Source organism: Lentilactobacillus diolivorans DSM 14421, assembly GCF_001434255.1.
Lineage (GTDB): Bacteria > Bacillota > Bacilli > Lactobacillales > Lactobacillaceae > Lentilactobacillus > Lentilactobacillus diolivorans.
On the sequence record NZ_AZEY01000108.1, the window covers coordinates 59,859 to 146,866 of the forward strand.

An 87,008-nucleotide genomic window follows, 5' to 3' on the forward strand; every position below is an offset into this window, starting at 1 on the left:
AATAAACAGCAGCCCGGTTCTGAATATTAGGTCTAGGGGCCTTACATGGCCGGAATCTGCTTCTTTGAACACGTTTCGGAACGAAAAAAAGGCAATAAACAGCAGCCCGGTTCTGAATATTAGGTCTAGGGGCCTTACATGGTCGGGATCTGCTTCTTTGAACACGTTTCGGAACGAAAAAAAGGCAATAAACAGCAGCCCGGTTCTGAATATTAGGTCTAGGGGCCTTACATGGTCGGGATCTGCTTCTTTGAACACGTTTCGGAACGAAAAAAAGGCCGCGGAAAAGCATCCGTTTTAAATATTAGGTTTAGCGGCCTTACATGGCCTTCTTTGAACACGTTTCGGAAGGAAGCATCATTTGCTTTTCGCACAAAAATACAAGTATAGGAAAGAAGAAGTGATATGGGACAAGCGATGATCTTGTTTGCACAGTTCTTTACCAGAATTTCAATTCCAGTTGAAATTCCTGACGTTACAAATAAATTTAAGGGTAATATTCAGTATTTTACATTATTTGGTTTTCTAATTGGTGCCTTGGAGGCAGGCTTTTTTTGGTTGATGAGTCTCGTCTTTCCAGTTTGGTTTGCCTGGGTGGCATTCTGGATTTTTGATGGCATTTTAACTGGTGGCTTCCATTTAGATGCATTAGCGGATACGGCTGATGGCCTTTTTTCATCCCGGAAACCAGAGCGAATGCATGAAATTATGAAAGACAGCCGACTGGGGACCATGGGCAGTTTGGCATTACTTTATTTCTATATGATCGTAATTGGCGTGGGATTAGTGGTTGCCAATCGACTGTCGTTATGGCAGATGGCCGGATTGGTTGCTGTTTCGACAATGATGGCTAAAGCCGGTATTGCACTATTATTTTATAAGATGCTTTATGCCGGCACTGGGTTGGCAAGCATCTGGACTGGGGTTTCAACTTGGCGAATCATTGTTGCTCAACTCTTCTCAATCATTGTGATTGGTGGTTTGTTACGGATTCCGGGCTTAATTAGTTATGTTATGGTGTTAATTTTCGTTTATTTTTATCGACGACATATTATTCATATTCTGGGTGGCCTGAGCGGTGATCCAATTGGTGCTTGTGGCGTTTTATCACAGGCGGTCTTTTTATTGGTTTACGCGGGTTTAACTAAGGTGATCTTATGAAATTGTTAGTGATGCGACATGGTGAAACAACTTTTAATCATCAAAGGAAGTTTTATGGTAAAACCGACGTCTCACTAGATGAAACGGGTGTGAAACAAGCTGAAATTGTTTCAAAAAAGTTGAAAAATGAGTCATTGGACGCAATTATTCGCAGTAATATGCGTCGAACAGCCGAAACATCCAAGCCAATTATCGCTGATCATCCAAATGCTGATTTATACGTTGATTCGGGTTTTGATGAGATGTCGTTTGGTGATTGGGAAGGGATGGACGCAAATCAAATTGAGGCGGCTGATCCCCAAAATTGGCAGCGGTGGCTTGATCAACCGTTTAAAGTAGCTCCGGGAAATGGTGAGTCCTATGAAACTTTCAAAGTTCGGGTGACGCAGGCAATGACAAAATATTACCAGAAATTATCACCTGCCAGCACAACGCTATTGATTGCCCATTTGGGAACATTAAGGACGTTGTATCATTCATGGTTTCCGAGTGAAGATTATTGGCAAACAAAATTTGAAGCCGGTTGTTATTCGGTCTTTGATTTGTCGGCAGACGGTATTGAACTGTTGGCGTTAAATGTTTAACTGGGGGGATTTGGAAATGGCTTTCTTAATTACGTATCCTGAGCAAAAAGTAAATTCAAAATTGCAGGATCGTCTGCAATCAGTCGGAGCGACAATATACTGTCCGATGAGGCTGCTTAGACCCGTTTCGGTATCCAATGCCGATAAAAAGTTGATTGCTGATAGTGAGTATTTGGTGATTACAAGTCCATTTTCATTAAGCGTTTATTTGACCAAATTTAGTCAAATTAGTCCATCTGCAACTGTTATTGCGCTGAGCCAAAAGATGAAATCACGACTTAATGAGGCCGGTATCTCTAAGGTTCGTTTGCCTGAACAGGAGAATCAACGCAGCCTTGTTAAGCTGTTAAGAGACTTATCAGATAAAAAAGTCATTTGGCTGAATGGCAATTTAATGCTAGCCCACTCATTGATACCTGATTCAGTGAAAACAGTTCAAATCTATGAAAATACTTGGAACAAACATTTAGAACAAGTCGCAATTACCAAGATAAGGTCGCACCAAATCAACCGGATTTTGGTGACGAGTCCTTCAAGTTATCAACGGATTAAGGTCATTCAGCAACAAATCCCCCAATGTTTTTCAGATGTCAGCTACTATGTTTTAGGACCAAGTACTGGTGAAACAATTCAGCGGGATGGTCAACGAGTTGTCGCACCAATAAATGCCATTGATGTTTTAAATCAAATGTTGAATCGAATGGTTACCGATGAGCTAAGTGCTCGGGTTAACTAATTAAATAAAGCGTCCGTGCTGATTGACATTATTTAATCACAGAATTTCTTTAAAGATAAAATAAGACTATTTTGTTTTTGCTTGGGGGTGGGTGCCATATTTAATTGGCGAATGGCTGTTGAATCGATATGTTCAGCCGAGAAGTCATTTGGTGTTGCACCAAAACAGGCAGCTCTTGACCATATAAAGTAAATTAGCCCAACTTCCAAATCGGGTTGAATTTACTACCGCGTCTAAACGTGCTAAAGAGATAGCTCCCGGCCATATGAAGCAAATCATTGTAACCTTCCAAATCGGGTTGGCCTTGTTACCGAGTCTAAACGTGCTAAAAAAGACAGCTCCCGGCCATATAAGCAAATAATTGTAGCTTTCCAAATCGGGTTGGCCTTGTTACCGAGTCTAAACGTGCTAAAAGAGACAGCTCCTGGCCATATAAACAAAACAACCGTAACTTCCTAAACCCTGGAAGTTACGGTTGTTTTGTTTATATTCTGGGAGCTAAGCGTCTTTTTTAGCACTCTCTACAAATTATCATACGAAGTAAACACCCACTGCACTACCGACAAACCGTTGGTACTGATTGAACTTGCCGGAGCTGTTGGTTGCTTGCAATCCACCGTGTAGATCCAGCCACGATTCCCGGCTGAATCAGCCAAACCACCGATATTATTGATATAAGGATAACCGTTGACTGGTTGAGAGAAATAGTTAATATGATTCTTCTTGAAGTACCGGGTCGAAACATCAAAGATTGTATCGTTCTCATGCCATGAAAGATCTCGCCGAATGGTATAAACTTTTTGAATATCAGAATTGTGGTGTCGATATTCAGATGGGGTTAAACCCGTTCGATGTTTAAAAATTTTAGTGAAGTAGCTGGTCTGTGAAAACCCGATTTGATTGGAAACATGACAAATTGGTAACTGGGTTAACGCCAGCTTTTCACACGCAATAGCAATTTTTTGATTATTAATATAGTCGATGAAGTTAACATCGAGGACTTTTTTGAAAATTCGACTCAGATAAGATGGTGATAAGAAAACTTCTTGGGCAACTTCATCCAGTGAAATTGTTTGACGAATATTTTTACCAATATATTGAATGGCAGCTGAAAGACTCTTATGCATATCGTCTTCACTGGTTGTGAGGCTCTCATCGGCTGCCTTTGAGTCATTGATTGAATCGTGATGATTTAAACTAATCTTTTTTTCTAACGGATCATGCCCTGACGATGAAGCCTTCAACAGGGTACCGAGATATCTGATTTGAGAAAGTTGGTCGGAAGCCAAAGCATCCCAAACCGCAACTTTCATGTTTAAATCAGGGTCAATAACCTCGTTAACAATATTTTCAAGATAACTTCGTGATAAATAAATCCGTTGCTGTGACACGTTTACCGAGTTACAAATCACGCACCCCCAAAATCCGTGATTAATTGTAACTGGGAAAATTGAATAAATCTCTAGAGAACTAAGATCAAGATTTTGTTGAATTTCAGCAGGATCTGAATAAATATGGCCATCTTTTAATAAGTTGCCATCAAGTGTGTAAAACACAGTTTGAATTTGAGTAATTCGTGAAAAAGAATCGATTGCTTCTGCAAGCGTACCGTAATCCTTTTGTTCTAGTGGATAAGTGAGCATTAATAGTACCTCCCCGTACGATTCAAAAAAATCGGCATCACCAACTATATCTGAAAACGCTCCCACCAACACCACCAATTTTATGATAAAAAAGTCACGAATTCAAGCTAAACTTGCCTATTTTTTGGTATTATTTTGTGTTTTTGTCATATTTTGTGAAAGCGTTCTCAGATATTGTGATTGCCTATCTTAACTTCATCAAGATAGGATAATGAAATTCGCTTATACTGAAAGTGTTTTCAAAGACGATTAAAACAGACTTGTGACTTCCATCACTTGGCTGGGGATTAAGTGGCTTTGAAAGCAACTAGACTTCAAAACACTTAGGAGGAAACACACATGGATAACGAACAAGAAGCTTTAGGTTTGATTGAAACAGAAGGTCTTGTCGCAAACATTGAAGCAGCCGATGCAATGGTTAAAGCTGCTAATGTTCATTTAATTGGACAAGAAAAAATTGGCCACGGCTTAGTTACGGTTATGGTTCGTGGTGATGTTGGTGCTGTTAAGGCCGCTGTTGACGCAGGTGTATCTGCTGCTGAAAACATTGGTGACGTTGTTTCTAACTACGTAATTCCTCGTCCACATACTGATGTTGAGGGAATTCTTCCAAATCCAAAAGATTTAGGTCAAGACGCTAACAACTAATCATTTCTTCTTGTGAAAGTAGGAAACTATGACAGTTGATAAAAACGTATTAGTGCAAAGAGTGGTTAATGAGTTACTAAAGAGAGGCATCACCATTAACCCAGAGAATCAACCAAAGTCTTCGGGAGGATTTCATATGAATGATTTTTTAAATTCAACTAGTGTCGTTCCTGAGTTCGTTGGGACTCGAAAGATCGGAGACACGATTGGAATGTGTATTCCTAGTGTCGATGGGATGTTACTTGATAAATTACATTTAACAAAACGCTACTCCGTACTTGGCGTCTTAAGTGCTCGTTCCGGTGCCGGTCCACATATCATGGCAATGGATGAAGCCGTTAAGACAACGAATACTGAAGTCGTTGATATCGAGCTTCCACGTGACACAAAGGGCGGCGCTGGCCACGGTTCCTTAATTATAATTGGTGGTTATGACCCATCAGATGTTCGCCAGGCGATTCAAGTTGCTTTAGATAATTTAAGCCGGACTTTTGGCGATGTTTACAATACACCTGCCGGCCATTTGGAATTACAGTTTACGGCTCGAGCTGCCGGTGCTTGTCATTTAGCATTTGGCGCTCCGGTTGGTAAAGCTTATGGTCTAATTTGTGGTGCACCAGCCGGAATTGGTGTTGTAATGGCTGATACCGCAATTAAAACTGCTGGTGTTAATGTATTATCGTTCGCATCTCCAGGCCATGGAACCAGCTTTTCAAACGAAGGGATGGTTCATATTAGTGGTGATTCAGGAGCTGTCCGTCAAGCCGTTATGGCTGGCCGAGAAGTCGGTCTTAAGTTGCTTAGTCAATTAGGTGGAACACCTAAAAATGATTTTCCATCATATATTAAGTAACCGGGAGGAGGAACATAATTGAAACGTCAAAAGAGATTTGAAAAACTAGAGAAACGTCCAGTTCATTTGGATGGATTCGTTAAAGAATGGGATGACGAAGGATTAGTTGCCATGGAAGGCAAAAACGATCCCAAGCCAAGCGTTAAGGTTGAAAACGGAGTTGTTACCGAATTAGATGGTAAGAAGAAAGCTGACTTCGATTTAATCGATAAATATATTGCTGAATATGGTTTCAACATTGATAAAGCTGAGGAAGTTATGGCAATGGATTCAACTAAGATTGCTAAGATGTTAGTTGATCCAAACGTTCCCCGTTCGGAAATTGTTAAATTAACAACTGCAATGACCCCAGCTAAGGCAGAAGAGGTTATTAGTAAATTAAACTTTGGTGAAATGATTATGGCTGTTCAAAAGATGCGGCCACGTCGAACACCAGCCACCCAATGTCATATTACCAACACTCGGGATAATCCGGTTGAAATTGCCGCTGATGCTGCTGAAGCTTCACTACGTGGATTTCCTGAACAAGAAACCACGACTGCGATTGCTCGGTACGCACCTTTAAATGCGATTTCAATTATGGTTGGTTCACAAACTGGTCGTCCAGGTGTTATCACCCAGTGTTCAGTTGAGGAATCAGAGGAATTATCATTAGGGATGCGTGGCTTTACGGCCTATGCTGAAACCATTTCAGTTTATGGGACCGATCGAGTATTTACTGATGGTGATGATACACCATGGTCCAAAGGATTCTTAGCTTCCTGTTATGCATCTCGAGGATTAAAGATGCGATTTACTTCAGGTGCCGGTTCAGAAGTTATGATGGGCTACACGGAAGGTAAATCAATGCTTTATCTTGAAGCACGATGCATTTTCATTACCAAAGGTTCAGGTGTTCAAGGCCTTCAAAATGGTGGTGTTAGTTGTATCGGTATCCCAGGTGCCGTACCAAGTGGTTTGCGTGAAGTTCTTGGCGAAAACCTCTTGTGCATGATGATCGATGTAGAATGTGCATCCGGTTGTGACCAAGCCTTCTCACATTCCGATATTCGTCGGACTGAACGAATGATTGGTCAATTCATTGCCGGTACTGATTACATCTCATCAGGATACGCTGCCGAAGAGAACCGTGATAACACATTTGCCGGTTCAAATATGGATGTTCTTGATTACGATGATTATTGCTCAATGGAACGAGACCTTTCAATTAACGGTGGGATTGTGCCAATCCACGAAGAAGACGCCATTAAGATTCGTAACAAAGGTGCTAAAGCAATCCAAGCAGTATTTGATGGCTTAGGCTTACCTAAGATTACGGATGAAGAAGTTGAAGCTGCAACTTATGGCAGTAACTCAGATGACATGCCAAAACGTGACATGGTTCAAGATATGAAGGCTGCTCAAGATTTGATGGATCGTGGGACCACGATTTCAGACGTTATCAAAGCCTTATATGACCATGACTTTAAGGATGTTGCTGAAGCTGTTCTTAAGTTGGCCCAACAAAAAGTTTGTGGGGATTATCTACAAACATCAGCAATCTTTGACGGCGATTGGAATTGCATCTCAGCAGTTAATGATACTAATGATTACATGGGTCCAGGAACAGGTTACCGTTTGTGGGAAGACAAGCCGCAATGGGATAAGATCAAAGATATTCCATGGGCAATGGATCCACAACATATGGACTTCTAATAGACTGAAAGGAGGTAAGTTCTGTGAGCCAAGAAATTGATGAAACACTATTAAGAAATATCATTAAAAACGTTATTGGGGAAATGAAGGATACTGATACGCCAATTTCATTTGGTAAGAAGGATTCTTCTGCAAACCACGAATCTAATCAACTTGCATTGCATGGAGACAGCTGGTTTAAGTCGGGTGACGATCCGGTTTCAAATTCATCATCTGCGACCGCAACAGCAAGTGCACCCAGCCAGTCCACATCAGGAAATGGTGATATTAAGAGCCTTGATTGGTTCAAGCATGTTGGGGTTGCAAAACCAGGATTATCAAAAGATGAAGTTGTTATTGGGGTTGCACCTGCATTTGCTGAAGTGCTAACTAAGACAATGACTAAAATCCCTCATAAAGATGTCTTACGTCAAATTATTGCCGGAATTGAAGAGGAAGGTCTAAAAGCCCGGGTTGTTAAAGTTTACCGGACATCAGATGTTTCATTTATTGCTGATGAGGTTGATAAACTTTCAGGTTCCGGAATCGCAGTTGCTGTTCAATCAAAGGGAACTGCTATTATTCACCAAAAGGATCAGGAACCTCTAAATAACTTGGAATTGTTCCCACAGGCACCAGTGATTGATTTGCCAACTTATCGGGCAATCGGTAAGAACGCAGCTCAATATGCCAAGGGATTATCTCCAGACCCGGTTCCAACAGTTAATGATCAAATGGCTCGTGTTCAATACACCGCCTTATCATCATTGATGCATATTGCTGAAACCAAACGGGTGGTTGTTGGTAAGCCTGCCGAAGAAATTCAAGTAACCTTTAATTGAGGAGGATATGATTTATGAGCGAAGTTGATGAATTAGTTTCTAAAATTCTGAGTCAACTAAATAATGGTGATAGCTCACAGTCAACCGGAACAACCACTGCTTCATCGGTAACACCGACAAGTAGTCCTGCAAATTCCGGTAAGACGTTTGATAAGGGCGATTATCCACTATTCAGAAAGCACCCAGATGATGTTAAAACGCCAACGGGCAAAGCAGTAAGTGATATTACACTTGATAACGTTGTTAGCGGCAAGGTTGATTCTAAAGATTTACGAATTACCGCAAATACTTTGAGACGCCAAGGCGAAATTGCTGCCAGTGCCGGCCGTCCAGCTATTCAACGAAACTTTCAACGAGCCGCTGAACTAACTAAGATTCCGGATGACAAAGTGCTATCTTTCTATAATGCATTGCGACCATTCCGATCAAGTAAACAGGACTTACTGGATATTGCTAAGCAACTCCGTGACACCTATCACGCACCAGTTTGTGCAAATTGGTTTGAAGAAGCTGCCGGTAATTACGAAATCAGCAAGAAGTTGAAGGGTGATAACTAGTTAGGAGTTTTTAATATGAAACGTGTAATTGGCGTTGATATTGGTAATTCCTCAACTGAAGTTGCATTAGCTGATGTCTCGGATACTGGCGAAGTCAATTTCATTGGTTCTGGAATTGCGGAAACAACGGGAATCAAAGGAACCAAGCAAAATTTGATTGGAGTCAGAAATGCTATCAATTCAGTTTTGCGGAAAACAAACACCGAAATTTCTGATGTTGACTTGATCAGAATTAACGAAGCAACGCCGGTAATTGGTGATGTTGCAATGGAAACAATTACCGAAACCGTCATTACCGAGTCAACGATGATTGGTCATAATCCAGGAACCCCTGGTGGCATTGGAACAGGTTCTGGTTACACAATTGAATTATTAAAACTACTTCAGCAAACTGACAAGCAGCGGCCATACATTGTGATTATTCCAAAGGAAGTTGATTTTGCGGATGCAGCACATCTGATCAATGCTTACGTTGCTGCAGGATATCAAATTACTGCGGCAATTCTGCAAAGTGACGATGGGGTCCTGATTGATAATCGACTCAAACACCGAATTCCAATTGTGGATGAAGTCAGCAGAATTGACAAAGTACCGTTAAACATGTTGGCAGCCGTTGAAGTTGCTGATCAAGGCAAAGTCATTTCTCAATTGTCAAACCCTTATGGAATTGCAACGTTATTCCATCTGACGTCTGAAGAAACAAAGAACATTGTGCCGGTTGCCCGGGCGTTAATTGGGAACCGTTCAGCGGTTGTTATCAAAACGCCTAAAGGTGATGTGAAGGCACGGGTTATCCCGGCTGGATCAATTACGATTCAGGGTGACAAGGGCCGGTCCAACGTGAATGTTGCGGCTGGCGCCAATGCGATCATGAAAAAGGTTAATGAATTCAATAATATTGATGACATTACCGGGGAATCCGGTACAAACGTTGGCGGGATGCTTGAAAAAGTTCGTCAGACAATGGCCGACCTCACTGATAAGCAGAATAAAGATATTGCCATTCAAGATTTGTTAGCTGTTAATACTTCGGTTCCTGTCAAAGTTAAAGGTGGTCTGGCCGGCGAGTTCTCAATGGAACAAGCGGTTGGAATTGCGGCGATGGTCAAATCAGATCATCTGCAAATGCAATTGATTGCTAATTTAATTCAAGATCAGATGCATGTACCGGTTGAAATTGGTGGTGCTGAAGCTGAATCGGCTATTCTTGGCGCGCTTACGACACCTGGAACAACTAAGCCATTAGCAATTCTTGATCTTGGAGCTGGTTCAACTGATGCTTCGATCATCAATAAAAAGGATGAACGAGTTGCCATTCATTTGGCCGGTGCTGGTGATATGGTCACGATGATCATTAATTCAGAACTTGGTTTGGATGATATTTATCTGGCAGAGGATATTAAACGATATCCACTGGCTAAAGTTGAGAATTTGTTCCAACTTCGTCATGAAGATGGTTCTGTTCAATTCTTTGAAAAACCATTGCCGGCTAAATTATTTGCTCGGGTAGTTGTCATCAAGCCAGACGGTTATGAGCCAATTCCAGGCAACCTTGGTATTGAGAAGGTTAAGATTGTTCGCCAAACTGCTAAGAAGCGGGTCTTTGTGACTAACGCTACCAGGGCGCTGCAACATGTCAGCCCAACTGGCAACATTCGTGACATTCCATTTGTTGTCATTGTTGGTGGTTCGGCTTTGGACTTCGAAATTCCACAACTGGTAACTGATGAGTTGTCACATTACAACTTGGTTGCTGGTCGAGGAAATATTCGAGCTATCGAAGGACCACGGAATGCGGTTGCAACTGGATTAATTCTTTCGTACGCGAATGAGGTAAGGGGGTAGCTCATGGCAATTCAAAATGATCGGCCTGCAATTTTTATTGCAATTCCGAAAAATTTAAATGGTCAGCTTCCCACAAACTTATCGCCAATGTTAAACGGCATTGAAGAAGAGCAAATTCCAGTTGAATTAATTACATTGGATTTTGATACAGCCGTTAAAAGAGCTTATCAGGCTTCGGTTGCATCACGACTATCAGTTGGAATCTCGTTTGATGATCAGCACATTATTGTGCATTACAAAAATTTACCAGCTGATCAGCCGCTCTTCCAAGTTGCAATTGACAACCCAACCAACATTCGCAAAATTGGTGCGAATGCAGCACGGTTAGTTAAAGGAGTGCCATTTAAGAGTTAAAGATAGGTGATGTTTATGGAACAATCAATTGGATATCTTGAAATATCCGGCCTCGCGGGTGCCATCGTTGCTGCCGATAAGATGTTGAAGACAGCTGCCGTTCGGCTTCATGGAATTGAAGAAGCAAAAGGTAGCGGTTGGATGACTGTTTCGATTGTTGGCGATGTTGCTGCTGTTGAAGCCGCTGTTGAAGAAGGTAAGGCGGCTCTTGGCGATCGGGTCATTAGCTCCGATGTCATTGCCCGCCCTGCAGAAGGAATTAGTGGTTTAGGCAAGACTGATGTGATGAAGGGCAAACACCCAAAAGATGATGGCCCGGATGATCCGCAAAGCCCAACGGACGGTGGTAAGGGCCCAGATACTCCGAGCGCGCCATCTGCTGGGAACGGCGGCTCATCAGCTAAACATGAACTGTCAATTTCCCAGAAAAAAGAACTGGCGGTCAAAAAGGATAATCGACCGGCTGTTCAGAAGGACACTGTTACTGAAAAGCCAGAGGATCAGGTTGTCACTTGTAATCTCTGTGGTGATCCAAGGTGTCCGCGTAAAATCGGTGAACCGCATAAGAAATGTATTCATTATGAAGAACTAGAGAAGAAAAAAGCCAAAAAAGGTAAAGACGCTAAATAATAGGAGGAATTCTCATGAATAACGCATTAGGTATGATCGAAACCAAAGGACTTGTAGCATCAATTGAAGCAGCAGATGCAATGGTAAAAGCAGCTAACGTTGTCTTGGTTGGCCAAGAAAAGATCGGTAGTGGATTGGTAACAGTTATGGTCCGTGGTGATGTTGGTGCCGTTAAGGCTTCAGTAGACGCCGGTGTTTCAGCAGCAGAAAATGTTGGTGAAGTGATGACATCGTATGTAATCCCTCGTCCACATTCAGAAGTTGAAGGAATTTTACCGGACAAGAAATAGAGTGTGATAGAAGGCGCCCAGCTCCCAGAATATAAGTGAATCATTCAAACATTCCCGATTCTGGAATGTTTGAATGATTCGCTTATATGGCAGGGAGCTGCCTTCTAGCACACGTTTCGGCTAGGTAAAAAGCGAAATCATTAAACTTCCAATCATGGCGCATTTGAATGATTCGCTTATATGGCAGGGAGTTGCTTCCGGGAACACGTTTCGGCCAGGTAAAAAGCGAGATCATCAAACTTCCAATCATGGCGCATTTGAATGATTCGCTTATATGGCAGGGAGTTGCTTCCGGGAACACGTTTCGGCTAGGTAAAAAGCGAAATTATCAAACTTCCAATTATGGCGCATTTGAATGATTCGCTTATATGGCAGGGAGTTGCTTCCGGGAACACGTTTCGGCTAGATAAAAAGCGAAATCATCAAACATTCCCGAGCTGTGTGGATGTTTAAATAATTAACCTAATCCCTAGCTGAACAAAGATAATAGTCGTGATCAGGAAAGTATTTGAGGTCAGAGCTATCTCAAAGTGCTTAAATGATATTTCGCCTCACAGATAAACTAAGTAAAAGGCGGTTATTGATTTATGGAAATTAACGAAGAAAAATTGCGTCTGATCATTCGGCAAGTGATTCATGAAATGGCTGATCCATACCGAGTACCGATTGGTGTTTCAAATCACCATATTCATTTGACTAAACATGATTTTCAGACATTATTTCCCGGCCAGACAATGAAAGTTCGGGCTCAGTTAAAACAACCGGGCGAGTTTGCAAGTGAACAAACAGCAACCGTCATTGGGCCGTTGGGAACGGTTCAACATGTTCGAATCTTAGGACCTTACCGATCCCATTCACAAGTTGAAATTGCCCGTTCCGAGGCGATTGCAATTGGGGTGGACGCACCGATCCGTCTCTCAGGACATTTGGATAATACCCCGTCTGTTCAGTTACAAACTAAAGATGGTACTGTGACCGTTCAAGGAGTGATTGTTGCCAAACGGCATATTCACATGAGTTTAGACGATGCTAAGCGATTTGGTGTTGCCGCTGGTGATGAAGTATCGGTTGACGTTCTTTCAAATGATCGTCGGACGACTTTCCACAACGTTGTTTGCCGGCCAAGAAAAGATTTTGTTTTGGAAATGCATATTGATACCGATGAGGCTAATGCAGCCAACGTTAACAATGATACGGTTGGTCATATTATCGTTGAAAAAGACAAGTGATGATTTTTTGAATGAAGGTTGGTGGGCAACGTGGATCAGATTATTGAACAAGTTATGGCAAAAATCAGGCAACGCGAACACCAATCTTACGAAGTTGATTATCGATTAAAGGGTTTGCCACCTGATGAAGAAGTTTATACGGATCACGCCAACGTTGTCATAAACGACGTTGCGATCGGATTAGTAGCGGACTTGTATCGGGCTGACACATCGAATCCATGGGTTCAGTGGATCCTTCAGGGAATTAGCTTTCAGGTTAATTTTACTTTTCAGATTAGCAAACAAATGATTAATTTTATTCCCAGGAAGATGCTACTGAACTGGCCCATTGAATTTGTAGTCGATGCTCGTCATCCAGTGTTTGGATTTTTTGGGAAATCAGTCAGCCGCTCCGATCTGGCCGCTTTGCCGGATCAATCAGTTGTTGTTTTAACACCAACACAGCGGCTCACAGCAGAAGCTGAGGAAATATGCCAATATAAGCAGATAATTAAAAAGATTAGGACTGATGAAGATTGTATATGGCAAAAGTAATCGGAAGTGTCGTTTCCACCCAGAAGGACCCTTCACTGATTGGCCGAAAGCTGATGATTGTGCAGCCCATTGACTCTGACGGTAAACCGGTTCGCAGCGAAGAGGTCGCCGCTGATACAGTGGGTGCCGGAATTGGTGAGTTTGTCCTACTGGTCCGTGGTGCAGGTGCACGAAAGGCCACTTCGAAATACGACGTAAAGAATGATGTTAACGACTGTTCAATTGTCGGAATCATCGATTCATTTGACAAGTAAGGAGAAGGGATAGTTTATGGCTATTTACACTAAAGGTGGCGATAAAGGGTCGACAAGCTTATTTGACGGTAAGCGAGTTCGTAAGGATTCTTTACAAGTTGAGACATACGGAACCTTTGATGAACTAAATGCAAATATTAGTTTAGCTGATAAATTCTGTATTAGTAAACGCAATAAGCAAATTTTGCAGCAGGTTGAATACCGGATGTTTTATCTTCAAGGAGAAATTGCTACCCATGATCCAGAAAAGTTCCGCGCTCAAAGTAATATCATTTCGGACGAGGATGTTCATTTTCTAGAGTCGGTCATTGATGATTACACAGCGAAACTACCTAAAGTAACAAGTTTTATTTTGCCGGGGTCCAGCTTGGCAGGTGCACAGTTGCATGTTTGCCGGACTGTTTGCCGACGGGCTGAGCGATTGTTGGTTGCATTCATGGCAGACAATGAGGTTCGACCCGAGTTAGAGAGATATGTTAACCGGCTATCGGACTTTATGTACATTATGGCCCGCTCCGAAGATCATGAAGACTATCTGAATAAGGTTGTCAGTGAAGTTGTGCGTCGCTATAAAAAAGCAATGGAAGGTAAGCAATAATGGACATGGATAAAGAACAAATTAATCAAGTTATTCGCGAAGTTTTAGCAAATAATTCAGACGATCAATTGTTTGAACGACACAAGATGGAAAGAGTCATTGATGCAGCAGTAGCAAAGGCTGATGAATTAAATGTTGGCGTTACCATTTGCATTATGGATATTACCAATACCGTTCAGATGTTGTATCACATGCGCAATGCAAATTTGGTAAGTTCAACTCTGGCCCCTAAAAAGGCTTGGTCAGCGATTGCTATGAAAGAACCCACAAAAGATATCAGTAAAGATATTCAACCTGGTGGGCCATTGTATCAAATGGAAACGATGCTAGACGGAAAGTTGGTATCGTTCCCTGGTGGAATTCCACTGAAACACGATGATGGCAAAATCTTTGGTGCCATTGGTTGTAGCGGTGGTTTGATTGAACAGGATCAAGCTATTTGCGAAGCAGCTGTTCGCGAATTTATGAAGGAGCGAAACTAGAATATGCAAGAACAAAACATTGAAGAAGCCATCAGAAGAATTTTACAAGAAGAACTTACTAACGACGCTCATAGTGACTCCGATGTTTCACATTCTGCCGGAGCATTAGGTAACGGCATCTTTGAAACCGTTGACGAAGCAATTGCTGCGGCTAAGCAGGCTGAAGAAGTTTATGTTGATAAACCAATGGCCTTTCGAAAAAAGGTTATTAAAGCCATCAAAGACGGTTTTGGTCCTCACATTGACGAAATTGCCAAGGCTATTTATGACGAGACTGGTATGGGAACCGTTGACGCCAAGGTTGTTAAATTGAAGAATGCCTTGTACAACACACCAGGACCGGAAGTCTTGGAACCGGATGTTGAAACTGGCGATGGCGGCATGGTGATGTACGAGTACACACCATTCGGCGTTATCGGTGCGGTTGGCCCAAGTACCAATCCTGCCGAAACGGTGATCAACAATGCCATCATGATGTTGTCGGGCGGCAATACGATGTATTTTGGTGCTCATCCGGGTGCCAAGAACATTACCCGCTGGATGATTGAGCATTTAAATGAATACGTTTATAAAGCGACCGGCATTCGTAATCTGGTTGTTTCAATTGCAACGCCTTCAATTGAATCTGTTCAGCAAATGATGCACCATCCAGATGTTGATATGTTATCAATTACTGGTGGCCCAGCAGTTGTTCATCAAGCAATGATCAGTGGTAAAAAGGCGGTTGGTGCCGGAGCTGGAAATCCACCTGCGATGGTCGATGCAACAGCCAATATTGATTTGGCAGCTCATGATATTATCAAATCTTGTGGGTTTGACAATAATATTCTATGTACTGCCGAAAAAGAAGTCATTGTTGATCAAACTGTTAAGGATGCATTGATTGCTAAGATGCAGGAAAAGGGTGCGTTTCTCATTAAGGATCCGGCAGTCGTTGACAAGATTGCTAAAATGACGATTGGCGATAATGGTGCGCCAAGTCGGAAATTTGTTGGGAAAGACGCTACTTACATTTTGGATGAAGCTGGTGTTAAGTATACCGGCAAGCCAACAGTTGTTATTTTTGAAGCTAAAAAGGATCATCCATTAGTCACGACAGAAATGCTTATGCCATTATTACCAATTGTTTCCTGCCCAGACTTTGAGAGTATCCTCAAAACAGCCGTTGAAGTAGAAGGTGGTAATCACCATACTGCTTCGATTCATTCTGAAAGTATCCGTCACATTAATCGAGCAGGTCATCGAATGAATACATCAATCTTTGTTGTTAATGGACCAACGTTTGTTGCAACGGGGGTTGGTGATAACGGTTATTGGAGCGGTGCTGCAGCCCTGACGATTGCAACACCAACCGGTGAAGGAACAACGACTACCAAAACATTTACGCGTCGTCGCCGTTTCAATTCACCAGAAGGATTTTCATTACGTTCATGGGAGGTTTAATTTATGGAAGAAATTCGAATTCCAACCAAAGTCTTTTCAGGAAATGATAGCTTGGACTGGCTGGAAAAATTGTCAAACAAGAAAATTCTGTTGGTATGTGATTCGTTTCTACCTAATACACCAACATTTGACACAATTAAAAGCAAGGTTGAAGGAAATAACGAGGTTACGATTTTCTCCGATGTCAAACCAGACCCACCGCTGCATAACATTATGCTGGGGGTTGAACAATTTAGTAAGGTTAAGCCCAATGTCATGATTGGTATTGGTGGTGGTTCGGCAATTGATACCGGTAAAGCGATTCGGTTCTTTGGCGAGAAAATTGAAAAGTATGATATTGAACAATTTATTGCCATCCCAACAACGAGTGGAACAGGTTCCGAAGTTACTAATACCAGTGTTGTTTCCGATCCTGAAAAGCATCAGAAGTTCCCAATCATGGAAGACTATTTAACACCGGATATTGCTTTACTGGATCCTCGATTGGTTATGACGGCACCTAAGAGTGTTACTGCATTCTCAGGCTTGGACGTTTTAACCCATTCACTGGAATCATTGGTTGCCAAAGATGCCAACACGATCACTGAAGCATTATCAGAAAAAGGCATTGATGTCATGACCCATCTGTTGGTTGAATGTTATAAGCATGGTGACAATGAAGATGCAAGAAAGGTCGTTCACGAAGCGTCATGTGCAGCCGGAATTGCCTTCAATAACGCTGGTTTAGGAATTTGTCATTCACTAGCTCACCAATTAGGTGCCAACTTTCATGTTCCTCATGGCTTAGCTTGTGCCATGTTATTGCCACACGTTGTTTTATACAACGCTGAACATGACAAGACAGCCATGCATAAATATGCCCAGGCTTTCAAAAAGACGGGCTTTGTTGCTCAGGGAATGGGAGATCAAATTGCCGTTCGTCGTTTAGCGGGTAAGATCAAGCAAATGATGATCGCAATGGATTGTCCATTAACCCTGAAAGCATTTGGAATTGATCCGGCAACTGCTGAATCAAAGACGGAAACAGTTATTGCAGATGCAAAGAAGGATGGGACATTCCCAGGAAATCCTGTTGTGCCGTCAGATGATGACTTGCGCAACATTTACAAGAAAGTAATCCGTTAACGACAGGAGTTTTTCTATGGCTGAAAAAATACTTGCTATCAATGCCGGCAGTTCCTCTTTGAAATTTAAGCTCTATCTAATGCCTGCCGAACAGGTCTTGGTTAGTGGCTTGGTGGATCGAATCGGCCATGATGATGCAATCTTTACTTATCATCTCAACGGCGACAAACATGAAACCGTTCAGGCAATTGCTGATCATTTACAAGCCGTTAAATTGGTCATTGAGGCTTTGTTGAATAGTGGTTTAATTCAAGACAAGGCTGAAATTGTCGGTGTTGGTCACCGAGTATCTCATGGTGGCAGCACCTACACCAAATCTGTGGAAATTAACGCAGATGTGATGAAACAAATTGATAGATTATCGGTTCTTTCACCATTGCATAATCCCGTTAATCTCGTGGGGATCAAGGCGTTTGAAACACTATTGCCTGATGCTCGCGAAGTTGCGGTATTTGATACCTCGTTTCATAGTACAATGCCCGCAAGTGCTTATACGTACGCCTTACCTCATGAATTGGTTGAAAAATATGGTATTCGGCGCTATGGATTCCATGGCCAATCGCATGAGTATGTATATAGTGAAGCTTTGCGCCGATTTGGTGAAACGCAGACTAGTCAGATGATTTCCTGTCATTTGGGAAATGGTGCCAGTGTGTGTGCCATTAAAAATGGTGAATCGGTAAATACGTCGATGGGGTTCACACCCTTGGCTGGGTTAGTGATGGGAACACGTTCCGGTGATATTGATCCGGGAATTGTGCCTTTCATTGAAAAGGAAGAACACTTAAGTGCCGAAGATGTCCGAAAATTACTGAATAGTGATTCAGGACTCCAGGGGATTTCTGGTCTTTCAAATGATGTTCGGGATATTTTGGAAGCTGAAAAGCAGGGTAACCAGCGGGCAAAATTAGCGTTGGCGGTCTATGTTCATCAGATTCTGGAATATATTGGGGCTTACACGACGGATCTTGGTGGTTTAAAGACGTTGGTCTTCACCGCCGGAGTTGGTGAGCATTCTGCTCCAATTCGTGAACGGATTTGCAGCCGGTTAGGTTATTTGGGTGTTAAGATTGACAGTGAGAAGAATCATCGAAATGACTTTGAAATTCAAGCGGATGATAGCCAAGTAAAGGTTTTGGTGATTCCGACTGATGAAGAATTAGTTATTTCAAGGGAAACAGTAAAAGTGCTTGATTCTTAAAAAATCATAGATGGAGGCTTGTAACATGGCAAGAAATATTGAACGTTCCATTCAAGAGTATGTTCCTGGTAAGCAGGTGACCCTTGCTCATATTGTTGCCAATCCAACGGCCGATATTTACGAAAAGTTAGGAATCCAGGCGCATAAGAACGCGTTAGGCATCTTAACAATTACGCCGAGTGAAGCGTCGATTATCGCCGGTGATATTTGTACGAAATCAAGTAATGTCACGTTGGGATTCATCGACAGATTTAGTGGCTCGGTGGTCATTGTAGGGGAAGTGTCGGAGGTGGAATCAGCCTTAAAGCAGGTAGTGGAAAAGTTGCATGATCTGCTGGGGTTTGATATTCCGAAGATTACAAGAACCTAGTGTTTCAGCAAGCGGTTAGCTCCCAGAATATAAGCCTCTTAACCGAATATTCTGGTTTTGAATATTTGGTTAAGAGGCTTATATGGCCGGGAGCTGCTTGCTGAAACACGTCTCGGCTCGGTAGCCATAAGGAAAAACAATTGTAATTGTTTAACGCGTTTTGATTCATTGGATTTTAGTCGCGTGGATATAAATGGGAGCTGTTCACATGCAATTAGATCGAATTCTAAATTCATATCAGCTTACCCGGAATTTTAAATTAAAGAATCGCATCGTATTGGCGCCCCTGAACATTCAGTCGGCGCTATTTGATGGTAAAGTTAGTTTAAATGATCTGGATTTTCACAGTAAGCGTTCTAAAGATGTTGGCATGGACGTTGTGGGGTCGGCCTATGTCTCTGAATCAGGCAATACAGCATTTGGGTCAATTAGTGCTGCTAAAGATGAGGATATTCCTGGTTTAAGAAGACTTTCTGAAACGATTCATCAAAATGGCTGTAAAGCAATTTTACAATTAGTTCATGCGGGTCGAATGACCAATCAGTTTGTGACAAAAGGCCACCCGGTTGTCGGCCCCAGTCCGATTAAGGCCGAACATGGGGTAGTGGACACACCAACTGAATTAACAAATGATATCATTAAGCAAGTTATTGACGATTTTGTTAGTGCAACCAATCGTGCTATTCAGGCTGGTTTTGATGGGGTGGAGCTGCATGGGGCTAATACATTTTTGCTTCAGCAATTTATGTCGCCATGTTCAAATCAACGTCATGATCAATTTGGCGGTTCAATCATGAATCGGGTTAAGTTTCCGTTGCTGGTGGCGCATGAAGTTGCTCGAGCTGCTCACACAGAAACGTTTCATCCATTTGTTGTTGGTTATCGATTGTCACCTGAAGAAGTTGAAACAGGTGGGTTGACGTTTACCGATAATTTGGTTTTAATGTCGTTGTTAAAACAAGTTGGCATTGATTATCTAGGGTTATCGTTGCGTCGGTATAATCAACACTCGGTAACCAATCAACAACTTGGCCGTTTTTCGGTTGCAGAAGTTGTTCGTCAGGTTGTTGGTGAGCTACCCATGATTGTGAGCGGTCAGTTAAATGATCCTGCTCATTTACGGGAAGCTGGAGGCGACTTGTTTGCAGTTGGTAAGCAATTGTTTGTCAAGCCTGACTGGGCTAAGACATTAAATAAAGGTTATTCAGAAGCTGAGTTGTTTAAGTTGATGAAATTACCGTATTCGGGCTAAATAAACACTCACTGGTAGTCAATTAATCGAATGGGGGTTACACCAATGGATTCTGACAAGCGAATTTTAGACATCGATCAAGGCGTCAACTTCCGGGACCTTGGTGGCTATCAAGCTGCTGGTGGGCGAACGACTTGTTGGAAAAAATTGATTAGGGCGGGGGCACTTTCAAATCTAACCCCGCCAGATCAGCAACTGTTGACTGATTATGGGATTTCAACGGTGATTGATTTGCGTTCTCCTTATGAACTAAAGCAGTATCCAGATAAGGTGCCATTCAGTTGTAAATATATTCACTTGCCAATTTTTAATGATGATGAGACAGAAAGTCAAACCAATAACCAGGAACTTCAAAAGGCATACTCTGCGGATCCGCGAAGTGGTTATCTACGGATGTTGTATGTTTATCGGCGAATGATTGTCGATCCACAGCCTCAAGCTGCCTATCGACATTTCTTTGATTACTTGCTGGTTCATGGGGCTGATGAGACAATCTTATTTCACTGTTCTGCTGGTAAAGACCGAACGGGTATCCTGGCGGTACTGTTGCTTGATGCCCTGGGTGTTGATAGTCAAACAGTTCGAAGAGATTATTTGATGACGAACCCAGCCTCGATTCGTCGGATTGATTTGAGAATTCAAAATGCCAAACAATCACGAAAGGGGCCGGCTTTTGTCAGTTCAGTTCATGATCTATCGACCGTCAGTGACGATTACTTTGATCAAGCGATGATCATTGTTAATGAGGTGTACGGTGGTGTTCGAGCCTATTTAAGGGATGTCGTTGGCATTGATAAAGACATGATGGCTGAATTGAGACAAATTTATACTGAATAGCGTGAAGAAAAAGTGCTTCTACCCTCGAAACAATTATCTGGGTTTAAAGCACTTTTTGTGTTTAATTGGCTTATTCATTTGTTAACGAAAGTGTCCGAGTGACACTAGTCACCGCTCTCAACATCCCCGAGGTAGAAGAAACGGTGTCCACCAACATTATAATTAGTCCATCTGGCTGAGAAGAAATCCTCGCCGGAATGCCAAGTCTTACCAATCGTTGTCAGCTGATGGATTGTCAGCCGATAATTAGTCTTGGAAACCTTTTTTCAGCTAAGCCCTTTACCGGTGTTCGGTAATAGAGATAGTAATGTTTTCCCTTAACTAAAAACCGATTGACCTTTATTGACCGGGTCGGCTTGATTTTGAACAATGGATTATCAACCGCCGGTCCACCATTGCCCGGCTTGCCATAGCTCATGTTATTTTGAATGCGATAATGCTTTAGCCGTGATTGGCTGTAATATTGCAGGTAGCCGTCCATGGTTACGACAAAGATCGGTTTGTAGTGTTCGGAGCCATTATTGGCATATTGTCCAAGTTGTAAGAATTGGCTACGCATGGGCAATTTAAGCGAATACGGTTTGAAGTATGTTGTATTGTAGTTGCGAATGTAAACCCCATTCTTTGGTTGATAAATTCGCTGTTGTTTAGCGTAACTGATCTGACCTAGAGAAAAGACGGCCTGGCTGCGCTGACTGCCCGCTGTTGAGCCAGTAGTCCCCAGAACTTTTAAGATGGTTCCCTTAGGCGTTATAATCCGGTGCCCTTTCTTGCCGTTAACTTTGGTGTATTGACCAGTGAAAGTCGGCTTCTTAACTTTAACATATTGAATATTCTCATTATTACCTAAATCGGTACTGGCATTAGCTGCAATTGTACTGCTGGTGAAAAGTGCAATCCCAATAGCAAATGATAACGTTATTTTCTTTAGCATTGGTTAAATCCCTCCTGGCGATTGTTTAACACTTAGTATTATAGTCGTTTACCCGTGGTGATTCTATTGGTTTGAATGTTGGCAATAGTGTTGGTTCGTTTGAATTCGTGAGATTTGCAAAGCAGCTGAATAATAACATTTGACTGAAAATGGATAAAGCAAAATGCGATTGTTAAAAAAGAAACCAGTCGGATGCCTTCTATAAAAAATCATTATAAGGTGTGAATAACCATTGAATAATAGAGATGCCATCAAGCTCAATTTGGCTTACTGGCAAGGCTGGCTGTCGACAATTAACGGTGTAGACCCATCCTTGGTGATTGACCGCGGAGTTGCGCAACCCGCCGATTTCATCGATATACGGATAACCATTAATGGTCTGGGCGGAAAAAGGGATGCGGTTGTCCTTGAAAAATTGGGATGAAACGTCGAGAATCGTTTGTTTATTACCCCAATCCAAATTGCGTTTTATCGTATAACTTTTCTTGATATTGGCGTTTTGCCGTTTATATTGAGTTGGCGTGACGCTGGTCCGAGCCTTGAAGAGTTTTGAGAAATAGCTGGTTTGGTTGAAACCAACCTGATGGGCAATTTGACGAATCGTATTGGTGGTGAAAATCAGTTGATCGCAAGCAAGTGCCATTTTTTGATTATTAATATAATCAACAAAATTGATTTTAAATGTTTTCTTGAATAATCGGCTCAGATAGGCGGGTGACAAGAATACATGTTGCGCAACTTCAGTTAAGGTGAGTGGTTTTTGACTGTTTTTGTCGATATACTGGATGGCGGCCCTTAAGCTGTGAGTCGCTTCGTAATCACCAAAATTTGGTTTTGCCGGGGAAATCACTGTTTTATCAGTGGTTAGCGATGTCGAAATGGGATCTGTTGTCCTAACCAGGTTATTGATGAAGTTGATTTGGGACAGCTGGTGGTTGTCGAGTGGATTTAAAACAGTAATGTGGCCGTGTCGTTTAGTGATAATAGCGTCGTTTAGTGTTTTTTCAAGATAACTTTGAGCCAAAAATACCCGCCGCTGTGAAGTATGAGTTGTGTCACAAATTAGGTATCCCCAAAACTTGTGATCAATGATTACGGGAAAAAGCGACTGCCGCCCTTGTGAATCAACCTGAAGTGCGTGCTTGATTGCTACAGGATCGGTCTGAATTTCTTCAGATTTTAACAGATGATTATCGAAAGTATAAAAGTAGGTTTGAATTTGAGTCATTTCTGAAAACAAATGAAGTGCTTCAGCTAACTGAGAATAATCTTGGGGTTCCAATGGATATGTGGGCATTATCATTCCTCCATTGTCCGAATTCGGTTTTGTTACATAAAGGTTATTTTAGGCGGAATGAAAGAATTCGGCAAGGATGAAAAGCTGCAGAATAATAGATTAGTTTCAGGTTGTAACCTTTGAATATTACCCTAAATTATTCGGCTCTTCGTCTGCAGAGCGGGACAAAAGGCGTTTTCGCTCGGTAACAATCGTGTTTACACGAACAGAGGCTAGGATAAATGACTATTGTCCCAGCCTCATGATGAAAGGGAATTCTTCATGTTAAAGCTAACTTCATTCTCGGAAGTAACCCCCCGAAGTAAAACCTATGGCTTGTCTGTGATCGCTTCAATGAACAACAAGTTTGTAGCTCTTGTAACTGCTAAAAGTGAGCCAATGTATGAACTTATTTTAGGACAATTAACTTAAAAATTAATTGATTCAAAAATTACTATTAATTGGGAATTAGTGGTGTGTTTATTACTTCTCCACGCTATTTAAAGATAAGTTAGTGGCAGATTGGTTTAGTAGGATACTCAGTAGTCAGATGGTCACAATTAAATTCTACCAAAATCAGAATTTCTATTTTGTATTAAAACAATGTCCTCTTTTAAGATTGGTTAAGAGGTAACCAATTATCGAGATAAATTCGTATTTAATAAAATCAATGAATTACTTATAACCCATGTGCTTAGTGGAATTATAAGGAACTACTAAGTTGGGGTATGTTGACGAATGTCAGACTAAGTGATACTTTGAAACGGTCGACGATATAACTAATGTGCATTAGAATCTATACCCACAAAGGAAATTATATGTTTAAGTCAAAAAAATCATTTGCTTTATTAGCAGTTACTTTAACGTTAGGGGCTTCAGTAATTGCTCCAACAATTTCAGCTTCTGCAGATTCGGTTGCCAGCGACAGTTCTAAATCTCAGTTGAGTAGCAATTTGCAGTCTTCAGCTAACCTTCAGAATAATATTGGAGGCAGCGATACGACAAATGATTCGCAGTTATCAGCTGCACAGCAACAACAACTACAACAAGAAATAGCCAAGCAAACGATAACTACGACGGATAGTAATGGAAATACTGTTGAATCCATTAGTGATTCTGATATGTTAAATGCTGTTTATCAAGTTGATCCTAAGCTTGCAAACGAAGTAGCGCTTACTATGGGTCCGCCCGCTAATGGAACCAAGGGAACCTCGAAAATTATTTGGCATGGAAAGGCCCGGCACGGAAATGTCGACATTTATATAAGCGCTGGAATGCTTAACTTTGCTAAAAAGGTTGGCATTAATATTGCCCTAACAGGGTTACTGGCGCCATTAGCTGCCATTCCTGGTGCTGGCGCTGCTGCCGCGGTTCTCTTGGTTAAGCAAGTGTTATCAGGTTGGGTTGTTCACGAAAATCATTTTAGTGATGGACGTGTTTTACACTTTGAAGGTTTTAATTATAAAGGTTGGGATAGACAATAAAACGAAATAATTGGTTATACACTTTAGATATTTTGGGTGTCTTAATTGCGTATTTTTTTGCTAATTTTTTGAATTACCCATTAGATAAAAGGTTATTATTTTTTTTGTTAGCCGGTGTATCTTTAATAATCTCAATACATTTTATGACGTATTTGTTTATTAGAGACCGGGAGCAACAAGTTGATTCAAAATTAGGTCGGCAAGTAGCATTTGCCTGTGATATTTTATTCACGTTTGTTTTATTTTCATTTCAATCAATAGAACTTCAAGGCTACTTACGAGTTATATGGACGATTAGTTATCTTGTTTGTATGAGTAGTTTTTTTATAGCTATTTATTTTTGTGTGTATTGGATCACGAATGGACTTGAACACTATTTTCGAAAAAAGTGATTTGGTAAGAGCTTAACAAGTCAGTGAGAGAAAAAATATTTAGTCAATAAGCTTAAGTTCAAACAAGTTTGTGGCGGATTTTGACTTTTTTACAATAAGATTACTGAAACAGTCTCTCCCATTTATGGTTATGCGCGTGTCTCTACAACTGGCCAAGATTTAAAATCCCAAATAGAACAATTAGAAAGTGCCGGGGTGGCCCGGCAAAATATTTACGCGGAAAAATTCACGGGGACTAAAACTAATCTGCCCGATTTTGATCAAGTGTTTAACAAATTACAAAGGGGGTGATACCTTAACAGTGGAACGAGGTCAATATTTGAGACACATTTTGTGAAAGATTCTTTTGAACCGAGACTAGTTCCGTGGTCCAACTTGGTGCATTGCATTGCTAATTAAAATAAGTGGGACTTGTGCCGGCTTCATCTCCATTACAATGGGGATAGATTGGGCATTGATAACTTTGCCGCTACTTTCCACAGGATGTTCCATTGACCCAAAATCGATTCTGTTAATCACAATTTTCTCGATATTTAACAGCCCGATTTTGATCTGGAAATAATCAGTTTGGGGTGTACCATTGATTCTAAAACGACATCTTATTCAAAATATCCGTTACAATGGAAGTTAACAAAGCAACCAATTTATCTTTATTCTGGAGGCTCATTTTATGAAAAAGCAACTATTAAAAATCCTTCTGTCCGGGTTAGTATTCTGTGGAATATTCACTATTGCTTCAGTTGCGCAAGCAAAGAAACCTTACAGTTGGTCGGTAATGGACGGTCCATTAATGTACTATACCAAGCCAAATGCCAAAGGGGATATTTGGAATTATAGTCATACCAAAAAATTGCATAACGTTAAAAACTATCGTTATACCAGTTGGCTCGTTACTAATGCTTTCACCAAGACTATTAAGGGTAAAAGAGCAATTTACTATCGAATCTATTCTGCCAATAAGAAGGTTAAAGGGCTTGTTTGGAGTGGCTACCTGACAAAGGCGATTGCCACGCCATTAGATAAAATAACCAGCAATCGGCAGTATTTAAACTACATTAATTCCAATTCTAGTCAACGTTTAACCAAGGCTTTAATTAAGTTATTTCCAAATAGTCCCATTGATATCAGCTTATCTCGTTCAATTGAGAATATTACTGCAACTGTACCTATCCAAAATCGTAATTTCACCGATTTTGTTGCAATTAGTGATCTCAAAGATCCTAATAATCCCAATCGTCATCAAGATGGAAGTATCGATAGTTATCTCTACTATAGTTATGGTCAAGCAATTACACCACGGGTTAAACGGGTCGCTGAGATTCTTAATGCCAATGGTTATAGTGCCAGCAAACGAGCTTCGATGGGTAACTATTCAATTGGGGTCGATGTTGTAGATGGTGCTCTTTATGGAACGGCGACTAATTCGCCATATCCGCAGCATGATGACCAGACAACCCGGTTGATTTACCAAATATATCTTGCTAAAAGCAAAGCTTAAAAACCAGATTTGGCCAGCAAGCGGTTAGATCCCAGAATATAAGCCTCCTAACTTGATATTCCCGATTTTTTGGAATATTAAGTTAGGAGGCTTATCTTATATGGCCGGAAATGTCTGTTTTTGTGTTTAATAACAGTTTTGGTAGAACTAAATAACCGGTAGTTACCAGTTACTTAATTGTTTCATGAGTGATTGCCTCAATATCGTTCTTAGCAATCTGATCGAGATGTTGATTAATCTTTTTAAAATCATGTTTATTGGTAATGAAGCCCATTTCAACGAGGCTGTAGTCAATACCACGGCGACGTAATACGTTGCAGTTACGCAAATTAGTTCGATAACTATAACCATGGTAAGCAGGGTTAAGACCAACGTATTTTTTGATGACGTGGGCCAATCGCCGATCACGTTTTGTAGGGATCGGTCGATGAATAATGACGTGGCCGCCATGAGCATAAGTACCGCCACCAGCGTCTAAATGAAACATAATGACAGTTGTTTTCTTGTTAATCTTATACGAGCCCTTGTGGAAAACCAAAGTGTCTCGGACAATATCGTGTTTGGGATTGTAAAAAGTGACCCGACTATTCTTGACTTCTTTAGCGTATTTCCGTAGTTTAGGTAAAAATTTTGCCCGTAAAAAATGGGCTTCGGTGGTTCCGTTACCATGAGCACCGGGATCACCAGCACCATGACCCATAACCAGTAAGTAGTGGTGCTTGGGCTTAACGGACTTGGTAATGTTGGGCTCGGGCTTTTGAGATGCAAAGATGGTTTGCTTATATGTCAAACCAGTAATTAAGATTGCCGATAACGTGAGACAGGTGATGACAACGATTCTTAACTTTTTCATAGAATTCTCCTCTGAATTAATGATATGTTATTAATTATACCGCTATCCATTATTTGTGATGCGATGTTTTCTGGAATTGACATCATACTCACTAGTTTAAGACTAATTTTGTTCTGATTGTGGTTCCAAAATTTTTTTGTAATTAGTATTGCAGTATTAGTATATAAAGAATATACTAAACAAACCAATTCGAAAAGGAGAAAAAATAATGGATAATACTAATTCAATGAAAGAATTTGGAAGACAAAGAATGACCCGAGTTCAAAGGATCGTTCTCTCACTAGCTTTAATTGGTGCCTTTTTGGGGGTTCTTGATACTTCAATTGTGTTTACAGGAACTGTTAAGATGGCTGATCAGCTTCATTTAAACGCCAGCGCTCTGTCTTGGGTTCAAGTTTCTTATGCATTAACTTATGCAGGATTTATGTTGATTGGTGGTAAGTTGGGAGATATCTATGGTCGAAAATCGCTGTTTATTTCAAGTTTGATGATCTTTGGAATCGGTAGTTTGGCTGTTGGCGCAGCCACTAACGCTGTGATGATGATCAGTTTTCGAGCATTTCAAGGAATTGGGGCAGCAATTCTGGCACCAAATTGTTTAGCACTTCTAACTGATACGTTTGAGGGTCAGGCAAGACAAAAGGCAATTGGGTACTATGCGTCGGTTATTGGCGCAGGTGCAGCGATTGGGCTTGTCATTGGCGGCTTTTTCGCGACATTTGCATCTTGGCGAGTTGGTTTTTATATGAATGGACCCATTGCCTTTATCATGGTGATCATTGCCGCAAAAGTCCTAGCTAAATCAGAGACCCAAAATGGAAAAATTGATTGGGTCGGGACGATTCTGTCCATCCTTGCCATGACGTCGATTTCTTATGGCCTTGATGGCAGTCCATGGCCGATACCGACATTGATTTTGTCACTGTTTCTTTGGATTGGATTCATTATTAGCCAAGGAAAAGTGGCCCGACCCACGATGCCCCTTGAAATCTTTAAGGACCGGGAAAGATTGGCATCTTATGTTAGCTCACTTTTGTTTAGCTCAGCCGGGATTGGGTTTTGGTTTTATACACCGCAGCTTTTACAGGGGACCCTTGGACTTAGCCCGTTTGTTACTGCTCTTGGCATGGTACCGATGGCCGTTCTGCTCTTTATTGCCGCTGTTCGGGCGAGAAATTTGATTGCTCGCTGGGGAAATTCACGAGTAATGGTGATTGGTTTTGTGATTGTTTTGTTGTCAATGATAGAGTTATCGGTTGTTGCCCATTCAGCCAACTATGTGCTTCTACTAATTGGAACATTGGGCTATGCGATTGGTTTTGCACTCGCTTTTGCAACACTTGCGACTTCCGGATTAGCCAGGGTTCGCCATGAAGTGTCAGGAGCAGCATCCGGTGTTTACAATACGGCGCGGCAATTTGGCGGTGCCTTGGGGCTGGCAATCTTTGCTGCTTTTACGGCAAATATAACGAAAATATCAGCTGTCTTTAGTCAGTCCATGTTAATTGGCGTAGGGTTAACGTTTGTGGGGTTGCTGTTAGTGTTAACCCTGATTGTGCCATTGGAAAGGAAATAATTTTAACGATAGATTTGGTATAATAGCCTATACTTAAAGAAATAATTGGAGGCCTATGATGTCCTTTTCTATCGCGTTTTCACAAGCTCTTGAAATGACGGCTTATGTTGGTATCAAGTCTCAAGAAGAGCAGTATGATTATTTATCAATTCAAAAAATATCTGAAAAGCTTAACATCCCGATTCCAAGCATTAAAAAGATTTCGTCGTTGCTTACTAAAAACGGCATTTTAAGATCCAAAACCGGGATTTATGGTGGTTTACGATTGGCCAAACAACCTAAAGAGATTACGGTTTATGATGTCTTGATGGCAATTGAAGGCACCGGCCAGTTGTTTGAGGTTCATAAAGATTTTGATACCAGTGCTTTTGTGCATCAAGATCGGGTGAACCGATGGCTTGAAAATAGCTCAAAAGTGTTAAACCAGGCTGAAGAAGCGATGCTGACGGTTTTAAAAAAGACGAGCCTTGAAGATATTGGTGACATGTCAGAATAGAATTTTGCGAAAATAGAGTGAGACATAAAAAGGTGGTTAACTTCCAGAGTACAACTGGATTATCCGAATATGCTCCGGGTAGAATAGTGGGATAATTCGGTTGTACGGCAGGAAGTTGCCTTTTATCTCACGTTTCCGCACGGTAATAATCATGACTACACAAATAGGGACTGGGAAAAATTACCCTTGTCCCAGCCTCCCGTTTTGTGTAAATGTGATTATTATTCGAGCAAAAGCATGAGGTAAAAAACAGCTTCCAGCCGTGTAAGGCAGTTATCCAAATAATTAAGTTCAGAATATCTCGGTGGACTTGTTACTTAGTTAAAGAGTGGACCAGCAAGCAGACCCCGGCCATATAAGCCCCCTAACTTAATATTCCAAAATCAGGGATATTAAGTTGAACTTGTTACTTGGTTGAAACGTGGACCAGCAAGCAGGCCCCGGCCATATAAGCCCCTTAACTTAATATCCTAAAATCAGGGATATCAAGTTGAACTTGTTACTTGGTTGAAACGTGGACCAGCAAGCAGGCCCCGGCCATATAAGCCCCCTAACTTAATATTCCAAAATCAGGAATATCTCGTTGAACTTTTTACTTGGTTGAAACGTGGACCAGCAAGCAGACTCCGGCCATATAAGCCCCCTAACCTTAATATTCCAGAATCGGGAACATTAAGGTTAGGGGGCTTATATTCTGGAGTCTAAACGCTTGCTGGTCCACTCTGTTTTTAGCCTGATTAAATTGTTGGTACATGTCACGATTCAACAAAGAATACGATTAGTACTGTTTTAAATAATCCATGAATTCCTTCACGTTGGTTCCCTTGATCGCGGAAACAGTGAAAACTTTTTTAACACCGGCTTCAAGTAACCGTTTCTTGACTAAGTCGATTTGTTGTTGCGTCGCTAAATCAATTTTGGTGACGACACCAATGGATTCCTGCGTAAACATGGTACTAAATCCAGCTGGCAGGACGATTCGCGGGTCAACGGCACTTTGCATTAAAACGACCAGCTTGGCACCGGTGGAAGTTGTTCTCAACCCTGAGTACAATTCCCGATGCTCAACGTATTCACCAGGGGTATCAATGATATTATCGTAAAATTCAATGGCTTGAGTTTTGTTGTAGCGGATGTGCATATCGCCCATTCTTTGAATGAGGGTGGTTTTACCACAACCAATCGCGCCAACGAACATCGCTTTTTTCATGAGTGATCACTCTTTATAACCGTCAACTGAGAAGTACCAGTGAACAGTTTCACCTTTCTTTAGCCGCTTAAGACCAGCTGATTTGTCAACGAATTTATGGTTAACAGAATACATCCAACCACTGCCGGGGCGGACATCGTTCTCTCTTAACCCATTAATTGAACTGACATAAATATCAGGTGTACTGGTGTAAACGAGCTTTAAATGGGTGGCTTTCAAGACGGAAAATGCGGTTGATTTCTTAGTGATGGGCATTTTGCCAGTGTAGAACGTTTTTTTATATCCGGACACTTTTAAATAGACAGTAGCGTGATGTTGGTCAGACTTTCTTGCAACCACCACCCGTTTCTTTTCAGCGGTTCGCTTTTTAGCAGGCGTGTTTTTCTTCGCTGTTGATTGACGAGCCAATCGCGTTGAAGTGGAGGTGCCTTTTTTGGAAGCAGCCGTTGACCGGTTAGTTGGCTTAGTACCAGAATGACCTTTGGCAGCTTGGTGGGACGTTGTGGTCGAATGAGTCGTTGCCTTTGAACTCGGCTTGTTTTTTCTTGCTTGCTGGTGTTTTTGACCTTGCTTAGCTGCCTGCTTTTTGGATTGGCTGGCAGTCTGCTTGGATTTATCCGACGACTTCTTAGCCGATTTCGTTGAGGTGGGCTGTTTTTGACTGGCAGATTTTTTGGAAGCGGATTGACTCTTTTGCGTCGCAACTGGTGTTGAATGGTTGGACATGACTTGACGAACACCGAATGCCAGACCAAACACGAGGGCGACGCCAATTAAAATACCGACAATTTTTTTCATTTTGAAAGTTCCTAACTATTAGTTCAATGTGTAAACAGAATGCTTCTTTTGAGCCTGTTGGTAAGCAGCCGTTGCTAAATTAACTTGGCCGACACCTAAGAGTTGTGAGTAAGCACCCTTGATCGAACCGGTTTTATTAACGTAACCGAGCATGGCACGCAATGAAGAGGCGGCTTGATTAGCTTTCGTACTGTTGTTAACAAATTTTAGTGTATTCAAGTTGGTTGAAAAGGCAATGACAACTTCAGCGGTTGAGTTGGCATTTGGTGTATTCTTGCCTTGGAAGGTATAACCGTATGAACCAGAAGGATAGACGGCATTCTTTAAGTAGGTTTGGCCCTTGGTGATGGCACCGGTAACGGCACTGCTGTTGGTTTTACCGCGAGTTAACCCGATAACGGCCATTGAAGTCGTATCGCTGTCAACCGTGGCAAGGTTATTACTGTAGCCCCAGCCGTTGTTGCTTTGTTGGGTCTTCACAATGGCATTGCTTAAGCTGGCTTTTGTAAACTTGGCATTGGCTGGCCGTTTAAATGACGAACTAGCCGATAATGCAATTAAAGACTGGCTTTGAACGTTAACCGTTTGTTTGGTCATTGATTGACGGTAAAGTTGGGAAACCAAATTCATAGATTTTTTTGCCCCAGCTGGTTTGAAGTTGGTTGGATTGAGGCCAACTGCTTTCAAGCCCATAATGGCAGTTGCCAAATCAGCAGCGGTACTCTTTGAGTTAACGACCAAATTTTTAGCGACTAAATTTTTCTGGTTTTTGGTAAATTTGTACCCGTGACCCTTTAAACCAACTAAAAGATCGGAGTAACCAGCTGCGGCACCAGTTGTTTTATAAGCCTTCTTGCTGAAAATATAAGCCGTTTTGCCAGAAAGGCCAGTTCGATTCTTAGCCATCATTTTTTTGGCGTAAGTGTAAAGCGCCTTATTTTTACTCTTTTGGTAACTGGTTGAAGCAGTTTTGACAGCTGCTTGAGAAGTAATAGCAGGAGCCATAGCACCAAATGTTAACAGACTTGCAACGGATAACACTAATAATTTGGTTTTCTTCATGAATAATCACACTTTCAAATTTATTTAGATAGTAACTGATACTTCTGAACTAAACGATTAAATAATAGTTCCCATGGTTTGTACAAAAAGGTTAATAACAAAACGTTGGCTCCGGCATGGAGAGCATCAAACGGTACGCTGGCACCGAATGCTAAAATGAAACTTTTTAAATTGAGCGGATTAATATAGGCTAATGCGTACCAAAGATCCATAATCCAACCGAATAAGAAGCCCCAAACGCCGCCAAAAATAACGACCAAGAGCAGACTTTTCTTAATCCTGGTTTTGCCTAAAAGACCAGCCGTTAATCCCATTAACCCCCAAGCAAGCATTTGCCATGGTGTCCATGGCCCCTGGCCTAAGAACATGTTTGAGACTAAAGCGGTTGTTGATCCGGTGATAAAACCTAATTCGGGTCCCAAGCTGATGCCACCGATAATGATGATAAAGCTGGCAGCTTGAACGCTTGGAATAGCAGCGAGTGGTACCCGACCGGCAACCGCCAACGCAATTAAAATTGCAATGAACATTAATGTTTTGGTTCTGATTGGCTCACGTTCAAAGCGCCAATATGCTGGCAGGATACTACATAGTAAACACATAAAACTAAATAGCAGATAATGTTTTCCTCGTAATAGAAGTAGCAACACTAAAAAGGTCATCATTAACAGAACAGCGATTAGCAGCCGATGAACATAGGTTAGATCAAGAAGTTTTTTCAAGCATGACTCACCCCCTTTCAAGTCACTTCCAAAGCTAATTGATATTAATTGGTTAACCCCTAACCATTCGAAGCGTTGTTAAGTTCAATGTCCCTTGCCAGCATTGCCTCTGGAACTTGATTTCTGACCAAGCGATTAATTGATGTTGTAAAGAAGAAATTATGGGTAAAAAAATTTCTTGTTGGTAAATACGTATTAATGTGGCCGTCGAACATGAAGGCACAGTGATCGGCAAATGTGGCGCAAAAGCCCATATCGTGGCTTGCCATAATAATGGTTGTCCCGGCTTGTTGCACCTGCTTTAAAATATTGCCAACAAAATTTTTAGTAAATGGATCCAATCCCTTGGTGGGTTCATCCAAAATAAGAAGGGTTGGTTTTGCTAATAAAGCAATTGCCAAGCCAAGGAGTTGTTGTTGACCGCCACTGATATCGAATGGATTATGTTTGAGAATCGACTGGAGTTTCAGCTGGTCAACAATCGCGTTAATCCGTGATTGGGGATGATCTAAAGCTAATTCCCTGGCTTGGATAGTTAGTTGCTCATAGACACTTCCGCTTCGAAATTGAAGAGTTGGGGTTTGCGATAGAAAGGAAAGGGATTTGATTCGTTGTGGCGTAGGAATCTTCCAAACAACCTTTTGATTAAAATAAACCTTCCCGTGTTGCGGTGTTCGCAATCCAGTTAATAAATTTAACAGCGTCGATTTGCCAGCCCCATTTTTACCGATAATTGCCAGCCAATCTCCTTGATGGACATTTAAATCCAAGTGGTCAACAACATTTTTTTGCCGGTCAAATGAAAACTGAATATTCTTAGCTTTTAAAATGACATTGGCAGGTCGCTGAATTGGTGATTGGGTTAAGGCTGTTGTTGGCTTGAAGTGAATCCGATCCTTGCGAATTGCCCGTTGTCCCGCGGCCACTGAAATTGGTAGGTCGTCGAGATGACGCTTACCAGCCAGAAAGACTTGTGAGACGGGAGGAATAAAGTATCCCAGCCGCTCATCGTTACCCATTAGCTTGATTCCCTCAGTCGGTGGGCCGTCAAACGTAATTGTTTGATGTTGAATCAAGAGCATCCGGTTAGCTAGTGAAAGCGCGATGCTTAAATGATGTTCGCTGAGGATGATGGTAATTCCCAGTTCCTCATGGACGCGGCGGAGTACTTCAAAGAAATGCTGAGTGGTGAGCGGATCCAATTGAGAAGTTGGCTCATCCAATAAGATAATTTTAGGTCGAAGAATGAGGACGGATGCCAAGTTGGCCAGTTGCAGTTGACCACCGGAGAGTTCACTGATTTGGCGGTCCAGCAATTGATCAAGTCCTAAGTAATTACTTAGTTCAGCGATTCGGCGTTCAATTTCATTACTGGGGCAGCCAACGTTTTCTAATGGGAAAGCCAGTTCTTCGATAACTGTCGACATGATCGGCTGGGTTTGCGGATTTTGAGCAACGTATCCCACGGTTTGGGCGCTGTCGAGTTGGGAAAGGGTTTTGATGGGCTTACCGTTAATTAAGACGTCACCGGTCGTTTCCCCAGCTGGAATGAGTTCTTTTTTCAGGTGGTTGAGCAGGGTGGTTTTGCCGCTTCCAGTATCGCCGGCAATGACAATAAAGTCGCCATGATTAACGGTAAGGTTGATATCTTTTAAAACTGGCTGTTGTTGGGCTGGATAAGTGAACGTTAAATCTTGAATTTGAATTAATTGGTCCATAAATGGTAGACCCCCTCAGCGATTAATGGCATTAACGTAAAGCTACCCAATAGAACCATTGGATAAAGGTCGCCAGTGAAAAGGATGGTGTTGAAATCGGCAACCGAATTCGTCCAACCCATTGCGTTGATCCTTACAAACAATAATAACGCAAAAGCAGCCGTGGTAACCATCAGAAAGAACCAGTCGGTTGGGTTAAAACGATAGGAACGGTAATGAGTTCGCTTGGCGGCCCCGAAGCCACGGGCATCCATCAGATTGGCAGTCTCCATCGCGGATGATAGGGAATCTTCAAGCAAAATTTGAAACAGACTTAATATTTTTTTTAGCCGGGTTGGTAATGATCCAGTTGTGGTATCGAGATTTCGAGTCTTTTGTAAAAGTAACAGCTGACCAAATCGTTTGATTAAATCTCTGACTAGATTAAACGAAATTGTGACCAGTAGTGCGAGCTTTGGTGTTATTGGCGCAAAAACATAAATTAATTTATTGGCGGTTAAAATGGTGTTTAACAAGGCAAACGTCATTAACATCTCGGTCAACATGATTCCCATCGTGATGCCGTAGAGGAGCGCCGGATAGGATAACTTAAATGTGAAAAAGCCGGTTGACACTTTCCATAGAAAGGGTGAAAACTTTTGATTAAGTAAGACGTTAAAAAAGACAATCATGAAAAATAAGACGCCGTTGAATTTGAGCTGTTGCCAAGCAGCGTGTCTGCCAAGATAGAAAACATTGATGATCATCAAAGAAACAATTCCTGTCAACGCCACGGCAACGTGATTGAACAGCATTGTCAGAACAATTAATTCACCAAAAAAGATGGTGGCAATGATGGGATGCAGTTGAAAAAAGAAAGTCATTTTGATTGGTATTTGGCGCATGGCAGAAACCTCTTTCACAGTCTAGTAAACCCTTACAATTATAACATCAAATGGGTTGGAATAAATGGCTTTATGGTGTGCGGTTCGCCTGTTATGTTGGAAACAGCGATGAATGAGCAAAATGAGGTTTTTAATTTCTTTTGTTAATACTAAAAAACGTGGCACGAAAAGTAACTTTTAGTGAATCAGTCCTTTTTCGTGTCACGTTAATACAATTAGTGATTAAATTAGCAGATTGTAGCGGTTATTGTGTTGCTATTGTGATTGTCACCGAATGAAAAATATGTGCCAGTGGATAAATGCCGACTATTTAAACCGATTAGCCAAATATTCAGGATCAGAATATGCTTTGATGGACTGGCTAAATAGCCGAAACGTGTGACAGCAAGCAGACCCCGGCCATATAAGGCCCTTAATCAAATATTCAGATTCAGAATATGCTTTGCTGGGACTGGCTAAATAGCCGAAACGTGTGACAAAAAACAGCTTCCGGCCATATAAGGACTCTAATCCCAATATTCAAACCCGGAATATTGAAATTAGAGTCCTTATATTCTGGAAGCTAACCGTTTTTTGTCACACTCTTACCAAATTTTAACCCGCTCTTCCGGCTTCAAGTACATGCCATCACCAGGTTGAACTTCAAACGTGGCATAGAAGTCGTCCAGATTCTTGACCTGCACATTTGCCCGCAATTCAGCTGGCGCGTGGACATCAATATTTAGTAGTAATTGCTTATATTCCTTAGTTGCTTTCATCCGCCAAACTTTTGCCCAGTTGATGAAGAAATCATATAAGTTGTAGTTACCCTCGTTTTTAGCGGCTTCGTTGGCACAACTGAGACCACCAGCATCGGCAATGTTTTCGGAAACGGTTAACTTACCGTTAACTTTGCCGCCAGCAAATGGAATCCCATTAAATTCGTTAATCATTTTATCAGCCAACTTACTAAAGTATTCATGGTCTTCTTTGGTCCACCAGTTGTTTAAATTCCCTAGTTCATCAAACAGGGAACCGTTGTTGTCAAAGGCATGGGAAATTTCATGTGCGATCACGGCACCAATCCCACCATAATTTTGACTGGACGTTTGTTTTAGGCTGTAGAAGGGTGCCTGCAAAATGGCAGCTGGAAAGACAATAATGTTTTTAAATGGCTCATAATAGGCATTCACCGTGCTGGCACTCATTTCCCAACGAGTTCGGTCAACCGGCTTACCGAGTTTGGCAAAGTTATCTGCCAAAGCAATTCGGCCAAATTTTGACGCGTTTTCAAACAACGTACCGCCTTGATCTTCTGGCGTTACCTGATATTTATATTCAATTTCGTCAATGTGATCGGGGTAACCGACTTGAAGTTCCAATTTATCAAGCTTTAAAATCGCTTTTTCACGAGTCGCTTTGCCCAACCAGGTATTATTTTTCAACCGGTTTTCATAAACGCTAATCATATTCCGAACCATGTGTTCAACGTCAGCCTTGGCTTTTGGCCCGAAATACTTTTTGGCATAATAATCACCAATGGTTTGACCAAAGATTCCTGACGCCAAGTAGAAAGCCGATTTCTTTTGTGGGGTTGCCGACTTTTTGCCGGACAAAGCCCGACCAAAAGTCGAACCGGTTTGTCGGAATTCTTCGGACAGGTAACTGGATGATGAGTAAATTGTATTAACCAGGATCCAGTTCTTCATGTCGCTGAAAGTATCCTCGTTAACGATTGAGTCAAGCGCTTCATAGTACTTAGGCTCCGTGACGATCACCTGTTCCGGTACTTTATCGAAGATTTCCTTCGCCAACTTAGTAATATCCAAATGACTGCTGGATTTAGCGAAATCACTGAATTTCTGTGGGTTGTACATTTTACTGTAATCGGCATTTTCTTCAGATGACTTAACGTGGGGTGCGATTAAGGCATCGAATTTCTTTGCCGACTCGACAATTTGGTCGGCCTCGTTGCTGCTATAATCGGCCAAGACTAATAGTTGGCTGAGGGTCTTGGTTAAAATTGGCATTAATTGTTTGTAAGCTGGATTATTATTTTCGTAGTAGGTCCGATCTGGCAGAAATAGGCGTGGCACACCGGCAAATAAAGCGTTGATTTGGGTATTCTTCATGTCGGGACCAACGTCAAATCCAAACGGCAAATTAAACCCTTCTTTGACCCAGTCGCCGATTTGGGCGTTTAAATCATCAAAACTGGTGATGTTTTCAATCTTTTCCAAGTATGGTTTTAACGGTTCAGCTCCGTCAGCATCCCGTTTCTTGAAGTTTTGAGCCAGTTCATAAAATTTTAAAAATTCGGAGAAAGGTGCCTCGTAACTGTTTTTGTTGCCTTTTAGGATCTCGTCCAAATCGCCCATTAATAGTTTATCAATGTTGTCATTGAGATCCATAAAGCCACCGGTTGATGAATGATCAGCCGGAATTTTAGCAGTCTTTTCCCAACGGCCGTTGACGGCTTGATAAAGGTCATCTTTCAATAGAGATTTATCAATCGAATCACTGGTTGGCTGGTCTGATTGACCACCTTCAGCATTATTGGCTGCGACTAATAGATTTTTCAAACAAATTCCTCCTTCTGCGATATGTGGATCATTTGGTTTGAAACTAGAGTACGCTGTTCCGAAACGTTTCTCAACCAAATGTCACAATTCCTATAAAATTAATTATACGCTAATTATGAGAGAATGATTAGAGCACGAATGTGGAAAACCATAGTTTTTGGAAAGGTTTCGCTATACTTTGATTAGGTTGATTTAACCGGGTTTTGAGTTTTCAAAAACTCATTATCAAAAAGTTTATAATAAACCATTGTGAAAAGATAGCTAAATTTATCCTGGCTATCAAAAACTAAGGAGTCACTCATGATTATTGGATATGCACGGGTTTCAAAAGATGATCAGAATCTCAATCGCCAAATCGATCAATTAACGGCTTATGGTGCCGAAAAAATCATTCAAGAAAAATTTACCGGGACCCGGCAAAAAAGACCGGGAATTATCCAGCTTTTCCAGACCATTTGGGCTCATGATGTCGTGGTCGTTGAAAGCATTTCCCGCTTGGGCCGAAATACGTTGGATATTTTAAATTTGATTACTGCTGCACCAAAAACAAATTAAGTTTGTTTCTTTAAAGGAGCAGATGGACACCGAGACACCAACTGGTCGAGCCATGTTGCAAATGATGAGTGTGATTTCAGAACTGGAGCGGAATTTATTAGCCGATCGGGTTAAAGAAGGAATTGCGGCCAGTCGTCGACGTGGCGTAACAGTTGGCCGTCCACAAATCGCCCAAGAAAAGTTGGATATTGCCATTCGGATGTATCAAAGTGGTGACTATTCAGTTAAAGAGATTTTAACCACTAACCCAATTTTCTCTGGAACTTTTTACCGCGAAGTGAATCGGTTGAAACTAAAAAAGCTCAAACGAAAAAACGAACAACCTCACTAATTTAAGTGCTGGTTATTCGCCTTTCTACCGCTACTTTTCGTTTGGATGTTCCATTGACCCCTTGTTGCTTACTAACAATTTCTTTTTGAAAAATAGTCCTTGTTCGTAGATAAATATAATGAAAATTAAAAACGTAATTATTATTCCGTATATGAGTAAGGCTGACCCCCATGGAGCAACCTTACTCATAATGGGCCCGCTTGGAACTAAATCTATCCATGAATGGATCAAAACACTTAACCATATATCTTTTGAAATAATTCTGACAGCTACTAATATTAGTCCCATTGCAATAGCAAATATTACTTGCTGCAATGTGCCTTCTAGTGGTTGCCCTCCCCAGAAGAAATTTGACAAATGCCAAAAGCCAAAAAGCAATGAAGAGATGATGCCTGAATAGGTCAGGGGTAAATTACTTTTACTCAATATATTAAGTATTGCTTGAAAAAACATTCCTCTGAAAAGAAATTCCTCGAGCAGTGCTGACGATACAGCAATTAACAGAATTACTAAGAAATTAGCTGAGTTTATTACAATGTGTATGTGGGTATAAATACCATTGAATGCAACAAAAATAAATAAAATTAGCAGTGCTGAAAGTGTAACTGCCCATCTAAGTTCTATCTTTTGTCTAATCTTTAACTTTGTGGTTTTAAAAATAAGATAGTACATAACTAGGAAAATAATGACCATTACACAATGAATTATTGCTAATTGAATAGTTAGCATCACATTTCCCGCTCTTAGGGCTGCACTGATCCAGAAAATACTAAATGATAAAAATGCAACAAACAACTGCTTGAATCCTTTGTTTATTCTTGATCTTCCCATAATGTATTGTCCTCTGTAGGAGTCTTATTTAAACGTGCGATTTTCCAAGCATAGCATCGGGTTGATCTTGTAACTTCAATACTGGGTTGTTGTTCATAATGATTATCTCCTCTTTTTTATATTGCTGTTACCAACAATTAATGTAATCAGTTTAATGAATAAAGTCTTTCGGAATACCTTATATCATTAGATACACATTAATTACTAAAAGCAACCAATGCTTGATTACGATTGTTACTTTACATCAGATAGATAGCTTCTTAAATACAGATAACCTGAACGGTATGATTATTACCATGAATGGTTAAATTCAAACATAAGCAGTGGTTGGGCAAAGTGTAAGAAGATGATTCAAATTACCAATCACAGCTAATTTTTGGCCTTTCATTACTTTACTAATTTAAATGATTAGTATTTGTTTTATAATGCTTTGTGTTTCTACCTTAAATAACGATTGGAGATATACGAATGGAAGAAAAGACTATACTACTGAATAATAAAAATAGTTCTCAACTAATTCAGATGAATAAATTATTGTTTGTTACAACGTCAATTCATGATCACTATCTAGACTTTATTACAAAAGATGAAACCTTGATTTCACAAGGAACTTTAAGGGAACTTGAAAATAAGTATTCTGAGCTTATTCGTTGTCATCGCCATATATTAGTAAATATCAATGCTATTAAAAGTATCGATAAAAAATATCATCGAATTTATTTCTGGGAGAGTCAAAATATTCATTGTAACATCTCGAGACGACAATATATAAAAGTTTACTCTGCTTGGGAAAGACACGTACAAATGACTTTTTAACTCATTGCCATTTAAAGCGCAGAATCAACCGCTCACGAAATATCTAATGCATTATACTCATACCGGTATATAATAACTACCAAAAGTATAAAGAAGGATTTAGCTCATGAGCGTGTCCAAGTATCTGCTTAACAAGATTTTTGGTAATAGTTCTTTGTCTAAAGATCAGTATGACGTTGCTGATTATCATCTACAGACTCTACTTATAAATTTAAAGAAGTGTTTTATAGTTTATGTGATAGCTATTGTCGTTCATTCATTTTTACTTACCCTATATGTCCACGCCGTTTTTGTAGTCTTCCGTAAGTATGCGGGTGGTTGGCATGCGGAAACGTCTAGGAATTGTACAGTAGTATCAGCACTTTTCTTTATACTTTTACCTAATTTTTTGTACAATTATGTTGCCAACATTAATATTGAGCTCATTATCGTGTTTCAAGTAATAGTATTAGTGATCGCAGCTAGATATTCACCTGCAGATACTGAGAAAAATCCTTTATTCAGTAAAAGTCGAAGGAAGACAATGAAAGTAAGGGCAATTATATTTGTTCTGTTGTTAACACTTTTGTGTTTGCTGTTTTCTTCACTTGTACTGCGTGTTGCAATTTTAATTGGAGAACTTTCAGAATCTGTATTAATTACTCCGGCATTCTATAAATTGTTGGGAAGGAGTTATCGAAATTATGAAAAGTATGAAGTTAAAGAACCTAATTAGAAAATTTATTTTAAATACTGATTTTAGTTGCTTCCTATTCCTTTATGAGCCTACAAATCCCGACTTGAAAAAACATGTTAGGAGATCAGAATGATTAATAATATTCATGTAGATATAGAAGCTTTTTTTCAAATAGTTTTCTTAATTGTTGTTTATTACCAGGTTAGTAACATTCGACCCCGCTTTTTTTTCTATCGCAATTCTATTCTTGGTAACGGTGTTGGGAAACGTTATTTTTAAGAATGCCTTCTTTATATTTGTATTGCTGGCATTTTATTGGATTGGTCTCAAGAATGATCTGACAAAAAAAGATCCCTAGCTTTTTTTTATGCCGTCTATAGCCTTTCGTTTTTTAGCTTCATTGGTAATATATTTATTTCAATTAATCATCATTTTTTTCAAGGGAATTTGCTTTCGACTTTACTAGCTAGTTTTCTACCAATTCTGTTAAATTATGTAATACTGAAGATATTTCACCCTAATTTCCAATTTCTAAAAGGCAACTATACATTTGGATTGGATCATTTGCTGATTTTTATTAACAGTTTCCTTTTTAGTCTTTGTTCATTACAATTCATCGGGTATTTTTATGAGGCTCATTATTCCAGCCTAGATTCTTAGGATATTTTCTCACATTTGGATTCATCGTTCTTCAGATATCTTTACTGATGTATTTAAGTCTCAAAATTCAGCTAATTCAACATACCCAGATTGAAAGTCTACGTGAAGAGCAGTTAAAACAGCTATCTCAATATACTAATCAGATTGAAGGGCTGTACAATGATATTCGTGGAATTCGACATGACCATATCAATGTTATAAAGACCTTACAAAACAGTATAGAAGAACGAAATTTAAAAGGTATTGAAGAAACATTTAACTCTGTAATCAAGAATTTTGGTGCTTCTTTGCAGGGAGAAAAATTTGCTATTACTTATCTTGATAAAGTGAAGATTAGCGCTGTTAAAAGCCTATTAGCATCAAAATTGATTCAAGCTCAAACGGCGGGGATTCAGATAAATGTTGAAATTGATCAACCAGTTACAACTTGTTACATCAATCTGTTAGACTATATTCGTATTTTATCTGTATTTCTCGATAATGCCATTGATGCCTCAAAACAGGCAGCTAATCCTATTTTGTCGATTGCCTTAATTGTAGATAAGCCTAATCACGAAGAGATATTGGTAGTTAAAAATAATTGTAAAGAGACTACTATTGACAAACGAAAGATATTTGAACTAGGGTACTCATCTAAAGGTAAGGGGCGGGGAATTGGTCTTGCAACGGTAAAAGGGTTATTAATTAAGCACCCTAATATAAATCTAGAGACGGAGTTTAAAAACCACTTTTTCACGCAGACGCTTGTCTTACAGGAGGAACCTTAAATGAATATCTTTATTTTAGAAGATAATGTTATTCAACAGCAATATCTTCAGCATTTGGTTGAAAATTATATTCTCAAGGCAGGTTATAAATACAGTGAGAATGTAATAATTACAACTTCGCGACCTGCAGAATTACTCACTAAAGTTACTGAGCATGTAAATTCAAATGTTTATTTTTTAGATATACAAATAAAAGATGATCATAGAGCTGGATTGAAACTTGCGAAAAATATACGGGCTTTAGACCCATTTGGTTGGATAGTTTTTGTTACTACACACTCTGAGTTTCTTCCAATCACTTATCAATATAAGTTAACTGCGCTGGATTTTATTGAAAAAGATCTTGGCGAGCAAGACTTTGGTGTCAGAGTTAACGAATGCCTAGATATCGCGTATTCTAAGGAAAAAATTTCGAAATCAGATGACATATTCGTATTCGACAATCAACACTCAAGATTTCAGATTCCATTTGCTGACATTTTATATTTTGAGACAACTGAACTCACACATAAAATTCGACTTGTGACACTGACAAAACATAGTGAATTTTATGCAAATCTTAATGACATCGAACGGATGGATGATCGCTTATTTAAGTGTCATAAATCTTATGTAGTAAATATTAATAATATACGTCGTGTAGATAAAAAAATAAAAACAATTTTTTTCGATCATGATTCTGAAAGCTGCTTGGTATCTCGTAATAAGTTGAAGCCGCTTCTGAAATTATTATCATATAATTAAATCGTTTTATGTACCTGTTTTAAGTGGTTTCGCTGAGTGCTAAGGGCAGTTTAAAAATGTTTTTTACAAATGACTCCTTTCCATACTTCCGTGCTTGGGCTAATTTTTTCAAGTAATAGTATTTTTAGACGCAAACTTTCAAATTAGTTGTGGCTAAACATGCCACGCTTAATAAATTTCAATTTGGTATTTTGCTCCTCAACCGATCCGTTAGAATACTCTCGAAAAATAATTGCATTCTGAATTGCTGTGGCTGGATGTTCCATTGCACTCTAAATCCACTACCACCTTTTTTCACAAGAAAAGCCCCACAATCACTAGACTTACTTGTCTAACAATTGTGGGACACTTCAAGATCCCTGTTGTTGGGTTATGCTCTATTTACTTGAATATTAAAATCAAAATCATCATTATTTTAATGCTTTTAACCTATCCAAGACCTGTTACCGAAATGACCACAGTTTTTCCAAGTGGTTAAATCAACCGGAGACGGCAATTCCCCAGCAGCCAAGCAGGCCGATTTTGAATGCCAACTGCGCTTGAAGACGTTGGCCGCCATGCGTGAAATCGATCAACCTACCGCTTTATTAGCTGATTTACTGACCGATCGGTATATTCGCCACTTAACCATTCCACAAACGGTGGCTGATTTATCTACCAAGTACCATCAGGGTTATCTCGCCGGACTGTTAACCGATATCAAAACCGGGCCTTATTAATCTTTGCCTATGCCTGCCCGCGTGACTTGTCGGTTAACATGTTGCGATTACGGCTGTTTAAAATAGCTGGGAAAGTCGTCCGCAGCGGGCGCAAAATCCAGCTGAAATTAAGCACCCATCATGTTTATCGAAACCTGTTTTACCAATTGCTAGCCCAGATTCAAGCTCTGGGTTACTCATAATAGCGTATTGAGGGCTGAGCTAACTTAAAAAATTGATTCCTTTAACACCAAGGGAAAAGTGCACCCAAAATTTAGAAAAGCCACGTTAAGTTATCCCCCAGAATGGCCGAAGTGTCGCTAAAGTGATCATTAAGGTCAAAGATAGCCAATCCTTTTAACGAAACCGTTAAAAGGATTGGCTATTTTGAAGCTATGAATAATTCGGGGTTTATTATAAACTTTTTGATAATGAGTTTTTGAAAACTCAAAACCCGGTTAAATCAACCTAATCAAAGTATAGCGAAACCTTTCCAAAAACTATTGTCTAGTGGTGTCATAACCTGAAATAATGATTCTTTCAATTAGTCTATAACCCGGCTTAAGGTATATGCTTTTTCACAAATTTCATAGACCAAATCATATTCATGATCAATTAACGGTTGGTATTTATGGGTTGATTTTATCATTCGGTGTTTAAAAACCGGATAGGGTAGAATCCAGCCAACGAGCCCAACTGTCCCTAAAACAACCATCCCAATTGTGTATCCGGCGTCATTGGCAAAAACTGATCCGGCTACAAAAGCAGTCCCGATAAGGCCAATGATACTTGCAACAATTGTGGGTGAAAGTGTTTTTAATCTTTCAAGTTTTTCAATATTTGCCATCTTTGACTCAAATTTACGCTGAAGCCGTTTTAATTCAGTCTGATTAATCAGCTTTCGATCACGTTTCATTTTTAGTAGTGTCTTGTCATGATGTTCTTTACCAGCACTTTTTCGTTCAATCTGCCACCCAAAATTAGGGTAAGCGTCGGAGTAAATATCAACATATTTTTTATCAATTAGGATGTCACGGTGTTCATAGCCGATAAAATGTTTACTCATCATTAGTCTCGCCAATCTGTATAGGATTTACAACCTATAAAAAATAGGTTGCAGCTTGTAGTTCCATATTACCGGAAAGAATTTGATTTGTTGTTTGAAAAATGTTAATTATTAAAGAAGGTGTCTTTATTAGAAACTAATGATCCGAGTTATTGTCGGGCAGCCAAACGGTAAATTTGCTGCCGTGGCCGACCTGGCTTTCAACACTAATCGTGCCGTTCATTAATCTAACAATTCGATTAACGAGCGCTAATCCTAATCCATTTCCACTTTGAGAATGTGAGGTATCCCCCTGATAAAATTTATCGAAGATTCGGTTGATTGTGTCTTGATCCATTCCCTCACCAGTATCGGCTATCGAAACTTCAATCCCGTCAGCTACGATTTTAGCTTTAATTGAGACACTTTGACCTGCCAAAGTGAATTTAAAAGCATTGCTCAACAGATTCTGCCAAACAATGTTCATCATCTCGGTATCTGCTGTCACCTGCAGATTATCTGGAATATCAACTTTGAGTGAAATCTGGCCGGCTTCCCATATGGATTCAAACGTCAATGTTGTCTCAACGAGTTGACGACTGACGTTATAAGTTGACATTGTTGGATGAATTGCTTGATTTTCAATTTTGTTTAACTTTAGAACATTAGTGATTAAGGTGGCCATTTTGTCAGTTTCATCAATAATTATTTGGATATATTGATCAGTCTGCGGATGGGAGTTGTTTGAATTGTTTTGAAGCGCATTTGCGTAGCTTTTGATAACGGCCAGCGGAGCTTTAAATTCATGAGAAACGTTTGCAATAAAGTCGTTCTTTAAGGTTTCGGTGGATCCTAGTTCGGCTACCATTGTATTGAAATCTTCAAACAAATTATCAATCTCAGTGGGATTTTTAGATGAATGAATTGGTTGTAAATAAATTGAAAAATCACCCTTGGTAACTGATTTGGCAGCTTTGCTTAATCGAGCAAGCGGAACATCAAATGAAATGTGTTTTTGATAAGCAATGATTCCGATAAAGATTGCTGACACTACAATCCAGTATAAAACGTACCATTTAAGGTAGCTGCTGCCAATATTACGGGAATTGTTTCCATATAAGAATATTGGTAATGTTGCGAAGAAAACAAAAATGACGAAGGTACCCAAATATCCAGCAATTGAAATGTTTCGCTGCTTTCTCATTTTAAGACCACCTTATATCCTAATCCGTGGACAGTTACAATTTTGAATGCATCAAAAGTTGCAAACTTAGTTCTAATCTTTATGATATACACATCCACAGCTCGTAAACTAGTTGTGCTGTCAATTCCCCAAAACTCGTCTAATAATTGTGATCGCGAGAACGTTTTATTTGGGTAAGAGAGCAGTTTGAATAGAATATTAAATTCACGAACAGTCATTGGAATATCTTGTTGGCCAATAACAACACTCATTGAATCCGCATTCATTACCAGATTATCAATGCTTAGCTGGCGATCATTAGCAATATTTGCTCGCTTTAACAGGGCAGTCACCCGCATTAGCAGTTCTTCCATGTCAATTGGTTTGACCATGTAATCGTCAATCCCAGATTCATAGCCACGTCGTTTGGATTGAATGTCGTCGCGCGCGGTGACAAACAGAATTGGGATTCCTGGATTGATTTCACGGACATTTTTGGCAAACTCAAATCCATCAATGTTTGGCATCATGATATCTGAGATAATGAGATCGAACAATTGGTTATACATCTTGTCATAAGCGTCTTGCACACTTAAGACCCCTTGAGCTGATTGACCGTGGTTATTCAAATAGATGCAACCGATTTGGTTGAACTGAGGATCGTCCTCGACAACTAAAATATTCGCCATATATAAATCAAACTCCCTTACTGTAAGAATTGATACCATTATGGGCCTATTGTTCGATCTAACACAATGGATTTATTGATGTTGTTTACCAATTAACATTTCTCAAACATTTTATAAACAACGGCTTAACACTTCTTTTGTAAAGTTAGTGCAATCTCAAACAACGAGCTAACTGACAAATTTAAAGGAGTGCAAATTATGACAATGACAACTATTGACGCAACCTACCAAGATATTTTTAAAACAGTTAATGGAAAAGTTTATCTTGCAGCACTTACTAAGGTTGATAAACTAACTTCCGGTCAATCTTTTTTATATGGTAAGCAGGGTGCTCACAGTATGGTAATTGATATTCGACTAACGGAACCCATTGATCAATCAATTCTTCAGCAAGCTTTAAATCACGCGCTTAAGCGTTACCCGTATTTAACCAGTAAGATGGTTCTAAAAAACAGCAGCTATTTTTTAGCCTATAACAAGCTGCCAATGGTGGTTACTCAAACTGAAGAATTGCGGCGACTGGGCGGTCCGGAGACCAATTTTCATTTGGTCGATGTCACCTTTGATCAGCAACGTTTATTTGTTTCATACCATCATGCTTTGGCGGACGGCCGTGGCATCATGCCGTTTGTTAACACGTTATTGTATGATTATTTTTCTATTAAGAATCAGCAGTTTCCAGAAATTCCAGGTATTAATTTAGATGACGATCCGATGGAACCAGATGAAATTGGTGAACCATTTGAATATTTACCACCAGTGAACGCCAATTCTGCTGACATTCCGGAAATTGATCATCATGGTCATCAATTGATTGAGACGAAATATCATTTGAATGATCGAAGCTATCGTCATGAACTGGTTATTGATCAGGCTAGTTTTATGAAATATGCCAAGGCACACGATGCGACACCGGCCATTGCCGTTTCAATTATGGTTAGTCAGGCTATTCAACAAATCTACCCCGATATTTCCGATCCAATTGTCACCAATATGGCAAGCGATTTACGATCCGGCATTATGAATGAGCATACTTTTCGAAATTGCGTGGGAAGTGTGGCATTGCCAATTAATACTGAGGTTTTGACCGATGACCAATTTACAGAAGCAGCAACCCATTTTCGAAGCTTAATTAGGGCACATAAGGCGCAGAAAAGTTTAAGAGTTGAAGCTAACAAGATGGCCTGTTTATTTAAGCATTTAGATAATTTATCAACGTTTACTGAAAAACAAAAGATGATGGCGTTTATTGATCATGTTTTACTTAATACATTTGTGCTTAGCTATTCAGGCCAAACTAAACTAGGAAAATATGAGTCGTATATTGATGAAATGCACACTTATATGAGTGGCACAAACGGACTATCAATCGAGATGTTGGCGACAAACGGTAAAATCTTCGTAGACATGTCGCAGAGCTTTAATAGTGATGTGTATGCAGTGACGCTTGCCAAAATTCTGAGAAGAAATGGGATTAAATATCAGTTAGGGGAGCCGACGTATTTTAAAACACCAGTTGATGAATTGGCTAAGGGTGACCGTTAATTTCGACTCTGATGTCGTAAATTGGTCGAAAAGTAAACATGATTGACACTACATGAGCTTCCCTGTGCTATCTTTAAAGTGATAGGCAAGGAGGTTTTTATTTTGGATGATAAAAAAATATTTGATCGTGAAAAATCATTTCGCTATAACGGTGATGATAAATTTAAACTAAGTAAACGGCCGACCGCTGCAACTGATGAAGATTTAAGCAAGACGGATATCAAAGCAAGAATTGAAAGTAATATTAGTACTTTGCAGGATTTGCAGGGTAAATTGTATGCCCAGAACCGCTTTGGGATGTTGATCGTTTTTCAAGGGATGGATGGTTCCGGTAAGGACAGTATGATCCGCCACATTTTGAGTGGGGTCAATCCCCAAGGATGTGAAGTCACTAGTTTTAAGGTGCCAACGTCAATTGAATTGAACCATGATTATCTTTGGCGGATTCGGCGCCACATGCCAGCTCGGGGAATGATTGGTATTTTTAATCGGTCATATTATGAAGATGTCTTGGTTAGCAAGGTTCACCCGCAGCTGATTTTGAACGCGCATATTGGTGACTATTCAAAGTTGGACCAGGTAAACGATGATTTCTTCGCAGATCGGTACAAGGATATCAATTTTTTGGAAGATTATATGCAAAGAAATGGATTTATGGTCTTGAAATTCTTCTTGCATATGTCGAAGGATGAGCAGAAGAATCGGTTCAAGCGGCGGATTGAAATGCCGGATCACAATTGGAAGTTCTCGGCAGCTGACATTAAGGAGCGTCAGTACTGGGATGATTATCAAGCAGCTTACGAAAAGGCAATTAAGAATACAGCATCAAAGCAAAATCCATGGTATGTGATTCCATCAGATGATAAGTGGTATTCAAGATTATGTGTCTCGGATATTATTGATCGAAGAATGAAGGAATTACCGTTGAAGTACCCGGATCTGGATGACGCAAGCAAGGCGCAGCTTGAAAATGCGTTGGATGAGTTGGAGAAGAATTAGAGAGCGCAAAAAGCCGCGGTTAGCGCCCAGAATATAAGAGACTTGGGTCCATATTCCTGGTTCTGGAATATGGACCCAAGTCTCTTATATGGCCGGGCGCTGCGGCTTTTTGCGCGTTTTAGCAAAGTAACACTGGTGATTCGCAAAAAGAAATATAAATTTCAATCCCATATATGGCCGGAAGCCGCGGCTTTTTTGCGCGTTTTAGCAAAGCAGAAATGGTGATTCACAAAAAGAAATATAAATCTCAATCCCATATATGGCCGGAAGTTGCGTTTCTTTTGCGCGTTTTAGCAAAGTAGCAATGGTGCTTAACCCCGTCAAGCCGATTTTGCAATCCCACGTGTTTTGTCATACGCTAGTCATACCTAGATTTACCGTAGGGTAGGGAAGGTGTCTTAGTGAAAAGTTCTTGGATAAGAACGTTGTATATGTATGTCGCCTGTCTAATCTGTTTAGTGATTATCTTAATTACCAGCTGGGTGTTTCTAGACAACATTGCTGAACTGATCTGGCCGGATAATAACGGGTTGGCGTATGTTTATCAAGAGATGTTCTCTAGTGGGATCATGTTAATTGCGTCAATTGGTTTGTTTATCTTTCACTGGAAACATGCCAAAGATTAATTAGTGGCAGAAAGCTTAAACGAAATTCAAATTAGAAGGCATCAAGTCCTGTTAATTAACAGTATTTGGTGTTTTTAGTCTGTTTAGATAAGAAAAAACACCTACCCCCGATTAGATAGATGCCATGGAATAATTTTCAATTGTTAACTAACTTCACCAGCAAAACTTGGTGCAAAGTATGGTGAAATTGTTTGTGTTTGAACTGTCTTACCAGGTTCCGGTGCATTTACGTATTGGTTGTTGCCAATATAAATAGCACTGTGATAAACGCCACCCTTGCTTCCCCAGAACAAGAGATCACCTGGTTGGGCGTCTGAAACTGACTCGTAAGTCGTTGCTTCAGCTTGAGCTTCGGCAGTTCGTGGTAGTGAAACGCCATTTTGCTTATAGACGTATTGAACTAACCCAGAGCAATCAAATCCTTTGGTGGTTGTGCCACCCCATTGATAAGGGATACTTTGAGTCGTCAGTTGTTGCGCTAAACCGACAACACCAGTGGTATTGGCAGTGGTGCCGGCAGTCTTAATTGAGCTGGTAAATGTTGACTTGGTAGCTGCCTTTTTAACAGACTTCGTACTGCTCTGATTTTTATTTTTGGTGCTTGGACTAACATATGTACTGGTTGTTTGTTTCTTGACCCCAGTATAAGTTTTCCCTGTTGTGTATTTTTTAGCTTTGGTGCTTGATGAAGAAGTTAAACTTGTCTTGCTTGGAACTGTTAATTGTGACCCCGTTACAATTGTATTGATATCCTTTAGATGATTTGCTTTGGCAAGTGTGCTAACAGTCGTATGGTACTTGGTGGCGATTCGATAAAGCGTATCACCAGACTTGACAGTTACTTTGGTATCAGCACTCGCGGCAACTTGGCTTAATGTAAAAATGCTAGCCATTGAAAACAAACCGACAGCGACTTGTTTCTTTATCTTCATTAAAAATCATCTCCCCAAACTCGTTATATTATTAAGAAATTCTTAAGACACCTATACCATACCATGTTTTTTGCTTTGGTTTGTAACAAGCTCGTTACATTTTTGACTTTCCAATTATATTAGTGATTTGAGCCGCAAATATTGACATATCAGCGCTTAGGGTTATTAAATCAATAATGTTAAACTTGCTGAGAAGTCTTTTGAAACATTTTTGTAACATTTAATGATTGAAATAGGTGATGAAATAACTTATTTTGGGTCAAAGTGCAGAAAAACACGAAATCGTTTTCACAAAGAATGTTGAATAAATGTTGTAATGTCAACGCTTTCAATTGCTTTTTCACTTGCACGATTAGAAATTCTGTTTAAAATGAAAATTGACAAGTGGAATAAAGATCTCATTTACAAAAAACGAGCTCAACAAGTCCAATTCGTCAATGTGAAATAAAGAAAGGAAGTTTTTGAAATGACTGCTACTAAAGAACAATGGAAAGTTGCATTAAATTCAAAGGAAGCCTTTCACGACTTTATTACAAACTATTTTATGGCTCACAAAGAGTTAAAGGGAAACTATGATAACCAATATTACTTTGAAAACTATGCTGTAAGTTTGGATAGTAAAAAGGGATTGGTTGTCACTCTGACAACAGGTTCATATACCGGAACCGGTTTTCCAATCAAGGATGTGGAACACATCTCGATTGAAGACTTTCGCCAGTTGCTTTTAAATAAGAAGTTCGCTGATAAGAATGTGACGTTGCCACAGGTCTTTAATATTGCCGCTTATATGATCGCTTAGTGATGAACATGAAAATAACACCAGCTTCCGAAAATTACTTTTTCAGCAGCTGGTGTTATTTTTTGTCTAGATTTCGTTTCTTTAATGCCTGATTAATTCGCCTAATTTTTGTGTTGATGGTTAGGTAAATGATGACCCATGCCAGTCCATAGACAATCACGAATTCTAATAGGTAGCTCATCCAGAATTGTGGCATTTGCCATTGATCCAACCAGCCGTTATATGCCATCATTGCTGAAACTAAGGTAAACGTAATGATTAAATGGCCGATTAGCACAACTAAATAGGATAACGACTCAATTTCAAATATTTGACTGAGTAAGCCAATCAGGCCGCTCATCAGCATGACACTTAGAATGTTTTTAACTGTTGGCGGTGTTGATTGATAGCCACTCGCAATGATTAGCAGGTACAGAGTCGAGCCAATTGTCACGCCACGAACAAAATATCGCATATTTTTCATTAATAATTTCATTGTTAATCTCGCTTTCACAAACCAAGTCGATGTTCCAATTCATTTAAATATTTTCGACTGATATCGGTTTTGACGTTACCGGTTAGAATTGCGGTCATTCCGCCAGTAAAACTATCTTCCAATGATAAGAGGTGATCCAGGTTAATGACCGCATGTTTTGAAATTTGAATGAAGTTGGGATTCTTGAGCCGGTCCGAAAATGCGTAAAGTCGGCCTTTAGTGGGAATGACCTGCTCCGTTGTGTAAATTAATAATTCGGTTCCCGAAATATCGATTAGGATAATGTCTTGGGGTTTGACCAATAAGACGTGATCCGCTGATTTTATCGGAATAAGTGTTGGCGGGTTCGCATGATAATTTTTTAGATAACCAATGATGCTGTCCACTTCCGCCGATTGATGGTTGGCTGAAATTGTGGCATTGATTTCGCCATCATTAAGCTGTTCATTTTTGTGAAAGTGAATTTCCATACGGTTTGCCAACCTCTCCGAGAATATGTGTAAAGTTACTTATATTCTATCATTCAAAGTCAGTTACTTTGTTTCTTTTTTGACTTCTAATTAATTCGGTTAGTAAAAGTACCAACATCCCAATTATGAAGGCAGCGATTAATAGTTCGATGGTTTGATTTCCAGTTAAGAGATGCTGCCACGCTATTTTAACGCCCATTATTTTTTCAAAGTGACCTTGTTGCCCGTGAAATGCATTGGTGAGAGGGTCATTCATAAAGATTTGGCGATAAAGCGCGGCGACGTAAGATCCTGGAGTAAATTTGATGAGTAATTGGGCGAAATAGGGTAGGCCGCCGATTGGAATGTAAGTGCCAACCAGAAAACCACTTGCGGCACCTAAAATTGATTCGATGGTTCCTAGTGAGTCAAATCGGCTGATAAATTGGACAAAGAGCATATTAATGACAACTGATAAAAGTGCACTTAAAAATGCCAACCCCAATACGGCGGGAGTTTTTGACCAGGGGATGACTAAATTATCGGTAGCAGCAAAGTATCCCAGCATGATGGCCAACATGATAAGCTGCATGAGGAAGCCAATAATGGCGGCACTTAGCATGTAACTGACTTTCATTTTGAATCTGGAGATGTCAGTTAAGTAAAAATCTTTGATTACCCCGCGTTCTTTATCTCTAACCAGTTGGCCAAGTGATGAAAGGGTCGTCGTGATAGCAGTAACGGATAAGGTACCGCCGATCAACCAAAAGTCTAGTAGCTGACGGGAGTTGGGGACCTGCTGCCAGCTGGAAATCATTGTCTCCTTTAAAAAAATAACGTAGAGGACAAAGGAAATCATCGCGCCAAGTAGTGAGAAGAAAACGCCGGTGTGGTTACGGAAATATAATAGTAGGTTTCGTTTTGTTAATGCGAACATGTTAACGCATCTCCCTTCCGGTTAATTTCAGAAAGGCATCGTCGATTGTGCCGTTCTGGTAGTCAAAAGTAACAATATACTGTCGGTATTTTTCCAATAAATTCAAAGCAGCTTGTGTATCTGCGGGTAAACAAATTACCTTTTGATTATCTTGAGTATGGGGAATTCTTTCTGGAATCAGTTTCATTAACTGTTGGGCATCGTTGGTGATAATCGTTAGCCGGTTGGTTGCGTAATCGTTTTTAATTTTTGCTGCCGAACCGCTGGCAATGACTTTGCCGTGATCAATGATGTAAACCTCATCGGCGTTGTCGGCTTCCTCGAGGTAGTGGGTGGTCAAAATAATGGTTAAACGGGTGTCATGTTGCAGTGAATGAAGCAGATTCCAGATTGCGGAGCGGGTTTGAATGTCTAAACCGGTTGTCGGTTCATCCAGGAAAAGGACATCGGGTTGGTTGATTAAAGCCCTGGCAATATCGACCCGGCGACGTTGCCCACCTGAGAGACTGCTATATTTTTGATTGATAAAGTCGTTCAGGCCAACCTTTTCAATTAATGCGTCGATCTCGTGAACAGCCTGCTGATAAAATCGGCTACGGATCATTATATTTTCTTTGACGGTTAGCTGATCATCAAGGATGCTTTGCTGAAATACCATGCTGATTTTAGTGTCAGAAGTCATTTGAATTGTTCCGGCAGTTGGGGTTAATAAGCCGGTTAACATCGACATTGTAGTTGTTTTTCCCGCACCGTTTGGACCAAGTAGGGCGGTTAAGCTACCTCGTTCAACTGCTAAATCGATATGGTTAACGGCAACTTTGCTTTGGTAAGCTTTAGTGAGGCCGGTTGCTTGAATAATCATGGTGCTCATCTCCTTTATTGATTGTATCCTAGCATGGTCCAATCGATTTGAGGTTGAAATATCGATGAGTGGTTGAATAATGAATACAAGGGGTAAAATGAGACAGGTGAAATTTAGAGCTATCTTGATATATGGATAGCTGATTGTTAGCAACAGAAAAGACGTATAAATCCAGGTGAAAATGATCCTGGATTTATACGTCTTAGATACTTGGTGGGCTAAGGGTGGGACGAAAGGCGGTTACGCGGCAGAAAGTTGCCTTTTGGCGCACGTTTTCCACTCGGTAATAATCGTGATTACACAAAGGGACTGAAATAAAATTACTGTTGTGCCAGCCCCAACTCCTATGCTTTTTGGGCAATCACAATAAACCGATCCTCGTTAGTAGTTATTGATTTTTGTGTGTCAATAATTTGCTGTAAAGCTAAGAGTTGTGGCAAACATTTATCAACTGAAAAGTTGGGAAATTCCCAGGGAATGATTGAAGCATAATAGACAATTGCACCAACATCAAAGAATGTCATTTTTGGGAAAGCTTGCTTGTCCAACCGAATCTTTAACCCCGCTTTCTGACATGCATTGATTGTTTGAAGCAAGGTATTTTTTGGGAAAGCTGGCACATAATTTGGATTTAGAAACTGTGATAGTGAGAAATTGTTGGTGGCACCGACTTGTTGAGTGATGAATAGACCAGTTGAATTGAGTTTATTGGCAACTGATTTTGCGTTAAAAGCATTATGACTATTCGTAATGATATCGACTGATTGATTGTGAACTGGCAGCATATCCGCTTGTTTAACAGGATAAACAGTCACTCCAATCGGTTCGAATTTTTTGCGCAATAGATCAATATTTGGCTGCCATGCCTCCGTTACAGCTGTCTGATGAGCAGGATGATGAAATGACGACAGCAGCTCACCGCCGCCAGTCCCCATATCCAAAAGCATTTTGTTGGGTGTTAGCGACTGTAAAACCAGCTGTCGATAGTCCCAAGGCAGCTTTTCATTATTCCAACGTCGCTTAAGGTGGGAGAAGTCCCAACCGCGAATGCCGATTCTTTCTTCATGTTTCCAAAATCTTTTTAATTGCTTTTCGTTCATGATAACTATGCCTCCAAATTGATAGAATTTATTTTGGATGATTGGCACAGTTGACTCTGCCATTCGCTCGACACATTGGCAGAAGCGATTACTGTGCCGAGCACTTCACTAGTTTAAGATGATTTACCATTTGGCATTTTCCCTTCCATTTAAAATAATTATAGTTTAACACGTTAAATTTCATTTTTTTCAGTAAAATGGTAAACTATCTGTGTAGTGAACGTTAGTTCGTATTGAAAGACATTACGAAAAAGAAGGTGTCAATTTGAGACAAGAATCGCTATTTGCCGGGAATCAGCAGGCTAATCAGCCGTTAGCTAGTCGGGTGCGGCCCAAAACGCTCTCGGAATTTGCTGGGCAACAACAGCTGCTCGGCAAGGGAAAAGTGCTTCGCGAAATCATTGAAAGCGACCAGTTACCCTCAATTATTTTTTGGGGGCCGCCCGGTGTTGGGAAAACGACTTTAGCAGAAATCATTGCCCGTAAAACCCAGGCTAAGTTTGTGACCTTTAGTGCGGTAACCAGCGGGATCAAAGATATTCGCAATTTGATGAAAGATGCTGAGGCCAACCGGGATATGGGCGGTAAAACAATTGTCTTTGTTGACGAGATTCACCGATTTAATAAAGCCCAACAAGATGCCTTTTTACCGTTTGTTGAGCGGGGAAGCATCACATTAATTGGCGCGACTACTGAGAATCCCTCGTTTGAAATTAATTCAGCACTGTTATCGCGGTGCAAAGTCTTTGTGCTTCACCCATTAACTACCGATGACATTATTCAATTGATTCATAACGCGCTTAAAAATCCAGACGGGTTTAAACAAACCATCGAAATCGATGATGAGGCGATTCACCAAATTGCGGAATTTGCGAATGGGGATGCCCGAGTTGCCTTAAATACACTTGAAATGGCGGTTAACAATAGTCCAAAAGCCGGCGATAAAACAAAGGTTTCAACTGACGATCTTCATCAATTAATGGCCACTAAGTCTTTCTTATATGATAAGAATGGTGAAGAACACTATAATCTGATTTCGGCACTGCATAAATCAATGCGTAATAGTGACGCAGATGCCGCTACCTATTGGCTGTCACGGATGCTAAGCGGCGGTGAAGATCCGTTGTATATTGCCCGGCGGTTGGTTCGGTTTGCCAGTGAAGATATTGGACTTGCAGATACCAATGCCCTTAATGTGGCAATCAACGTTTTTCAAGCTTGCCAGTTTATTGGCATGCCGGAATGTAATGTTCATTTAACTGAAGCGGTAATTTATTTGTCACTTGCCCCCAAGTCAAATGCCGTTTATAAGGCCACTTTAAAGGCTGAAGCTGATGTGAAGCATTCAATTAACGAGCCGGTACCGTTGCAGCTACGGAATGCCCCTACCAAATTAATGTCTGAGTTGGGCTATGGTAAGGGGTATCAATATGCGCACGAATCCAAAGCTAAGCTGACGACGATGCAAACAATGCCGGATTCGCTAATTGGCCAAGTTTACTATGAACCAACGGAACAGGGTAACGAGAGTCGGTTTAAAAAGCGATTGGCGCAAATTAAGCAGTGGGAACAAATGCATCGCGAATAGTTGGTTGTGAGCCGAAGGTCCTTTTCGTTTACTCTCATTTGGATGACGATTATAATATTAGGAAAAAAGGGGAATTATTTAACATGGAACTGACACAAACTGATTTTGATATTTTAAATGCCATTCAATCTGGCCGAGTAGGGGCTGGGACGCCGGTCAACCACTTTGTTGATTACTGTGACAATGCGATCGGCGGGAATCCGCGACCGTTGATTGAAGCTGGCTATATTAAGAGTGACGGTGACTCCGTTAATGGGTTAACCGACAAGGGATTGGCTGCTTGGAAAGACTTTAAAGACAAGCATCCCCAAGATGATTAGAATGAGAATTTTATAATAATTAATAAACAGAGTGGACCAGCAAGCGGTTAGGCCCCAGAATATAAGCCCCCTAACTTGATATTCCTGATTTTGGAATATTAAGTTAGGGGGCTTATATGGCCGGGGCCTGCTTGCTGGTCCACGTTTCAACCAAGTAAAAAGTTCAACGAGATATTCTGAGCCTGAATATTTGGATAATTCGGTTATGCGGTAGGAAGTTGTCTTTTGGCGTACGTTTTCACTTGGTAATAATCATGATGACACAAAACGGGACTGGACAAAAATAATTTTGTCCAGTCCCGTTTTGTGCTCGTTATTAGAATATGAAATTCACAGAAAATTCATACTTTTTTCAATAAATGGTGATCGAAAAAATTAAGCATAACCGATTACCTTTTTTATGATAGTAATTATGGCCCCTGTTTAATTAATTTATAACATAAAAGGGCTTTTCCATAAATGTTTTGGCTACAAAAATATAAAACGTGTCATTTTAATGACAATTTTTACATTTTTTTCTGATGTATTCGAACTGAATTGACATACTATGTTGCGCGCATCAATAATTGCACATGTGAACCTTAGAGGGGCATTAAGATTGATCGTTAATCGAAAGCAATTATTGAAGGGATGAGAAAAAGATGCAAAGAGAAAACTTCTTGAAGCGAATTTACACTGTTCTAATGACGATGATATTAGCATTTCAACTAATTACACCATTTTTTCAAGTAACAGCATACGGGGCAGATACGACAGATATTAGCACTGTTTTACCGGATTCTGCCAACCATAGCATTATTGATAATGCGGATGTTTCATTTACTGATCAGAACAATCAGCCGTCGAATTCAAATCAGATTACGCCTGATACTAATATTTCGTTACATTATGATTGGTCAATTCCAAATAAGCTAAAGAATAACTACCAATTGAAGAGTGGTGATTATTATACTTTTCAGCTGCCTAAGAATATTACATACAGCGCAAGAACTGGTCAACTTGGGGATTATGGAACTTATAGTATCACAGCAGATGGTAAAGTGACGTTCACGTTTAATAGTAATGTTGAAAATCACGATACGATTAGCGGTGAATTTACGTACACCCAGAAAATAGATTCTAAAACAACCGCTGGCAGCCAAACAATTGATATTCCGACGACAGATGGGGTTAAAACGACCAGCATTATTGTTAATCCGACGGGTGGAAACGATATCGCTAAAACGGGGACGGTGTCCAAGGATAATAAACAAATTACTTGGGATGTCTTAGTTAACACTGATACAAATGCATTGAAGGATGCACAAATAAAGGACCCGATGCCTAAGGGGACTACTTTGGACAAAACAGTGGTTTATCCGGTATCAGTTAACTTAAAAGGTGCCGTTATCTCCACTGGGGATCCTTTGATTGCTGGCACTGATTATACGGTTGACAAAGATGGCACGGTGCAGCTAATTGGCAAATATGCTGAAACAAATCAAGCTTTTAAGATCGAATACACAACGGATATTGATAGTAGTGCCGTTCCAGATGCTGGTGGACCGGTTAAATTTGATAATACAGCAACTCTTAGCAATAATGGACAGGATTATTCCGCCAATGCTTCAGTAACCGTCAATTATGGGAAATTCTTAGAGAAAAAATTTGATGGTCAAGATAATAATGGTAGTCAAAAATATAATTGGCATGTTAATTATAACTTTGGTGAGAAATCACTTTCGACTAACACTCAATTAACGGATACATTGTCTAAAGGCCAAGTGTTTAGTGGTGATCCTAAATTAACTTATGAAGATGGGACAACGGTTACTGACGATCAATATAAAATCACCTACAATGATGATAAAACTCAGATGATTATTACATTTCCAAAAGGGCTTGATCGAGGCGTAAAAGTTGCCTATCAGTCTCAGTTGACGGGTCCAAATGATGATCAGGATACAATTAGCAATACTGCTTCCAGCAACGGCCAAACTGTGTCTGCCGGTGATCAACAAGTTAACCAACAAGGATTGTCAAAATCAATTGCGAGCGTTGATTACAATGCCAAAACGGTTCAGTGGCACTTAGATATTAATATGGCTCGCCAAGACATGTCAGATTGGTCCATGACTGATTCGGTTCCAGATGGATTGACCGTTGATACCAAGTCGTTTGGATTAACCGATAAAGACACAGGAAAGGAATTGGTTAATGGCACAGATTATCAGGTGGTGCCAACATCTACCGGTTTTAAAGTAACATTGTTGGGTAATTTGAAAAAACACGCTAAAGATTGGCTTGTTTTAGCTTACAAGACGAGTTTTGATACGTCTAAATTGGCACATTCTTTGAAATGGACCAATCAAGCAAAGGCAACTTGGACGGACTAATCAGGTTCACCCCATACCAATAATGCGCAAGCTGATTTTACACCTAAGGTTGAATTTCCAAATGATGGTAGTAAATCAGGCAGCTATAATCCAGTCGATAAGACCATTACTTGGACGGTTGTTGCCAATTATAATCAACGAACATTAAAAGATGCCCAAATTGTTGATAATATTCAAGGTGATCAAGATTATGTTGCTAAGAGTGCAAAATTAACTGAGGCAACGATCAATTCGGATGGTTCCTATAAACCAGGAGCTGAAGTTGATAATGCTAATATCGGTTATGATTCTCAAAACCAACGATTAACGGCCAAATTACCGGATAATAGCACTAAAGCATATGTATTAACCTATCAAACAAGTTTAGCTGGTAAAGTAATTGATCAAGAAACTTACAACAACACAGCAACGTATCAAAACAACGATCAAAGTAGTCAACTAACAGCAGCAGTAACAGTGCCTAATAGTGGTAATCTGGCTGAAAAGAGTGGGCAACAAGATCCAACAGATGCATCATATGCGTTGTGGAATATTTGGGTTAATAAGGAACAGTCCAGTTTAAAAGATGTGACCGTTAATGATACGCCATCAGATAATCAAATTATTGATCCCTCAACGATTATCATTTATCCAACCAAGGTTGCTCAAAATGGCAGTTTCACTGAAGATACTGCCAATCCTTTAAAGGCCGGCTCCGATTATAACGTTGATTTGACGACGGACAATGCTGGCAAACAGGCATTAAAAATTGATTTTAAGAATCCGATTACCTCTGCTTATGCCATTCACTATAAGGCGCTCATTAATTCATCTTTGGCAAATGATACTTTAACGAATGCAGTTACTGTAACTGGAAACGGTGAAAAAACCGTAACTCAGAGTAAAACGACACAAACTAAAGTTGTTAATAGCGGTGGATCAGCAACTGGCAAAAATTCAAATTTGACGATTACTAAAGTTGATCAATCGACTAAAAGTTCCATTTCGGGGGTTAGCTTTGAATTATATGCCGATAATAATGGACAAAAAGGACAATTGTTAAGAAGCGGAACGACCGATAAAGACGGTAAACTTAATTGGCAAAATTTAAAATCTGGCGACTATTTGCTCTTTGAAACCAAGGCAGCCGATGGCTATGTTATTCCAACTGAATACGCTCAAGGTAAAAAAGTCACCATTACCAGCAGTCAAGATAATACTAATACCATCAATGATACTGTTCCAAATGAGAAAGGGAGCGTCACTGTTACTAAAACGGATTTTGACACCAATCAGCCTTTGCAAGGAGCTGTATTCTCACTATACCAAGAAAACGGGACGTTAATTAAGTCAGGTTTAACGACTAATCAAGATGGTCAAGTGACATATACTGGTTTAAATGCCGGTAGTTATTATTTAGTTGAGACTGACGCTCCAGATGGGTACAACTTTGATAAGAATAAAACATACGCATTCGCGATTGATGGCAGCCATATTAATCAAACAGTTGCTGTTACCAATTCGGAAAAAGCTGGGGCAGTTACGTTAACCAAAGTTGATCGTGATGATGGACAAAAGCTAGCTAGCGCAACCTTCTCATTGTTCCAAAAAGATGGGACATTAATTAAAGCCGGTCTGGTAACGGATAGTTTGGGTAGGATTTCGTATGACAATTTAAAGCCCGGCGATTACTATTTTGTTGAAACACAGGCACCAGTTGGTTATCAATTGGATAACCATCAGTATTCATTTACCGTTGCAGTTGGTCAACAAACTCAATCAGTATCTGTCACTGCGACTGATGAAAAGACACCAGGATCAGTTCAATTAATCAAGCAAGACACCAATACCGGTAAAGCGCTTGGTGATGCAACGTTTGATCTATATCAACAACAAAATTCAGTTGCTAAATTGGTTCAATCTAATTTGAAAACGGATAGTAACGGTCAAATAACAGTTAGTGGTCTCCAACCTGGTGATTACTATTTTGTTGAGACCCAAGCACCAGCTGGTTATCAATTAAACAAAGATCAGCAGTATCCTTTTAAAATCATATTTAATCAAACGACGGCTGCCAAAGTTACCGTTAACGATAGCGAAGCCACTGGTTCAGTTGTTTTAACAAAGACTGATCAGCAAACCAAGCAAAAGTTGGCTAATGCTGAATTTGATTTATACAGTCAGGATGGCTCGATTGTTAAACAAGGCTTGATAACAAATGCCAATGGTCAATTAACGGTTAGTGATTTAGCACCGGGAGACTACTATTTTGTTGAAACCAAAGCACCAGATGGCTATCAACTCGATAAAGATCAACAATATCCAGTTACAGTCGAGTTTAATCAGCAGGCTCCTGCAGCTGTTAATGTGACCGATAGTCAAACACCTGGATCTGTTCAACTGACCAAAGTTGATAAACAGACTAATCAGGCTTTATCAGGGGCAAGCTTTGCTTTATATAAGCAAGATGGCACCTTGGTTAAAAATGATTTGGTAACGAATAATCAAGGACAAATTCTTTACGACAACTTAATGCCGGGCAGTTATTACTTTGTTGAAACCAAAGCACCTGCTGGATATCAATTAAACAATCGCCAGTTATCGTTTACTATCAAAATTGGTTCCCAAACTGAACCAGTGACATTAACCGCTAGTGATGAGGAAACGCCTGGATCTGTTAAACTAATCAAAACTGATCAAAGCACTCATCAACCATTGTCCGGAGCCGTTTTCGATCTTTATCGACGTCAAGGACCTGTTTCAACAGTTATTAAGACAGGCCTAATAACTGATTCAAATGGTCTGATTACAGTTGATAATTTGCAACCTGGTGACTACTATTTCGTTGAAACTAAAGCGCCAATGGGTTATCAGTTGAATAATGATGTTCAGTATCCAGTTACGGTTGCAATTGCTCAAAGCCAAGCTAGTACGGTTACAGTTCAAAATAAACCAACCAATTCGACGCCAACAAAACCGGTTTGTCCAGTAACACCTCAGACGGTTTATCCGTTAAATCCCGGTTGCGGTCAATCAACATCTGGCTCGACTTGCGGATCAACAGTTAACACGAATCAGAGTAGTGCTAACAATGGTGGTAATAGTGTGGGTACCGTTATCAACAATCGAAATGGTGACAACTCAATGTCTTCTGGTGATTCAGCAACTAAATCCGCAAGCAGCAGTAGTCAAAATCAGGTACCAGCAATAGCGGGAAATTCAAGCCAATCTGCGGCTGGTTCCCCATCAACGGATGGCGCGACTAATCAAACACCAACACGGACTTCTAGTGTTTTACCACAAACGGGCGAATCTCCCAATTATTTGATGCTGATTGGCTTTGTTTTACTCCTTGCTTGTGGGACATTTGTTTTGAGACGGTTTAAAAACAGATGACGCCTCGTAAATGGGCAACAATTTGCATGAGTACTTTGGGCGTGTTGGGATTCTTACTGGTGATTAATGAACCGTTAAAGAGCCTGTTGATTACCAGAATGGGTCGGATAGATATCGCACAAACAATCCATTTCAGGGGTAACCATAGCAAAAAAATGGTTCGAATTTTGATTTTTCGAGTGTTAAACCGGTTAATTGGGAGAATACACTTAAAGCTTGGCAGTCAAATACGGCTGGAATTGGGGAAATTGCCATTCCGTCGGTGCGATTGAAATTGCCAATATATGACGGTCTAAATAATGAAAATCTTCTTAAGGGCGCTGGCACAATGCGAGCAAATGAGCAGATGGGCGGAGGAAATTATGCACTTGCGGGTCACCACATGGCAGATCCTCAAATATTATTTTCGCCTTTGGCCCGTGTCCAACGGGGACAGCGTGTTTACTTGACGAACAACAAATGCGTTTACGTTTATCAGGTTCAGTCAAAAAAGGTAATCAGTAAGTATCAGGTTGGGTATCTTAAAGCAATGCCGCATAAAAGAAACCTCACGTTAATGACTTGTTTGACAGCCAGTATTGGTGAATCAAAGCGAATTTTGGTTAAAGGAAATTTTGTTTATCAGACTAAGTTTAGTCATCGATGGTTTGATTTATTCCGATGAACTCTAAACCTATCAGATCAGAATTAGAAAATAAATAAGCCGAAAACTTCTTAAGTTTGAGTCCAATCAACGTAGGCGTTTAACTTACAGGATTGGAATTAAGGAGTTTTCGACTTATTTTATTTGGTGATCATGAAGTTTATTAGATTGTTCCAACTAGTTACTGATCGCTATTTCGTATAGTCAATTGACTTGGTTTCCTTGGTTGTCAGCAGTGCGATCAATGAAACGGTCGACATGATGGCAAGATAAATTCCAACGGCATGAATGCCCCATTTATCAACAAGAAATGACGCGATAGTTGGCGCAAATGCCGCACCAACAATGGCGGACATGTTATAAGCGATACCGGCACCGGAGTAACGGGTACTGGTTGGAAATAGTTCTGGCAGCAATGCGCCGATGGGTCCGTAGATAACCCCCATTGTTAGGAAGCCAACGAATAGGAAGAACAGGCTTCCAAGTAAGTTGTGTTGCCCTTGGAAGAAGAACGGAAAGATCGTGGCGAAAACAATGATTAGGATCGTCCCGGTAATGAGTACTTTTTTACGGCCAACTTTATCAGCTAAGATTGATGAGTAAAGAATCATTGCTGCAAAGACAACGATGGCTGCCATTAGGAGTAACAACCATTCTTTGTTATTAAATCCAAGTGCGGTTGTTGCGTAACTTAATGACCAGGTTGATAGTAGGAAAAAGAACGTGTAGGAAACGCCCATGGTTAAAGTACCTTGGAGTACTTGACGCCAGCTCTTCCGGAAAACTTCAACGAGGGGTGCTTTTTCAACGGTATTCTTCTGTTGAGCTAATCGGAATAATGGTGTTTCCTGCATCTTTCGACGAACCCAGAGGCCAACGATAACCAAAACGGCTGAGGCAAGGAATGGAACTCGCCAACCAAATGAAGCCATTTGAGCTGGCGTTAACATTGATTCTAAGATAAAGAACAAACCATTGCTCAAAAAGAAGCCGATTGGCGCACCAAGTTCTGGGAAGGCACCGTATAGGGCCCGTTTGCCCTTTGGCGCGTTTTCAGTGGCAACCAGAACAGCGCCGGACCATTCGCCGCCTAGTCCAATTCCTTGAATGAACCGGGCTAAACAAAGGAGCAGGATAGCGGTGATCCCAAGGGTCTTGTAACCAGGTAAAACTCCGATTAAAACGGTGGAAACCCCCATTAGCAATAAGGACACAACAAGCGCGCGTTTTCGGCCAAGTTTATCACCGAAGTGACCAAATAGCAGTGAGCCAAGTGGCCGGGCAATGAAGGCAACCCCGAAGGTTAATAGGCTTAGTATCATGGCGATGGTAGGTGTGACAGATGGGAAAAAGACGTTGGGAAAGTATGTAGCTGCGGCGGTACCGTAAGCGTAGAAATCAAAGAATTCAATGGCTGTCCCAATCATTGAGGCCAAAATAACAGTTTTAACGGGGTCTCGTTGAAGGGTAGCGGTGGATTTGGCTGTGGGACTGTATGTTTGTGGTGTTTCTTCCATGTAGGTCAGCTCTCTTTCGTAGAGTGGGGCAGAGGGCGGTTAGCTCCCAGAGTGTAGGCGAATGATTCGAATATTCCGGTTTTGGAATGTTTGAATCATTTGCCTACACGGCCGGGAGCTGCCTTCTCTGTCCCACGTTTTCATCTAAGTAATAAGCAACAATAATTTCACTCGGCGGCAATTCAAAATCAATCATAATAAACTGCCAAAAACGGGGTAACTAATCAATCATATAAATAATAGCAATATCAATTTTCCAAAAATCACCACCTTTCAAGCTAGTTGAGGATAAAAAAAGCCAAGAACTGAATTGACAGTTCTTGGCTTAAAAAACCAATCCTGCCCGCGTCTTGCGGGCATGCAAAAGTGTGCCCGCGGTCTAAATAATGACGACGACGCGGACAATAATGGTATTTGCGTTAAAAGTAGTATTGGTTTTCATAATTAAGTCCCTCTTTTTCTAAGTTGATGGTATCTTATCAGATGTCAGATGAAAAGTAAATAAGAAAATTAAAATAGAGTGTGAAAACGAGCGCTTAGATCTCAGAATATCGCCTGCTTAACCCCATATTCCAGGTTTTGGAATATGGGGTTAAGCAGGCGATATGGCCGAGATCTGCTCGTTTTCACACGTTTTGGCGAAGCAGCCAAAACAAAACCGTTCCAGGTTTTGGAATATAGAGTTAAGCAGGCTATATGGCCGAGATCTGCTCGTTTTCACACGTTTTGGTGAAGTAGCCAAAACAAACCGTTCCAGGTTTTAGAATATAGAGTTAAGCAGGCTATATGGCCGAGATCTGCTCGTTTTCACACGTTTCCTGGTTTAATAACAATTGTTTGAGTAATCATTTTCAGAATTTTTGCAGGACATTTTCCTAAGAAACGGTTTATTTTAAACACCCGAGTGATTATACTCATTATCAAATAGAGATTAAGAGAGGGCGAAACAATGAGTCAACAAATCCCATTTCAGCAAGTAGATGTTTTTACCCAAAAACCATTCAAGGGGAATCCCGTTGCGGTTATTTTAGACGGTAATGGATTGCGTGATCGTGAAATGCAAACCATTGCCAACTGGACTCACCTGTCAGAGACAACCTTTGTCTGTCGGCCAACAAATCCAGAAGCTGATTATCGTTTACGAATTTTCACGCCTGCCAGCGAGTTGCCTTTTGCCGGACACCCAACGATTGGCTCAGCTGAGGCAGTGCTAAAACACGGCATTCGACAGAAACATGCTAATTACTTGGTTCAAGAGTGTGGGGAAGGATTAATTAAAATATATTTGGATGGTAATCAACGGTTTTTAACGATGCCCACCCCAAAAATCGACACAATTTCTGAGAAACAACTGAGTGGTTTAGCTGACTCGTTGGGGATTCCCACCAGCCACATTAGGATTAATGCCATTGTTGATGTTGGCGCGACCTGGTTCACGCTACAGCTGACCGATGCCAGTGAGGTATTGCGACTTAAGGTCGATAATTCAAAACTAAAGCCACTCATTCCAGCGGGAGTAACCGGCGTGACGGTCTTCGGGCTGACATCCGATTCTGAACCAACCGATATGGAAGTCCGATCATTTGCGCCGACTGAAGGCGTTGATGAAGATCCGGTTTGTGGAAGCGGAAATGGTTGCGTGGCAATTCTGGTTAAACGCCATCATCTTTTGAACCGGGCAACTTATCTTGCGAATCAAGGCGCGTGTCTGGGACGTGACGGCCGCATTGAAATCCGCTTTTCTGCCGATGGTCAGGTATTAGTTGGCGGTCATGCGGTGACTTGTATCCAAGGAAATTTAACGATCTGAATATCAGTTATACTAGTCCTATAAAACTAAATTGGGGCGGATATTAGATGTTATTTGGAATAGTCATTTTGATCGCGTTATTTGGGGCGTTGGTGCGCACTGTTTTTGGTTTTGGCGAAGCTTTGGTGACAATGCCATTACTGGCTTTGGTGTCATTTGATTTGAAGACGTCGGTGGCTTTAATTGGTGCCTTGGGATTAATTGTTGCACTACCCGGGGCAATTCGTTATCGAGTTCATATTAATTTTGCCGTTGTTAGGCGACTGGTAACCGGATCCATTCTGGGAGTTCCGGTGGGGATTTTACTAATTAAATTTGTTGACGCAACCTTGATTATGCGAATCCTAGCTGTCTTTTTAGTTGTTTACGGCAGCTATTGTTTGATTCGAATCTATCGGCATCAAAAGAGTCAGCCTCGGTTTCAGGCAAATGGTTGGGATTACTTGGCTGGTCTGATTTCTGGAATCATGGGCAGTGCCTATAATAGCCATGGGGTGCCGATTGTTGTGTATGGTACATTGAAAAAATGGCATGTCCTGGAACTTCGTGGCATTTTGCAGGCCCATTTTCTATGTGTTGGCATCATCGTCGTTGCCAGTCAAGCAATTGCTGGTTTTTGGAGCTTGGAAGTGTGGGAACTGTTATTATGGATTGTGCCACTTTTGCTAATTGTGATTCCGACTGGTAACTGGTTGGTGGATCATATTGATCCAAATCAGATGGTGAAATACATTTATGGGCTGTTAATTATTTTTGGAATTATGCTGTTTTTGAAAGCATAGTTTAATCATTAAAATGAAAGGGCGACCCACAGTGAGCCATTGTTGGCTCGGCGTGGGTCGCCCTTTTTTAAGTTTTGTGAGGTCGATTAACTTGCTTTTTCGTTTTTTCTTTCAGTCTTATGGTAATAAGTCATCAAGGCATCAATTCGTAGTTTGTCTTCAATAGCCAAGTCAAATTCTGCATCAGCATCAAACGGGTTTCGATCCGCTGCTCGTTTCACTTCCAAGTATCGTTTGCGGTTTGCTGCTGGATAATTCGGTGCAAATAACCCGTTTTCACGTTCAGTATCAGTGGTTCCGACAAGGTGAATCCTAGTTTTGCTTTGAATCATCGCAATGCCTCCATTTCAAAATATGAGTGTGATAAACGATAATAACAATTGTTTCAGAATTCGTTGGCTCAACACATATCAATGAAACTTCACGTTAATTAACAAACTAATTTAACGTGAACACATATATTATAAAATTTTGGCTTAAAAAACAAGTCTGAAGGCGTTTCTTTTAGATTAAATTTTGGTAAAGAAAAGTAGGAAAAGCTTTTTGCTTTTTTATCCAGTTAATTAACGTTGACAACAAATGGCGTCCAGATTAGAATTTGATTAATAACCAATGTAACATTTCAATGTTATTTTCTGAAAAATATTGAAAGAATCGAGGGGACATTTGCGTGAATGACGAATTAACTGTATCCAGTGCTATGAAAGAAACGCTACCAACAGTATTTGGTTATATAGGAATTGCGATGGCATTTGGAATTGTCGGTAGATCGGCCGGCTTAAGCCCGATGTTATGCTTATTGATGTCAATGATTACATATGGTGGAGCGTCTCAGTTTGTGGCCATTAGTATGCTTTCAGCTCACAGTCCGCTACTGTCCATTATTTTTTCGGTGTTTTTAGTGAATTCAAGAATGATTCTGATGACGACTACCTTAGCGCCATATTTTAAACGAGACAGTTTATTAAAAAATATTTTGATTGGTGGTATTGTGACAGATGAAAGCTTTGCGTTAGGAATGAATAAATTAAATTATACAAATAAAACGTTGAATTTTTCCTGGTTTAACACCGTTAACTTGATGGCATATGCGGCTTGGAATATTGCAACCCTCGCCGGTGCATTACTAGGCAATGTAATTGGCGATCCAGATAAATATGGATTGGATTTTGCAATTGTCGCAATGTTTATTGGACTTGCTTATTTACAACTTATCAGTGATCGTTCAATTGCATTTAGTTTACAATTGATTGTGGTAGGTGTTGTGCTAATTCTAGTGTTTGTTGGCCTGATATTCATTCCAAGCAACATGCTGATTTTAATGGTTACGTTGATAGCTTGCTTTTTTGGGGTGGTGATGAAACATGCCTTCTTTTAATTTTGTTCTTCTAACCATTATTGGAAGCGGTTTGCTTACTTGGTTAGGACGAGTTTCGCCTTTCCTTATCCTGAAAAGATTCAATTTGTCACCCCGAGTTATTGAATTTCTTGGATTTGTGCCGATTGTGATCATGTCTGCGTTATGGTTTGAAAACTTGTTTATTCAACATCTGGGGCATTTGCCCTCAATTAATTGGCCTAATCTAATTGCTTCCGTGCCCACGTTAATCAGTGCAGTTGTGTCGAAAAATCTATTAATAATTGTTATTGTTGGGGTCGTTTCATTAGCTATATTGCGATTGGGGTTTGGAATGTGAGAATAAAACGGGATGGAAAACGGTTAATTTGCGACATAATAAGTAGACTGTGTGCTATCTCACTCACTGTTATCCCTCATCTTTTCTTTTGCAGTGATTGAATTAGTTTTATCAGTTTGGCAACCTTGTCTTTTAGTGGTAAAGTGCCATCCAAAATCAAATCGGCATTTTCTGAGACATAACGTTGATTTTCGACAAAGTAGGGACGGGCACTGTTTAAATATTGTTGAGCCCAACTGATAATTTCTGCTGTTGATTTATGGGTGTCGTCACGAATGATTTGGCGGGCAAATGCGATGTCCAAGGGAATTTGAAGGTAAATAACTTTGTCAATGTATGGGCGTAAAGTTTTGTGCCGATAACCGAATGGGAAATCAACAAGTACCAATGGCGTGGTGCCATAAACTGATAAAAAATCAGTCATCATCGTGCTAATATCGTATTGATTAATCGCGTCTTTTAAGGGAACATTGATATCTGGTGTGGTTGAGAGTTGATCAATATCATAGTCGTCGAACGAAATAACCCGGCTGCTTGGATATATTTGATTAAGTTGATTAATGAGTGTGGTTTTACCGCTGGCGGTGACACCACTAATTACGATGACATTACTTTTCGTTAGAAGCCATCTTCTTCCATTCTTTTTTTAAGATGCCATACTTAATTGAGTCATAGTACTGACCTTGCCAATATCGGACCTGGCGAATTTGGCCCTCCAATTTCATTCCGATTCGATCTCCAAGTGCCATCATTCGTTTGTTGCCTGACCAAGTGGTGAATCCAATGTGTGGTAACTGTGTGACATCCGTGAATAGATGATCTATCCAAAGTTTCAGAGCAGTTGATCCAATATGATTTCCCCAAGCCTCATCCGGGTAGATGGTGATACCAATATCCAACCAGCGTTTTAAATTACCGTCATCAAAGTAGGCAAATAGTGCACCGACAAGTTGCTGATCAAGGGTGATGACCCAGCGGTAGTCGTTATTTAGCCAGTCGCTGGGACCAATGTTTGTCAAAAAATCAATCTTGGTTGGCAGTTGATCATGAAAATAAGGACCGTTCCATTTTGTCCATTCAGCATTAGGATTACTGAAGGCAAGCTGCCAAAATGCTTTTAGCTCATCCGGCCTGAGTGGACGAATTTTAATCCGATTGTTAGTCACGAAAGATCATCTCTTTACAATAGTTTTGATTATTGAAATGATAGCATAATTTGAGCAATTGATTTGAACGTTGTGAATTTTACATGGTGGAGGTGACATCGTGCTTAAATTAGTTAAAATGACAGCCGAGATGTTCAAAAAGTATCAAGCAACGGCCGTTAAAGCTTATGCGGCCGAAAAGGTCAAAGCTGGGACTTGGCAAAAAGACGAGGCCCTTCAAAGGTCTCAATTAGCCTTTCAATCGCTGCTTCCGGACGGCTTTTCGAGCAAAAATAATTACTTTTATATGATTCAAAATAATACGCAACCGGTTGGGATGGTTTGGCTGGCTCAATATCATGAGAACTCCGATAAGGCCTTTATTTATGACATTCAAATCTACCCAGATTTTCAAAATCAGGGGTTCGGGACTCAGGCACTAAAGCTGATCGCCACTCAAGCAAAAGCACTGGGGTTCAAATCAATGGGGTTACATGTTTTCGGTCATAATAAACGGGCAATTCATGTTTACGAAAAAAGTGGCTTTCAACCAACGGATATTTCGATGGAAAAAGACTTGTGAATTTTCTAGCGCAAAACGGCCACTTCCTAACATGAAAGGAAGTGGCCGTTTATATTATTTAAGATTGTACTTCACTTTGACGCGGAATACCAAACTAGCCTTTGCGACCCTCTTGGAATGATTCCCAGCCTTCACTGGCAATAAAGTAAACCAAGATTAGTGCGGCGACTGAATCTGCCCACCACCAGTTAAATAGTGCTGTCAGCAAAGCACCAACTAAAACCGTTGCGGCCATGTAAGCGCAGGTGATGTTACACATACCGTCTTCTACCAACGCATCTGAATGAAGTGCTTTACCCAGTGACCGTTTCTTGAGAGTTAGGATTGGCATCAGGATAACTGAAGCAATCGCAATTGAGATTCCGGGAATACTGGTGTCAGCTGCTTGGTGATTTAAGAGATTGTAAAGTGAAACGCCGATGACATAGACTGATAATAAGAGCAGAACACTGCCAACGATGAGGGAAGACTTCCGCTCAGCTTGTTCAATTTCTGATCTGGGAGCACCGTTAGCTTCCTTGCGAAGGCGCCAAATGAGGGTACTGCCCGAAATAATTTCTAAAAAACTGTCTAAACCAAAGGCAATCAAGAGAATGGATCCAGCTTGAAGGCCTGAACTGAAACCAACTAAAAATTCGAAAGCCATCCACCCGGTTGAAAAATATTCTGTGTGGAGACTCCGACTAACTAATGAACTTGTGGTTGCGTGACTTTGCATGTGGTTTGGTCCTTTCGAAATAGCAAATTTAATATGATATTTATCTCATATGATGATTTTAACATATGATACTAATTTGTCTACTGTTTTTAACCCATGTTTAAGCTCAGCAAAAGAGCCTGGGGAAAATGATTCTTACCCCAAGCTCGCCACCATTAATCTGTTAAAAAATAGTTATTTTTATCAATCAAATTGTAATATCAAATATTGAAGCTAAATTAGCAAACAGCCAACTTATTTACCCAAAATCTGATCAATTTTGGCGAGTTCTTCATCAGAAAAGTCCAAATGATCCAATGCTTTAACGTTATCATCCAATTGGTCAGGGCGACTGGCACCAATTAAAACGGAAGCAATTTCCGGTTCACGTAAATTCCAAGCTAATGCCATTTCGGCTAATGATTGGCCACGACTTTTTGCAACTTGGTTTAATTGCTTAACTGTACTAATTGTTGCTTCAACTTGATCTTCATGTAAAAATGGACTGGTTGATTTATGAGCCCGTGAATCAGCAGGAATGCCATTTAAATATCGATCTGTCAAGAGTCCTTGAGCAAGGGAACTGAAGCTGACAGCAGCCTTACCTTCTGCTTTGAGGACTGGGAATAAGTCGCTTTCAATATGGCGGTCAAACATATTGTAACGAGGTTGATGGATCACAAACGGTGTATGCAGCTCATTGAATATTTTGGTGATTTCACGTGTTTGGGCACCGCTATAATTTGAAATCCCAACGTACAGGGCTTTTCCCTCGCGAACTAATTGATCAAGTGCTAATGCTGTTTCCTCGAACGGCGTATCTGGATCAGGACGGTGGCTGTAAAAAATATCAAAGTAGTCCAGACCAGTCCGCTTTAAACTTTGATTGGCGCTTGCAATGATATCCTTGCGTGATCCCCATTCACCATAAGGGCCGTCCCACATGCGATAACCGGCTTTGCTGGCGATGATCATTTCATCACGGTAGGGCTTCATATCTTCTGCCATAATGTGGCCAAAGTTCTCCTCGGCACTTCCGGGAATGGGGCCATAATTATTTGCTAAATCAAAATAGGTGATTCCGAGGTCAAATGCGCGATGAATAATTGCCTTTTGATTCTCATATGAATCAACGCTCCCAAAATTATGCCAGAGGCCTAAACTCAAAGCAGAAAGTTTGAGACCGCTTTTACCAACTCGCTTGTAAACCATTTTGTCATAGCGTTGTTCGTTTGCTTGATACATGTTTTTTCCTCCTCATTCGGTACAGTGCTTTCAGAACTGGTTTGAGTATAACATCTCACTCACATTTAGTAAATTTTAGTAAATGATAATTTGTTGGAATGCATTCTTAATCTTTAAAAATATTTGTCAGCCGGTCAATGGAACAGGTAAAATAACTACGTGGACTTTATTTAGATACAAGGGGGATTTTCATATCAAAAAAATAACTTGTGCCGAAACGTACGCAATTCATGAAAGCTATGTGTTTCCAAGGGACCTCAATAATGGCCAAATCCAATTTGGCGGCCGAACGCTGGAAATATTGGATGCCAATGCGGGAATCGCTGGTGTTAAATTTGCCCCGAGCAATTTATCGTTTGTAACAGCTGGCTATGATCACGTTCAGTTCTTATCACCACTTAAACAAAATGAAATTGTTAAGTGTACTTCCTATGTCACTGGTGCAAATCGACGAGCAATTGAAGTCTTTACCAAGTTTGAGAAGCAAGACAAACTAACTCGTGAAATTACGCCGGCTTTTATCGCCTTTTGTAGTTTAATTGTTACTAATCCGCTAAATGAAATTGATTTTCCGGAACTTGTTGCTGAAACTACCGAAGAGAAGTATCTTGTTGCAACTTATTCGGAACGTTTGAAGAAGCGTCAAGCAGAGCTGCAAGTTAATAAATCAATTCTTGCTCATTTGGAAAAGCATTAAATTTTTTCAAGCAAAATGAAAGCGTTACCTGTGGTGATTTGCGGAGAAAATGCTAAACTTTAAGTGGATACAAATATTATGGAGGTGTTTAATAATGTATGACACAATTTTAGTTCCAGTTGATGGCAGTGAAAATTCACAACGAGCCGTTCAAGAAGCAGCAGTTCTTGCTAAAAAATTCGGATCAACTTTGCAGATCGTTTCAGTTGCGAGTGATCAGCGCTATGTTCAGTATGGTGTCACTTTGGGGCAGGATGTGATGGAATCATTTAGAGACCGTGGCGAGGAGATCCTGGATGATGCTCAGGATGAAGCTGAAAAAGCGGGAGTTAAAGCTGAAATTCATTTTGTCGTTGGGATTCCTAAGATTCAAATTGCCAAGGTTTTACCCGAGAAGTATGGGGCATCATTGATCGTGATGGGTAAATCCGGGGTTAACGGTCTTTCCAGAGCTATCTTGGGATCGACCACTGCTTACGTTGTTAGACACTCAACAGTTAATGTTATGGTAGTTGATTATCCCAAAGATGATTAAGGTAGATGATCATCTTTAGGTTAGCCATTGATTATCCTCGAATTGAATACGTCCAATGTGCAGAGCGGGACAAAAGGCGCTTAACTTCCAGGGTGTAATCGGATAATTCGGTTACGCGGCCGGAAGTTAAGCGCCTTTTGTCCCGCGTTTTTGCTTGGTAATAATTGTATTGACACTAACAGAGATTGGGGAAAATGACTATTGTCCCAACCCCTTTTTTGCATAATCACGATTATTATCAAGTGAAAATGTGGGCAGAAAGTTAACTACCTTTCTTCCTAGTCTGATCTTTTATGCCATTATTGAACCAGTAACTGTAAATTTATAATGCGTTTTTATTCGAAATTGAGAAAAATGACGTCATTTCGTTACTTTCTCTAATCTAATTCGTTGTACAGAGTGAAAGGGGGTTGTCATGAGACTTGATGGGTACGAAAAAATACTTAAACAGATATCAACTGAATTAGTTAATTATTTGGTTCAGCAGGGCGCCAACCGTGAAGTTGCTCAAGACGTTGTTCAGGACGTTTTCGTTAAAGTTCTTGAAATGGATTTAATTTTGCCACCGAATAAAATTAGGCCTTATATGTACCAAATGGCAAAAAGGAAGTACATTGACTACTATCGACGAAAAAAGCGATTTTATCAGATCTTAGAACGCTATTTAATTCCACAAGTTAAAGAGAATCAACCTCCAGTTCTGCCTCCTTCTGACGAGAGGATTGGTAGCCTGCTGAATCAATTATCTGATCGAGATAAACAGATTTTGAAGATGAAATACTTAGATCAGTATTCGGTGAAACAAATTGCCGAAGTCATGGGGAAGAGTCAGGCGGCAGTTAAGATGATTCTTTATCGGATTAAACACAGGTTAAGAAAGGTATTAGGTGATAAACGAAATGGACGACAATAAGAAATTTGAAAGATTGGCGTTACGAGTTAAACTAAAACGGTGGTTAATGACTATTCTTTTGATAGTTGTGATGGTACCAGTTATGGCGGGAATTGGATATAAAGTTACACAGAATTTATCGAGTACGCAGACTGAAAAATTAATGACTCAATTTACGATTAGGCAAGAAGTCATGGCTCCCAATATTCAATCCAGTGATTTGTACATTAGCAATAGTGGCTTGGGCGGTGGCGAAGTTTCCAGCCATGAATACAAAGATATTGACGGTTATCATATTCCGTGGGGAAGCGCGAATGGCACATATAATTGGCTATATAGTGAAATCAATAATGATAATCTTGTGGATACGACCCGAACGGCTGCTTACAATCGGGTGACACAGGAGAAGATTCCAATGTTTTACAATAATCAGGTCACAAATCCGGCTATAAAGAAGGCTAACGAGTTAGCCGCTGTTTCCAGCATGCACAACTATGTTGCTGAAGTTGCGGTCAGCTTTGATCAACCGATGACTTATCAACAAATTTTAGCTAAATTACCGAAGAATATTCGGGCTAACTGGTTCTGGATTGGTGTTGGTGGTCAAGCGGATCCAACACTTCAAGATAATAATTTGATGGGCATTCGATCAGTTGGCGGTAAAATTACCGATTTAAGTTATCACAGTTTTTGGAAGACCTTAAAAGCTGCAAAAAAGGGAAATTTAGGTCAATTCAATCAATTTTCACTTAGTAAATACGCAACTCAGTATGCTAAAAAATACTCATCTTTAAGGCAAGCCAAATTTGCCGGCGTCATTTTGACGGGTAAAAGTGAAAGTTTCAAGGCGCTGAGAAATCGTTCTTGGATCAGTGAGAGTTCAGTTGGGGCAACGATTAAACGGGTACCTTATATTGAACCGAAGTATTGATTATTCCATATTGTATTAGTTAGTAGGCCAAGTTCCTAAAACTAAAGGATAAAACAGATGAAATTTGTGTTTGGCTGTTTTATCCTCTTTTTATGCTTAAAATCTGGCCTTGAATTAAGCCTTGAGTTGGGATTAATCATAGACATATAAATGAACTAAACGGCCTTGGCTCAAAGATATTTCTGAAGAGCCTAAAAAAATATCACTCTTTCTGTTTACAAATGTAAACTTTGGGGTTATTCTATTAATTGAGGTTACAGACGTAAACTTAGCAGGCAGAATATACAGGCCAAGTTAATTAAATACTTAGCCATTTAGTTGAAAGTAAGAGACACAAGATAACGTAAAGGAGTGGTCAAATAATGATGCAGATGGTAACGCTGGGAGTGGCAATTCTTTTAATCGCCTTTATTATTTGGTGGTTTTTCGGCAAACATGAGGAACAAACCGAAGATGCTCAAATTGCCAACAATCAACAAGAGACGACCGTTGTGGTTGATGGTGGCTATTCACCAAGTACCTTGGTTTTAAAAAAAGGTGTGCCAGCCAAAATTAATTTTCAAATGAATGATTCAACGGCTTGTCTATCACACGTTGTTTTTGAAAAGTTAGGGATTGATAAGGATTTGACGAAGCAAAAGATGACTCAAATTGAAATTCCAACTGACAGAGCCGAGGAATTTGACTTTGCATGTGGGATGAATATGTTCCACGGTAAAGTCATTGTTAAAAACTAATTAAAGAAAGCGGGAAATTAAAATGAATTTAAAAAATTTTTTTAACGGTAAAAGCAACCAGAATACTAATGGTGAACAGCTTATTAAGATTGATGTTAATCGGGGATACGAACCCAGTGAAGTAACCATTAAACAGGGTGTTCCAGCCAAACTTGTTTTTCATCGAACCAATGATGCAATGTGTTTGTCGAAAGTGCAATCACAAGATTTGGCGTTTGATGAAGCCTTACCGCTGAATCAAGATGTTGAAATTCCGATTAATACTGATCAATCCGGTGAGTTTAATTTCGCTTGTGGGATGAACATGTTTCATGGAAAGGTGGTTATCAACTGATGAAATTGTCGAATATGTGGAAGTTCTGGATTTCCTTGATCTTAGCGATTCCAATGCTTCTTCAAATGATCATGATGCCGTTTCATTGGATGATGCCTGCTTATAATTGGGTGGCCTTTATTACCACAACGATCATTATGTTGGTTGCCGCAGCACCTTATTGGAAGAGTGCTTGGGCAGCCTTTAAGCATCATAACGCAAACATGAATACGTTGGTTGCGGTTGGAACGTCGGTGGCCTACTTTTACTCATTGTTTGCGATGGTTACCGGACGGGAAGTTTATTTTGAAAGTGCTGCTTTGGTAACGGTTTTCGTTCTTCTGGGCGACGCGTTGGAAGAACGAATGCACAACAGCGCTTCAAATGCCTTGGGGAAACTTTTAAATTTGCAAGTTAAGGAAGCGGAGGTTTTATCTGACGGTCAATACATTAAAGTACCACTTGAGAAGGTGCAGGTTGGCGACTTGATTCGGGTTCGGCCGGGTGAAAAGGTGCCGGTTGACGGTGTCGTAACCGAAGGCGCCACCAACATTAACGAGTCAATGGTAACTGGCGAGAGTATGCCCGTGACTAAAAAAGCTGGTGATGCCGTTATCGGTTCGACGATTAACGCTGACGGGATGATTATTTTCCGCGCTACTAAAGTTGGTAAAGATACGGCGTTGGCACAAATCGTTGAATTGGTTAAAAAGGCTCAAACCAGTCATGCACCGATTCAAAACCTGACTGATAAACTTTCCGGTATTTTTGTACCAGCTGTGCTGATTGCAGCTATTTCAACCTATGTCATTTGGTTTGTCTTTCTCGGGGCACCGGCGGTTCAAGCGATGCTATTCGCTGTGTCAGTCATTGTGATCGCTTGTCCATGTGCGTTAGGGCTGGCAACCCCCACTGCTTTAATGGTGGGTACCGGCCGATCGGCTAAAATGGGCGTTTTAATCAAAAATGGCCAGGCGCTTGAAGAAGTTAACATGGTTAAAACAGTGGTTTTTGATAAAACGGGGACAATCACGGCTGGTAAACCGGTTGTTACCGATGTTATTGGCGATCAAACAAAAGTCCTTCAAGTTGCTGCAAGTTTGGAAGAATCTTCAGAACACCCGTTAGCCAATGCTGTAATGGCTAAAGTGAGTGATGCAAAGGTGGCATATCCAAAAGCCCGGGATTTTAAAAATATTGAGGGTAAAGGGGTCAAAGCCGTTGTTAATGGCGAAAAAGCCTCTATTGGTAGTGACAAATTACTTGAAGACTATCAAATATCGAATCAGATGAAAACAAAAATGGCGCAGTTGCAAAATGATGCTAAAACCGTTGTGCTGGTCGGTTTGTCAGGAAAAATCATTGGCTTGGTTGCCATCCAAGATACGCCTAAGAAGACCGCTGCCAAAGCAATCGCCGAGTTACGATCACGTGGGCTTAAAACGGTGATGTTGACTGGTGATAATCAACGGGTCGCTCAGGCAATTGGCAAGCAGGTTGGCATTGATCAAGTAATTGCTGGCGTTTTACCGAATGAAAAAGCTGACCATGTCAAAGCCTTGCAGCAGTCTGGTAAAGTTGCCTTTGTAGGTGATGGTATCAATGACGCACCAGCCTTAACAGTCGCCGATGTTGGGATTGCCATGGGTTCCGGGACTGACATTGCGATTGAATCCGGAGAAATTATCTTAATTCAAAATGATCTTTTAGGTGTCGTTCGGGCACTTGATATTTCTAAAAAGACATTTAACCGAATTAAGCTGAATCTCTTTTGGGCATTTATTTACAATTTGATTGGGATTCCAATTTCAGCGGGAATCTTAGTTGGCATTGGCTTACAATTAAGTCCTGAATTAGCTGGATTGGCAATGGCTTTCTCATCAGTTTCGGTTGTGACGTCGTCATTGATGTTAAATAAGACTAAAATTGCTGGCGACCATGATGCACAGCAGGTAGCAGCCTAAACCCGATTAGCTGATTTTAACTGATGATTTCTAGTAAAATGTAATTTGATAAAGTGATCAAATAGAAATTGGTCATTAATTCAACTCATAAAAAATGCTTTAACCTGATTGCTGTTTGCAAAGCGGTTAAAGCATTTTTTGTCGTCTATTCTTCGTCAATATGGTCAATCATTTGATTGAATATTTGAACAATATGGCGATCTGTCAGTTGATAATGAATCTGTTTACCAATACGGGTGCCACTGACGAGTCGATTATCTTTTAAAACTCGGAGTTGGTGAGAAATACTTGATTGGCTCATTCCGAGAATAGCAACGATTTCGTTAACGCTTAATGATGTTTCGGCTAGCGCCAGCAGAATTCGGGCACGGGTTGGATCGGCAATTATTTTAAAGACGTTGGTCACTGTGTCGACTTTGTCAGCTAATGGAATACCGTTATTTTTCATTTTTGCGTAGGTTTGTTTATGATCTTGCTCGGTCAAATTGTTGCCCCCCATAGATACTGCTGTTTTTTTAACTGTATGGATTATTGGAAAAAATGTCAAGCCGACGGATAGTTACTTGTTAAGATTGGTCTCGTATGATATCATACTCATATGAATGGATACTCATATGAAAAGGTAAGCATATAAAATGCAATCAACTTGATTAGCCAAATACGAGGAGGAGCTGGCATGAGAATCAAAAGAGTGGCAACTAAGCTGTATGGATTAGGATTAATTCTTTATTTAATTGGGTTGGCAATTAATTTTGCAAAGGGTGGAACACTGGCGGTTAATCTTCTGTATTTGGCAGCAACGCTTTTTTCGGGCTACCATATTATCTGGGAAGGCTTTGAAAAAACCATTGTTGATACCAGGAAGGCTCGTCGGTTTATGCCAAACATTCATTTGTTGATGTCGTTAGGTGCACTTGGTGCGATTATTATTGGCAACTATGAGGAAGCGGCATTACTTATTTTGATTTTCGCTGGCGCCCATTTTCTAGAGGGGTATGCTGAAGGGAAAAGCAAGCGAGAGATTAAGACGCTGTTGGAAATGACACCAGTTAAAGCCAAACGGATTGATGCTTTTGGCAATATTCGTGAGATTGTCATTGATGAGGTTAAACTTGGTGATCATTTACAAGTTCAAAATGGTGACCAAATTCCCATTGACGGTGAAATTGTTGATGGTCAAAGTGATATTAATGAAGCCACGATCAATGGTGAGAGTATGCCGCGGGAAAAGGGGCCGGGAGATCCGGTATTTGCTGGAACAGTCAATGGCAGTCGCCCGTTTGTTATGGAAGCAACTAAAACAAAAGATGACACGGTATTGGCTAGAATCCTGCAGTTGGTCGAACAGTCGCAAAATGATTTGAGTAAAACGGCAACAAAGATCAAACGGTTAGAACCGAAATATGTCATTGCCGTTTTAAGTTTAGTACCACTGTTCTTCTTATTTGGATATCTTATTGCAGACTGGGGGATGAGTGTTAGTCTTTATCGAAGTATTGTGTTCCTTATTTCGGCTTCTCCCTGTGCTTTTGCTGCCGCGGCAATTCCTGCCACACTATCCGCTATTTCCAATTTAGCCAGAAGGGGTGTCCTGTTTAAGGGTGGTTCGTACCTGGCTAATCTTGCTGAATTAGAGACGGTGGCGTTCGATAAAACAGGGACTTTAACCAATGGGACCCCACAAGTTACTCATTTTTATTTGGTAGATGAAAGTCAAAAAGACGATGTCATTAATGTTATCTATGCCATTGAAAGCCAGATCAATCATCCCTTAGCCATGGCGATTACCAATTATTTAAGACCGACCGAGAAGTGGCAGCTTTCAGTTAACAACGAGGTTGGTAAGGGCGCAACAGCAACCTATTTGGAAGATGACTATTCAATTAAAAAGCCAACTTTGTTTAAGCAGGTTCCTGAAGCAATCAAAATAAAACAGTTAGCGCTGGCTAATCAAGGCAGAACGGTTGTCTATCTTGCTAAAAACAATGTTGTTATTGGTTTGATTGCGTTAATGGACACGCCCAGTAAAAACGCGAAGGCGACGATTCAATTTTTAAAGGACCAGCGAATTCATACCGTGATGATCACCGGAGATTCCAGACAAACTGGTGAAGCGATTGGCAATGAATTAGGAATCGACGAAGTGATCACGAATGTGCTGCCTGAAGAAAAAGTTGACGTGATTCGCCAGCAGAAAGCCGCCGGGAAAATGACCGGAATGGTTGGGGATGGTGTGAATGACGCGCCGGCTTTGGTTACGGCCGATGTTGGTGTCGCAATGGGTGGTGGCACTGACGTGGCTATTGATGTTGCCGATGTTGTTTTGATGGAAAATGAGTTGTCAAAATTTACAGAGTCATATCAAATGGCGAAACGGTTAAACCGAATTGTTTGGCAGAATATTATTTTTGCAATATTAGTGGTTATTAGCCTGATTGGTCTAAACTTTTTTGGACTGATGACGATTGGCTTAGGCGTTTTTATGCATGAAGGAAGTACATTGCTCGTTATTTTGAATGGTCTGCGTCTGTTAAAAACGAAACGGATTGTGAACGACGAGCATCATGGTCCTCGCAGCAAAGTTGGTATTGTCAATATTGCCGAGTAATTGGGAACAATTAGAATCGAACTGTCGAAAATCAAAAGAACAATTGACTAAATGTGCAAAAATGAATGAGAGTGGGACGAAAGGCGGTTAACTTCCAGAGCATAATCGGATTATCCGAATATTCCGGGCTTGAATGTTTGGATAATTCGGTTAGGCGGCAGGAAGTTGCCTTTTGGCGCACGTTTTCACTTGGTAATAATCGTGATTACACAAAACGGGACTGGGACAAAATTACTTTCGTCCCAGCCCCATTTATTTAATAAATCCTCATTACAAGATGAACTAGCAGGTTGAATGGAATTGTACAATCCATTTGCGATTTGATCTTGAATTTTTTAGAGGGGATTCGACTTGATGGTTGTTTTTAAAACGATTTTGGCAACTCCGGTTGAGATAATGACCCCCAACCCCAGCGGAATTAAAGCAGAATAATTTAAATGACTGACTTCAATGATCATAAATAAAGCCATTAATGGTGCTTGTTGCGAGGCAGCTAGTAAACTACAGCCTCCTAGTACTGAAAATTGCCAGACCGGGATAGTGGTTATTGGAGCGACAATCATCCCGGCAATTGTTCCAATGACTGCGCCGATCGCAATTGAAGGTGTTAAAGTACCGCCAGCAGCCCCTGAGCGGATTGTCAAGACCGTTACCAGTCCTTTGATCAAACCACTTAAAAGTAATAATAAAATGAAGTGGTTACTCGTTGTGCTGATTGCCATTTGAGCGAGTGGTCGACCATTTCCCATAATTTGTGGAAATTGCGTGAGTGTGACACCGGTTATCAGCGCCATCAATGGCAGCTGCCATAAAATATGATTACTTTTGGTCTGATGCTTTTCTGCCCACGTGAATGCTTTTCTGAATAGGCCACCGGCAATCCCACATAGAGCTGCGATGACGATGACAAAAGGTAGAAAAGTTGCGTCAAAGTTTGTGTGACCAACTAAATAATAGGGTTCAACGCCCCTGACACTTGAACTCACCAACATGGCGATGATTGACATGCTGAGGCTGACACCAACTGTTCGAAAACTGATCTTTTTTAGCAGGATTTCGATACAAAAGAACATCCCGGTAATTGGTGCGTTATAAACGCCGGCAAATCCAGCACCAGCAGCAGCGGCCATTAAAAGTTTAACATCATCTTTAGATAAAACGGCCAGGTGATATTTAAGCAATAGATCGTTCCATTTTTGGGCGATCATTGCCCCAGCCTCTCGTGGCGCCAACTCGCGACCAACCGAGCCACCGGTTCCCACGTAAAAGATTTGGGTGATGACGTGAATCGCTGTTTGGATTGCCGGCATGTTTTGACCACTCAAGCCGGTTTTAATGGTAACGGGAGGTTTCACTTTGGTTCTTAAAATCCACCAAATAATGGCTGAAATAATCCCACCAGCGAAAACGGCCCATAACCGGGTACCGGGGGCAACATCAATGCCCATCGGATAACGGGCGGTTTCTTCAAAGTGTAGAAAAAGATGCTCAACAAAATTTAGTAATAATCCTAAAAATAGTGAGCTCAGCCCAACGATCAATCCAAGAACAATGCTTGAAATTATTAAAATAATGGTTTCTTTTTTTCTCATAAAAATAATATACCACGTTTTGACTAGCATGTGAGAAGAAGCGATAACCTCGGAAGGTTAGAAGAATTAGTACTGCAGGTTTTCTTTTGAGTCGTCTGGTAGCTTTACAGAAAATGCTGATGATTGACAACGCCACAAATATAAATGATTTAAGGATTCCACCAGTAAATCATTTAGAACGATTGAGTGGTGAACAAAAAGGACAGTTTAGCATCAAGATTAATGATCAATATCGAATCTGCTTTTAGGTTGAAAGCTCAAACGATTTCACGCATGTAGAAATTGTTGATTACCATTGAAGATAGGAGAAATTGATATGAATGAAATTCCAACACCCAAAATTAGTGAAATTTTAGAGAAAGAATTTATGAAACCATTGAATCTTTCAGCCTATGCGCTTGCAAAGCAGATTAAAGTTTCGACATTAAGAGTCCAAGATATTTTGCATAGTCGATGTAAGATAACAGTAGATACATCAGTTAGACTGGGCAGAATATTTGGTGTATCTGATCGGTACTTTTTAAATTTACAAAATGACATTGATTTACGTAAGGCCGAGAAAAGCAATGGTGACGAGTATCGTTTAATAAAGAGATACCAGCTAAATTAACAAAGCTTTTATCAAAGGGGCATCATATTGAAATGTATGCTAAGTGGTTTTTGGCTCATTGTAAAAGGTTAAATCCTTCATAAGGTTAACAAATTATTAAGATGGTCATCCTGACGGAACATTGTTTGTATTTTGAGAGCCAAGAACTACAGTGGAGATGAATCAAAAATAAAGTTTGTAAGAAAATTATCGATATGAAACTATCAAAAACAGGAATTGTTTTGTTGTCTAGCTTAGTTTTAAGTGGACTAGGGATGGTTACGCTTGATAATCCAACAGTTAAGGCCAATGTAACGCCGACCGTTGTTACAACGACTAATGATTCTAACGATACTACAGGTACAGATCCGCAAATAGATCAACAGGGGATTGTCCCAGTTGCTAACGAGGATAACAATACGTTGCAGCAAGTTGCTAACAATAACAATGTTGATTTGAGTACTTTGGAATCACTTAATGGTAACGTTGATCCTAATCAGCCACTACCTGATGGGACGCCAATTTATCTACCACAGAACCAAATTGCAAGTGCTAATTCTTTGGATGCAGAAGATGCCACTTCTGCCAAATCAGGATTATCAGAAGCACAATGGGAAGAATTCTATGAAAGTTATAGTAAGGCTAATCGAGACGCTAAGATTTGGATTGCTAAGCACGAATCTGGTTTCAGTTATTCAGCTAGAAATGGTCAATACATTGGTCGCTTCCAATTAACCTCATCGTATTTAAATGGTGATTATAGTGTGGAGAATCAAGAGCGTACAGCTGATAAATATGTAAGTAATCGGTACGGTTCTTGGACGGCTGCTAAAGCACATTGGGAAGCATATGGTTGGTACTGATTAGATTAGAGGGTGGTCTAAATGAAACTAAAGAATATTGTATTAGCTGGAATAGCAGTTTTATCACTAGTGACATTAGCAGCACCAACGGTTTACGCAAGGCGAGACAGCCATAATGTTCAAACAGATCATAATGACATGATTCGCAGTTCACAATTAGCCAAAGAAGGATATGTATTTCGCTTGGATGGAATGGATGAAGCGGATGGTGGTTTGTGGAGCCAACCATTTGGACAAAACAAACGTGATTTAACAAGTATCAAAACCATTCACAAAATAATTAAAAATCACGTGAATTTTAAAATTTACCGAGTTTGGCATTATAAAAATGGCATGCAATATAAAGTTACTTCAAGGTCTGGTCAATATCGTGGTTGGATTGATGACCACTTTATCTACAACAAATACAGTCTTGATAAGCAATTGCAACCAATTATCTATCAAGAACGAAAGGTTGTTGGGAGTATCAACACTAAGTATCCTTTTACAACGAATTATCAGGCAGCTGATCTAAAAGCTTATCGTAATGACTTAACTAAAGCCGGCGAAGAGGCTAATCAACTTACTGGCAATAAGAAACCGATTGCTTTGAAGTCAGTGCGACAAGTTAAGGGATATATTAAACACCACAATGATAATTTAATACCAACTTTATTGTGGCAAAGAGTAAAATAATCTTGCTCGATTTTTAGATATGATGTTCAAGTATCCGTGCAAAACAGTCTAAACTTTGTGGTCAGAGTGAGACAAAAGGCGGTTAACTTCCAGAGTACAACTGGATTATCCGAATATTCCGGGCTTGAATATTGGGATAATTCGGTTGTACGGCAGGAAGTTGCCTTTTATCTCACGTTTCGACTCGGTAATAATCGTGATTACACAAATAGGGGCTGGGACAAAATTACTTTTGCCCCAGCCCCACCACTTTTTCTATGTTGAGTACTCACAAATAAGGGAACCTTTAGTCGATGAACTTTTTTGACTTTGGCAAATAAGGTCTGACTTTTATCTGAATCAAAAGCTCTTATTATGTGGGTGGGTTGCTTTAGCTAGATAGGAATTATGTGTCGTGATGTAATGAAGATACAAAAAGAAGGCCTTGCTTTGATTTCTTTTACGTATTCGTTAATTAACGCGTTGTGCTAGTTATGAAACATTCAAGCATAGCGGCCAAGTTTCAAGCCG

90 protein-coding genes and 2 pseudogenes are annotated in these 87,008 nt (G+C 40.3%); 63 read left to right on the forward strand and 29 right to left on the reverse strand.

Features of this window, described 5'->3' with window-relative positions:
* The first annotated feature begins 405 nt into the window (after positions 1 to 405).
* Genes FC85_RS14550 through FC85_RS14560 form a run of 3 tightly spaced genes read left to right on the forward strand, consistent with a single transcriptional unit; the run spans position 406 to position 2,481 of the window.
* Positions 406 to 1,161: an adenosylcobinamide-GDP ribazoletransferase gene (locus FC85_RS14550; protein ID WP_057866244.1), complete on the forward strand. Its 756-nt coding sequence runs from the start codon at positions 406 to 408 to the stop codon at positions 1,159 to 1,161.
* Positions 1,158 to 1,745, forward strand: coding sequence for a histidine phosphatase family protein (locus tag FC85_RS14555; protein ID WP_057866245.1), 588 nt, complete (start codon positions 1,158 to 1,160; stop codon positions 1,743 to 1,745). The genes FC85_RS14550 and FC85_RS14555 overlap by 4 nt, the downstream gene beginning before the upstream one ends.
* 16 nt (positions 1,746 to 1,761) lie before the next feature.
* Positions 1,762 to 2,481, forward strand: coding sequence for a uroporphyrinogen-III synthase (locus tag FC85_RS14560; protein WP_057866246.1), 720 nt, complete (start codon positions 1,762 to 1,764; stop codon positions 2,479 to 2,481).
* Between the two features lie 521 nt (positions 2,482 to 3,002).
* On the opposite strand, the gene FC85_RS14565 is transcribed toward FC85_RS14560, so the two are convergent.
* Positions 3,003 to 4,124, reverse strand: a complete 1,122-nt coding sequence (locus tag FC85_RS14565) for a helix-turn-helix domain-containing protein (protein WP_057866247.1) — start codon at positions 4,122 to 4,124, stop codon at positions 3,003 to 3,005.
* A gap of 339 nt (positions 4,125 to 4,463) precedes the next feature.
* Between FC85_RS14565 and FC85_RS14570 the strand changes: the two genes are divergently transcribed.
* From FC85_RS14570 to FC85_RS14665, 20 genes are all read left to right on the forward strand, one after another.
* Positions 4,464 to 4,772 (forward strand): BMC domain-containing protein, encoded by a 309-nt coding sequence (locus tag FC85_RS14570; RefSeq protein WP_057866248.1) that lies wholly within the window; start codon positions 4,464 to 4,466, stop codon positions 4,770 to 4,772.
* A 28-nt stretch (positions 4,773 to 4,800) separates the two neighbouring features.
* Positions 4,801 to 5,625 (forward strand): propanediol utilization microcompartment protein PduB, encoded by an 825-nt coding sequence (gene pduB / locus FC85_RS14575; protein WP_083485155.1) that lies wholly within the window; start codon positions 4,801 to 4,803, stop codon positions 5,623 to 5,625.
* An 18-nt stretch (positions 5,626 to 5,643) separates the two neighbouring features.
* Positions 5,644 to 7,320, forward strand: a complete 1,677-nt coding sequence (locus FC85_RS14580; RefSeq protein ID WP_057866250.1) for a propanediol/glycerol family dehydratase large subunit — start codon at positions 5,644 to 5,646, stop codon at positions 7,318 to 7,320.
* Between the two features lie 23 nt (positions 7,321 to 7,343).
* The gene (locus tag FC85_RS14585) at positions 7,344 to 8,141 is read left to right on the forward strand and encodes a propanediol/glycerol family dehydratase medium subunit (protein ID WP_147008574.1); all 798 of its coding nucleotides are present in this window, start codon (positions 7,344 to 7,346) and stop codon (positions 8,139 to 8,141) included.
* Between the two features lie 14 nt (positions 8,142 to 8,155).
* Entirely contained in the window at positions 8,156 to 8,698 is a 543-nt protein-coding gene (locus FC85_RS14590; RefSeq protein ID WP_057866251.1) for a diol dehydratase small subunit, read from the forward strand.
* A gap of 15 nt (positions 8,699 to 8,713) precedes the next feature.
* Complete coding sequence (locus tag FC85_RS14595) at positions 8,714 to 10,543, forward strand: diol dehydratase reactivase subunit alpha (protein ID WP_057866252.1); 1,830 nt, start codon at positions 8,714 to 8,716, stop codon at positions 10,541 to 10,543.
* Between the two features lie 3 nt (positions 10,544 to 10,546).
* Positions 10,547 to 10,897, forward strand: coding sequence for a glycerol dehydratase reactivase beta/small subunit family protein (locus FC85_RS14600; protein WP_057866253.1), 351 nt, complete (start codon positions 10,547 to 10,549; stop codon positions 10,895 to 10,897).
* A gap of 15 nt (positions 10,898 to 10,912) precedes the next feature.
* Complete coding sequence (locus FC85_RS14605; protein ID WP_057866254.1) at positions 10,913 to 11,527, forward strand: BMC domain-containing protein; 615 nt, start codon at positions 10,913 to 10,915, stop codon at positions 11,525 to 11,527.
* Between the two features lie 14 nt (positions 11,528 to 11,541).
* A complete protein-coding gene (locus FC85_RS14610; RefSeq protein ID WP_057866255.1) occupies positions 11,542 to 11,817 on the forward strand; it encodes a BMC domain-containing protein in 276 nt (91 codons plus the stop codon).
* A gap of 593 nt (positions 11,818 to 12,410) precedes the next feature.
* Positions 12,411 to 13,046: a phosphate propanoyltransferase gene (gene pduL / locus FC85_RS14615; RefSeq protein ID WP_057866326.1), complete on the forward strand. Its 636-nt coding sequence runs from the start codon at positions 12,411 to 12,413 to the stop codon at positions 13,044 to 13,046.
* A 30-nt stretch (positions 13,047 to 13,076) separates the two neighbouring features.
* The gene (gene pduM / locus FC85_RS14620) at positions 13,077 to 13,580 is read left to right on the forward strand and encodes a PduM family microcompartment protein (protein WP_057866256.1); all 504 of its coding nucleotides are present in this window, start codon (positions 13,077 to 13,079) and stop codon (positions 13,578 to 13,580) included.
* Complete coding sequence (locus tag FC85_RS14625) at positions 13,568 to 13,834, forward strand: EutN/CcmL family microcompartment protein (RefSeq protein WP_273460922.1); 267 nt, start codon at positions 13,568 to 13,570, stop codon at positions 13,832 to 13,834. Before pduM ends, FC85_RS14625 begins: the two co-directional genes overlap by 13 nt.
* Before the next feature lie 16 nt (positions 13,835 to 13,850).
* Positions 13,851 to 14,432 (forward strand): cob(I)yrinic acid a,c-diamide adenosyltransferase, encoded by a 582-nt coding sequence (locus FC85_RS14630; RefSeq protein WP_057866258.1) that lies wholly within the window; start codon positions 13,851 to 13,853, stop codon positions 14,430 to 14,432.
* Positions 14,433 to 14,437: 5 nt separating this feature from the next.
* On the forward strand, positions 14,438 to 14,914 hold the full coding sequence (locus FC85_RS14635; RefSeq protein ID WP_057866327.1) for a GlcG/HbpS family heme-binding protein: 477 nt from the start codon (positions 14,438 to 14,440) through the stop codon (positions 14,912 to 14,914).
* A 3-nt stretch (positions 14,915 to 14,917) separates the two neighbouring features.
* Positions 14,918 to 16,357, forward strand: a complete 1,440-nt coding sequence (locus tag FC85_RS14640; RefSeq protein ID WP_057866259.1) for an aldehyde dehydrogenase family protein — start codon at positions 14,918 to 14,920, stop codon at positions 16,355 to 16,357.
* A gap of 3 nt (positions 16,358 to 16,360) precedes the next feature.
* Entirely contained in the window at positions 16,361 to 17,482 is a 1,122-nt protein-coding gene (locus FC85_RS14645) for a 1-propanol dehydrogenase PduQ (protein ID WP_057866260.1), read from the forward strand.
* A 16-nt stretch (positions 17,483 to 17,498) separates the two neighbouring features.
* Positions 17,499 to 18,683 carry an acetate/propionate family kinase gene (locus tag FC85_RS14650; RefSeq protein ID WP_057866261.1) on the forward strand — a complete coding sequence of 395 codons (1,185 nt, stop codon included), beginning with the start codon at positions 17,499 to 17,501 and terminating at the stop codon, positions 18,681 to 18,683.
* 25 nt (positions 18,684 to 18,708) lie between these two features.
* On the forward strand, positions 18,709 to 19,053 hold the full coding sequence (locus tag FC85_RS14655) for a BMC domain-containing protein (protein ID WP_057866262.1): 345 nt from the start codon (positions 18,709 to 18,711) through the stop codon (positions 19,051 to 19,053).
* 208 nt (positions 19,054 to 19,261) lie between these two features.
* Positions 19,262 to 20,305, forward strand: coding sequence for an oxidoreductase (locus FC85_RS14660; RefSeq protein ID WP_057866263.1), 1,044 nt, complete (start codon positions 19,262 to 19,264; stop codon positions 20,303 to 20,305).
* Positions 20,306 to 20,350: 45 nt separating this feature from the next.
* Positions 20,351 to 21,142 carry a tyrosine-protein phosphatase gene (locus FC85_RS14665; protein WP_057866264.1) on the forward strand — a complete coding sequence of 264 codons (792 nt, stop codon included), beginning with the start codon at positions 20,351 to 20,353 and terminating at the stop codon, positions 21,140 to 21,142.
* Positions 21,143 to 21,377: 235 nt separating this feature from the next.
* Here FC85_RS14665 and FC85_RS14670 read toward each other — a convergent pair whose 3' ends face one another.
* On the reverse strand, positions 21,378 to 22,076 hold the full coding sequence (locus FC85_RS14670) for a hypothetical protein (protein WP_057866265.1): 699 nt from the start codon (positions 22,074 to 22,076) through the stop codon (positions 21,378 to 21,380).
* A gap of 199 nt (positions 22,077 to 22,275) precedes the next feature.
* The gene (locus tag FC85_RS14675) at positions 22,276 to 23,373 is read right to left on the reverse strand and encodes a helix-turn-helix domain-containing protein (RefSeq protein WP_057866266.1); all 1,098 of its coding nucleotides are present in this window, start codon (positions 23,371 to 23,373) and stop codon (positions 22,276 to 22,278) included.
* A 797-nt stretch (positions 23,374 to 24,170) separates the two neighbouring features.
* Here FC85_RS14675 and FC85_RS14680 point away from each other — a divergent pair.
* From FC85_RS14680 to FC85_RS14685, 3 genes are all read left to right on the forward strand, one after another.
* Positions 24,171 to 24,836 carry a hypothetical protein gene (locus FC85_RS14680; protein ID WP_057866267.1) on the forward strand — a complete coding sequence of 222 codons (666 nt, stop codon included), beginning with the start codon at positions 24,171 to 24,173 and terminating at the stop codon, positions 24,834 to 24,836.
* 563 nt (positions 24,837 to 25,399) lie between these two features.
* Entirely contained in the window at positions 25,400 to 25,519 is a 120-nt protein-coding gene (locus FC85_RS15580) for a hypothetical protein (RefSeq protein WP_235807842.1), read from the forward strand.
* Positions 25,520 to 25,898: 379 nt separating this feature from the next.
* Positions 25,899 to 26,726, forward strand: a complete 828-nt coding sequence (locus tag FC85_RS14685) for a hypothetical protein (protein ID WP_057866268.1) — start codon at positions 25,899 to 25,901, stop codon at positions 26,724 to 26,726.
* 169 nt (positions 26,727 to 26,895) lie between these two features.
* On the opposite strand, the gene FC85_RS14690 is transcribed toward FC85_RS14685, so the two are convergent.
* The gene (locus FC85_RS14690) at positions 26,896 to 27,579 is read right to left on the reverse strand and encodes an N-acetylmuramoyl-L-alanine amidase (protein ID WP_057866269.1); all 684 of its coding nucleotides are present in this window, start codon (positions 27,577 to 27,579) and stop codon (positions 26,896 to 26,898) included.
* Between the two features lie 208 nt (positions 27,580 to 27,787).
* On the opposite strand from FC85_RS14690, the gene FC85_RS14695 reads away from it, so the two are divergent.
* Together FC85_RS14695 and FC85_RS14700 are read left to right on the forward strand one after the other, a co-directional pair.
* Complete coding sequence (locus FC85_RS14695; RefSeq protein ID WP_057866270.1) at positions 27,788 to 29,155, forward strand: MFS transporter; 1,368 nt, start codon at positions 27,788 to 27,790, stop codon at positions 29,153 to 29,155.
* Between the two features lie 58 nt (positions 29,156 to 29,213).
* Positions 29,214 to 29,651: an RrF2 family transcriptional regulator gene (locus FC85_RS14700; RefSeq protein WP_057866271.1), complete on the forward strand. Its 438-nt coding sequence runs from the start codon at positions 29,214 to 29,216 to the stop codon at positions 29,649 to 29,651.
* A gap of 778 nt (positions 29,652 to 30,429) precedes the next feature.
* On the opposite strand, the gene FC85_RS14705 is transcribed toward FC85_RS14700, so the two are convergent.
* From FC85_RS14705 to FC85_RS14735, 7 genes are all read right to left on the reverse strand, one after another.
* On the reverse strand, positions 30,430 to 30,861 hold the full coding sequence (locus FC85_RS14705; RefSeq protein ID WP_057866272.1) for a EutP/PduV family microcompartment system protein: 432 nt from the start codon (positions 30,859 to 30,861) through the stop codon (positions 30,430 to 30,432).
* A gap of 6 nt (positions 30,862 to 30,867) precedes the next feature.
* Positions 30,868 to 31,659 (reverse strand): DUF4430 domain-containing protein, encoded by a 792-nt coding sequence (locus tag FC85_RS14710; RefSeq protein ID WP_057866273.1) that lies wholly within the window; start codon positions 31,657 to 31,659, stop codon positions 30,868 to 30,870.
* Between the two features lie 18 nt (positions 31,660 to 31,677).
* Positions 31,678 to 32,721, reverse strand: a complete 1,044-nt coding sequence (locus FC85_RS14715; protein ID WP_057866274.1) for a fucose-binding lectin II — start codon at positions 32,719 to 32,721, stop codon at positions 31,678 to 31,680.
* Between the two features lie 20 nt (positions 32,722 to 32,741).
* Entirely contained in the window at positions 32,742 to 33,386 is a 645-nt protein-coding gene (locus FC85_RS14720; protein ID WP_057866328.1) for an ECF transporter S component, read from the reverse strand.
* 116 nt (positions 33,387 to 33,502) lie between these two features.
* Positions 33,503 to 35,161 (reverse strand): ABC transporter ATP-binding protein, encoded by a 1,659-nt coding sequence (locus tag FC85_RS14725; RefSeq protein ID WP_057866275.1) that lies wholly within the window; start codon positions 35,159 to 35,161, stop codon positions 33,503 to 33,505.
* Positions 35,149 to 36,045: an energy-coupling factor transporter transmembrane component T gene (locus tag FC85_RS14730; protein ID WP_057866276.1), complete on the reverse strand. Its 897-nt coding sequence runs from the start codon at positions 36,043 to 36,045 to the stop codon at positions 35,149 to 35,151. The genes FC85_RS14725 and FC85_RS14730 overlap by 13 nt, the downstream gene beginning before the upstream one ends.
* A 584-nt stretch (positions 36,046 to 36,629) precedes the next feature.
* Positions 36,630 to 38,606: a M13 family metallopeptidase gene (locus tag FC85_RS14735; RefSeq protein WP_057866277.1), complete on the reverse strand. Its 1,977-nt coding sequence runs from the start codon at positions 38,604 to 38,606 to the stop codon at positions 36,630 to 36,632.
* A gap of 300 nt (positions 38,607 to 38,906) precedes the next feature.
* Here FC85_RS14735 and FC85_RS16225 point away from each other — a divergent pair, with 300 nt between their 5' ends.
* Together FC85_RS16225 and FC85_RS16230 are read left to right on the forward strand one after the other, a co-directional pair.
* Positions 38,907 to 39,161, forward strand: coding sequence for a recombinase family protein (locus FC85_RS16225; RefSeq protein WP_057866278.1), 255 nt, complete (start codon positions 38,907 to 38,909; stop codon positions 39,159 to 39,161).
* Between the two features lie 22 nt (positions 39,162 to 39,183).
* The gene (locus FC85_RS16230) at positions 39,184 to 39,492 is read left to right on the forward strand and encodes a recombinase family protein (protein WP_169788450.1); all 309 of its coding nucleotides are present in this window, start codon (positions 39,184 to 39,186) and stop codon (positions 39,490 to 39,492) included.
* 30 nt (positions 39,493 to 39,522) lie between these two features.
* On the opposite strand, the gene FC85_RS14750 is transcribed toward FC85_RS16230, so the two are convergent.
* Positions 39,523 to 40,323, reverse strand: a complete 801-nt coding sequence (locus FC85_RS14750) for a CPBP family intramembrane glutamic endopeptidase (protein ID WP_057866279.1) — start codon at positions 40,321 to 40,323, stop codon at positions 39,523 to 39,525.
* 468 nt (positions 40,324 to 40,791) lie between these two features.
* Between FC85_RS14750 and FC85_RS14755 the strand changes: the two genes are divergently transcribed.
* The 6 genes and pseudogenes from FC85_RS14755 to FC85_RS15590 form a co-directional block, all read left to right on the forward strand.
* Positions 40,792 to 41,139, forward strand: coding sequence for a LytTR family DNA-binding domain-containing protein (locus tag FC85_RS14755; RefSeq protein ID WP_057866280.1), 348 nt, complete (start codon positions 40,792 to 40,794; stop codon positions 41,137 to 41,139).
* 106 nt (positions 41,140 to 41,245) lie between these two features.
* A complete protein-coding gene (locus FC85_RS14760) occupies positions 41,246 to 41,854 on the forward strand; it encodes an accessory gene regulator B family protein (protein WP_057866281.1) in 609 nt (202 codons plus the stop codon).
* Between the two features lie 668 nt (positions 41,855 to 42,522).
* On the forward strand, positions 42,523 to 43,242 hold the full coding sequence (locus FC85_RS14765) for a sensor histidine kinase (protein WP_057866282.1): 720 nt from the start codon (positions 42,523 to 42,525) through the stop codon (positions 43,240 to 43,242).
* The gene (locus tag FC85_RS14770; RefSeq protein WP_057866283.1) at positions 43,243 to 43,986 is read left to right on the forward strand and encodes a response regulator transcription factor; all 744 of its coding nucleotides are present in this window, start codon (positions 43,243 to 43,245) and stop codon (positions 43,984 to 43,986) included.
* Positions 43,987 to 44,456: 470 nt separating this feature from the next.
* Entirely contained in the window at positions 44,457 to 44,705 is a 249-nt protein-coding gene (locus FC85_RS14775; RefSeq protein ID WP_057866284.1) for a hypothetical protein, read from the forward strand.
* 32 nt (positions 44,706 to 44,737) lie between these two features.
* Positions 44,738 to 44,887 (forward strand): annotated as a pseudogene (locus FC85_RS15590) (transposase); the annotation flags it as partial.
* 341 nt (positions 44,888 to 45,228) lie between these two features.
* Here the strand turns inward: FC85_RS15590 and FC85_RS14780 are convergent.
* The 3 genes from FC85_RS14780 to FC85_RS14790 form a co-directional block, all read right to left on the reverse strand.
* Entirely contained in the window at positions 45,229 to 45,753 is a 525-nt protein-coding gene (locus tag FC85_RS14780; RefSeq protein WP_147008619.1) for a DUF2207 domain-containing protein, read from the reverse strand.
* 133 nt (positions 45,754 to 45,886) lie between these two features.
* On the reverse strand, positions 45,887 to 46,933 hold the full coding sequence (locus FC85_RS14785; protein ID WP_057866286.1) for a HAMP domain-containing sensor histidine kinase: 1,047 nt from the start codon (positions 46,931 to 46,933) through the stop codon (positions 45,887 to 45,889).
* On the reverse strand, positions 46,930 to 47,601 hold the full coding sequence (locus tag FC85_RS14790; protein ID WP_057866287.1) for a response regulator transcription factor: 672 nt from the start codon (positions 47,599 to 47,601) through the stop codon (positions 46,930 to 46,932). Before FC85_RS14790 ends, FC85_RS14785 begins: the two co-directional genes overlap by 4 nt.
* A 198-nt stretch (positions 47,602 to 47,799) precedes the next feature.
* On the opposite strand from FC85_RS14790, the gene FC85_RS14795 reads away from it, so the two are divergent.
* The 3 genes from FC85_RS14795 (at position 47,800) to FC85_RS14805 (ending at position 50,771) form a co-directional block, all read left to right on the forward strand.
* A complete protein-coding gene (locus tag FC85_RS14795) occupies positions 47,800 to 49,146 on the forward strand; it encodes a condensation domain-containing protein (RefSeq protein ID WP_225427637.1) in 1,347 nt (448 codons plus the stop codon).
* A 102-nt stretch (positions 49,147 to 49,248) separates the two neighbouring features.
* Positions 49,249 to 50,145 (forward strand): polyphosphate kinase 2 family protein, encoded by an 897-nt coding sequence (locus FC85_RS14800; protein ID WP_057866288.1) that lies wholly within the window; start codon positions 49,249 to 49,251, stop codon positions 50,143 to 50,145.
* Positions 50,146 to 50,546: 401 nt separating this feature from the next.
* The gene (locus tag FC85_RS14805; protein WP_147008620.1) at positions 50,547 to 50,771 is read left to right on the forward strand and encodes a hypothetical protein; all 225 of its coding nucleotides are present in this window, start codon (positions 50,547 to 50,549) and stop codon (positions 50,769 to 50,771) included.
* Positions 50,772 to 50,914: 143 nt separating this feature from the next.
* Here the strand turns inward: FC85_RS14805 and FC85_RS14810 are convergent, their stop codons facing one another.
* Positions 50,915 to 51,703, reverse strand: coding sequence for a C40 family peptidase (locus FC85_RS14810; RefSeq protein WP_057866290.1), 789 nt, complete (start codon positions 51,701 to 51,703; stop codon positions 50,915 to 50,917).
* Between the two features lie 466 nt (positions 51,704 to 52,169).
* On the opposite strand from FC85_RS14810, the gene FC85_RS14815 reads away from it, so the two are divergent.
* A complete protein-coding gene (locus tag FC85_RS14815; RefSeq protein ID WP_057866291.1) occupies positions 52,170 to 52,502 on the forward strand; it encodes a hypothetical protein in 333 nt (110 codons plus the stop codon).
* Positions 52,503 to 52,557: 55 nt separating this feature from the next.
* Here the strand turns inward: FC85_RS14815 and FC85_RS14820 are convergent, their stop codons facing one another.
* The 5 genes from FC85_RS14820 to FC85_RS14840 all read right to left on the reverse strand — a co-directional run bounded on the left by FC85_RS14820 (position 52,558) and on the right by FC85_RS14840 (position 56,325).
* Positions 52,558 to 52,977 carry a DUF3021 domain-containing protein gene (locus FC85_RS14820; RefSeq protein WP_057866292.1) on the reverse strand — a complete coding sequence of 140 codons (420 nt, stop codon included), beginning with the start codon at positions 52,975 to 52,977 and terminating at the stop codon, positions 52,558 to 52,560.
* A gap of 14 nt (positions 52,978 to 52,991) precedes the next feature.
* The gene (locus tag FC85_RS14825) at positions 52,992 to 53,447 is read right to left on the reverse strand and encodes a LytTR family DNA-binding domain-containing protein (RefSeq protein WP_057866293.1); all 456 of its coding nucleotides are present in this window, start codon (positions 53,445 to 53,447) and stop codon (positions 52,992 to 52,994) included.
* A 49-nt stretch (positions 53,448 to 53,496) separates the two neighbouring features.
* Positions 53,497 to 54,363 (reverse strand): ABC transporter permease, encoded by an 867-nt coding sequence (locus FC85_RS14830; protein ID WP_057866294.1) that lies wholly within the window; start codon positions 54,361 to 54,363, stop codon positions 53,497 to 53,499.
* A gap of 1 nt (position 54,364) precedes the next feature.
* Positions 54,365 to 55,225, reverse strand: coding sequence for an ABC transporter ATP-binding protein (locus FC85_RS14835; RefSeq protein WP_057866295.1), 861 nt, complete (start codon positions 55,223 to 55,225; stop codon positions 54,365 to 54,367).
* A gap of 344 nt (positions 55,226 to 55,569) precedes the next feature.
* Complete coding sequence (locus FC85_RS14840; protein WP_057866296.1) at positions 55,570 to 56,325, reverse strand: class I SAM-dependent methyltransferase; 756 nt, start codon at positions 56,323 to 56,325, stop codon at positions 55,570 to 55,572.
* Positions 56,326 to 56,590: 265 nt separating this feature from the next.
* On the opposite strand from FC85_RS14840, the gene FC85_RS14845 reads away from it, so the two are divergent.
* The 6 genes and pseudogenes from FC85_RS14845 to FC85_RS14870 all read left to right on the forward strand — a co-directional run bounded on the left by FC85_RS14845 (position 56,591) and on the right by FC85_RS14870 (position 64,647).
* Positions 56,591 to 57,913, forward strand: coding sequence for a replication-associated recombination protein A (locus tag FC85_RS14845; RefSeq protein ID WP_057866297.1), 1,323 nt, complete (start codon positions 56,591 to 56,593; stop codon positions 57,911 to 57,913).
* Positions 57,914 to 57,996: 83 nt separating this feature from the next.
* Entirely contained in the window at positions 57,997 to 58,233 is a 237-nt protein-coding gene (locus FC85_RS14850; protein WP_057866298.1) for a hypothetical protein, read from the forward strand.
* Between the two features lie 641 nt (positions 58,234 to 58,874).
* The gene (locus tag FC85_RS14855; protein ID WP_083485160.1) at positions 58,875 to 60,608 is read left to right on the forward strand and encodes a collagen binding domain-containing protein; all 1,734 of its coding nucleotides are present in this window, start codon (positions 58,875 to 58,877) and stop codon (positions 60,606 to 60,608) included.
* Positions 60,609 to 60,683: 75 nt separating this feature from the next.
* Positions 60,684 to 61,028, forward strand: a pseudogene (locus FC85_RS16285) (collagen binding domain-containing protein); the annotation flags it as partial.
* Between the two features lie 36 nt (positions 61,029 to 61,064).
* Positions 61,065 to 63,983, forward strand: a complete 2,919-nt coding sequence (locus FC85_RS14860) for a SpaA isopeptide-forming pilin-related protein (protein ID WP_057866300.1) — start codon at positions 61,065 to 61,067, stop codon at positions 63,981 to 63,983.
* Positions 63,984 to 64,236: 253 nt separating this feature from the next.
* Entirely contained in the window at positions 64,237 to 64,647 is a 411-nt protein-coding gene (locus tag FC85_RS14870; protein WP_225427614.1) for a class A sortase, read from the forward strand.
* Between the two features lie 170 nt (positions 64,648 to 64,817).
* Here FC85_RS14870 and FC85_RS14875 read toward each other — a convergent pair whose 3' ends face one another.
* On the reverse strand, positions 64,818 to 66,143 hold the full coding sequence (locus tag FC85_RS14875; RefSeq protein WP_057866303.1) for an MFS transporter: 1,326 nt from the start codon (positions 66,141 to 66,143) through the stop codon (positions 64,818 to 64,820).
* A gap of 949 nt (positions 66,144 to 67,092) precedes the next feature.
* Between FC85_RS14875 and FC85_RS14880 the strand changes: the two genes are divergently transcribed.
* Positions 67,093 to 67,953 (forward strand): PhzF family phenazine biosynthesis protein, encoded by an 861-nt coding sequence (locus tag FC85_RS14880; RefSeq protein WP_057866304.1) that lies wholly within the window; start codon positions 67,093 to 67,095, stop codon positions 67,951 to 67,953.
* 47 nt (positions 67,954 to 68,000) lie between these two features.
* Positions 68,001 to 68,735: a sulfite exporter TauE/SafE family protein gene (locus tag FC85_RS14885; RefSeq protein ID WP_057866305.1), complete on the forward strand. Its 735-nt coding sequence runs from the start codon at positions 68,001 to 68,003 to the stop codon at positions 68,733 to 68,735.
* An 86-nt stretch (positions 68,736 to 68,821) separates the two neighbouring features.
* Here the strand turns inward: FC85_RS14885 and FC85_RS14890 are convergent, their stop codons facing one another.
* Positions 68,822 to 69,067 carry a hypothetical protein gene (locus FC85_RS14890; protein WP_225427611.1) on the reverse strand — a complete coding sequence of 82 codons (246 nt, stop codon included), beginning with the start codon at positions 69,065 to 69,067 and terminating at the stop codon, positions 68,822 to 68,824.
* 338 nt (positions 69,068 to 69,405) lie between these two features.
* On the opposite strand from FC85_RS14890, the gene FC85_RS14895 reads away from it, so the two are divergent.
* Together FC85_RS14895 and FC85_RS14900 are read left to right on the forward strand one after the other, a co-directional pair.
* Complete coding sequence (locus FC85_RS14895) at positions 69,406 to 70,113, forward strand: AzlC family ABC transporter permease (RefSeq protein WP_057866306.1); 708 nt, start codon at positions 69,406 to 69,408, stop codon at positions 70,111 to 70,113.
* A complete protein-coding gene (locus FC85_RS14900) occupies positions 70,100 to 70,432 on the forward strand; it encodes an AzlD domain-containing protein (protein WP_057866307.1) in 333 nt (110 codons plus the stop codon). The genes FC85_RS14895 and FC85_RS14900 overlap by 14 nt, the downstream gene beginning before the upstream one ends.
* 76 nt (positions 70,433 to 70,508) lie before the next feature.
* Here FC85_RS14900 and FC85_RS14905 read toward each other — a convergent pair whose 3' ends face one another.
* Positions 70,509 to 70,859, reverse strand: a complete 351-nt coding sequence (locus FC85_RS14905) for a nucleoside/nucleotide kinase family protein (RefSeq protein ID WP_307726104.1) — start codon at positions 70,857 to 70,859, stop codon at positions 70,509 to 70,511.
* A gap of 181 nt (positions 70,860 to 71,040) precedes the next feature.
* Complete coding sequence (locus tag FC85_RS14910) at positions 71,041 to 71,598, reverse strand: GNAT family N-acetyltransferase (RefSeq protein ID WP_147008596.1); 558 nt, start codon at positions 71,596 to 71,598, stop codon at positions 71,041 to 71,043.
* A 100-nt stretch (positions 71,599 to 71,698) separates the two neighbouring features.
* Here FC85_RS14910 and FC85_RS14915 point away from each other — a divergent pair, with 100 nt between their 5' ends.
* Complete coding sequence (locus FC85_RS14915) at positions 71,699 to 72,160, forward strand: GNAT family N-acetyltransferase (protein ID WP_057866309.1); 462 nt, start codon at positions 71,699 to 71,701, stop codon at positions 72,158 to 72,160.
* Between the two features lie 94 nt (positions 72,161 to 72,254).
* Here the strand turns inward: FC85_RS14915 and FC85_RS14920 are convergent, their stop codons facing one another.
* Both FC85_RS14920 and FC85_RS14925 read right to left on the reverse strand, forming a co-directional pair.
* Positions 72,255 to 72,878 (reverse strand): cation efflux transmembrane domain-containing protein, encoded by a 624-nt coding sequence (locus FC85_RS14920; RefSeq protein WP_057866310.1) that lies wholly within the window; start codon positions 72,876 to 72,878, stop codon positions 72,255 to 72,257.
* A 234-nt stretch (positions 72,879 to 73,112) separates the two neighbouring features.
* Positions 73,113 to 74,102 carry an aldo/keto reductase gene (locus FC85_RS14925; protein ID WP_057866311.1) on the reverse strand — a complete coding sequence of 330 codons (990 nt, stop codon included), beginning with the start codon at positions 74,100 to 74,102 and terminating at the stop codon, positions 73,113 to 73,115.
* Positions 74,103 to 74,184: 82 nt separating this feature from the next.
* Between FC85_RS14925 and FC85_RS14930 the strand changes: the two genes are divergently transcribed.
* The 7 genes from FC85_RS14930 (at position 74,185) to FC85_RS14960 (ending at position 80,171) form a co-directional block, all read left to right on the forward strand.
* Entirely contained in the window at positions 74,185 to 74,799 is a 615-nt protein-coding gene (locus tag FC85_RS14930; RefSeq protein ID WP_225427612.1) for an acyl-CoA thioesterase, read from the forward strand.
* Positions 74,800 to 74,893: 94 nt separating this feature from the next.
* Positions 74,894 to 75,334: a universal stress protein gene (locus tag FC85_RS14935; protein ID WP_057866312.1), complete on the forward strand. Its 441-nt coding sequence runs from the start codon at positions 74,894 to 74,896 to the stop codon at positions 75,332 to 75,334.
* A gap of 415 nt (positions 75,335 to 75,749) precedes the next feature.
* A complete protein-coding gene (locus FC85_RS14940; RefSeq protein ID WP_057866313.1) occupies positions 75,750 to 76,247 on the forward strand; it encodes an RNA polymerase sigma factor in 498 nt (165 codons plus the stop codon).
* Positions 76,234 to 77,157, forward strand: coding sequence for an anti sigma factor C-terminal domain-containing protein (locus FC85_RS14945; RefSeq protein WP_057866314.1), 924 nt, complete (start codon positions 76,234 to 76,236; stop codon positions 77,155 to 77,157). Before FC85_RS14940 ends, FC85_RS14945 begins: the two co-directional genes overlap by 14 nt.
* 362 nt (positions 77,158 to 77,519) lie before the next feature.
* Positions 77,520 to 77,894 (forward strand): cupredoxin domain-containing protein, encoded by a 375-nt coding sequence (locus FC85_RS14950; protein WP_057866315.1) that lies wholly within the window; start codon positions 77,520 to 77,522, stop codon positions 77,892 to 77,894.
* Positions 77,895 to 77,916: 22 nt separating this feature from the next.
* Positions 77,917 to 78,228 carry a cupredoxin domain-containing protein gene (locus FC85_RS14955; RefSeq protein WP_057866316.1) on the forward strand — a complete coding sequence of 104 codons (312 nt, stop codon included), beginning with the start codon at positions 77,917 to 77,919 and terminating at the stop codon, positions 78,226 to 78,228.
* The gene (locus tag FC85_RS14960; protein ID WP_057866317.1) at positions 78,228 to 80,171 is read left to right on the forward strand and encodes a copper-translocating P-type ATPase; all 1,944 of its coding nucleotides are present in this window, start codon (positions 78,228 to 78,230) and stop codon (positions 80,169 to 80,171) included. Before FC85_RS14955 ends, FC85_RS14960 begins: the two co-directional genes overlap by 1 nt.
* A gap of 145 nt (positions 80,172 to 80,316) precedes the next feature.
* Here FC85_RS14960 and FC85_RS14965 read toward each other — a convergent pair whose 3' ends face one another.
* Complete coding sequence (locus FC85_RS14965) at positions 80,317 to 80,655, reverse strand: ArsR/SmtB family transcription factor (RefSeq protein WP_225427613.1); 339 nt, start codon at positions 80,653 to 80,655, stop codon at positions 80,317 to 80,319.
* 192 nt (positions 80,656 to 80,847) lie between these two features.
* Here FC85_RS14965 and FC85_RS14970 point away from each other — a divergent pair, with 192 nt between their 5' ends.
* Complete coding sequence (locus FC85_RS14970; RefSeq protein WP_057866319.1) at positions 80,848 to 82,779, forward strand: heavy metal translocating P-type ATPase; 1,932 nt, start codon at positions 80,848 to 80,850, stop codon at positions 82,777 to 82,779.
* A 335-nt stretch (positions 82,780 to 83,114) separates the two neighbouring features.
* Here FC85_RS14970 and FC85_RS14975 read toward each other — a convergent pair whose 3' ends face one another.
* Positions 83,115 to 84,371: a chloride channel protein gene (locus FC85_RS14975; protein ID WP_307726105.1), complete on the reverse strand. Its 1,257-nt coding sequence runs from the start codon at positions 84,369 to 84,371 to the stop codon at positions 83,115 to 83,117.
* A gap of 113 nt (positions 84,372 to 84,484) precedes the next feature.
* Between FC85_RS14975 and FC85_RS15600 the strand changes: the two genes are divergently transcribed.
* From FC85_RS15600 to FC85_RS14990, 4 genes are all read left to right on the forward strand, one after another.
* Positions 84,485 to 84,619, forward strand: a complete 135-nt coding sequence (locus tag FC85_RS15600) for a type II toxin-antitoxin system RelE/ParE family toxin (protein ID WP_083485163.1) — start codon at positions 84,485 to 84,487, stop codon at positions 84,617 to 84,619.
* A 68-nt stretch (positions 84,620 to 84,687) separates the two neighbouring features.
* Positions 84,688 to 84,981 carry a HigA family addiction module antitoxin gene (locus FC85_RS14980; protein ID WP_057866321.1) on the forward strand — a complete coding sequence of 98 codons (294 nt, stop codon included), beginning with the start codon at positions 84,688 to 84,690 and terminating at the stop codon, positions 84,979 to 84,981.
* 194 nt (positions 84,982 to 85,175) lie between these two features.
* Complete coding sequence (locus tag FC85_RS14985) at positions 85,176 to 85,823, forward strand: aggregation-promoting factor C-terminal-like domain-containing protein (RefSeq protein ID WP_147008598.1); 648 nt, start codon at positions 85,176 to 85,178, stop codon at positions 85,821 to 85,823.
* Positions 85,824 to 85,844: 21 nt separating this feature from the next.
* Positions 85,845 to 86,498 carry a hypothetical protein gene (locus FC85_RS14990; protein WP_057866322.1) on the forward strand — a complete coding sequence of 218 codons (654 nt, stop codon included), beginning with the start codon at positions 85,845 to 85,847 and terminating at the stop codon, positions 86,496 to 86,498.
* Positions 86,499 to 87,008: the final 510 nt, after the last annotated feature.

Excerpts from the sequence above, each read along its gene's own strand:
- FC85_RS14980 (WP_057866321.1), top strand. The coding sequence starts at position 84,688 with ATGAATGAAATTCCAACACCCAAAATTAGTGAAATTTTAGAGAAAGAA.
- FC85_RS14940 (WP_057866313.1), top strand. The coding sequence starts at position 75,750 with ATGAGACTTGATGGGTACGAAAAAATACTTAAACAGATATCAACTGAA.
- FC85_RS14750 (WP_057866279.1), bottom strand. The coding sequence starts at position 40,323 with ATGGGAAGATCAAGAATAAACAAAGGATTCAAGCAGTTGTTTGTTGCA.
- FC85_RS14600 (WP_057866253.1), top strand. The coding sequence starts at position 10,547 with ATGGCAATTCAAAATGATCGGCCTGCAATTTTTATTGCAATTCCGAAA.
- FC85_RS14810 (WP_057866290.1), bottom strand. The coding sequence starts at position 51,703 with ATGAAGATAAAGAAACAAGTCGCTGTCGGTTTGTTTTCAATGGCTAGC.
- FC85_RS14945 (WP_057866314.1), top strand. The coding sequence starts at position 76,234 with ATGGACGACAATAAGAAATTTGAAAGATTGGCGTTACGAGTTAAACTA.
- FC85_RS14785 (WP_057866286.1), bottom strand. The coding sequence starts at position 46,933 with ATGAGAAAGCAGCGAAACATTTCAATTGCTGGATATTTGGGTACCTTC.
- FC85_RS14570 (WP_057866248.1), top strand. The coding sequence starts at position 4,464 with ATGGATAACGAACAAGAAGCTTTAGGTTTGATTGAAACAGAAGGTCTT.
- FC85_RS14920 (WP_057866310.1), bottom strand. The coding sequence starts at position 72,878 with ATGCAAAGTCACGCAACCACAAGTTCATTAGTTAGTCGGAGTCTCCAC.
- FC85_RS14985 (WP_147008598.1), top strand. The coding sequence starts at position 85,176 with ATGAAACTATCAAAAACAGGAATTGTTTTGTTGTCTAGCTTAGTTTTA.
- FC85_RS14690 (WP_057866269.1), bottom strand. The coding sequence starts at position 27,579 with ATGAAAAAGTTAAGAATCGTTGTCATCACCTGTCTCACGTTATCGGCA.
- FC85_RS14970 (WP_057866319.1), top strand. The coding sequence starts at position 80,848 with ATGAGAATCAAAAGAGTGGCAACTAAGCTGTATGGATTAGGATTAATT.
- FC85_RS14855 (WP_083485160.1), top strand. The coding sequence starts at position 58,875 with ATGCAAAGAGAAAACTTCTTGAAGCGAATTTACACTGTTCTAATGACG.
- FC85_RS14650 (WP_057866261.1), top strand. The coding sequence starts at position 17,499 with ATGGCTGAAAAAATACTTGCTATCAATGCCGGCAGTTCCTCTTTGAAA.
- FC85_RS14790 (WP_057866287.1), bottom strand. The coding sequence starts at position 47,601 with ATGGCGAATATTTTAGTTGTCGAGGACGATCCTCAGTTCAACCAAATC.
- FC85_RS14635 (WP_057866327.1), top strand. The coding sequence starts at position 14,438 with ATGGATAAAGAACAAATTAATCAAGTTATTCGCGAAGTTTTAGCAAAT.
- FC85_RS14925 (WP_057866311.1), bottom strand. The coding sequence starts at position 74,102 with ATGTATCAAGCAAACGAACAACGCTATGACAAAATGGTTTACAAGCGA.
- FC85_RS14555 (WP_057866245.1), top strand. The coding sequence starts at position 1,158 with ATGAAATTGTTAGTGATGCGACATGGTGAAACAACTTTTAATCATCAA.
- FC85_RS14835 (WP_057866295.1), bottom strand. The coding sequence starts at position 55,225 with ATGATTATTCAAGCAACCGGCCTCACTAAAGCTTACCAAAGCAAAGTT.
- FC85_RS14655 (WP_057866262.1), top strand. The coding sequence starts at position 18,709 with ATGGCAAGAAATATTGAACGTTCCATTCAAGAGTATGTTCCTGGTAAG.
- FC85_RS14640 (WP_057866259.1), top strand. The coding sequence starts at position 14,918 with ATGCAAGAACAAAACATTGAAGAAGCCATCAGAAGAATTTTACAAGAA.
- FC85_RS14990 (WP_057866322.1), top strand. The coding sequence starts at position 85,845 with ATGAAACTAAAGAATATTGTATTAGCTGGAATAGCAGTTTTATCACTA.
- FC85_RS14730 (WP_057866276.1), bottom strand. The coding sequence starts at position 36,045 with ATGCGCCAAATACCAATCAAAATGACTTTCTTTTTTCAACTGCATCCC.
- FC85_RS14565 (WP_057866247.1), bottom strand. The coding sequence starts at position 4,124 with ATGCTCACTTATCCACTAGAACAAAAGGATTACGGTACGCTTGCAGAA.
- pduB (WP_083485155.1), top strand. The coding sequence starts at position 4,801 with ATGACAGTTGATAAAAACGTATTAGTGCAAAGAGTGGTTAATGAGTTA.
- FC85_RS14695 (WP_057866270.1), top strand. The coding sequence starts at position 27,788 with ATGGATAATACTAATTCAATGAAAGAATTTGGAAGACAAAGAATGACC.
- FC85_RS14560 (WP_057866246.1), top strand. The coding sequence starts at position 1,762 with ATGGCTTTCTTAATTACGTATCCTGAGCAAAAAGTAAATTCAAAATTG.
- FC85_RS14660 (WP_057866263.1), top strand. The coding sequence starts at position 19,262 with ATGCAATTAGATCGAATTCTAAATTCATATCAGCTTACCCGGAATTTT.
- FC85_RS14670 (WP_057866265.1), bottom strand. The coding sequence starts at position 22,076 with ATGCTAAAGAAAATAACGTTATCATTTGCTATTGGGATTGCACTTTTC.
- FC85_RS14850 (WP_057866298.1), top strand. The coding sequence starts at position 57,997 with ATGGAACTGACACAAACTGATTTTGATATTTTAAATGCCATTCAATCT.
- FC85_RS14685 (WP_057866268.1), top strand. The coding sequence starts at position 25,899 with ATGAAAAAGCAACTATTAAAAATCCTTCTGTCCGGGTTAGTATTCTGT.
- FC85_RS14755 (WP_057866280.1), top strand. The coding sequence starts at position 40,792 with ATGGAAGAAAAGACTATACTACTGAATAATAAAAATAGTTCTCAACTA.
- FC85_RS14550 (WP_057866244.1), top strand. The coding sequence starts at position 406 with ATGGGACAAGCGATGATCTTGTTTGCACAGTTCTTTACCAGAATTTCA.
- FC85_RS14725 (WP_057866275.1), bottom strand. The coding sequence starts at position 35,161 with ATGGACCAATTAATTCAAATTCAAGATTTAACGTTCACTTATCCAGCC.
- FC85_RS14935 (WP_057866312.1), top strand. The coding sequence starts at position 74,894 with ATGTATGACACAATTTTAGTTCCAGTTGATGGCAGTGAAAATTCACAA.
- FC85_RS14705 (WP_057866272.1), bottom strand. The coding sequence starts at position 30,861 with ATGAAAAAAGCGATGTTCGTTGGCGCGATTGGTTGTGGTAAAACCACC.
- FC85_RS14765 (WP_057866282.1), top strand. The coding sequence starts at position 42,523 with ATGTATTTAAGTCTCAAAATTCAGCTAATTCAACATACCCAGATTGAA.
- FC85_RS14595 (WP_057866252.1), top strand. The coding sequence starts at position 8,714 with ATGAAACGTGTAATTGGCGTTGATATTGGTAATTCCTCAACTGAAGTT.
- FC85_RS14630 (WP_057866258.1), top strand. The coding sequence starts at position 13,851 with ATGGCTATTTACACTAAAGGTGGCGATAAAGGGTCGACAAGCTTATTT.
- FC85_RS14905 (WP_307726104.1), bottom strand. The coding sequence starts at position 70,859 with ATGATGACTGATTTTTTATCAGTTTATGGCACCACGCCATTGGTACTT.
- FC85_RS14610 (WP_057866255.1), top strand. The coding sequence starts at position 11,542 with ATGAATAACGCATTAGGTATGATCGAAACCAAAGGACTTGTAGCATCA.
- FC85_RS14820 (WP_057866292.1), bottom strand. The coding sequence starts at position 52,977 with ATGAAATTATTAATGAAAAATATGCGATATTTTGTTCGTGGCGTGACA.
- FC85_RS14770 (WP_057866283.1), top strand. The coding sequence starts at position 43,243 with ATGAATATCTTTATTTTAGAAGATAATGTTATTCAACAGCAATATCTT.
- FC85_RS14885 (WP_057866305.1), top strand. The coding sequence starts at position 68,001 with ATGTTATTTGGAATAGTCATTTTGATCGCGTTATTTGGGGCGTTGGTG.
- FC85_RS14795 (WP_225427637.1), top strand. The coding sequence starts at position 47,800 with ATGACAATGACAACTATTGACGCAACCTACCAAGATATTTTTAAAACA.
- FC85_RS14665 (WP_057866264.1), top strand. The coding sequence starts at position 20,351 with ATGGATTCTGACAAGCGAATTTTAGACATCGATCAAGGCGTCAACTTC.
- FC85_RS14960 (WP_057866317.1), top strand. The coding sequence starts at position 78,228 with ATGAAATTGTCGAATATGTGGAAGTTCTGGATTTCCTTGATCTTAGCG.
- FC85_RS14625 (WP_273460922.1), top strand. The coding sequence starts at position 13,568 with ATGGCAAAAGTAATCGGAAGTGTCGTTTCCACCCAGAAGGACCCTTCA.
- FC85_RS14830 (WP_057866294.1), bottom strand. The coding sequence starts at position 54,363 with ATGTTCGCATTAACAAAACGAAACCTACTATTATATTTCCGTAACCAC.
- FC85_RS14875 (WP_057866303.1), bottom strand. The coding sequence starts at position 66,143 with ATGGAAGAAACACCACAAACATACAGTCCCACAGCCAAATCCACCGCT.
- FC85_RS14710 (WP_057866273.1), bottom strand. The coding sequence starts at position 31,659 with ATGAAAAAAATTGTCGGTATTTTAATTGGCGTCGCCCTCGTGTTTGGT.
- FC85_RS14880 (WP_057866304.1), top strand. The coding sequence starts at position 67,093 with ATGAGTCAACAAATCCCATTTCAGCAAGTAGATGTTTTTACCCAAAAA.
- FC85_RS14900 (WP_057866307.1), top strand. The coding sequence starts at position 70,100 with ATGCCTTCTTTTAATTTTGTTCTTCTAACCATTATTGGAAGCGGTTTG.
- FC85_RS14590 (WP_057866251.1), top strand. The coding sequence starts at position 8,156 with ATGAGCGAAGTTGATGAATTAGTTTCTAAAATTCTGAGTCAACTAAAT.
- FC85_RS14815 (WP_057866291.1), top strand. The coding sequence starts at position 52,170 with ATGACTGCTACTAAAGAACAATGGAAAGTTGCATTAAATTCAAAGGAA.
- FC85_RS15600 (WP_083485163.1), top strand. The coding sequence starts at position 84,485 with ATGCTGATGATTGACAACGCCACAAATATAAATGATTTAAGGATTCCA.
- FC85_RS14760 (WP_057866281.1), top strand. The coding sequence starts at position 41,246 with ATGAGCGTGTCCAAGTATCTGCTTAACAAGATTTTTGGTAATAGTTCT.
- FC85_RS14955 (WP_057866316.1), top strand. The coding sequence starts at position 77,917 with ATGAATTTAAAAAATTTTTTTAACGGTAAAAGCAACCAGAATACTAAT.
- FC85_RS14720 (WP_057866328.1), bottom strand. The coding sequence starts at position 33,386 with ATGATGACCTTTTTAGTGTTGCTACTTCTATTACGAGGAAAACATTAT.
- FC85_RS14715 (WP_057866274.1), bottom strand. The coding sequence starts at position 32,721 with ATGAAGAAAACCAAATTATTAGTGTTATCCGTTGCAAGTCTGTTAACA.
- FC85_RS14675 (WP_057866266.1), bottom strand. The coding sequence starts at position 23,373 with ATGCCCACATATCCATTGGAACCCCAAGATTATTCTCAGTTAGCTGAA.
- FC85_RS14975 (WP_307726105.1), bottom strand. The coding sequence starts at position 84,371 with ATGAGAAAAAAAGAAACCATTATTTTAATAATTTCAAGCATTGTTCTT.
- FC85_RS14605 (WP_057866254.1), top strand. The coding sequence starts at position 10,913 with ATGGAACAATCAATTGGATATCTTGAAATATCCGGCCTCGCGGGTGCC.
- FC85_RS16225 (WP_057866278.1), top strand. The coding sequence starts at position 38,907 with ATGATTATTGGATATGCACGGGTTTCAAAAGATGATCAGAATCTCAAT.
- FC85_RS14680 (WP_057866267.1), top strand. The coding sequence starts at position 24,171 with ATGTTTAAGTCAAAAAAATCATTTGCTTTATTAGCAGTTACTTTAACG.
- FC85_RS14700 (WP_057866271.1), top strand. The coding sequence starts at position 29,214 with ATGTCCTTTTCTATCGCGTTTTCACAAGCTCTTGAAATGACGGCTTAT.
- FC85_RS14890 (WP_225427611.1), bottom strand. The coding sequence starts at position 69,067 with ATGATTCAAAGCAAAACTAGGATTCACCTTGTCGGAACCACTGATACT.
- FC85_RS14825 (WP_057866293.1), bottom strand. The coding sequence starts at position 53,447 with ATGGAAATTCACTTTCACAAAAATGAACAGCTTAATGATGGCGAAATC.
- FC85_RS14840 (WP_057866296.1), bottom strand. The coding sequence starts at position 56,325 with ATGAACGAAAAGCAATTAAAAAGATTTTGGAAACATGAAGAAAGAATC.
- FC85_RS14645 (WP_057866260.1), top strand. The coding sequence starts at position 16,361 with ATGGAAGAAATTCGAATTCCAACCAAAGTCTTTTCAGGAAATGATAGC.
- FC85_RS16230 (WP_169788450.1), top strand. The coding sequence starts at position 39,184 with ATGGACACCGAGACACCAACTGGTCGAGCCATGTTGCAAATGATGAGT.
- FC85_RS14950 (WP_057866315.1), top strand. The coding sequence starts at position 77,520 with ATGATGCAGATGGTAACGCTGGGAGTGGCAATTCTTTTAATCGCCTTT.
- FC85_RS14930 (WP_225427612.1), top strand. The coding sequence starts at position 74,185 with ATGATAATTTGTTGGAATGCATTCTTAATCTTTAAAAATATTTGTCAG.
- FC85_RS14780 (WP_147008619.1), bottom strand. The coding sequence starts at position 45,753 with ATGATGAGTAAACATTTTATCGGCTATGAACACCGTGACATCCTAATT.